Source organism: Streptomyces sp. NPDC058637 (assembly GCF_042717325.1).
In the GTDB taxonomy this organism is placed as follows: domain Bacteria; phylum Actinomycetota; class Actinomycetes; order Streptomycetales; family Streptomycetaceae; genus Streptomyces.
In genome coordinates, this window is record NZ_JBHXRD010000033.1 from 1 (window position 1) to 91,615 (window position 91,615).

Annotated in this window: 89 protein-coding genes, 5 tRNA genes and 4 pseudogenes; 36 read left to right on the plus strand and 62 right to left on the minus strand. The window is 72.0% G+C overall.

Annotated features, from left to right (window positions below; translation table 11 throughout):
- Positions 1-451 precede the first annotated feature (451 nt).
- Positions 452-1,012, plus strand: a complete 561-nt coding sequence (locus ACFWVP_RS27575; RefSeq protein WP_384500642.1) for a CGNR zinc finger domain-containing protein — start codon at positions 452-454, stop codon at positions 1,010-1,012.
- A gap of 90 nt (positions 1,013-1,102) precedes the next feature.
- On the opposite strand, the gene ACFWVP_RS27580 is transcribed toward ACFWVP_RS27575, so the two are convergent.
- The 3 genes from ACFWVP_RS27580 to ACFWVP_RS27590 all read right to left on the minus strand — a co-directional run bounded on the left by ACFWVP_RS27580 (position 1,103) and on the right by ACFWVP_RS27590 (position 3,361).
- Entirely contained in the window at positions 1,103-1,258 is a 156-nt protein-coding gene (locus ACFWVP_RS27580) for a hypothetical protein (protein WP_384500643.1), read from the minus strand.
- Positions 1,259-1,412: 154 nt separating this feature from the next.
- The gene (locus ACFWVP_RS27585; protein WP_384500645.1) at positions 1,413-2,432 is read right to left on the minus strand and encodes a LacI family DNA-binding transcriptional regulator; all 1,020 of its coding nucleotides are present in this window, start codon (positions 2,430-2,432) and stop codon (positions 1,413-1,415) included.
- Between the two features lie 470 nt (positions 2,433-2,902).
- Positions 2,903-3,361 carry a hypothetical protein gene (locus tag ACFWVP_RS27590; protein ID WP_384500647.1) on the minus strand — a complete coding sequence of 153 codons (459 nt, stop codon included), beginning with the start codon at positions 3,359-3,361 and terminating at the stop codon, positions 2,903-2,905.
- Between the two features lie 154 nt (positions 3,362-3,515).
- On the opposite strand from ACFWVP_RS27590, the gene ACFWVP_RS27595 reads away from it, so the two are divergent.
- On the plus strand, positions 3,516-4,031 hold the full coding sequence (locus ACFWVP_RS27595) for a DsbA family protein (RefSeq protein WP_384500648.1): 516 nt from the start codon (positions 3,516-3,518) through the stop codon (positions 4,029-4,031).
- 57 nt (positions 4,032-4,088) lie between these two features.
- Here the strand turns inward: ACFWVP_RS27595 and ACFWVP_RS27600 are convergent, their stop codons facing one another.
- From ACFWVP_RS27600 to ACFWVP_RS27610, 3 genes are all read right to left on the minus strand, one after another.
- Complete coding sequence (locus ACFWVP_RS27600) at positions 4,089-4,925, minus strand: GNAT family N-acetyltransferase (protein WP_384500650.1); 837 nt, start codon at positions 4,923-4,925, stop codon at positions 4,089-4,091.
- A 99-nt stretch (positions 4,926-5,024) separates the two neighbouring features.
- Positions 5,025-5,846, minus strand: a complete 822-nt coding sequence (locus ACFWVP_RS27605; protein ID WP_384500652.1) for an aminotransferase class IV — start codon at positions 5,844-5,846, stop codon at positions 5,025-5,027.
- The gene (locus ACFWVP_RS27610) at positions 5,843-6,889 is read right to left on the minus strand and encodes a chorismate-binding protein (protein ID WP_384500745.1); all 1,047 of its coding nucleotides are present in this window, start codon (positions 6,887-6,889) and stop codon (positions 5,843-5,845) included. Before ACFWVP_RS27610 ends, ACFWVP_RS27605 begins: the two co-directional genes overlap by 4 nt.
- A gap of 163 nt (positions 6,890-7,052) precedes the next feature.
- Here ACFWVP_RS27610 and ACFWVP_RS27615 point away from each other — a divergent pair.
- The 5 genes from ACFWVP_RS27615 (at position 7,053) to ACFWVP_RS27635 (ending at position 7,498) form a co-directional block, all read left to right on the plus strand.
- A tRNA-Gly gene (locus ACFWVP_RS27615) sits at positions 7,053-7,125 on the plus strand.
- 37 nt (positions 7,126-7,162) lie between these two features.
- Positions 7,163-7,236 (plus strand) — tRNA-Cys (locus tag ACFWVP_RS27620).
- Position 7,237: 1 nt separating this feature from the next.
- Positions 7,238-7,309: transfer RNA gene (locus ACFWVP_RS27625), tRNA-Val, on the plus strand.
- Between the two features lie 19 nt (positions 7,310-7,328).
- Positions 7,329-7,400: transfer RNA gene (locus ACFWVP_RS27630), tRNA-Val, on the plus strand.
- A gap of 23 nt (positions 7,401-7,423) precedes the next feature.
- Positions 7,424-7,498 (plus strand) — tRNA-Val (locus ACFWVP_RS27635).
- A gap of 341 nt (positions 7,499-7,839) precedes the next feature.
- On the opposite strand, the gene ACFWVP_RS27640 is transcribed toward ACFWVP_RS27635, so the two are convergent.
- From ACFWVP_RS27640 to ACFWVP_RS27655, 4 genes are all read right to left on the minus strand, one after another.
- Positions 7,840-8,175: a zf-TFIIB domain-containing protein gene (locus ACFWVP_RS27640; protein WP_384500654.1), complete on the minus strand. Its 336-nt coding sequence runs from the start codon at positions 8,173-8,175 to the stop codon at positions 7,840-7,842.
- A gap of 64 nt (positions 8,176-8,239) precedes the next feature.
- Positions 8,240-9,298: a phosphotransferase enzyme family protein gene (locus ACFWVP_RS27645; protein WP_384500656.1), complete on the minus strand. Its 1,059-nt coding sequence runs from the start codon at positions 9,296-9,298 to the stop codon at positions 8,240-8,242.
- A gap of 552 nt (positions 9,299-9,850) precedes the next feature.
- Positions 9,851-10,054 (minus strand): hypothetical protein, encoded by a 204-nt coding sequence (locus ACFWVP_RS27650; protein ID WP_384500658.1) that lies wholly within the window; start codon positions 10,052-10,054, stop codon positions 9,851-9,853.
- 391 nt (positions 10,055-10,445) lie between these two features.
- Positions 10,446-10,703, minus strand: a complete 258-nt coding sequence (locus ACFWVP_RS27655; RefSeq protein ID WP_384500660.1) for a hypothetical protein — start codon at positions 10,701-10,703, stop codon at positions 10,446-10,448.
- Positions 10,704-10,909: 206 nt separating this feature from the next.
- Here ACFWVP_RS27655 and ACFWVP_RS27660 point away from each other — a divergent pair, with 206 nt between their 5' ends.
- Positions 10,910-12,223 (plus strand): serine/threonine-protein kinase, encoded by a 1,314-nt coding sequence (locus ACFWVP_RS27660; RefSeq protein ID WP_384500661.1) that lies wholly within the window; start codon positions 10,910-10,912, stop codon positions 12,221-12,223.
- A gap of 3 nt (positions 12,224-12,226) precedes the next feature.
- On the opposite strand, the gene ACFWVP_RS27665 is transcribed toward ACFWVP_RS27660, so the two are convergent.
- The 8 genes from ACFWVP_RS27665 to ACFWVP_RS27700 form a co-directional block, all read right to left on the minus strand.
- Complete coding sequence (locus ACFWVP_RS27665; protein ID WP_384500663.1) at positions 12,227-13,051, minus strand: TrmH family RNA methyltransferase; 825 nt, start codon at positions 13,049-13,051, stop codon at positions 12,227-12,229.
- A 128-nt stretch (positions 13,052-13,179) separates the two neighbouring features.
- Entirely contained in the window at positions 13,180-14,433 is a 1,254-nt protein-coding gene (gene cobA / locus ACFWVP_RS27670; protein WP_384500665.1) for a uroporphyrinogen-III C-methyltransferase, read from the minus strand.
- Between the two features lie 228 nt (positions 14,434-14,661).
- Complete coding sequence (gene cobT, locus ACFWVP_RS27675) at positions 14,662-18,036, minus strand: nicotinate-nucleotide--dimethylbenzimidazole phosphoribosyltransferase (protein ID WP_384500667.1); 3,375 nt, start codon at positions 18,034-18,036, stop codon at positions 14,662-14,664.
- 334 nt (positions 18,037-18,370) lie between these two features.
- Positions 18,371-19,597 carry a precorrin-6y C5,15-methyltransferase (decarboxylating) subunit CbiE gene (cbiE, locus tag ACFWVP_RS27680; protein WP_384500668.1) on the minus strand — a complete coding sequence of 409 codons (1,227 nt, stop codon included), beginning with the start codon at positions 19,595-19,597 and terminating at the stop codon, positions 18,371-18,373.
- Between the two features lie 132 nt (positions 19,598-19,729).
- Positions 19,730-20,416, minus strand: a complete 687-nt coding sequence (locus ACFWVP_RS27685; RefSeq protein ID WP_384500669.1) for a GNAT family N-acetyltransferase — start codon at positions 20,414-20,416, stop codon at positions 19,730-19,732.
- Between the two features lie 103 nt (positions 20,417-20,519).
- Positions 20,520-21,386 carry a MetQ/NlpA family ABC transporter substrate-binding protein gene (locus ACFWVP_RS27690; RefSeq protein ID WP_384500671.1) on the minus strand — a complete coding sequence of 289 codons (867 nt, stop codon included), beginning with the start codon at positions 21,384-21,386 and terminating at the stop codon, positions 20,520-20,522.
- Between the two features lie 73 nt (positions 21,387-21,459).
- Positions 21,460-22,131: a methionine ABC transporter permease gene (locus ACFWVP_RS27695; protein WP_384500673.1), complete on the minus strand. Its 672-nt coding sequence runs from the start codon at positions 22,129-22,131 to the stop codon at positions 21,460-21,462.
- On the minus strand, positions 22,128-23,201 hold the full coding sequence (locus ACFWVP_RS27700) for a methionine ABC transporter ATP-binding protein (protein ID WP_384500674.1): 1,074 nt from the start codon (positions 23,199-23,201) through the stop codon (positions 22,128-22,130). The genes ACFWVP_RS27695 and ACFWVP_RS27700 overlap by 4 nt, the downstream gene beginning before the upstream one ends.
- Positions 23,202-23,830: 629 nt before the next feature.
- On the opposite strand from ACFWVP_RS27700, the gene ACFWVP_RS27705 reads away from it, so the two are divergent.
- Positions 23,831-24,190: a hypothetical protein gene (locus ACFWVP_RS27705; protein WP_384500675.1), complete on the plus strand. Its 360-nt coding sequence runs from the start codon at positions 23,831-23,833 to the stop codon at positions 24,188-24,190.
- Positions 24,191-24,192: 2 nt separating this feature from the next.
- Complete coding sequence (locus ACFWVP_RS27710) at positions 24,193-24,630, plus strand: hypothetical protein (RefSeq protein ID WP_384500676.1); 438 nt, start codon at positions 24,193-24,195, stop codon at positions 24,628-24,630.
- Between the two features lie 15 nt (positions 24,631-24,645).
- On the opposite strand, the gene ACFWVP_RS27715 is transcribed toward ACFWVP_RS27710, so the two are convergent.
- The 3 genes from ACFWVP_RS27715 to ACFWVP_RS27725 form a co-directional block, all read right to left on the minus strand.
- Complete coding sequence (locus tag ACFWVP_RS27715; protein ID WP_384500678.1) at positions 24,646-25,149, minus strand: GNAT family N-acetyltransferase; 504 nt, start codon at positions 25,147-25,149, stop codon at positions 24,646-24,648.
- A gap of 37 nt (positions 25,150-25,186) precedes the next feature.
- Positions 25,187-25,744, minus strand: coding sequence for a sigma-70 family RNA polymerase sigma factor (locus tag ACFWVP_RS27720; RefSeq protein ID WP_384500680.1), 558 nt, complete (start codon positions 25,742-25,744; stop codon positions 25,187-25,189).
- Positions 25,745-25,837: 93 nt separating this feature from the next.
- The gene (locus ACFWVP_RS27725; RefSeq protein WP_384500682.1) at positions 25,838-26,992 is read right to left on the minus strand and encodes a glycerophosphodiester phosphodiesterase; all 1,155 of its coding nucleotides are present in this window, start codon (positions 26,990-26,992) and stop codon (positions 25,838-25,840) included.
- Positions 26,993-27,363: 371 nt separating this feature from the next.
- On the opposite strand from ACFWVP_RS27725, the gene ACFWVP_RS27730 reads away from it, so the two are divergent.
- Positions 27,364-28,035: a lysophospholipid acyltransferase family protein gene (locus ACFWVP_RS27730; RefSeq protein ID WP_384500684.1), complete on the plus strand. Its 672-nt coding sequence runs from the start codon at positions 27,364-27,366 to the stop codon at positions 28,033-28,035.
- A gap of 187 nt (positions 28,036-28,222) precedes the next feature.
- Here ACFWVP_RS27730 and ACFWVP_RS27735 read toward each other — a convergent pair whose 3' ends face one another.
- Together ACFWVP_RS27735 and ACFWVP_RS27740 are read right to left on the minus strand one after the other, a co-directional pair.
- The gene (locus tag ACFWVP_RS27735; protein WP_384500686.1) at positions 28,223-29,764 is read right to left on the minus strand and encodes an MFS transporter; all 1,542 of its coding nucleotides are present in this window, start codon (positions 29,762-29,764) and stop codon (positions 28,223-28,225) included.
- Entirely contained in the window at positions 29,761-30,312 is a 552-nt protein-coding gene (locus ACFWVP_RS27740) for a TetR/AcrR family transcriptional regulator (protein WP_384500688.1), read from the minus strand. The genes ACFWVP_RS27735 and ACFWVP_RS27740 overlap by 4 nt, the downstream gene beginning before the upstream one ends.
- A gap of 98 nt (positions 30,313-30,410) precedes the next feature.
- Here ACFWVP_RS27740 and ACFWVP_RS27745 point away from each other — a divergent pair, with 98 nt between their 5' ends.
- Entirely contained in the window at positions 30,411-30,911 is a 501-nt protein-coding gene (locus ACFWVP_RS27745) for a hypothetical protein (protein ID WP_384500690.1), read from the plus strand.
- Positions 30,912-30,917: 6 nt separating this feature from the next.
- On the opposite strand, the gene ACFWVP_RS27750 is transcribed toward ACFWVP_RS27745, so the two are convergent.
- Positions 30,918-31,889, minus strand: a complete 972-nt coding sequence (locus ACFWVP_RS27750) for an aldo/keto reductase (RefSeq protein ID WP_384500692.1) — start codon at positions 31,887-31,889, stop codon at positions 30,918-30,920.
- Positions 31,890-31,952: 63 nt separating this feature from the next.
- Positions 31,953-33,386, minus strand: a complete 1,434-nt coding sequence (gene argH / locus ACFWVP_RS27755; RefSeq protein WP_384500694.1) for an argininosuccinate lyase — start codon at positions 33,384-33,386, stop codon at positions 31,953-31,955.
- 198 nt (positions 33,387-33,584) lie between these two features.
- On the opposite strand from argH, the gene ACFWVP_RS27760 reads away from it, so the two are divergent.
- The 3 genes from ACFWVP_RS27760 (at position 33,585) to ACFWVP_RS27770 (ending at position 36,447) form a co-directional block, all read left to right on the plus strand.
- Entirely contained in the window at positions 33,585-34,991 is a 1,407-nt protein-coding gene (locus tag ACFWVP_RS27760; RefSeq protein WP_384500696.1) for a HEAT repeat domain-containing protein, read from the plus strand.
- 64 nt (positions 34,992-35,055) lie between these two features.
- Entirely contained in the window at positions 35,056-35,658 is a 603-nt protein-coding gene (locus ACFWVP_RS27765; RefSeq protein WP_384500698.1) for a pyridoxamine 5'-phosphate oxidase family protein, read from the plus strand.
- Positions 35,659-35,748: 90 nt separating this feature from the next.
- Positions 35,749-36,447, plus strand: a complete 699-nt coding sequence (locus ACFWVP_RS27770; protein WP_384500700.1) for a L,D-transpeptidase — start codon at positions 35,749-35,751, stop codon at positions 36,445-36,447.
- 11 nt (positions 36,448-36,458) lie between these two features.
- Here ACFWVP_RS27770 and ACFWVP_RS27775 read toward each other — a convergent pair whose 3' ends face one another.
- The 6 genes from ACFWVP_RS27775 to ACFWVP_RS27800 form a co-directional block, all read right to left on the minus strand.
- Positions 36,459-36,995 (minus strand): arginine repressor, encoded by a 537-nt coding sequence (locus ACFWVP_RS27775; RefSeq protein ID WP_056786755.1) that lies wholly within the window; start codon positions 36,993-36,995, stop codon positions 36,459-36,461.
- Between the two features lie 25 nt (positions 36,996-37,020).
- Positions 37,021-38,217 (minus strand): acetylornithine transaminase, encoded by a 1,197-nt coding sequence (locus ACFWVP_RS27780; protein WP_384500701.1) that lies wholly within the window; start codon positions 38,215-38,217, stop codon positions 37,021-37,023.
- Positions 38,214-39,125 carry an acetylglutamate kinase gene (gene argB, locus ACFWVP_RS27785; protein WP_384500702.1) on the minus strand — a complete coding sequence of 304 codons (912 nt, stop codon included), beginning with the start codon at positions 39,123-39,125 and terminating at the stop codon, positions 38,214-38,216. Before argB ends, ACFWVP_RS27780 begins: the two co-directional genes overlap by 4 nt.
- Positions 39,122-40,276, minus strand: a complete 1,155-nt coding sequence (argJ, locus tag ACFWVP_RS27790) for a bifunctional glutamate N-acetyltransferase/amino-acid acetyltransferase ArgJ (RefSeq protein WP_384500703.1) — start codon at positions 40,274-40,276, stop codon at positions 39,122-39,124. The genes argB and argJ overlap by 4 nt, the downstream gene beginning before the upstream one ends.
- 88 nt (positions 40,277-40,364) lie before the next feature.
- A complete protein-coding gene (gene argC / locus ACFWVP_RS27795) occupies positions 40,365-41,393 on the minus strand; it encodes an N-acetyl-gamma-glutamyl-phosphate reductase (protein ID WP_384500704.1) in 1,029 nt (342 codons plus the stop codon).
- A gap of 179 nt (positions 41,394-41,572) precedes the next feature.
- A complete protein-coding gene (locus ACFWVP_RS27800; protein WP_384500705.1) occupies positions 41,573-43,045 on the minus strand; it encodes an aldehyde dehydrogenase family protein in 1,473 nt (490 codons plus the stop codon).
- A 227-nt stretch (positions 43,046-43,272) separates the two neighbouring features.
- On the opposite strand from ACFWVP_RS27800, the gene ACFWVP_RS27805 reads away from it, so the two are divergent.
- Both ACFWVP_RS27805 and ACFWVP_RS27810 read left to right on the plus strand, forming a co-directional pair.
- Positions 43,273-43,605 (plus strand): helix-turn-helix domain-containing protein, encoded by a 333-nt coding sequence (locus ACFWVP_RS27805; RefSeq protein WP_384500746.1) that lies wholly within the window; start codon positions 43,273-43,275, stop codon positions 43,603-43,605.
- A gap of 138 nt (positions 43,606-43,743) precedes the next feature.
- Positions 43,744-44,076, plus strand: coding sequence for an IclR family transcriptional regulator C-terminal domain-containing protein (locus ACFWVP_RS27810; RefSeq protein WP_384500747.1), 333 nt, complete (start codon positions 43,744-43,746; stop codon positions 44,074-44,076).
- A 151-nt stretch (positions 44,077-44,227) separates the two neighbouring features.
- On the opposite strand, the gene ACFWVP_RS27815 is transcribed toward ACFWVP_RS27810, so the two are convergent.
- Positions 44,228-44,632 (minus strand): DUF5997 family protein, encoded by a 405-nt coding sequence (locus ACFWVP_RS27815; protein WP_384500706.1) that lies wholly within the window; start codon positions 44,630-44,632, stop codon positions 44,228-44,230.
- A gap of 58 nt (positions 44,633-44,690) precedes the next feature.
- On the opposite strand from ACFWVP_RS27815, the gene ACFWVP_RS27820 reads away from it, so the two are divergent.
- The 5 genes from ACFWVP_RS27820 (at position 44,691) to ACFWVP_RS27840 (ending at position 49,686) form a co-directional block, all read left to right on the plus strand.
- Positions 44,691-45,467, plus strand: coding sequence for a LysR family transcriptional regulator substrate-binding protein (locus ACFWVP_RS27820; RefSeq protein ID WP_384500707.1), 777 nt, complete (start codon positions 44,691-44,693; stop codon positions 45,465-45,467).
- A 147-nt stretch (positions 45,468-45,614) separates the two neighbouring features.
- On the plus strand, positions 45,615-46,571 hold the full coding sequence (locus tag ACFWVP_RS27825; RefSeq protein WP_384500708.1) for an alpha/beta hydrolase: 957 nt from the start codon (positions 45,615-45,617) through the stop codon (positions 46,569-46,571).
- A complete protein-coding gene (locus tag ACFWVP_RS27830; protein ID WP_384500709.1) occupies positions 46,564-47,724 on the plus strand; it encodes an acyltransferase in 1,161 nt (386 codons plus the stop codon). The genes ACFWVP_RS27825 and ACFWVP_RS27830 overlap by 8 nt, the downstream gene beginning before the upstream one ends.
- Positions 47,717-49,021, plus strand: a complete 1,305-nt coding sequence (locus ACFWVP_RS27835) for a sensor histidine kinase (RefSeq protein ID WP_384500710.1) — start codon at positions 47,717-47,719, stop codon at positions 49,019-49,021. Before ACFWVP_RS27830 ends, ACFWVP_RS27835 begins: the two co-directional genes overlap by 8 nt.
- Positions 49,018-49,686: a response regulator gene (locus ACFWVP_RS27840; RefSeq protein ID WP_384500711.1), complete on the plus strand. Its 669-nt coding sequence runs from the start codon at positions 49,018-49,020 to the stop codon at positions 49,684-49,686. The genes ACFWVP_RS27835 and ACFWVP_RS27840 overlap by 4 nt, the downstream gene beginning before the upstream one ends.
- On the opposite strand, the gene ACFWVP_RS27845 is transcribed toward ACFWVP_RS27840, so the two are convergent.
- The 4 genes from ACFWVP_RS27845 to ACFWVP_RS27860 all read right to left on the minus strand — a co-directional run bounded on the left by ACFWVP_RS27845 (position 49,680) and on the right by ACFWVP_RS27860 (position 53,515).
- The gene (locus tag ACFWVP_RS27845) at positions 49,680-50,840 is read right to left on the minus strand and encodes a serine hydrolase domain-containing protein (protein WP_384500712.1); all 1,161 of its coding nucleotides are present in this window, start codon (positions 50,838-50,840) and stop codon (positions 49,680-49,682) included. The genes ACFWVP_RS27840 and ACFWVP_RS27845 overlap by 7 nt on opposite strands.
- A gap of 121 nt (positions 50,841-50,961) precedes the next feature.
- Positions 50,962-51,537 carry a histidine phosphatase family protein gene (locus tag ACFWVP_RS27850; RefSeq protein WP_384500713.1) on the minus strand — a complete coding sequence of 192 codons (576 nt, stop codon included), beginning with the start codon at positions 51,535-51,537 and terminating at the stop codon, positions 50,962-50,964.
- 74 nt (positions 51,538-51,611) lie between these two features.
- Complete coding sequence (locus tag ACFWVP_RS27855; protein ID WP_384500714.1) at positions 51,612-52,049, minus strand: GNAT family N-acetyltransferase; 438 nt, start codon at positions 52,047-52,049, stop codon at positions 51,612-51,614.
- Positions 52,046-53,515 carry a PLP-dependent aminotransferase family protein gene (locus ACFWVP_RS27860; protein WP_384500715.1) on the minus strand — a complete coding sequence of 490 codons (1,470 nt, stop codon included), beginning with the start codon at positions 53,513-53,515 and terminating at the stop codon, positions 52,046-52,048. The genes ACFWVP_RS27855 and ACFWVP_RS27860 overlap by 4 nt, the downstream gene beginning before the upstream one ends.
- On the opposite strand from ACFWVP_RS27860, the gene ACFWVP_RS27865 reads away from it, so the two are divergent.
- The gene (locus ACFWVP_RS27865; RefSeq protein WP_384500716.1) at positions 53,514-54,488 is read left to right on the plus strand and encodes a DMT family transporter; all 975 of its coding nucleotides are present in this window, start codon (positions 53,514-53,516) and stop codon (positions 54,486-54,488) included. The genes ACFWVP_RS27860 and ACFWVP_RS27865 overlap by 2 nt on opposite strands.
- A 42-nt stretch (positions 54,489-54,530) precedes the next feature.
- The gene (locus ACFWVP_RS27870) at positions 54,531-54,734 is read left to right on the plus strand and encodes a DUF1918 domain-containing protein (RefSeq protein ID WP_384500717.1); all 204 of its coding nucleotides are present in this window, start codon (positions 54,531-54,533) and stop codon (positions 54,732-54,734) included.
- Between the two features lie 49 nt (positions 54,735-54,783).
- Here ACFWVP_RS27870 and ACFWVP_RS27875 read toward each other — a convergent pair whose 3' ends face one another.
- Positions 54,784-56,037, minus strand: a complete 1,254-nt coding sequence (locus ACFWVP_RS27875; RefSeq protein WP_384500718.1) for a glycoside hydrolase family 10 protein — start codon at positions 56,035-56,037, stop codon at positions 54,784-54,786.
- Between the two features lie 201 nt (positions 56,038-56,238).
- Between ACFWVP_RS27875 and ACFWVP_RS27880 the strand changes: the two genes are divergently transcribed.
- The gene (locus tag ACFWVP_RS27880; protein ID WP_384500719.1) at positions 56,239-57,099 is read left to right on the plus strand and encodes a 3-hydroxybutyryl-CoA dehydrogenase; all 861 of its coding nucleotides are present in this window, start codon (positions 56,239-56,241) and stop codon (positions 57,097-57,099) included.
- A 500-nt stretch (positions 57,100-57,599) separates the two neighbouring features.
- Here ACFWVP_RS27880 and ACFWVP_RS27885 read toward each other — a convergent pair whose 3' ends face one another.
- Positions 57,600-57,938 carry a winged helix-turn-helix domain-containing protein gene (locus ACFWVP_RS27885; protein ID WP_384500720.1) on the minus strand — a complete coding sequence of 113 codons (339 nt, stop codon included), beginning with the start codon at positions 57,936-57,938 and terminating at the stop codon, positions 57,600-57,602.
- A 793-nt stretch (positions 57,939-58,731) separates the two neighbouring features.
- Between ACFWVP_RS27885 and ACFWVP_RS27890 the strand changes: the two genes are divergently transcribed.
- The 4 genes from ACFWVP_RS27890 (at position 58,732) to ACFWVP_RS27905 (ending at position 61,751) form a co-directional block, all read left to right on the plus strand.
- Positions 58,732-59,781 carry a hypothetical protein gene (locus tag ACFWVP_RS27890; protein ID WP_384500721.1) on the plus strand — a complete coding sequence of 350 codons (1,050 nt, stop codon included), beginning with the start codon at positions 58,732-58,734 and terminating at the stop codon, positions 59,779-59,781.
- A 432-nt stretch (positions 59,782-60,213) separates the two neighbouring features.
- On the plus strand, positions 60,214-60,702 hold the full coding sequence (locus ACFWVP_RS27895; RefSeq protein ID WP_384500722.1) for a hypothetical protein: 489 nt from the start codon (positions 60,214-60,216) through the stop codon (positions 60,700-60,702).
- A gap of 294 nt (positions 60,703-60,996) precedes the next feature.
- On the plus strand, positions 60,997-61,476 hold the full coding sequence (locus ACFWVP_RS27900; protein WP_384500723.1) for a hypothetical protein: 480 nt from the start codon (positions 60,997-60,999) through the stop codon (positions 61,474-61,476).
- 77 nt (positions 61,477-61,553) lie between these two features.
- Positions 61,554-61,751: a 3-hydroxyacyl-CoA dehydrogenase family protein gene (locus ACFWVP_RS27905; RefSeq protein WP_384500748.1), complete on the plus strand. Its 198-nt coding sequence runs from the start codon at positions 61,554-61,556 to the stop codon at positions 61,749-61,751.
- 426 nt (positions 61,752-62,177) lie between these two features.
- Here the strand turns inward: ACFWVP_RS27905 and ACFWVP_RS27910 are convergent, their stop codons facing one another.
- Positions 62,178-62,528: a PRC-barrel domain containing protein gene (locus tag ACFWVP_RS27910; protein WP_384500749.1), complete on the minus strand. Its 351-nt coding sequence runs from the start codon at positions 62,526-62,528 to the stop codon at positions 62,178-62,180.
- 630 nt (positions 62,529-63,158) lie between these two features.
- On the opposite strand from ACFWVP_RS27910, the gene ACFWVP_RS27915 reads away from it, so the two are divergent.
- Positions 63,159-63,518 (plus strand): hypothetical protein, encoded by a 360-nt coding sequence (locus tag ACFWVP_RS27915; RefSeq protein ID WP_366262382.1) that lies wholly within the window; start codon positions 63,159-63,161, stop codon positions 63,516-63,518.
- Between the two features lie 104 nt (positions 63,519-63,622).
- On the opposite strand, the gene ACFWVP_RS27920 is transcribed toward ACFWVP_RS27915, so the two are convergent.
- From ACFWVP_RS27920 to infC, 14 genes and pseudogenes are all read right to left on the minus strand, one after another.
- On the minus strand, positions 63,623-63,934 hold the full coding sequence (locus tag ACFWVP_RS27920; RefSeq protein ID WP_384500724.1) for an SCO5918 family protein: 312 nt from the start codon (positions 63,932-63,934) through the stop codon (positions 63,623-63,625).
- A 56-nt stretch (positions 63,935-63,990) separates the two neighbouring features.
- Positions 63,991-64,395: a CBS domain-containing protein gene (locus tag ACFWVP_RS27925; RefSeq protein ID WP_384500725.1), complete on the minus strand. Its 405-nt coding sequence runs from the start codon at positions 64,393-64,395 to the stop codon at positions 63,991-63,993.
- Between the two features lie 46 nt (positions 64,396-64,441).
- Positions 64,442-65,953: a DEAD/DEAH box helicase gene (locus ACFWVP_RS27930; RefSeq protein WP_384500726.1), complete on the minus strand. Its 1,512-nt coding sequence runs from the start codon at positions 65,951-65,953 to the stop codon at positions 64,442-64,444.
- A gap of 320 nt (positions 65,954-66,273) precedes the next feature.
- Positions 66,274-66,477, minus strand: a complete 204-nt coding sequence (locus ACFWVP_RS27935) for a cold-shock protein (RefSeq protein ID WP_384500727.1) — start codon at positions 66,475-66,477, stop codon at positions 66,274-66,276.
- Between the two features lie 695 nt (positions 66,478-67,172).
- Complete coding sequence (locus tag ACFWVP_RS27940) at positions 67,173-67,511, minus strand: MerR family transcriptional regulator (protein ID WP_384500728.1); 339 nt, start codon at positions 67,509-67,511, stop codon at positions 67,173-67,175.
- Positions 67,512-68,422: 911 nt separating this feature from the next.
- A complete protein-coding gene (locus ACFWVP_RS27945; protein ID WP_384500729.1) occupies positions 68,423-69,676 on the minus strand; it encodes a hypothetical protein in 1,254 nt (417 codons plus the stop codon).
- Positions 69,677-69,872: 196 nt separating this feature from the next.
- A pseudogene (locus ACFWVP_RS27950) lies at positions 69,873-70,069 on the minus strand (NUDIX hydrolase); the annotation flags it as partial.
- Positions 70,070-70,250: 181 nt separating this feature from the next.
- Positions 70,251-72,803, minus strand: coding sequence for a phenylalanine--tRNA ligase subunit beta (pheT, locus tag ACFWVP_RS27955; RefSeq protein WP_384500730.1), 2,553 nt, complete (start codon positions 72,801-72,803; stop codon positions 70,251-70,253).
- Entirely contained in the window at positions 72,803-73,942 is a 1,140-nt protein-coding gene (gene pheS / locus ACFWVP_RS27960) for a phenylalanine--tRNA ligase subunit alpha (RefSeq protein ID WP_384500731.1), read from the minus strand. The genes pheT and pheS overlap by 1 nt, the downstream gene beginning before the upstream one ends.
- Before the next feature lie 113 nt (positions 73,943-74,055).
- Positions 74,056-75,213, minus strand: coding sequence for an ATP-binding protein (locus ACFWVP_RS27965; protein WP_384500732.1), 1,158 nt, complete (start codon positions 75,211-75,213; stop codon positions 74,056-74,058).
- 144 nt (positions 75,214-75,357) lie between these two features.
- The gene (locus tag ACFWVP_RS27970; RefSeq protein ID WP_384500733.1) at positions 75,358-76,197 is read right to left on the minus strand and encodes a TrmH family RNA methyltransferase; all 840 of its coding nucleotides are present in this window, start codon (positions 76,195-76,197) and stop codon (positions 75,358-75,360) included.
- A 155-nt stretch (positions 76,198-76,352) separates the two neighbouring features.
- Positions 76,353-76,736: a 50S ribosomal protein L20 gene (gene rplT / locus ACFWVP_RS27975; RefSeq protein WP_007457565.1), complete on the minus strand. Its 384-nt coding sequence runs from the start codon at positions 76,734-76,736 to the stop codon at positions 76,353-76,355.
- Between the two features lie 113 nt (positions 76,737-76,849).
- A complete protein-coding gene (gene rpmI / locus ACFWVP_RS27980; RefSeq protein WP_031097481.1) occupies positions 76,850-77,044 on the minus strand; it encodes a 50S ribosomal protein L35 in 195 nt (64 codons plus the stop codon).
- 120 nt (positions 77,045-77,164) lie between these two features.
- Complete coding sequence (gene infC, locus ACFWVP_RS27985; protein WP_384500734.1) at positions 77,165-77,896, minus strand: translation initiation factor IF-3; 732 nt, start codon at positions 77,894-77,896, stop codon at positions 77,165-77,167.
- Between the two features lie 353 nt (positions 77,897-78,249).
- Here infC and ACFWVP_RS27990 point away from each other — a divergent pair, with 353 nt between their 5' ends.
- Positions 78,250-78,615 carry a DUF1844 domain-containing protein gene (locus tag ACFWVP_RS27990; protein ID WP_384500735.1) on the plus strand — a complete coding sequence of 122 codons (366 nt, stop codon included), beginning with the start codon at positions 78,250-78,252 and terminating at the stop codon, positions 78,613-78,615.
- A 70-nt stretch (positions 78,616-78,685) separates the two neighbouring features.
- Here the strand turns inward: ACFWVP_RS27990 and ACFWVP_RS27995 are convergent, their stop codons facing one another.
- Complete coding sequence (locus ACFWVP_RS27995) at positions 78,686-79,414, minus strand: SseB family protein (RefSeq protein ID WP_384500736.1); 729 nt, start codon at positions 79,412-79,414, stop codon at positions 78,686-78,688.
- Positions 79,415-79,500: 86 nt separating this feature from the next.
- On the opposite strand from ACFWVP_RS27995, the gene ACFWVP_RS28000 reads away from it, so the two are divergent.
- A complete protein-coding gene (locus ACFWVP_RS28000; protein ID WP_384500737.1) occupies positions 79,501-80,406 on the plus strand; it encodes a serine hydrolase in 906 nt (301 codons plus the stop codon).
- Positions 80,407-80,459: 53 nt separating this feature from the next.
- Here ACFWVP_RS28000 and mycP read toward each other — a convergent pair whose 3' ends face one another.
- Positions 80,460-81,635 (minus strand): type VII secretion-associated serine protease mycosin, encoded by a 1,176-nt coding sequence (gene mycP / locus ACFWVP_RS28005; RefSeq protein ID WP_384500738.1) that lies wholly within the window; start codon positions 81,633-81,635, stop codon positions 80,460-80,462.
- On the minus strand, positions 81,632-82,573 hold the full coding sequence (locus ACFWVP_RS28010; protein ID WP_384500750.1) for a hypothetical protein: 942 nt from the start codon (positions 82,571-82,573) through the stop codon (positions 81,632-81,634). Before ACFWVP_RS28010 ends, mycP begins: the two co-directional genes overlap by 4 nt.
- 380 nt (positions 82,574-82,953) lie before the next feature.
- Between ACFWVP_RS28010 and ACFWVP_RS28015 the strand changes: the two genes are divergently transcribed.
- On the plus strand, positions 82,954-84,156 hold the full coding sequence (locus ACFWVP_RS28015) for an amino acid deaminase/aldolase (protein WP_384500739.1): 1,203 nt from the start codon (positions 82,954-82,956) through the stop codon (positions 84,154-84,156).
- A gap of 69 nt (positions 84,157-84,225) precedes the next feature.
- Here the strand turns inward: ACFWVP_RS28015 and ACFWVP_RS28020 are convergent.
- Both ACFWVP_RS28020 and ACFWVP_RS28025 read right to left on the minus strand, forming a co-directional pair.
- Positions 84,226-84,533: pseudogene (locus tag ACFWVP_RS28020) on the minus strand (NAD(P)H-dependent oxidoreductase); the annotation flags it as partial.
- Positions 84,528-84,667: pseudogene (locus ACFWVP_RS28025) on the minus strand (alpha/beta hydrolase); the annotation flags it as partial. The pseudogenes ACFWVP_RS28025 and ACFWVP_RS28020, both read right to left, overlap by 6 nt.
- Before the next feature lie 84 nt (positions 84,668-84,751).
- Between ACFWVP_RS28025 and ACFWVP_RS28030 the strand changes: the two are divergent.
- Positions 84,752-85,256 (plus strand): annotated as a pseudogene (locus tag ACFWVP_RS28030) (cupin).
- A gap of 2 nt (positions 85,257-85,258) precedes the next feature.
- Here the strand turns inward: ACFWVP_RS28030 and ACFWVP_RS28035 are convergent.
- The 4 genes from ACFWVP_RS28035 to ACFWVP_RS28050 all read right to left on the minus strand — a co-directional run bounded on the left by ACFWVP_RS28035 (position 85,259) and on the right by ACFWVP_RS28050 (position 89,828).
- Complete coding sequence (locus ACFWVP_RS28035; protein ID WP_384500740.1) at positions 85,259-86,185, minus strand: DUF2510 domain-containing protein; 927 nt, start codon at positions 86,183-86,185, stop codon at positions 85,259-85,261.
- A gap of 23 nt (positions 86,186-86,208) precedes the next feature.
- Entirely contained in the window at positions 86,209-86,997 is a 789-nt protein-coding gene (locus ACFWVP_RS28040; protein ID WP_384500741.1) for a 3-oxoacyl-ACP reductase, read from the minus strand.
- 6 nt (positions 86,998-87,003) lie between these two features.
- Entirely contained in the window at positions 87,004-88,368 is a 1,365-nt protein-coding gene (locus tag ACFWVP_RS28045; protein ID WP_384500751.1) for an aldehyde dehydrogenase family protein, read from the minus strand.
- A 98-nt stretch (positions 88,369-88,466) separates the two neighbouring features.
- The gene (locus ACFWVP_RS28050; RefSeq protein WP_384500742.1) at positions 88,467-89,828 is read right to left on the minus strand and encodes a glutamine synthetase family protein; all 1,362 of its coding nucleotides are present in this window, start codon (positions 89,826-89,828) and stop codon (positions 88,467-88,469) included.
- Positions 89,829-89,880: 52 nt separating this feature from the next.
- Here ACFWVP_RS28050 and ACFWVP_RS28055 point away from each other — a divergent pair, with 52 nt between their 5' ends.
- Both ACFWVP_RS28055 and ACFWVP_RS28060 read left to right on the plus strand, forming a co-directional pair.
- Entirely contained in the window at positions 89,881-90,654 is a 774-nt protein-coding gene (locus ACFWVP_RS28055; protein WP_384500743.1) for a FadR/GntR family transcriptional regulator, read from the plus strand.
- A gap of 112 nt (positions 90,655-90,766) precedes the next feature.
- Positions 90,767-91,495 carry a gamma-glutamyl-gamma-aminobutyrate hydrolase family protein gene (locus ACFWVP_RS28060; protein ID WP_384500744.1) on the plus strand — a complete coding sequence of 243 codons (729 nt, stop codon included), beginning with the start codon at positions 90,767-90,769 and terminating at the stop codon, positions 91,493-91,495.
- Positions 91,496-91,615 lie beyond the last annotated feature (120 nt).

A 91,615-nucleotide genomic window follows, 5' to 3' on the forward strand; every position in this document is an offset into this window, starting at 1 on the left:
CCGCGGAACCCACCGCGGCGACGGCGTCGGCGCGCCCGGGGGTGCGGGCCGGCACGGCGATGCGGGCGGGCGGGCGGCGACGGAGGGCGGCTCGACCCCCAGCCGGGGCCCGGTGCGGCCTCCCGGGTCGGACCCTGTGCGGCCCGGCGCTCGTACCCCTACGGGTCGGGCGCCATGAGGCCCCCCTCTGCCCAGCGCCCCACCGGCCGTCGAGGCGGCACTGCACCTGCCGTCACGCAGGCCTCATTCACACCACCGACACCAGGGCGTGACCCCCAGGACAGTCGTCGGAGCTGCCAGGTGGCCGCCTCGGGCTCCAGCGATGCGCTCGGCCGACAAAGTGCCGCCCACCTTCCCATGAGCCCGCTCCGGGCCGTGAGTGCCTTCGCCGAAGCAGTAGAGTCAGCCGGCATCGGCGTGCGCCCGCCCGCCGTAGGCCAGGGAGCGAAACGTGCTGATCCCACACGACACCCGGATCGCCCTCGACACGGTGGTCGATCTGGTGAACACCGCACCGGAGAGCGAGCCGGGCGACGGGCTCGCCGACACCGGCGCGCTCTACGCCTTCGCGGAAGCCCATCTCATCAGCGGCGTCGGCGTGCTCGGCGAGAAGGACCTGCGCGCCGTGCAGGACGTACGCGGCCGGTTCGCGGACATATTCGCGGCGCCCGACGCCCGTACCGCCGCCGACCTCGTCAACGGGCTGGTGGCCGCGGCGGGCACCACGCCGCAGCTGACCGACCACGACGGTTACGACTGGCACGTCCACTACTTCGCGCCGGACGCCTCGATCGCGGACCACCTCGCCGCCGACTGCGGCATGGCCCTCGCCTTCATCGTCGTCGCGGGTGAGCAGGAACGGCTGCGGCGGTGCGAGGCGCCGGACTGCCGGCGCGCCTTCGTCGACCTGTCCCGGAACCGCTCCCGCCGCTACTGCTCCAGCCGCACCTGCGGGAACCGGCTGCACGTCGCCGCGTACCGGGCCAGACGCAAGGAGGCGGCGGCCGACTGACGGCCCCCGTACACGGTGACGCGGGAGGCGGCGGACCGGCCATGGACCCGTGCGGGACGCGCGCCGCGATCCACCGGGACCGGCGTCCGCTCACAGCAGGAACAGGTCGTGCAGCGCGGCCATCAGCAGCAGACCGCCGATCACCGTAAGGAAGATCATCAGGGGTGGCTGGGACAGCGCGAAGAGGCAGCCACGCGGCTCTTCGGCAGGGGATACGGGGGCTTCGCCCCGGGATACGTCCACCATCTCGTAGTGATCATGACGCAGAGGGACCCCCGTTGGCGATCAACACTCCTTTTCACGCGGTGAGTTCACCCCCTACGGGCTGCGCGGATTCGCTCCGGCGTCCGGCTTTCCCCCACACATTCGCCTCGGTCGACCCATGGCCCGGCTCCGCGGGTCAGCGCGGGGCGGCGCTGGACGCGCGCACGACGAGCTCGGGCTGGAGCACCACGCTGCGGTGCCGGTGGCTTCCGTCCTCATCCTCCGCCTCCTCCAGGAGGAGCTCCGCGGCCATCCTGCCCATCACCACGGCGGGCTGCCGCACGGAGGTGAGCGGCACGGCCGCCGCGGCGGCGAACTCGATGTCGTCGTAACCGACGATCGCGACGTCCTGCGGCACGCGCACCCCCGCGGCGTACAGCGACTGCAGCACGCCCAGCGCCAGCAGGTCGTTGGCGCAGAAGACGGCGGTCGGCCGTGGCACGAGGCCGAGCAGACGGGCGCCGGCGTCCCTGCCCGCCGCCACGTCCAGGCGGTCCGAGGGGATCTCGACGAGGGCCTCGGGGCCGAGTCCCGCCTCGGCGAGCGCGGCGAGAGCCCCCTGTCGGCGGTCCCTGATCTGGTGCAGGTCCCCCGGGCCGCTCACGTAGGCGACCGTGCGGTGGCCCGCCGACACGAGGTGCCCGACCGCCAGCATCCCGCCGCGCACGTCGTCCACGGAGACGGCGCAGTTCTCGGAGCCCGACGCGACCCGGTCCACCAGCACGTAGGGGATGCGGTGGCGGGCGAAGGCTTCGAGGTTGCCCCCGGTGGCGTCGGCGGGGGTGACCAGCACGCCGCAGACCCGCTGTTCGGCGAAGAGCCCGAGGTATTCGGCCTCCTCCTCCTGGCTCTGGCCGCTGTTGCAGACCATGACGCCGAGGCCGGCCTCCCGGGCCGCGCGCTCGGCGCCCCGGGCGACGTCGACGAAGAAGGGGTTGCCCATGTCGAGGACGAGGAGGGCCATGATGCGGCTGCGGCCGGCCCGGAGCTGCCGGGCTGACTCGCTGCGTACGTAGCCGAGTTCCTCGATCGCCGCCAGCACCCGGGCGCGGGTGTCAGGCAGCACCGCCTCGGGGCGGTTGATCACGTTGGAGACCGTGCCCACCGAGACTCCGGCCTGCCGGGCCACGTCCTTGATCCCTGCCACACGCGCCACTTGCCCCTGCCCCACTGATGCACTCGGTCGCCACGCGTCGGCGCGGCGTGTCCCTAAGTCGTACGGACGGAGTCGTGCGGGCGGAGTCGTACGGACGTCCGGCGAGGTCCGTCACGCGCCGCCGTCCAGGCTCCACGCCTCGATTGAAATGTTTCAATCCGTCCGGGACGCTAACCCCATCCCCGGGATACCGTCAAGATCGAGGGGACGCGACTCGAATATACCGACGCGCGCGCCCCGGCCCCCGGGCCCCGGCGCGCCGGGGGGGGGCGGGATGGACCTGTAAGGATTAACGTACGGAGGGGAAACCCCCCCCCCCGGCTACTCTTAATTTTGGGGGGCACCCCTACACTATATCCCCGCCCGGGGCCCCGGGCCCGGGGCGCGGGGCCCCCCGGGGCGAGGCCGGAATCGACATGAATCGATTCACGTCCGGAGCGTCACCGCGCCACCGGGTGCGGGGGGTGGCGTCAGATGCCGTGCTTCTTCAGGATGGCCTCGATGTCGCTGAAGTCCTCACCGGGCGGAGCCTGCTGCTTCTTCGCGGGCCTGCTCTGCGCCTGAGAGGCGGGTGCGGCGGCACCGGATGTCAGTGGGGGCGCCGATGCGGCGGGGGCGACGGCGGCACGCCGCGACGCGGCCCGCGCGGCCCGCCGTTCCCTGCGGGTGCCACCACCGCGTCGCTCCACCGCGCGTGTGGTCATGAAGAGCAGCCAGGCCACCCCCAGCAGGCCGAACCCGATCCAGACGCTCGGCTTGAAGGCGATGTCGGACACCCACTCGACGACTCCGGTCATCACGAGTCCGACCGGCACGAGCGAATACGCGGCGATCCTGGTCGCCGCGAGGAAACGCTTGCGGTACGCGGTGATCACGGCAATGCCCAGGCCGGCGGCCGACACCGCGGCACAGATGGTCTCGGCAAGCATCGGGGCCTCCTGCAGTCGGGACGTGTCCCTTCCATCCTGCACCGGCCGCCGCCGCGGGAGCCACGGTCCGGGGCCGCATCAGGGACATTTCAGGGCCGCGATCCTCCCCAGGTGCCGATTGGGACGCGCAGGTCCGGCCTGAAAGACTGATTCCATGAGCGATTCCACCTCCGCAGCGCCGGTCGTCCTCGACATCTGGTGCGAGCTCGAATGCCCCGACTGCCATCAGGCCCTCTCCGACGTCCACGCCCTGCGCGCCCGCTACGGCGACCGGCTGGAGGTCCGGCTGCGCCACTTCCCGCTGGACAGGCACAAGCACGCGTACGCCGCGGCGCAGGCCGCCGAGGAGGCCGTCGACCAGGGCGAGGGATGGCCGTACATCGAGGCCGTGCTGGCCCGTACCACCGACCTCGCCCGCACCGGTGAGCCGCTCCTGATCGACGTCGCACGCGAACTGGGGCTGGATGCCGAGGAGTTCGACACGGCTCTGATCGACGGCCGGCACATGCTGATCGTCGACGCGGACCAGGCCGAGGGCAAGGCGATCGGCGTCACCGGTACCCCGACGTATGTGATCGGCGACGAGCGGCTGGACGGCGGGAAGAGCCAGGAAGGGCTCCGCGAGCGGATCGAGGAGATCGTCGACCGGCTGCTCGCCGGCCGGGACTGATCCTCCGGGGCCTCCGGGGCCTCACCTTCGCGGCCTCCTGCGCGGCGGCGGAGGTCCCTAGAGGGCCTTCGCCAGGTTGTACCGGGTCGTCCCGTAGCCCAGCGACTCGTACAGCCGGAGCGCGGGTGCGTTGGACGCGAAGACGTGCAGTCCGAGCAGGCCGAGGCCCGCGTCGAGCGTGGTGCCCTCCGCGTGGTGCATCAGCGCGCGGCCGTAACCGCGCCCCCGGTGCTCCTCGCGCACCTCCACGTCGAAGACGTAACCGATCGGCTCGCCCGCGGGGGTCTCGTGCCGGGCCACCCAGACATGGCCGACCGCGTCGCCGCCATGGACCAGGACGTGGAAACTCATCCCCGCGGTGGCCAGGCCGTCCGGCAGGTTCGTGGCGTGGTCCGTCTCGGACTTGCGCCGGGCCTGTTCCTCCGGGACGCCCCGCTCCATCCAGTTCCGCGCGTACGTCTCGACGCTGGTGGCCGCCCACGCGGTGAACTCCCGTTCGGTCATCGGGCGTCCGGTGACCCCGTCGGGCAGCGTGGGCGCGGGCCGACGGAGGGTCTTGAGCATGTTCCGGCTGCGCTCGGTGTAGCCGAGCACGCCCGCGAGGGCCCGGGCGGCCTCGTTGTCCGCGGGCACCACCAGGCGCACCTGCGTGCAGCCCCAGCCCCGCAGCACCTCTTCCGCGGCGAGGGCGGCGATGGTGCCGCGGCCCCGCCTGCGGTCCGCTTCCTCGATCCGCAGCGAGTGGAGGATGCCCGCCGTCGGGCCGAACACCGGGTCGGTGTCGATGCCGACGGCGCCGACGGGACGCCCGTTGTCGCACACGTCGTAGGTGCGTGCCCGCGCGCCGTCGGCGCCTTGCTGGATCGGCCCGGTCGGCCGGAGGGTCGTGGTCATCACGGGTGTTCTATCCGCTGCACGGCGGTCCGTCACCCGCTTTTGCGGATCGGGTTCCCGGATCGGGGGTTCACGGTCCGGCGTTCGCGGTTCGACGGCTCACGGATCGAGGTCGTCACCGGCGCGCTCGTCGAAGATCCGCATGGACTTCGCCGTCACAGGACCGGGGGCGCCCGGCAGTTCCCGTCCGTCGACCCGGTGCACGGCCTGGATGTCGCGGAGCGTTGAGGTCAGGAAGATCTCCTCGGCCCGGTCCAGGACGTCCAGCGGGAGATCGGTCTCCTGCGCCCCGGTCCACTCCACGGCCAGGGCGCGGGTGATCCCGGCGAGGCAGCCGGAGGTGACGGGCGGGGTGTGGATCCGGCCGTCCAGCACGACGAAGACGTTGGACCCGGTGCCCTCGCAGAGCTGCCCGACCGTGTTCGCGAAGAGGGCCTCGGACGCGCCGTGCTCGTGGGCGCGCGCGAGGGCGACGACGTTCTCGGCGTACGAGGTGGTCTTCAGCCCGGCCAGTGCGCTGCGTTCGTTACGCGTCCAGGGGACGGTGATCACCGCGGTGCTGTCCGGGCGGCGGACGGCCTCGCCCAGCGCGACGACGAGGCTGGGGCCGGCGTCGCCGCGGTCGGAGCCGAGCGGGGAGAGTCCGCCGGTGTACGTGATCCGCAGTCTGCCGAAAGCCATGGGGTTGGCCTCGATGACGGCGGCCGATGCGCGGCGGACCTCGTCGAGGTCGGGGTCGGGCAGTCCCAGGCCGCGGGCCGAGCGGGTAAGCCGGTCGAGATGCCGGGTGAGTGCGAAGGGGCGGCCGTCGGACACCCTGATCGTCTCGAAGATGCCGTCGCCCACGGTCAGTCCGTGGTCGAGCACGGACACCCGCGCGTCATCGGCGCCCCGCAGCTCGCCGTTGACCCAAATCATCATGCCTCGGTCCTTCCTGTCACCCCGTAGGTGTCCTCGTAGGCGCCCGACGCTACCGCGAGCAGCCGGGACGCCTTGAGCTCGGTCTCCGCCCACTCGCGCTCGGGGTCGGATCCCCAGGTGATCCCGGCTCCGGTGCCGAAGCGCAGCAGGGGCGCGGGGCCGGTGCGGTCGATCCAGAACGTCCTTATGCCGACGGCCAGTCGGGCGGTGGCCCGGTCCGCGTCGACCCAGCCGATTCCTCCGCAGTAGGGCCCGCGGTCGGACGTCTCCAGGGCTTCGATGATCCGCAGCGCGCTGGACTTGGGGGCACCGGTGACGGATCCGGGCGGGAACGCGGCGCCGAGCAGTTCCGGCCATCCGGCACCGTCGGCGAGCCGGCCGCGCACGGTGGAGACGAGGTGAACCAGCCCGGGGTGCTTCTCCACGACGCAGAGGTCCGGGACGCTCACGCTGCCGGTCGCGCAGACGCGGCCCAGGTCGTTGCGGACCAGGTCCACGATCATCACGTTCTCCGCGTGGTCCTTCTCCAGCAGGTCCGCCTCGGTGCGTCCGGTGCCCTTGATCGGCCCGGACGTGACGGTCCGGCCTTCGCGCTCCAGGAAGAGCTCGGGGGACGCGGTCGCGATCTCCACCCCGTGCGAGGGCAGCCGGATCGTCCCGGCGTACGGGGCGGGGTTGCCGCGGGCGAGCAGGGCGGTGAGGGCGTCCACGTCGGCGGCGGGGTCGGGCAGCGGCGCGGACAGCACCCGGCAGAGGTTGGCCTGATAGACCTCGCCCGCCGCGATGTGTTCACGGATCCGTCGTACTCCGGCCATGTAGGCGGCCTCGTCGAGGGAGGACGTCCAGTTGCCCGTGCCCGGCCCCCGCCATGCGCCGCGCACAGGAAAGGGCACCTGCTCACTCCGCACGGTGGCGAAGCGGGCACAGACGAGGCGACCTTCGAAGTCGGCCGATACCGCCCAGAAACCGGATGATTCGAGCGCCGCAGGATCGCTGGTCACATCCTGCAGACCGGAGGCGACGAGGCCGCCGAAGCGGGCCATGGGAGCGAGGTCGTGCACGCTGACGAGTCTAGGACGGCGCACGGTGACCTGCGGCGGGGCGGGGGGAGCGCAGCACGCTGCGCAAACGCGTTTTTGTACTGGCCCGGGAATCCGCTAGAGTTCAACACGTCGCCGGGACGCGCAAGCGAACCGGGAATGACAAGCGGACGTAGCTCAGTTGGTAGAGCGCAACCTTGCCAAGGTTGAGGTCGCCAGTTCGAACCTGGTCGTCCGCTCGCAGAAGATGGGGGATCTTCCCGAACCCCCATCCCTGGTGGAGTGGCCGAGAGGCGAGGCAACGGCCTGCAAAGCCGTCTACACGGGTTCAAATCCCGTCTCCACCTCCAAGGACGATTAGCTCAGCGGGAGAGCACTTCCCTGACACGGAAGGGGTCACTGGTTCAATCCCAGTATCGTCCACAGGTCCGCAAGGATCCCCGCGCGATTAGCTCAGCGGGAGAGCACTTCCCTGACACGGAAGGGGTCACTGGTTCAATCCCAGTATCGCGCACGTAGTACACGCAGGGTCACCCTGCGCGATTAGCTCAGCGGGAGAGCGCTTCCCTGACACGGAAGAGGTCACTGGTTCAATCCCAGTATCGCGCACCAGCCGAAACCCCCGGTCGTCTCGACGACCGGGGGTTTCGTCGTGAGTGGCGTGAGGTACGGGCCGCGGTTCGGCCGACCCGGGCTTCAGCCCGTGAAGAGCCGTAGCCGAGGGGCGTGGCGACCCGGAGCCAGACGAAAACCATGAGCGGCCTACGACTCCTGGTGGACACGGGGGCTCCCGTCCGGTGCCTCGTGGAAGCGTGCGTGGACGGGGCGGATGCACTCGTTGGCGAGCCATGTCCATGACTAGATCATGGACGTGATTCCGTGGGCCGTACCTATCGCGGGCCGCCGTATGCGCTGCGGCCGCCCCCACGACAGTGGGGGCGGCCATGCCCGGCTCAGGAGGAGAAGAGCATCCGGCCGAAGCTCTTCTGGCGGTGGTGGCCGCCGTGGTGCCCGCCCTGGTGCTGCGGAGCGCCCCAGGCCGGGGCCTGGGCTGCGGGGTAGGCCTGCGGGGCCTGGCCCGGGTAGGCCTGCGGGGCCTGGCCCGGGTAGGCCTGCGAGGCGGGCGGCGCGGGCGGGGCCTGCTGCGACCACTGCGACTCCAGGCGGGTCAGCGACTCCAGCTCGCCGTAGTCGAGGAATATCCCCCGGCAGCCACTGCACTGCTCGATCTGGACGCCGTTGCGGTTGTACGTGTTCATCTGGGCGTGGCACTTGGGACACTGGATCATCGGGTCGGCTCCTCACCGTCGTTGCGCGTCGCCGGAATGCATGCCCGGCGGCCGTCGGTTCACCCTACGACGCGCGTTCGGACGTCAACTCGGGCGGGAGGGACGCAATTCGGACAGAGGCGTCGATCATCAACCGTTCCACCTCATCCGGACTGCGGCCCTCCGCCGCGGACTTGGCGAGAGCCAGCGCGGCGGTCTGCACCGTGAGGGTGCGCGCCGGGACGTCCAGGTCGGGCCAGGGATCGCCCGTGGCGGGCACGGCGGGCCCGCCGGCTCGCCGGTAGGCGTCCAGGAAGCGCTGCCAGACCTGGGGGTCCAGGAGTCCGGCGGCGTACCAGGCGGCGGGCCGTGCGAGGTCCCAGGCGGGGTCGCCGAGGCCCGCGTCGTCGATGTCGATCAGCGCCCAGGGGCCGCGCGGGGCCGGGTACCGGACGAGCTGGCCGAGGTGCAGGTCGCCGTGGCAGAGGAAGCCGGCCCGGTGCGGGGGTGCTCCGGTGCCGCCGCGCGCCCAGGCGGGCAGGCCGCGCCAGGCGGCGAGCACGCCGGCGGTGTCCGGGTCAGCCGGTCGCGCCTCGCACATCCGCGCGACGGCGCGGGCCGCCTTGGCCGGCCCACGCATCGGCGGGAGCGGATGGGGCGGCGGGGTGCGGTGCAGCCGGGCCAGGAGGGCGGCGGCCTCTTCCCAGGGGGCGGCATCAGGATCCGAGGGGTCGACGGGTTCGCCGTACGGCCAGAGGCTCACGACGCGGCCGTCGGCGGTGGGGGTGCGCTCCCCCGGGGCCGCCATGCCGGCGGGCCGTTCGTCGCTGGCGGCCGGGTGCTCCACGGTGCCGGTCAGGCCGGTGGGCCCTTCCTGGCGGCCCGGCGGGGCGGTGCCGAGCGGGGCGAGCAGGATGCCCGCGAGCGCGGGTGCGGCGGCCAGGGCCCGGCGGGCCGCCAGGGCCGGGACGTCGGTGTCCGGGGCGTGGGCCTTGGCCACCACCGGGCCGCTGCGGACCACCGTGCCGTCGGGGCGGTCGGCGAGGACCAGGGGCGGGGCGCAGACGCAAGGGGTCGTACGGGCGTGGGCGCTGTCGTGTGCGAGCTCGCCCAGCACGCGTACGACAGGGGTGGTGGTCGTCAACTCTGCTCCCCCGGCGGTGTCCGGCCGACTCCCCGGTCGGCCCCGGCGACGAGCGTACGCGGCACCGCGGCAGGAGCCCCGGCCGGCGGTACGGTCGACCGGACCACCCCACGGGGGCGTCGACCGACGCGCGGATGCGCGCGGCGCGGCGACCACGGGTCACGCACGGACAGGTACGGCACGGCAGCCACCCCGACCGCACGGGCACGTACGGCACGGCGGCCACGCCCGGCACAGGGGCGGCATGGTCGTGGTCCACGTGCGCGCGAGGCGTCCACGTGACGGCTCTGCCCGGCACACCGATGCGTCCTGGCGCGAAGGACGCCCCGGCGTACAGGTGCGCGGGTACGCGGGTACGACGGCCAGAGTGGCCGGCTTACGCGGGTCCCCGGCAGGGCGAGGCCACCCGCCGGGAACGGCCCCGGACAGCGCGATGTCCGGCCAGCTCCCCAGCTGGCCGGACAAACGCTGCCGTCCGCCGCACCCCCGTCCCCACGGGGCTGTTGGCCGGATGTCCCGGTCCGGACCGCTCTTCCGGACCCGGGGCGCCGCTCAGCGCCCCAGCATCACGCCCACGGACGACGCCTGTGTGACCACTGCGTCCCAGCCGCCGAAGACGACTACGAGCAGGGCCGCCAGAGGAAGGACCATGGCCGTCGCCACCAGCGGGTGGCGACGCGACGGGCGGGTGCCGAACGACGCGTACGCGCTGCGCCCCCGCGTACGGATCATGGTCCGCATAGCCGTGTCCGCCATGGTTCCTCTCCTGACCTGTTCCGGAGCGGCGGGCGTCTGACCTCGGGGGACGAGTTCCGCGCCCGCCGCTTGACTTCAACATTAGGGAGATGGGAGGCGTCCGGCGTCATGCCCGCGTACCGAATGCCGGGCCTCCCGGAGGATGAGCCGACCGCCTCCGGCGTACTCCCCTGGGTGGAGACGTCGTACGGGGAGCACGCCGAACGCGTCGGTCCGGTCGGGGTGCGTCGCCCCGTGCACGCGGCCGTGGGGCGTGGTGCCGGCCCCGTGACGGGTGTGCCCGGCCGGTGCGGCAGGGCCGCGGAGGGCGGGTCTGCCCTGCTCAGGCGGGGATCGGCGCCCCGGGGCGCGCCGGGCCGCGCGAGCCCGGCACGATCCGGACGAGAGGCCCCTAGGCCCCGGCGGCGTCCCGTAGGGGGCGCTCGGAGGCGTCCTCCCGGGGGACCGGCTGTTCGACCAGGGCGAGCACCCTGGTCGCCATGAAGCGGGCGGTGCGGACAACTGATCCACTTCGGGTGACTTCACTCACTTCCACCACCCCCCGGCGGACTGCGGTCTCCACCCGGCGGCCTGCCCTGGAGGCCACCACCTCGTACGTCCGCGTCGTGTCTCCCGCGTCCACCACTATTTCCACGCGATCGCCCTTCACTGATCCAATCCCCCTTCTGCGACGGTCCTTTGAGATCTCGCACGGGCCACAGGGCCTGGATCCCCGGCTCCCTGACCACTCCTCGATTCTCCCACCGGGCACTGACAATCGATGGGCCGGCGAGGGCGCGGCCTGAGAGCGCGCCGCGCCACGGGTACGTAAGCTGTGCCTCGTCAGGCGGACCAGGCAGCGGGGATGGGCAGACGATGGCGATGATGCGGCTCCGGCGCGAGGACCCGCGTGTCGTCGGCTCGTTCCGGCTGCACCGCCGGCTCGGCGCGGGCGGCATGGGTGTCGTCTATCTGGGCTCCGACCGCCGGGGCCAGCGGGTCGCGCTCAAGGTGATCCGGCCGGACCTGGCGGAGGATCAGGAGTTCCGTTCGCGTTTCGCGCGCGAGGTGTCCGCGGCCCGGCGCATCCGTGGCGGCTGCACGGCCCGGCTGGTGGCCGCCGATCTGGAGGCGGACCGCCCGTGGTTCGCGACGCAGTACGTGCCAGGTCCGTCGCTGCACGACAAGGTCGTCGAGGAGGGCCCGCTGTCGGCGGCCGAGGTGGCCTCGATCGGTGCGGCGCTGTCCGAGGGGCTGGTGGCCGTGCACGAGGCCGGTGTCGTCCACCGTGATCTGAAGCCGTCGAACATCCTCCTGTCGCCCAAGGGCCCCCGGATCATCGACTTCGGGATCGCCTGGGCGACCGGGGCCAGCACGCTCACCCATGTCGGTACGGCGGTGGGGTCACCCGGTTTCCTGGCGCCGGAGCAGGTGCGGGGCGCGGCCGTGACCCCGGCCACCGACGTGTTCTCGCTGGGCGCGACCCTGGCGTACGCGGCGATGGCCGATTCGCCCTTCGGGCACGGCAGTTCCGAGGTGATGCTCTACCGCGTGGTGCACGAGGAGCCGCATCTGTTCGATGTGCACGACGCGCTCGCCCCCCTGGTCCGGGCCTGCCTGGCGAAGGACCCCGAGGACCGGCCGAGCACCCTGCAGCTGTCCATGCGGCTCAAGGAGATCGCGGCGCGCGAGGCGCAGGGGCTGCAGGAGCGCCGGCCTCCCGCGCAGCGGAGCGAGCAGGAGCTGGACCGGCCGACGGGGCGGCTGGAAGGCCCGTCGTACACGGAGCAGCACACCCGGCGGGCCGGCGGCGGTCCGACCCCGGCGCCGCGTCCCGCTGCGCGGCGTCCCGCGCCGTCGCGCTCGGCCGCGCCCCGCACCGGTGGTTCGCGCCCCCAGGCCGCCCGGCCCGGGAAGCGCCCGCACGGGACGAACGGCGCGAACAGGACGAACGGCCGGCCGGGGACCCGTCCCGGGGTACGGACGACGTCGGCGGGCAAGGGCGGGAAACGCCGGCCGGCGAATCCGCGGCTGCTGCGTCAGCGGCTCGTGGTCTTCGTCGTGGTGACGCTGCTGGTGGCACTGGGGATCGCGGCGGCGCAAGGTTGCCAGGGGCCGGCGCAGGGGCTGCGCGACAACCCGTCGACGTACGACGGGGCGGCGCACCACCCGTACGGGCAGGGGCTGTAGGCGTCAGCCGGTCGTGACGCGCGTCGCGTAGAAGGCGACGGCGGAGGCGGCGGCGACGTTGAGCGAGTCGACGCCTGCGTCCATCGGGATGCGGACGTGCTCGTCGGCCGCGGCGAGTACCTCGGGAGTGAGTCCGTCGCCCTCCGTACCGAAGACGAGCGCCAGCTTCTCGTGGCGGCGCGCGACGAGTTCGTCCAGGGTGATCGACCGGTCGCCGAGGCACAGTGCCGCGGTGGTGAAGCCTTCCTCGCGGAGCAGCCCGAGGTCCGCGGGCCAGGTGTCGAACCGGGTCCACGGGACGTGGAAGACGGAACCCATCGAGACCTTCACCGCCCGCCGGTACAGCGGGTCGGCGCAGCGCGGGGTGAGCAGGACGGCGTCGACGCCGAGCGCCGCCGCGTTACGGAAGGCGGCGCCGAGGTTGGCGTGGTCGACGATGTCCTCGAACACGGCGACCCTGCGGACGGTCCCGGACTCCGGGGTCAGCAGCGCGCGGACGTCCGGCAGCGGCCTGCGCTGCATGGAGGCGAGGGCTCCGCGGTGCACGTGGTAGCCGGTGACGCGCTCGGCGACCTCCGGTGCGACCAGGTACACCGGGGCCGTGGCCTCGTCGATCACGTCGCGCATCACCTCGGTCCACTTCGCGGAGAGCAGCATGGAGCGCATCGCGTAGCCGGCGTTCGCCGCGCGACGGATCACCTTCTCGCCCTCGGCGATGAAGAGGCCCTCGGCGGGTTCGCGCCTGCGCCGGAGCGCGACGTCGGTCAGGCCGGTGTAGTCGCCCAGACGCGGGTCGTCGGGGTCGTCGACGGTGATGGGTTCAGCCACGGGGATACTGCCTCGTCCGGTGTGCGGATTGCCGGGGTGGGGGTGCCGGTGTGCGGATTGCCGGGGTGGGGGTGCCGGTGTGCGGGGGTCGGGGTGCCGGTGTGCGGGGGGTGCGGCCGTCGGTCCGGCTACTCGGCGGTGAGTTCGGAGGGCTTCGTGCCGACGGCGACGACCTCTCCGATGACGATCACGGCAGGTGGGCGTACGTCCTCGGCCACGGCGCGTTCCCCGACGGTCGCGAGGGTCGCGTCGACCCGGCGCTGGGCGGCCGTGGTGCCCTCCTGGACCAGGGCCACGGGGGTGTCCGGGGACTTGCCGTGCTCGATGAGGGCACGGGCGATGGAACCGATCTTGTCGACGGCCATCAGGAGGACCAGGGTGCCGCGCAGCTGTGCGAGGGCCGCCCAGTCGACCAGGGAGCGCGGGTCGTCGGGGGCGACATGGCCGCTGACGACGGTGAACTCGTGGGCGACACCCCGATGGGTGACGGGGATTCCGGCCGCTCCCGGCACGGAGATCGAACTGGAGATCCCGGGGACGACGGTGCAGGCGATGCCCTCGGCGGCCAGCGCCTGGGCCTCCTCCATGCCGCGCCCGAAGACGAACGGGTCGCCGCCCTTGAGCCGGACGACGGCCTTGCCCGCCTTGGCGTGGTCGATCAGCGCCTGGTTGATCGCCTCCTGCGCCATGTACCGCCCGTACGGGATCTTCGCGGCGTCGATCACCTCGACGTGCGGGGGGAGCTCGTCGAGCAGGTCCCGGGGGCCGAGCCGGTCCGCGATGACCACGTCGGCCTCCGCGAGGAGGCGGCGGCCCCGGACCGTGATCAGGTCGGGGTCGCCGGGGCCGCCGCCCACCAGGGCGACGCCGGGGGCACGGGTGCGGTGGTGCGGGGCGGCGAGGGTTCCGTCGCGCAGGCCCTCCACGATGGCGTCGCGGACGGCGGCGGAGTGGCGGGGGTCGCGGCCCTGCGAGGTGGTGGTGAGGACGGCGACGGTGATGCCCTCGCTGCGGCCGGTGGCCGGCGTCCAGGCGGTCGCCGCCTCCGCGTCGTCGCTGCGGACGCACCAGGTGCGGGTGCGCTCCGCCTCGGCCGAGGCGGCGTCGTTGGCCTCGGCGTCGGAGGACGCGACGAGGGCGTACCAGGTGTCGGTGAGGTCGCCGTCCTGGTACCTGCGGCGCTCCCAGCGGATCTCGCCGGTGTCGGCCATCGCCTCGACGGAGGCGGTCGCGGACGGGGAGACCAGGGTGATGTCGGCACCGGCCGCTATGAGCGCGGGCAGCCGGCGCTGTGCGACCTGGCCGCCGCCGACGACGACGACGCGGCGCCCGTTCAGGCGCAGTCCGACGGGGTAGGCAGGGTGATCGTCGTGCTCGGCCATGGTCGTGCGGGCTCCTCGTGCAGGGTGCGGTGCGCTGCGGGCCGCTGCGGCGGTGGAGCGGCTGTGACGTGCGGCTGTGCCAGGTGTGGGACCACGATAAGGGGTGAGGGGGCGGGGGCGGGCGGCGGCGTCTGCCTGATCCCCGGCCCGCGCCCCTCCCCCGACCGGGCCCGCCCCCGGGGACGGGCCCGGTCTCGTACCCCCGCGCCCGTCCCCGGCCGGGTGCCGCTACTTCTCCGTGACTCCCGCCGAGTCGAAGGTCGCCACGTCGTGCATCGCGCGGGCCGCGCTCTGCACGATGGGGAGCGCGAGCAGGGCGCCGGTGCCCTCGCCGAGCCTGAGGTCCAGGTCGACCAGGGGGCGCAGGCCCAGCTTGTTGAGGGCGGCGACGTGGCCGGGTTCCGCACTGCGGTGTCCGGCGATGCAGGCGGCGAGGGCCTCGGGGGCGATCGCCCGGGCGACGAGGGCCGCGGCGCCCGCGCTCACCCCGTCCAGGATCACGGGGGTGCGGAGTGAGGCACCGCCCAGCAGGAAGCCCGCCATCGCGGCGTGCTCCAGTCCGCCGACCGCCGCCAGGACCCCGATCGGGTCCGCGGGGTCGGGACGGTGGAGGTCCAGGCCACGGCGGACCACGTCGACCTTGCGGGCGTGCATCTCGTCGTTGATCCCGGTGCCGCGCCCGGTCACCTCGGCCGGGTCCATGCCCGTGTACACGCAGATCAGCGCGGCCGAGGCCGTGGTGTTGGCGATGCCCATCTCGCCGGTCAGCAGCCCCTTGTTGCCGGCTGCGACGAGGTCGCGGGCGGTATCGATGCCGACCTCGATCGCCGCGAGCACCTCCTCGCGGGTGAGGGCGGGGCCGGTGGTGAAGTCGGCCGTTCCGGCACGGACCTTCCGGGGAAGGAGTCCGGGCGTCGCGGGCAGCTCGGACGCGACTCCGACGTCGACGACGCAGACCTCGGCGCCGACCTGGGCGGCGAAGGCGTTGCAGACGGCTCCGCCGCCGAGGAAGTTGGCGACCATCTGGCCGGTGACCTCCTGCGGCCACGCGGTCACACCCTGGGCGTGCACCCCGTGGTCACCGGCGAACACCGCGACGGCCGCGGGCTCCGGGATCGGCGGCGGGCACATCCGGGAGAGGCCGGACAGCTGGGCGGAGATGATCTCCAGCATGCCGAGCGCGCCGGCGGGCTTCGTCATCCGCTTCTGGCGCTCCCAGGCCTCGCCGAGCGCCTTGGCGTCCAGCGGCCGGATGTTGGAGATGGTCTCCTGGAGCAGGTCGTGCGGCGCCTCGCCGGGCAGGGCGCGGCGGCCGTACGTCTCCTCGTGGACGACCCAGGACAGCGGGCGCCGCTTGGACCAGCCGGCCTGCACCAGCTCGGGCTCGTCGGGGAACTCGTCGACGTAGCCGACGCAGAGGTACGCGACGACCTCCAGGTGTTCGGGCAGCCCCAGCGCCCGGACCATCTCGCGCTCGTCGAAGAAGCTGACCCAGCCGACGCCGAGGCCCTCGGCCCGGGCGGCGAGCCACAGGTTCTCGACGGCGAGCGCCGAGGAGTACGGGGCCATCTGCGGCTGGGTGTGCCGGCCCAGGGTGTGGCGGCCGCCACGGGTGGGGTCTGCGGTGACGACGATGTTCACCGGTGTGTCGAGGATGGCCTCGATCTTCAGTTCCTTGAACTGCTTGGCCCGGGCCTTGGGGAGCGACTTGGCGTACGCCTCGCGCTGGCGCTGTGCCAGCTCGTGCATGGAACGGCGGGTCTCCGCGGAGCGGATGACGACGAAGTCCCAGGGCTGCGAGTGGCCGACGCTCGGCGCGGTGTGCGCGGCTTCGAGGACCCTCAGGAGGATCTCGTGCGGGATGGGGTCGCTGCGGAAGCCGTTGCGGATGTCGCGCCGCTCCCGCATGACCCTGAGGACCGCTTCCCGCTCGACGTCGTCGTAGCCGGGGGCGGCCGCGGAGGCGGGCGCCTCGCCGGAGGACGGGACCGGGATCTCGGCCTCCGGTGCGTCTGCCTGCGGGGTCTCGATGATCTCGGGGCCGGTGCCGGGCTCGGGCTCGGGCTCGGCGGGGGCCTCGGCCCGGGGTACGTCGACGGGCTCGGGCGCCGGGGTCTCGGCCGGGGCCGCCGCGGGAGCGGGGGCCTCCCGGGCCTCGGGTGCCTCAGAAACCTCGGCCGCCACCGGCTCCGGCTCGGTCGGAACCGCCTCGGGCTCGACGACGACCGGCGCGGCCGGGGTCAGCACGGACGGCTCGGGCTGCGCCGCCTCGGCCACCTCCTGCTGGGCGAACTCGACGGGAGCCGCCGACGCCTCGGGCTCGGGGGCCAGGTGCGGAGCGGTCGGTACGGTGGCCTCGACGGGCGCGGACGCCTCGACGGGCACGGACGCTTCCACGGGGGCGGCGGGAGCGGCCGTGCGGGCCGCCCCGTCCGGGTCCAGGGGCGTCTCGGCGACGGGCGGCGCGAAGGGCTGCTCGACCACGGTCTCGGCGGGAGCGTCCGCGGGGATCTCCTGAGCGACCGGTGTCTCGACCGCGGCCTCGACGACCACGGCCTGCGTGGCCGCGGCCTCCGCGAACGGCTCCGTCACGGGCTCCACCGGTGCCGCAGGCGCCACCGCCGGCTCGGCGGGCTCCTCCGGTGCCACCGCCGCGACCGGCTCCGGGACGACCGTTTCTGCTTCCGCGAGGACCACCGGCTCGGGCGCGGGTCCGGGGGCCTGGACGTCCGGCACCGGGGCGGCCACGGGCTCGGCCTGGTCCACCGTTTCGGGCAGGGCCACGGGCTCCGCCCGGACGACGGCCTCGGGCACGACGAACGGCTCGGGCACGACGAACGGCTCAGGCGCGACGAACGGCTCAGGCTGAACAGCCGGCTCGACCTGGACCACGGGCTCCGCCTGGGTCACCGGCTCCACCTGAACGACGGCCTCGGGCTGAACCTCCGGCTCCACCTCGGCCGCCGGCTCCACCTGAGCAACTGCCTCCGCCGGGGCGACGGGCTCCGCCTGGGCCCCCGGCTCGGGTGCCGGAGCACCCCACGGGGTCGCGCCCTGCGGCGGGATCTCCCCCAGCTGCGGGCCGGGCAGCCGGGCCGCGTCCTCCGCCGGGACGTCGGAGCACTCGGGCCCGATGGTCGGCGGCCCCGCGTGCCGCACGGGCGCCGGGCTGTGCGGTGCGCCGGCCGGACCCCGGTCCGCGAGCGAACGGACCACACCGCCACTCGGCGTCCCCCCGTAGGAGGGAGCCTCGGGGGACGCGGGACCGCGGTGCAGCGGGCGACGTGCCGGGGCGGCCTGGGCGGCCACCGGGACCTGGACGGGGGCCGGAGCCGGAATCCGGACGCCGCCGAGGTCGACGGACCCGGACTCGTACGTCGTGGCCGGGCCCTGCGCGGAGGGCTGCGGTTGCTGCTCGGGGGCCGACGGCGCGTCGCTCCAGGCGCCCTGGGGTGCGGGCATCAGCAGGAGGTCGTCGTCCTCGGGGGTCTGCTCGGAGGGTTCGAGGAAGGTGTAGGCGTCCGGGGCGGGGATGCCCGGCTGCTCCACCATGCCTGCGTTCTCCGGCAGTCCCTCGCCCGGGATCTGGCCGGTGTCAGTCATGCGTACCCCTCGCCCATCGTCAGTGCTCCTTCGGCCCTTCGCCCGGGACGCCCGAACCACGGCACGCCGGTGCTCGTCAACAAGAACGAGCGGGCTCGCCGCGCGGCACGAAACGCGCGCGGAGCTATACATTCTCGCGGTCGTTCGCCGCCGCGACAGACAGTTCTGCCACGGCTCGCTGTGGACTGCGCCACGTTGCGCGTCCCCCGGTTGCGGCTGTACCACATCGCGGACCAAAACGGTCCACTTTTCAGGACATTGACGAACGAACCGTCGAACGGCCAGGTGCGGTACAACAATCGGTCAGCCTACCTCGCGCTCGGCCGCGAAGGGCTCAGGGGGCGAGGTCGGAACGTACCCCGGAGAGCAGGAACACCACGGAGCGTTCGCGCTCCGTCCAGGCGGAGGTGTCCAGTTCGACCGACTGGAGCAGGGCGCACTCGACGGTGTAACCGTTCTCCGCGAGCGCCGCGCCCAGGGCCTCGGCCTCGTCCCGGTTCGAGGCGTGGGTGACGATGCGTTCCGGCCGCCGGTCGGCGACCGCCGTCACGACGCGGACGCCTCCGCCGCCGATCCGTACGACATCGGGTTCGGGCAGGCGCTCCAGTACGTGCGGCGCCGTGCCCCGGACCACCTGGACCGCCACCTGGAAGGTGCGGGCGGCGGCCGTCGTACGCGCGCAGGCGTCCGGATCGCTGTCCACGGCCAGCACGGCCGCGCCGAAGCGGGCCGCCTCCACCGCGAAGGCGCCGCTGCCGGGGCCGATGTCCCACACCAGGTCGCCGGTGCGCGGTCCGAGGCGGGCCAGTTGGGCGGCGCGCAGGCCGGGCGCCTCGCCCTCGCCGCCCTCCGCCCGGTCCGCCCCGTACGCCGCTGTGGGCAGGGCCCAGCCCCGTACGCCCCCGGGGAAGGCCGGGGTGCGGCCGGCGATCCAGGCGCCGGTGGCGGTGGTCTCGGGTCCGCCGCCGATGACGATGACGACGTTCGGGTCGCGCCAGGTGTGGTCGGCCGTCTTGTCGGAGGTGAGGACCGTGACCCGCTCGCGCGTGGTGCCCAGCTCCTCGCAGATCACGAAGGTGCGGTGGACTCCGTCGAGGAGCAGGGCCAGTTCGGCCGGGCCCGCGCCAGGGGAGGTGAGGACGGCGACCTTGTGGTGGGCGCGGCAGACGTTGACGGCGCGGCGCAGGGTACGCGGGTGGGCGACGACGACCTGGGCGTCGTCCCAGGGCATCCCGGCGCGGGCGAAGGCGGCGGCCACCGAGGAGACGGCGGGGACGACCTCCACCTCCAGGCCGTGCTCGGGTGCGCGCAGGGCGCGTACGACGCCGAAGAAGCCGGGGTCGCCGTCGGCGAGGACCACGGGGCTGCCGCGGTGGCCGGCGATCCTGCGGGCGGCCAGGTCGACACTGCCGAGGCGGATGCGTTCGGCGCTCCCCGGGATCTCGGGCAGCGCGAGGTGGTGGGCGGCACCGGCGACGAGCGTGGCGGCCGAGAGCGCGGCCGTGGCCGCTCTGGTCAGTGGCGAGCCGTCCCAGCCGATCACCGTGACCCGGTCGGCCATCGTCGTCAGTCTCCTGGGGGTCTCGCAGGCGGGGGCGCTCCGCGGGATGGCGGGGCGGGGGCGGAGCAGGGTGAGCGTATCCGGTCCGTCCGGCGGCCCGGCCGGGGGCTTCCCGAAGTAGGGGGGAGGGTGTCAGCTCCAGTCGTTGTAGGTGCCGTAGCCGCCCGCGTCGGCCAGCTGTTCCGCGACGCCTTCCAGGTCCTCGGGGAGGAGTCCCCAGACGATGAGGTCGGTCCTGATGTCGGTCCAGCCGCCGTCCGTGCCGTTGTCGGTCCGGGTCCGGGCTATCCGGGCGTTGCGCAGGACGCCTTCGCTGATGCAGCCCACTTTCTGGGCGACCTGCTGGGAGGAGGTGTTGTCCGCGGGGGTACGCAGCTCGATGCGCTCGAACTTCTGGTCGCGGAAGAGCCATTCGGCGACGGCGAGCACGGACTCGGTGGCGTAACCCTCGCCGCGCGCCCAGGGTGCGGTGATGTAGCCGACCTCGGTGGACAGGGTGCGCCAGTCGGTGTTGAGGAGCCGGACGGAGCCGACGAGGCGCTGGGTGAGGAATTCGGTGACGGCGAAGACGATGCCGTGGCCCGTGGTGCGTTCGGCGGGTGCGATCCTGCGGACCCACCGTTCGGCGTCGACCTGGGTGTAGGGGTGCGGTCCGTCGACCCAGGCGGTGACGAGCTCGTCGTTCATCATCTCGATGTGCGCCGGGACGTCCGCCATGTCGAAGGGGCGCAGCACCAACCTGTCCGTGCTGATGGAGATGGACGGGAAGGTGTGAGTCATGCGCAGCTCCATGCCGAAGACCGTGTAAGCACACAGCATGCAGCATGGGGCCGGGGTTGCGCATGGCCGGGTCCGGCACGGCGGAGCCCCGCACACCGCGCTGCGGGTGTACGGGGCTCGTCCGGCAAGTGCCGTGCGGGGGTCAGGACTTGGCGGGCTCGCCGAAGGCGGGGATGATCGAGCCCTGATAGGTGTCCTCGATGTACTTCTTGACCTCGTCGGAGTTGAGGAGCTTCACGAGCTTCCGGACGCGGGCGTCCTTCTCGTTGCCTTCCTTGACGGCGAGGAAGTTGGCGTACGGGTTGTCGTCGGCGCTCTCCAGGACCAGGGAGTCCTTGCCCGGCTTCAGGTCGGCCTCGATGGCGTAGTTGCCGTTGATGACCGCGGCGTCGACGTCGTCCAGGGCGCGGGGCACGGTCGCGGCCTCCAGCTCCTTGAACTCCAGACCCTTCTTGTCCGTGATGTCGCTGAGCTTGGCGCTGGTGCCGACGCCGTCCTTGAGGGTGATCAGCCCGTTCTCGGCGAGGAGCTGGAGCGCGCGGCCCTCGTTGGTGGTGTCGTTGGGCACCGCGACGGTCTGGCCGGCCTTGATGTCCTTGAGGTCCTTGACCGTCTTGGAGTAGAGGCCGAGGGGCTCCAGGTGCACGTTGACGACCGGGACGATGTGGGTGTTGTTCTTCTTGTTGAAGTCGTCCAGATAGGGCTTGTGCTGGAAGAAGTTGGCGTCGACCTGACCGCTCTCGGTGGCGGTGTTCGGCAGGACGTAGTCCGTGAACTCCTTGACCTCCAGCTTGAGGCCCGCCTTGTCCGCCAGGTTCTTCTTCACGTAGTTCAGGATGTCGGCGTGCGGTGTCGGGGACGCGGCGACGACGAGGGCCTTGGAGGTGTCGGCACCGGCGCCGGTCCCGCTCTTGGCGGCCGGGTCGGAGTCCGTGCCGCAGGCGGTGAGGCCGAAGGCGAGGGCGGCGGTGGCGGCTGCGGCAGTGGTGATCTTGATGTTCTTGCGCACGAAGAGTGCCTCTTTCCGATGGTGATGGTGGTGCGCCCGGACAAGGAGTTCGGGCTCGTTGGGGAGAGTGGTCTCAGGTGGTGGTGCGGCCCCGGCGGGCCAGCAGGCGTACGGCTCCGTCGCCGATCAGCTGGATCACGGTCACGATGACGATCAGCAGCACGACCGTGATGAGCATGAACTGGTTGTCGAAGCGCTGGAATCCGTAGGTGACGGCCTTGGAGCCCAGTCCTTCGCCGCCGACCGCGCCGGCCATCGCGGAGTAGCCGATGAGCACGATGACGGTCGTGGTGACGCCGGAGACGATCGAGGGCAGCGCCTGCGGCAGCAGGACCTTGCGGACGATCGTGGGGATGGATCCGCCCATCGACTGGACGGCCTCGACGAGTCCGTGGTCGACCTCGCGGACGGCCGTCTCGACGAGCCGGGCGAAGAACGGGATGGCGCCGACGGCCAGCGGGACGATCATCGCGGACGGGCCGATGAAAGTGCCCACGACCCAGGTGGTGAAGGGGATCAGGGCGATCAGCAGGATGATGAACGGCAGGGAGCGGCCGATGTTCACGATCGCGCCGATGACCTTGTTCACCAGGACGTTCTGGAGCAGTCCGCCCTTGTCGGTGAGGACCAGCAGGATGCCGAGGGGCAGTCCGCCCGCGACGGTGACGACGGCGGACCAGAGCACCATGTACAGGGTGTCGATGGTTCCCTGGGTGAGCAGTGGCTGCATTTCGGACCAGGTCACTTCGCCACCTCCTTGCTGAGCGGGGCGGGAGACTGGGCGGGGATGCCGGTGGTGGTGGTGGCGGGTTCGCCGTCCACGACCTCGGCCTGCAGGCCCTGCTCGCGCAGGAAGCCGATCGGTACGACGTTCTCCTCGAAACGGCCGGGCAGCTCGATGCGCATCCGGCCGATCTGGTTGCCGCCGACGGTGTCCATCGCGGCGCCCAGGATCGAGATGTCGATGTTGTACGTGCGGGAGAGCTGTGAGATCACCGGGCGGGCGGCGGCCTCGCCGTGGAAGGTGACGTCGACGACCGTACGGTCGGGTCCGGAGGCCGTGCCGCCGACGGGGAACAGCTCGTGGGCCAGTTCGGAACCGGGGGTGGCCAGCAGGGTGCCGACCGTGCCGGACTCGACGACGCGGCCCTTCCTCATCAGCGCGGCCGAGTCGCAGATCGTCTTGACGACGTCCATCTCGTGCGTGATGAGCAGGACGGTGAGGCCGAGCTCCTGGTTGAGGTCGCGCAGCAGCTGGAGGATGGAGCGGGTGGTCTCGGGGTCGAGTGCGGAGGTCGCCTCGTCGGAGAGCAGCACCTTCGGGTCGCCGGCCAGGGCGCGGGCGATGCCGACGCGCTGCTTCTGGCCGCCGGAGAGCTGTCCGGGGTAGGCCTTGGCCTTGTCGGCGAGGCCGACCAGGTCGAGGAGTTCGAGTGCCTTGCGGGTGCGGGCCTGCCCGGAGACGCCGAGGATCTCCAGGGGCAGTTCGACGTTTCCCTGGACGGTGCGCGAGGCCAGCAGGTTGAAGTGCTGGAAGACCATGCCGATGCGGCTGCGCGCCTCGCGGAGTTCCCTGCCGGCGCGCCTGCCCCGGCCCGCGAGGGCGGTGAGGTCCTGGCCGGCGACGGTCACGGTGCCCGCGGTGGGGCGTTCGAGCAGGTTGACGCAGCGGATGAGGGAGGACTTGCCGGCACCGCTCTGTCCGATGACGCCGTAGACCTCGCCCTCACGGACGTGCAGGTCGACGCCGTCCAGGGCGGTGACCTCACGGCCGCGTGACTGGTAGACCTTCGTGAGGCCCGAAGTGGTGATCACAGGGGGTTTCCGTCACTGTCGAGTGCGCGGGGCGGTGTCCGCCGGGCACGGGGCATTCGTCTGAAGTGGCTGGTTCTCAGCTGTATCAGCGGGTTCAGTGGTCTCGGTGGCCGACGGGTGTGGAGTCATGGCACGGTCGGCACAGGGATCGGCACATGCCCGGGCAGGCTCGATCCGCTGGGTGCGGACGGCGCGGGCTCGGTCTCGCTTCGGGGCGCGAGGCTCGGGCGGGGACCCTCAGAAGGCGCGCATTCGACACATACAACGAGCACCGGGCGTGGTGATCGCCTCGGTCGCAGGGCTGCGGTAGCTCGTCGTGGTCATGGGCCCAAGTAAAACAGACGTAACGTTCCTGCGATCCGGACTGTCCGTATAGCGGACAGTCGTGGATGAGGGTGCCGCGCGCCTCACCAGCCTGCGGAAAAACCCTTCCACACCGCTGTGACCTGCGACGACATGAGCGTGATCGCCTCACCGGCCAGGCGGGCGGCAGGCCATCGCTGTGCGGTCGCTGTGGCCAAGGCCACGATTACCGCACAGCCCCCGCACCTGCCCCGGCGCCCGTCGCCGCAGGCGTCCCCGCCGGGCCCGCACGCGGCGCGTCCCCGGGTCCGTAATACCCTCACTGCATGCTTGACGCCCTGACGGTCGCGGTCGCCGTGACCGCGCTCGCCCTCGCCGCCTGGTGCGGACTCGCCGCCTACCGGGACCAGCCCACCAAGGACTGGCACTTCATCGGCATGGCGGTCGTCTCCGTCCTGGCGCTGGCCCAGCTGGTGGTGGGGATCGTGCAGCTGGCCCGGGGCGAGCGGCCGGAACAGGGCATGACGGTCTTCATCGCCTATCTGGTCGGAGCCTTCACGGCCGTACCGGCGGCGGGGTTCCTGTCGCTGTCGGAGCGGACCCGCTGGGGTTCGGTGACGGTGGCGGCGGGCGCGGTCGTGCTGGCCGTGCTCGAAGTGCGGCTCTACGACATCTGGGGAAGCTGACCGTGACCGACACCGACCGCACCGGGGCGCCCGCCGCTCGGCACAAGCAGCAGTTCGAGCTGGGCTCCGGGCCCGGACGGGTGCTGGTCTGGTTCTACGGGGTGTTCACCGTGGCCGCCGCCTCCCGCTCGATCGTCGAGATGATCATGGACTTCGGGAAGGCGCCGCTGGCGTACGTGCTCTCCGCCGCCGCCGCCCTCGTATACGGCTTCATCACGTACTCGCTGGTGCGGGGCGGGGAGAGGGCGCGCAGGGCGGCACTGGTGTGCTGTGCCGCCGAGCTCGCGGGCGTACTGGTCGTCGGGGCCTGGACGATGGCGGAGCCGTCCGCCTTCCCCGATGCCACGGTGTGGTCGGACTTCGGCATGGGTTACCTGTTCATCCCGGTGATCCTGCCGGTCACCGGGATGATCTGGCTGCGCCGCGCGCGGAGCGTGTGACCCTACGGGCGTCCGTCAGGCACTGGTGACGTAGGCCGGTGCCTCGGCGTCCTTCTCCAGCAGGATCAGACGGACGCCGTCCTCGCCGGTGGCGTCGCCGACCCGGGCGTAGCCCGCCTTCCGGTAGAGGCGCAGATTGCCCTCGCTGCGCTCCCCGGTGTGCAGCCGGAAGCGGGTGGCCGAACGCCCGTCCGTCAGACCCGATTCGGCGGCGCGCAGGAGACGGGTGCCGAGGCCGTGCCCGCGGAGGCGGGGATGGACGCAGAGCTTGCCGATCCGGCCGGTGCCGTCCGTGTCGGTGAAGCCGCGCACCGAGCCGACGACTTCCTCTCCGAGCCGCGCCACGAACACCAGGTCCATGGCGACTTCACCGCGAACCGATTCGAGGGTCTGGATCAGTGGGTCGATCCGGTAGTTGCCGTACAGCTCCGCCTCGCTCTGGAAACAGAGGTACTGGAGCCTGAAGATCTGCTCGACGTCCTGTGCCGTCGCCGCAGATATGGTCACACTCGTGCCCATGTGCGCACGCCTCCCGCTCACCTGGTCCACCGGTTGTCTACCGCTCCTTTCCCCGCGGTTCAGGAGCTACAACCTCCGCCGCGAGCATTCTGCGCAGACATCCAAGGCATCGGGAACGCATCGGTCCCAAACTGCCCTGTGACATACCCAACTCCCCTGCGATTTCCCGGTACGTCGGATCATGGGGAGCCAGCATCGCCGCCAGCAGCCGGGGACATCTCCCGGGCAGCCGGCCCACCGCGGCGCGCAGCGCCCGGCGTTCGTCGGCGCCCACGGCGATCCGCTCGGGGCAGCCGGTGACGTCGTCCACGGGTCCGTCGGCGGCGTACGCGTACTCGCGCCGGGCCCTGCGGCGGGCGTGGCGGGCCTCGGCCCGGACGGCGGTGCGGACCCAGCGGGCGGGGTCCGCGGGTGGCCCCTGGCCGGCCGGGCGCTCCAGCAGCCGCAGCCACACGCCCTGTTCCAGGTCGGCGGCGTCGATCCCGGCCGCGGGGGCCTCGGCCGTCGCCTCCGCGCGTACCAGCGGGCCCAGGGCGCGGACGGTGGCTCGCCGGGCGGCGTCCGAGGCACGGCGAGCGGGATCGGGAAGCGTCATGCCCCGTCAACGTCCCCCGCTCCCGGCCGGTTGCCCCGCGCGGGGAGCTCCACCCGACCGGGGCATCCCGGCCGGGTGGCTGACGACGGTGGGTCAGTCCTTCGCGAAGTCCGCCGCCGCGAGCAGGGCGGTGTCCGGGTTGTCGGAGAAGATCCCGTCGATGCCCGCGTCGAAGTACGCGCGCAGGGCGCCGAACACGTCGCCGTAGGCGTTCGGGTCGGTGCCGCGCCGGAAGTCGGCGGGCAGGAAGGTGTTCTCGTTGCGCATCGTGTAGGGGTGCACGACGAGGCCCCGCGCGTGCGCGTCCGCGACCAGGGTGGTGGGCGTCGTCAGCCGGCCCGCGCCGTCCTTGGGAATGACCAGGTCGAGGGTGGGGCCGAGGCCCTGCGCGAAGGAGGCCATCCACTTCAGCCCGGCGGGCTTGACCAGGTCGGCGACGGTGCGCGGGTCGCCGGACTCCACGAAGTCCCACGGCCGGGACGCGGGCCCGGACAGCAGGACGACCCGCGGGGTGGCGACGAGCTTCGACAGCCGCAGCACGGAGCCCGGCTCGAAGGACTGCAGGATCAGCGGGGAGTTCGCGCGGTGGCGGTTGTGGCGGCGCAGCAGCCGGGCGAGCGGCTCCTCCAGGCCGAGGCCCAGGCCCCGGAAGTAGGTGGGGTGCTTGGTCTCGACGTAGAGCCAGACGGGCCTGCCGCGCCGGCGGCCCTCCTGGTCGGCCCAGCGCAGGACCTCCTCGAAGGTGGGGATCTCCCAGCGGCCGTCGTAGAGGGTGTTCTCCTGGCGGTTGCCCGGGATGCGCTCCTTCGCGCGGAGCGTCTTCAGCTCGGCGAGGGTGAAGTCCTCGGTGAACCAGCCGGTGAGGGAGACGCCGTCGACCTTCTTGGTGGTCCTGCGGCCCGCGAACTCGGGGTGCTCGGCGACGTCCGTGGTGCCGGTGATGTCGTTCTCGTGGCGGCAGACCAGATGTCCGTCCTTGGTCGGCACCAGGTCCTGTTCGACGATGTGCGCGCCCATGTCCAGGGCCAGCTGGTAGGCGCCGAGGGTGTGCTCGGGCCGGTAGCCGCTGGCGCCGCGGTGGCCGATGACGGTCGGCACGGGCAGGTCCCGGTAGGAGCCGTGGCCGCTGCCGCCGCGGTTCCGCTCGGCCGCGTTCGCCGTCCCGGTCAGTCCGAGGGCCGCCGTGCCGAGCACGGCCGCGCCCAGGAGGGTCCGGCGGCCGGGGCTCGTCTGCGCACGCTCTGTCATGAATGCTCCTCGCATGTGATGTCTGGCACGTGTCGAGCTGTGGTCTTCCGTCCGGACCGGGCAGGATCGGGGAGCGGTCCGGTGTCGTGGACCGCCGAACGGTGCGGCTCGGCGGAGCCGTGCCGGCCGGCGGCGGCACGGCGGGGTGTGGCAACAGGCCCGGTGGGAGGCCCCGGGGCGTGATCGTAGGCAGCTACGCCATCGGAGGGGCGGCTCGTGGACGAACATGGCGGAAACACACGTCAACACTGCGTATCCGCTTGGTGAACCCGATGTGCGATCGGGCCGGACCCGCGAGTATCGTCCTCACCTGCACAGACCCTTACCGAGAACCCGACCCGGCCGGCCCGGCCACTACACCGGAGGATGCGTTGTCCCGACTCACCGTCATCAAGGCAGTGCTCGGACCGATCCTGCGCCTGTTGTTCCGCCCCCAGGTGGAAGGCGCCAAGAACATCCCGGGAACCGGGCCGGTGATTCTCGCGGGCAACCACCTGACCTTCATCGACTCGATGATCATGCCGATCTGCTGCGACCGGCCGGTGTTCTACATCGGCAAGGACGAGTACGTGACCGGCAAGGGCCTCAAGGGCCGGCTGATGGCCTGGTTCTTCACGGGCTGCGGGATGATCCCGGTGGACCGGGACGGGGGCCGTGGCGGCGTCGCGGCGCTCATGACGGGCCGTCGGGTGCTGGAGGGGGGCAACGCCTTCGCCATCTACCCCGAGGGCACCCGCTCCCCCGACGGCCGCCTCTACCGGGGCCGTACGGGCATCGCGCGGCTGACGCTGATGACGGGTGCGCCGGTGGTGCCGTTCGCGATGATCGGCACGGACAAGCTGCAGCCGGGCGGCGCCGGTCTGCCCCGTCCGGGCAAGGTCACGGTCCGCTTCGGTGAGCCGATGGAGTTCTCCCGCTACGAGGGCATGGACCGCGACCGCTACGTCCTGCGGGCGGTGACGGACTCGGTGATGGCCGAGGTGATGCGGCTGTCCGGCCAGGAGTACGTGGACATGTACGCGACGAAGGCCAAGGCCGCCTGATCATCGGGCCGAACCCGGCGTGAAAGGGCCCGTACCCCCGGATGGCGGGGGTACGGGCCCTTTCGTCCGCCCGCCGTACGGGTGGACCGTGCGCCCTGTCCGGACGGACGGGACGCGGGTGGACCGTGCGTCCCCGTCCGTCCGGATGGGGAGCGGGTGGACCACGCTCCCCATCCGGACGGAGGGGCTAGTGCTTCACGCCGTCCTCCAGCTTCTGGCCGCGCAGCAGGAACCACGCGGCGACGGCGGTCGCGAGCAGCACCGCGGCGCCGATGCCCGCGGCGACCCTCAGTCCGTTGACGAACGCCTCCTGCGCCGCCCAGACCAGTGCGTCCGCCTGCTGGGCCGGGAGCCCCTCGGCCACTTCGACGGCGCCGCCGAGTGATTCGTGGGCCGCGGCGGCGGTGGCCGGCGGTACGCCGTCCGGGGTGGCGAAGCCCTGGTAGACGCCGGTGACGATGGAGCCGAGCAGCGCGATGCCGAGGGCCGCGCCGAGCTCGTACGCCGTCTCGGAGACCGCGGACGCGGAGCCCGCGTGCTGCTTGGGGACGCTGGAGAGGATCACGTCGGCGGTGACGGTGAAGGAGAAGCCCGCGCCGACGCCCACGACCAGGAGCAGGGCGCCGATCAGCGGGTAGCCGGTCTCCTTGTGGATGACCGTGACCGTGGCCAGCGCCAGGCCGATCGCCCCGAGCCCGCCGGTCACCACGGAGCGTACGGAGAAGCGGCGGGCGGCGACGCCCGCCATCAGGCCGGCGGTCACCGCTCCGATCGCCGCGGGCAGCTCGGCGAGCCCGGCCTCCAGCGGTCCCCGCCCCTGGACCAGCTGCAGGAACTGGGACAGGAAGAAGACCAGGCCGGACAGGCCGAGGATGGTCAGCAGATCGGCGAGCACCGCTCCCGAGAAGCCCCGGTGGTGGAAGAGCCGCATGTCCAGCAGAGGTGCGGGGAGCCGGAACTGCCGCCGTACGAACCAGACGAGCGCGAGGACGCCGCCGACGGCCGAGAGGGCGACGGGCCAGCTGGCCCCGTGCGCGGCCAGGTCCTTGATGGCGTACACGACGCCGATCATGCCGATGAGGGAGAGACCCACGCTGGGCAGGTCCCAGGGGCCGGGGGCGGGGTCCTTGGACTCGGGGATCATCTTGATGCCGACGACCACGAGCACCGCCATGACGGGCAGGTTGATCAGGAAGACGGAGCCCCACCAGAAGTGCTCCAGGAGGACTCCGCCGACGACGGGACCGACCGCGGCACCGGCGGAGGCCATGGCGCCCCAGATGCCGATGGCGAGGCTGCGCTCGCGCGGGTCGTGGAAGAGGTTGCGGATCAGCGCGAGCGTGGACGGCATGAGGGTGGCGCCCGCGACACCCAGCAGGGCCCGGGCCACGATCATCATCTCGGGCGTGGTCGCGTAGGCGTTGAGGACCGAGACGCCACCGAACGCGGCGGCGCCGCAGAGCAGCAGCTTCTTACGGCCGATGCGGTCCCCGAGGCTGCCCATGGAGACCAGGAGCCCGGCGATGACGAAGGAGTAGACGTCACCGATCCAGAGCAGCTGGGTGCCGGTCGGTTCGAGGTCCTCGCTGAGGAAGGGGGTCGCCAGGCCGAGGACGGTGGCGTCGACGGCCACCAGCAGCACGGCCAGGACGAGGACGGCGAGAGCGATCCACCGGCCCGGGTGGTACAGGTCGTCGGAGGTATCGGCCTGCTCGTAGGTACTGCTCATTTCTCCACGCTCCGGCGTGCTCCGCCGAGCAGCAACTCGACGATCATGTACTGGAAGTCCTGTCCGGCGACCCGCCCGACCTGCACGGCCCACGCCCCGGTGCCGATCAGCCCGTACAGGGCCTCGGTCAGCCAGGCCGGGGTGAGGTCGATCCGGAACTCGCCGCGTTCCTGTCCGCGCCGGAAGAAGGCGGAGACCCGCGCGTCGAGCCGGTTCCAGCCGTCGTTCACCTGGTCGCCCTCGAAGAGCTGGTTCTCGGTGACGAGGAAGGACAGCAGCCCGGCACCCGGTTCGACGGCGGCGACCAGCCGCCGCAGGCCTTCCTCGGCGGTTCCCTCGTCGAGTACGGCGGCGTCCAGCGCGGCCTCGAATTCGCGGATGCCGAGGTCCTCCAGCGCCCTGACCAGGGCGTCGCGCCCGGCGAAGTGGCGGTGCAGGGTGGCGCGGCCGATGCCCGCCGCCTTGGCGACCTCGTCCATGGTCGCCGTGGATCTGTGGGTCAGCAGGGCCGCGGCGCTGCGCAGCACCTGCTCACGGTCGAGAGTCATGAGACGACAATATCCCATGTGAGACACAAGTGTCTCACTGACCTCTTTCCTCTCACCAGAGGCGCCCCGAGCGGGGGCGGGGCGGGCACCATGAGGCGATGAAGCCGCTGCTGCTGATCGACATCGACGGTCCGCTGAACCCGTACCAGGCGCTCTCCCGCCGCGAGCCGCCGCAGGGCTACCGGCGGCACCGCATGCGGCCGACGGGGTGGACGGCGGGCCCCGCCCTCCCGGTCCTGCTCGACCCGGGGCACGGCGAGGAGCTGCTGGCCCTCGCCGGCCGGTACGAACTCGTCTGGGCGACCACCTGGAAGGACGAGGCCAACGAGTGGATCGGCCCGCGTCTGGGGCTGCCGCCCCTGCCTTACATCGACTGGCCGGCGATGCACGCCGTCACCGGGGACGGGACGTACTGGAAGACGCGGTACGTCGTCGAGTACGCGGCCGGGCGGCCGTTCGCCTGGGTCGACGACGAGATCACGGACCTCGACACGGGCTGGGTGGCGGGGCACCACCCGGGGCGGGCGCTGCTGCGTCCGGTCGACCCCCGGGTGGGCCTGGCGCGGGCCGACTTCGACGCGCTCGCCGCCTGGGCGTGACCCGGCTCAGCTCCAGGGCAGTGCCGAGCGGTGCCGCCAGTACGCCTCCGGCTCCTCCACCAGGGCGTCCAGCCGGTCGAGGCGGTCGCTGTCCAGGTCGAGGAGCGGGGCGTGCAGGTTGCCGGCGAGCTGGGTGACGGTGGCCGCCCCGGACAGGACGACGCCGGCCCACGGCCGGTGGAGCGCGAAGGCCAGGGCGACGGCGTCCGCGCCCAGTTCCGCCTCGGCGGCGATCTCCCGCACGACGGCGGGGGCTTCGGACCCGGCCAGCCTGCCGTTGGCCATGGCTTCCTTGACGATGACGGTGAGCCCGGCCTCGTGCGCCTCGGCCAGTGCCGGGCCCGCGGAGGTCTCCAGGGCGTTGTAGGTGGCCTGGACCGTGCGGAAGAGGGGTTCGCCGTCCACCGTCACGGCCAGGGCCGCCAGGATGGCCTCGGCCTGCGCGGGACCGCTGGTGGAGATCCCGACGGTGGTGCCCTCGGCGGCCAGGGCGGCCAGGCGGGCGTGCAGGTCCTTGTCGCTCAGCGCCGGGCTGTCGGCGGTCACCGAGTGGATCTGGTAGAGGTCGAGCCGGTCGCCGAGCAGTCCGGCGCTCTCGCCGCGCTGCCGTTCGAACGCGGCGAGGCCGTGGTCCTTCACCTCGTGCGCCTCGGCCTCCACCCGCCAGTCGGCGGTGTAGGTGTAGCCCCACTTGCTGCCGACGACCACGTCCGTCGCGTCGGGTCGGGCGGTCAGCCAGTCGGCGAGGAACTCCTCGGAACGGCCGTAGGAGCGGGCCGCGTCGAAGTAGCGGACGCCCTGCGCGTAGGCCGCGTCCAGGAGTTCATGGGTGCGGGTGCGCAGGGCGTCCACGCTGCGGTCCGCCGGGAGGTCCCGGTCGCGGTGCAGGTTGATGTAGCCGGGCCTGCCTACGGCGGCCAGGCCCAGCCCGATGTGCGCGGTCGGGGTGGTCGCTCGGTTCAGGCGGGCGAAGGGCATCGCGGGCTCCTCTGGGTCGGTTCCGAACGCCTTCCCGTCAACGTAGCCCGCGATGCCTGGGAATCAGCGGCGCGCGGTCGCCCAGGCGTGCTGCGTCACCAGGTCGGCCTTCACCTCGGCGAGCTGCACGGCGACGGCCGACGGGGCCGTGCCGCCGCGGCCGTCCCGGGAGGCCAGGGCGCCGGGCACGTTCAGCACCGTGCGCACCTCGGGGGTGAGGTGCTCGGAGATCTTGGCGAACTGCTCGTCCGTCAGTTCGTCGAGCTCGATGCCCTGCTGCTCGCAGACCTTGACGCACTCGCCCGCGACCTCGTGCGCGACCCGGAACGGGACGCCCTGCTTGACCAGCCACTCGGCGATGTCCGTGGCGAGCGAGAAGCCGGCCGGCGCCAGTTCCTCCATGCGCTCCCGGTGGACGGTGAGCGTGGCCATCATGCCGGTGAAGGCGGGGAGCAGGACCTCCAGCTGGTCGCAGGAGTCGAAGACGGGCTCCTTGTCCTCCTGCAGGTCGCGGTTGTACGCGAGCGGGAGGGCCTTGAGCGTCGCCATCAGGCCGGTGAGGTTGCCGATGAGGCGGCCCGACTTGCCGCGGGCCAGCTCGGCGATGTCCGGGTTCTTCTTCTGCGGCATGATCGACGACCCGGTGGAGAAGGCGTCGTGCAGGGTGACGAAGGAGAACTCCTTCGTGTTCCAGATGATGACCTCCTCCGCGATCCGGGAGAGGTTGATGCCGATCATCGCGGTGATGAACGCGAACTCGGCGACGAAGTCCCGGGACGCGGTGCCGTCGATGGAGTTGGCGACGGAGCCGTGCTCGAAGCCGAGGTCGGCCGCGACGGCCTCCGGGTCGAGCCCGAGGGACGACCCGGCCAGCGCACCGGAGCCGTACGGGGACACGGCGGTCCGCTCGTCCCACTGGCGCAGCCGCTCGGCGTCCCGGATCAGGGGCTGCACGTGGGCCAGGATGTGGTGGGCGAACAGGACGGGCTGGGCGTGCTGGAGGTGTGTGCGGCCCGGCATGGCCACGTCCGGGTGCGCCTCGGCGAGCCCGACGAGAGCGTCCTGGAGCTCGGCGATCAGCCCGCCGATGATCCGGGCGCGGTCGCGCAGGTACATCCGGAAGAGCGTGGCGACCTGGTCGTTGCGGGACCGGCCGGCCCGCAGCTTGCCGCCGAGGTCCGGGCCGAGGCGCTCCAGGAGACCGCGCTCCAGCGCGGTGTGGACGTCCTCGTCCGCGATGGTCCCGGTGAACGAACCGTCGGCGACGGCCGCTTCGAGCGCGTCGAGTCCGGCGATCATGCGGGTCAGCTCGTCCTCGGTGAGCAGGCCCGCCTTGTGGAGGACACGCGCGTGGGCGCGGGAGCCGGCGATGTCGTACGGGGCGAGCCGCCAGTCGAAGTGGACGGAGGCGGACAGCCTGGCCAGCGCCTCGGCGGGGCCGTCGGCGAAACGGCCGCCCCAGAGGCGTACGTCGCTGTTGCCGGTGCCGTTGCTCACTGCGTGCTCCTCGGGAGTGCAAGGGTGGGTGTGCGACCGCCTCCCCGCGCGCACGGAGGGGGAGGCGGCGGTGACGCCGTGGATCGGGCGAGGCCGTGCCGGGCCGCGATCCTCGAGGACGAGGTATAACTATGCGGCCCTCTGTATGGTTTGTCAAAGGTGCTGGTGGGAGGGGTGCGGGATCCCTAGGCTGGACCCATGCGGAACCTCGTCCCCCTGTCCCCCACGCTGTACCTCCCGCCGCAGGACCGGCTCCTGCTCGGTAAACCCCTGGCCGCCGCCCTGGACACGGCCGACCCGGAGGCCTGGGTGGACCTCGACCGGCGGATACGTGCGGAGACCGCGCGGCGGAGCGGGGTCCGGCCGCTGGTGTCCCTGCTCCGGGAAGGTCATACGGGCGGACGCGGATCGGTCGACTGGTCGGCCGCGCCCCGCTGGGACGAGGAGGCGAAGGACGTCACCTGGTCACGGTTCCCGCCTGGCGAGGCGGAGACCGCGATCGCCCTCTGCCACGACCGCCGGCAGGTGCGCGAGGCCGCGCTGGCGTTCACCCCCGGACGGCCCGCCCTCCTGCCCCTGCTGCTGACACGCTGCGCCGACCGTGACGCACCCGTACGGGAGCGCGCCCGCCGGATGACGCGCGCGGCCCTGCGGGAGCCGGGGGCATCGCCCTCGGAACTGGTGCCCCTGGCCCTGCGCCTGTCCCTGTTCCCGCACGGCGGCTGGGCCCTGGACCGGATCCTGACCGCCGCGGGACCCCTGCCGGGGCTGCCCGGCCTGCTTCGCGCGGGCCATGCGCCGGAGGTCCGGATCTCCGGGGCGGGAATGGCCCTGGAACGGGAGCTGCTCACGCCCGCAGGATTGACGGAGCTCACGCTCACCGCCCCGGACCGGGCCGTCCGCCACCGGTGCACCGGTGAACTGCTGGCCAAGGTCACCGCGGGCGATCCCGAGCGGTTCCTGGACCCCCTGCTCGCCGCTTCCTCGGCTGTGACGCGGTCCTCAGCGGTGATGGCCCTGCACCGGGCGGGCCGCGGACCGGAGGCCGCGTCCCGCCTGACCGACCGGTCGGCCCGGGTGCGTTCCGCCGCCCGCCTGGTCCTGCGCCTGGAGGGCCGGGACTCGCGGGAGCTCTACCACCGGATGTGCTCGGACCCCGCCGCCCCCGGCCTGCCGCCAGGGGCCCTGTTCGGCCTGGCCGAGTCCGGAGCGCCCGACGCGGAGGCCCTGCTCCGGCCGTTGACGGCCCATCCGGAGGGCCGGGTACGGGCCGCGGCGCTCGCCGCCCTGCGCATGCTGGACGCGGTCTCCCCCGACGAGCTGATGGCCGCCATGGACGACCCGCATCCGCCGGTGGTCCGCACCGCCCGCAAGGCACTGGTCCCGTACGTCCTGCTCGTTCCGGAGGAGTGGCTGGCCGCTCTGGTGGCCCCGGACCGACCCCGGCACGTGCGGCGCTCCGCCCTCCGCCTGCTCTGCGCCCACAGTCTCGCCCTGCGCAAACGCGTACTGGCCCCGCTGGAGGACGACGAGGACCCCGAGGTCGCCCACGAGGCGCAGCGCGCCCGCTACGAGCCCCTGCCACCCGCCGGTCCCGGTGGATGAGACGCCGGTCCCGGTGGATGAAACCCGCTACCGGCGACGGCTTCCGTCGACGGAGACTTCGCCCATGGGAAAAACGCATGAGCGTATCGACGGACGGCTGCGCACCTTCATCGAGGAGCAGCACATCTTCTTCACCGCCACCTCGCCCCTGGACTCCGACGGCACGGTCAATCTCTCGCCCAAGGGCGTCAACGGTTCCTTCGCCGTCGTCGACGAACGGACGGTGGCCTACCTGGACTTCGCCGGGAGCAACGCGGAGACCATCGCCCATCTCCGTGAGAACGGCCGCATCACCCTGATGTGGTGCGCCTTCCAGGGACCGCCGAACATCGTGCGGGTGCACGGCCGCGGTGAGCCGGTCTTCCGCGACGACCCCCGGTTCCCCGGTCTCCTCGGCCACTTCCCCACGGTCGACCCGACCGCGCACGGGCTGCGCGCCATCATCGTGGTGAGCGCGGAACTGATCCGGGACACCTGCGGATACGGGGTGCCCTTCATGGCGTACGACGAGGACCGGACCCTGCACGCCGACCGTTTCCGGCGTGAGGACGACGCGAGCCTGAGCGCGTACTTCGGGAAGAAGGACTACATCGCCACCAGCATCGACGGGCTGCCGGGTCTCCCCCTGCCGCTGCCCGGCCTGCCCGCGCCCGCGTCCGCGGGCTAGGCGCCGTGCCGTACGGCCCGGCGTGCGGCGCTGGGCCGTACGGAGCAGGTGCGGTGGGGCGGGCGCGGCAAGGGCAGTACGGTCCGGAGCATGCGTGGATCTTCGCCGGCCCTGTCGGTTCTGCTCGTTCTGGTGTCGCTCGGGGCGCGCCCCGCGGAGCCGCCGCCCCTTCCGGAACGGCTGGCCGACACGGGCGGCGGCAGCCAGCTGATCACCGCCGAGGCCCCGGCCGCGGACTCCACCACGGGCACGGTCACCTGGTGGGACCGGCGGCGGGGCGGGTGGGTGGCGGCGGGTTCGGCGCCGGCCCGCTTCGGCGCGAACGGCCTGGCCGAGGGCGCCACCCGTACCCAGGGCACGAACACCACGCCCACCGGCCTCTACGACCTGCCGTACGCCTTCGGCACCAAGGCTGCCCCGGCCGGGACCCGCTATCCGTACCGGCGGGTCAACGACCGCTCGTGGTGGTGCCAGGACAACGCGTCCCGTGCGTACAACCGCTGGGTGGAGCCGCTGCCGGCCCACTGCCGGGCGGGCGAGGCAGAGCACCTGGTCGCCTACCGCACGCAGTACGCCCGCGCGCTCGTGATCGGCTTCAACTACGACCGGCCGGTGCGGGGCCGGGGCGCCGGGATCTTCCTGCACGTCGACGGCGAGGGGGCGACTTCGGGCTGCGTCTCCGTGCCGGCGGCCGTCATGGACCGGATCCTGGCCTGGGCGGACCCGGCCCGGCGGCCGCACATCGCGGTCGGGACCGGGTCCGGCCCGACCGCGATCACGCGTTACTGACGGACGGCCCGTCAGCGGTCGTTCTGGGCGAGCCGCAGCAGGTGGTCGGCGAGCGCCTGGCCGCCGTTGGGGTCCCGGCTGATCAGCATCAGCGTGTCGTCCCCCGCGATCGTGCCCAGGATCGCCCGGAGTTCGGCCTGGTCGATGGCCGAGGCGAGGAACTGCGCGGCGCCCGGCGGCGTACGCAGCACCACCAGGTTCGCCGAGGCCTCCGCGGAGATGAGGAGCTCGGCGGAGAGCCTGCGCATCCGCTCCTCCTTCGCGGACCCGCCGAGCGGCGCCTGCGGGGTGCGGAAGCCGCCCTCGCTGGGCACCGCGTAGATCAGTTCGCCGCCGGTGTTGCGGATCTTCACCGCGCCGAGCTCGTCCAGGTCGCGGGAGAGCGTCGCCTGGGTGACGCTCAGCCCGTCGTCGGCGAGGAGCTTGGCCAACTGGCTCTGTGAGCGCACCGGCTGACGGTTCAGGATGTCCACGATCCTGCGGTGGCGTGCCGTGCGGGTCTGTGGCACCGACGGCCCGCCGTGCTCGGATTCCTGCGCCTCGGTCATCGTCGTCGCCTCAATCTCCGGATCGTCACTCTGCGGATCGTCCGTCCCCGTGGGCCGCGTCGAGAGCTCCCGGCAGGATCCGCAGGAACGCGTCGACCTCGGCGTCGCCGATGATCAACGGCGGCATGAGCCGTACGACATCGGGGGCGGGCGCGTTCACCAGGAGTCCGGCTTCCTGCGCCGCCTGCTGCACCTTCGCCGCGTGGGGCCCGGTGAGCACGATACCCAGCAGCAGGCCGGAGCCGCGGACGTGGGAGACCAGCGGGTGCCCCAGGCCCTCGACGCCGCCCCTGATCTTCTCCCCGAGCCGCTTCACCTCGTCCAGGGCGCCGTCGGCGGCGAGGGTGTCCAGGACGGCGAGGCCGGCGGCGCAGGCGACGGGGTTGCCGCCGAACGTCGTGCCGTGCTGACCGGGCTTCAGCAGGTCGGCCGCCGCGCCGAACGCCACGGTGGCGCCGATCGGCAGTCCGCCGCCGAGGCCCTTGGCAAGTGTGACGAGGTCGGGCTCGATGCCTTGGTGGGCCTGGTGCTCGAACCAGTGGCCGCAGCGGCCGATCCCGGTCTGCACCTCGTCCAGGACCAGCAGGGTGCCGGTGGCCCGGGTGATCTCCCGGGCGGCCTCCAGATAGCCCTTGGGCGGGACGACGACACCGCTCTCGCCCTGTACGGGCTCGATGATCAGCAGTGCGGTGTCGGTGGTCACCGCGGCCCGGAGCGCCTCGACGTCTCCGTACGGCACGTGGGTGACGTCACCGGGCAGCGGGAGGAAGCCCTCGCGCTTCTTCGGCTGGCCGGTGAGGGCGAGGGCGCCCATGGTCCGGCCGTGGAAGCCCCCGTCGGTGGCGACCATGTGGCCGCGGCCGGTGAGCCGGCCGATCTTGAAGGCTGCCTCGTTGGCCTCGGCACCGGAGTTGGAGAAGTAGACGCGGCCCGTGCGGCCGAATAGCTGGAGCAGCCGCTCGGCGAGCTCGACGGGCGGTTCGGCGACGAAGAGGTTGGAGACGTGGCCGAGCGAGCCGATCTGGCGGGAGACGGCCTCGACGACGGCCGGGTGGGCGTGACCGAGGGCGTTGACCGCGATCCCGCCGACGAAGTCGAGGTATTCGATGCCGTCGGCGTCCCACACCCGCGCTCCGGCACCGCGCACCAGGGGCAGCTGCGGCGTGCCGTAGTTGTCCATGAGTGCGCCCCGCCAGCGCTGTGTGAACTCCTGGTTGCTCATGACTCCCCTTGTGCGGTCCGTGCGTCGGGCACGACCATCGTGCCGATTCCCTCGTCGGTGAAGATCTCCAGCAGGATCGAGTGCTGGACCCGGCCGTCGATGACGCGGGCCGTCTCGACCCCGTTGCGCACGGCGTGCAGACAGCCCTGCATCTTGGGGACCATGCCGCTGGACAGGTCGGGCAGCAGCTTCTCCAGCTCGGTGGCGGTGAGGCGGCTGATCACGTCGTCGCTGTTCGGCCAGTCCTCGTACAGGCCCTCGACGTCGGTGAGGACCATCAGCGTCTCGGCGCCCAGCGCCGCGGCGAGTGCGGCGGCGGCGGTGTCGGCGTTGACGTTGTAGGCGTGGTTGTCCTCGGCCGACCGGGCGATGGAGGAGATGACCGGGATCCGGCCGTCGTCCAGCAGTGCCTGGATGGCCCCGGTGTCGATGGCGGTGATCTCGCCGACCCGGCCGATGTCGACGGCCTCGCCGTCGATCACCGGGCGGTGCTGGGTGGCAGTGATCGTGTGGGCGTCCTCGCCCGTCATGCCGACGGCCAGCGGCCCGTGCTGGTTGAGCAGGCCGACGAGCTCCCGCTGGACCTGTCCGGCGAGCACCATGCGGACGACGTCCATCGCCTCGGGCGTGGTGACGCGGAGACCGGCCTTGAACTCACTGACCAGGCCCTGTTTGTCGAGCTGTGCGCTGATCTGCGGGCCGCCGCCGTGCACGACGACGGGCTTGAGACCGGCCTGCCGCAGGAAGACGACGTCCTGGGCGAAGGCGGCCTTCAGTTCCTCGTCGATCATGGCGTTGCCGCCGAACTTGATGACGACGGTCTTGCCGTTGTGACGGGTCAGCCAGGGCAGCGCCTCGATGAGGATCTGCGCCTTGGGCAGCGCGGTGTGCTTCCTCGCGGCATTCATGAGCTGTACGCGCTGTTCTCGTGGACGTACTCGGCGGTGAGGTCGTTGGCCCAGATGACGGCCGTTTCGTCGCCCTCGGCGAGGTCCGCGGTGATCCGGACCTCGCGGTAGCGCATGTCGACGAGCTCGCGGTCCTCGCCGACGCTGCCGTTCCTGCACACCCAGACGTCGTTGATGGCGACGTTGAGCCGGTCCGGGTCGAAGGCGGCCTTGGTGGTGCCGATCGCGGAGAGGACCCGGCCCCAGTTGGGGTCCTCGCCGTGGATGGCGCACTTGAGGAGGTTGTTGCGGGCGATGCTGCGGCCCACCTCGACGGCGTCGTCCTCGGTGGCCGCGCCCACGACCTCGATGCGGATGTCCTTGGATGAGCCCTCGGCGTCACCGATCAGCTGCCGGGCGAGGTCCGCGCAGACGGTCCGTACGGCTTCGGCGAACTCCTCCTGCGGCGGGGTGATCCCGGCGGCACCCGAGGCGAGCAGCAGCACGGTGTCGTTGGTCGACATGCAGCCGTCGGAGTCGACCCGGTCGAAGGTGGTGCGGGTGGCGTCGCGCAGCGCGCTGTCGAGCGCGGGGGCGTCGACGTCGGCGTCGGTGGTGAGGACGACCAGCATGGTGGCGAGGCCGGGGGCGAGCATGCCCGCGCCCTTGGCCATGCCGCCGACGGTCCATCCCTCGCCGCCCCCGACGGCCGTCTTGTGCACGGTGTCGGTGGTCTTGATGGCGATGGCCGCGCGCTCGCCGCCGTGCTCGCTGAGTGCGGCGGCGGCCTTCTCGATGCCGGGCAGCAGCTTGTCCATGGGGAGGGGCAGGCCGATGAGTCCGGTCGACGCGACCGCGATCTCGCCCGCGCTGTGGCCGGTGAGGACCTCGGCGGCCTTCTCGGCGGTGGCGTGGGTGTCCTGGAAGCCCTGGGGGCCGGTACAGGCGTTGGCGCCACCGGAGTTGAGGACGACGGCGGTCACCTCACCGCCCTTGAGGACCTGTTCCGACCACAGGACGGGTGCGGCCCTGACGCGGTTGGAGGTGAAGACGCCCGCGGCGGCGCGGCGGGGCCCGTTGTTGACCACGAGGGCCAGGTCCGGTCCGCCGCTCTCCTTGATCCCGGCGGCGATACCCGCCGCCGTGAATCCCTTGGCTGCCGTGACGCTCACTGCATCTCCTCGTTGGTCTCTCCGCCCGCCCGGCACGGCGGCGCGGTGTTCTTCGTCCCCTGCGGCCCGGCGGCCGCGTGGGTGTCCCTCACGGTGCGGTCCCGATGGTGGAGAGGCCCGTGTCCTCGGGGAGCCCGAGGGCGATGTTCATGCTCTGCAGGGCGCCGGAGGCGGTGCCCTTGGCGAGGTTGTCGATGGCGCTGATCACGATGATCCGGCCGGCCGCCGTGTCGTGGGCGACCTGGATCTGGACGGCGTTGGATCCGTACACGGCCGCCGTCGCGGGCCACTGGCCCTCGGGCAGCAGGTCGACGAACGGCTCGTCGGCGAAGGCCTTCTCGTAGACGGCGCGGAGCGACTCGGCGTCCACGCCCGGTTTCGCCTTCGCGCTGCACGTGGCGAGGATGCCGCGGGGCATGGGCGCGAGGGTCGGTGTGAAGGACACGGTGACGGGTTCACCGGCGACGGCGCCGAGGTTCTGGATCATCTCGGGCGTGTGCCGGTGGCCACCGCCGACGCCGTACGGGGTCATGTTGCCCATGACCTCGGAGCCGAGCAGGTGCGGCTTGACCGCCTTGCCCGCGCCGGAGGTGCCGGACGCGGCGACGACGACGGCCTCGGGCTCGGCGAGCCCTGCCTCGTAGGCCGGGAAGAGCGCGAGGGAGACGGCCGTCGGGTAGCAGCCGGGGACGGCGATGCGCTTGGTGCCCGCCAGTGCGGCGCGGGCCCCGGGCAGCTCCGGAAGGCCGTAGGGCCAGGTGCCGGCGTGCGGCGATCCGTAGAACTTCTCCCAGTCGGCGGCGTCCTTCAGGCGGAAGTCGGCGCCCATGTCGACGACGAGCACGTCGTCGCCGAGCTGCTCCGCGACGGCGGCGGACTGGCCGTGGGGCAGGGCCAGGAAGACGACGTCGTGCCCGGCGAGGGCGTCCGCCGTGGTCGGCAGGAGCACCCGGTCCGCGAGCGGCCTCAGGTGCGGTTGGAGCGCGCCGAGCTTCTGCCCCGCGTTGGAGTGGCCGGTGAGGGCACCGATCTCGACCCCGGGGTGGGTGAGGAGCAGGCGGAGCAGTTCCCCGCCGGCATACCCGCTCGCCCCTGCCACTGCCGCACGTACCACCATCGATATCCTCCTAGTCGATGGCATGACTATACGCAGCGGTGCAGTTTTATGCAAAGATTTTCGCTGTACGGGCAATGGGCCCGCCCCGTGATCCTGGCACAGGGCGGGCCGGGCGCCGGCACGGCCCGGCGTGCACTGTGCCGCCGCAGCGGGCGGGACCGGATGCGGCCCACGGTGCGTCAGAAGGGGTAGTGGGCGTGGCCGTGGGCCTGGACGGCGATCCAGCGGGTGTCCGTGAAGGCGTCCATGCCCGCCTGGCCGCCGAAGCGGCCGTATCCGGAGTCCTTGACCCCGCCGAAGGGTGCCTGCGGCTCGTCCGCGACGGTCTGGTCGTTGACGCGGACGATGCCGGTACGCAGGCGGCGGGCCACCGCGATACCGGCGGCGACGTCTTCGGTGATCACACCGGCGGTCAGACCGTAGGGGGTGTCGTTGGCCAGGGCCACGGCCTCGTCCGCGCCGTCGACGACATGGACGACGGTGGCGGGGCCGAAGATCTCCCCGTGGTGGATGTCCATGTCCTCGGTGACGCCGGCGAGGACGACCGGCGCCAGCAGCGCCCCGGCCTCCCCCTCGACCCGGCCGGTGCCGGCGAGGAGCCGGGCGCCCTTGGCGGTGGCGTCCTGGATCAGGGTGGCGACGCGCCGGGCGGCGTGGGCACTGATGACCGGGCCGACGGCGTTCGCAGGGTCGGACGGATCGCCGTACGGGAGGGCGTCGATCTTCTGGGCGAACTTGCCGTGGAACTCCTCGGCGATGTCCCGGTGGACGATGACACGGTCGGCCGACATGCAGATCTGGCCCGAGTTCATGAAGGAGCCGAAGGCCGCGGCGTTCACCGCGTAGTCCACGTCGGCATCCGCGAGCACCAACAGTGCGTTCTTGCCGCCGAGTTCGAGTACGGCGGGCTTGAGGTTCTCGGCGGCCAGGACGCCGATGCGGCGGCCGACCGCGGTGGAGCCGGTGAAGTTGACCATCCGGACGCGGGGGTCGCCGATGAGCGTGGCGACGATGTCGGGGGCGTCGGCGGGGTCGTTGGTGACGACATCGAGCACACCGTCCGGCAGGCCCGCCTCGTGCAGGATGTCGGCGAGGAAGAGTCCGCAGGCCACCGGGGCGTCCTCGCTGGGCTTGAGGACGACGGCGTTGCCCATCGCCAGCGGCATGGCCACGGCGCGGATGCCGAGAATCAGCGGGGCGTTCCAGGGCGCGATCGCGGCGACGACGCCGACCGGGACCCGGACCTGCATCGAGTACGCGCCGGGGGTGTCGGTCGCGAGGATCTGCCCGGTGGGCTGGGTGACCGCCGCGGCGGCGTCGCGCAGGATCCCGGCGGCGAGCGCGGCGTTGAACCCCGCCCAGGGGGCCGCCCCGCCGACCTCGCCGGCCATCAGGGTCACGGCCTCGGCCGTACGGGATTCGAGCAGGTCGGCGGCGCGCAGGAAGATCGCGCGGCGCCGGGTGGGGGCCAGCGCCGCCCAGTCGGCGAAGGCCGCCTCGGAGGCGTCGACCGCGCGGGTGACGTCCTGCGGGGTGCCGGCGGCGACGTACGCGTACGGGGTTCCGGTCCAGGGGTCGGTGTCGGGGGTGGTGCGGCCGGAGGAGGCCGGGACCTCCTGGCCGTTGATGATCAGTCCACGGGTGAGAGTCATGGGGGAACTCCTGACGGGGATGTCTGAAATGTTACGCGGAGACCGGTTCGGTACGCCTGCCGGGCATGCTCCGCCATTTCCGCGCCGCCTCACCCGGGCGTGCCCTGCCCCGGCTCCGGGCGGTGTCCGGGCGATGAAGGCCTTTCGCCGGGAGACCCGGCGGGGGCCCGGCGTGCCGTTCCCGCCGCCCATGACCTGAGCGTGTCCAAGGACGAGTCGGGCGGGGAATTCCCTGCGGCCACCGGCGCACGGGCCGCCGGTGCCGACCGCCTTCCGCCTTCCGTACGCCTCGCGGCGGGCTGACGACCAGCGGCGCCGCCACGGCGACCGGGCTGTCCCGGGCCACGGCTCGGCGTTCCCTTCTGTCGCTCCACCAGCTCGGGTACGCGGACTCGGCGGGAAGCACGTACAACCCGCTGCCCCCGGGTCATGGACCTCGGCTACGCGCGGCTGTCGTCGCTCACCCTCACCGACATCGCCCGTCCGCACCTCACCGGACCGGTCATCCGGCTGTGCGAGTCGGCCTCGGTGGCCGTCCTCGACGGCGACGGGATCCATGACGTTGCCCGGGCCGCCGCCTCCCGCATCACACGGATCGGCCTCTCGGCCGGCACCCCGGCCGCCCACCCACCCGGCTTCCACGGGACGGTGCTGCCGGCCGGACTCCCCCGACCGAACGGGCCGCCCGCATCGCCCGGATCACCTCACGGCCGCTCGCCCACGACGGATCTCGCCGCCACTCCGTCGGCACCGCGGTCCGGGACGGTTACGCCCTCGTCGGCCAGGGGCTGGAGGAGGGGCTGCGCTCCGTCGCCCTGTCCCTGCGGGACCGGGCGGGGCGCGTGGTGGCCACCCTCGACATCGCGCCGCACTCGGGGCGCTGGACGCCGCAGGAGATCCGCGACCGGGTCCTGCGTACGCTGCGCGACACCGCCGCCCGCATCGAGGTGGACCTCGCGGTGGCCTCCGGACGGGCGCCGCTCACCGTGCGGCGGGCAGGCGGCGGCGCGGATCCGAGCCCGGTGCCATGAGCTCCTCGACGCCGCGTACGCCGTACGCGGGCGAAGGCCGGGGGGGAGCACCGGGGCACCGTCCTCGCACAGGATGGCCGGACCGGTGTCGCGTTCCGGCGCGTCCCCCGCCCGTGCGGCCGGGACGAGGAGTCCGTCGGCCTGGAGCGGGTCAGGAACGGGCGTCGTCGGACTGCTCGGCGCGGGCGGCGTTCTTCTCCTTGAGGCGCACCGTCTCCTTGCGGACCTCGGCCTGGGTGGCGCGCTCCTTCTGCAGCCACTCGGGGCTGTCCTTCTTGAGCTCGTCGATCTGCGCGGTGGTCAGGGGCTCGGTGACTCCGCCGCGGGCGAGGCCTGCGATGGAGATGCCCAGCTTGGCCGCGACGACCGGCCGGGGGTGCGGGCCGTTGCTCCGCAGCTCCTGCAGCCACGCGGGCGGGTCGGCCTGCAGCGCGTTCAGCTCGCCGCGCGAGACGACGCCCTCCTGGAACTCGGCGGGGGTGGCTTCGAGGTACACACCCAGTTTCTTCGCCGCGGTGGCGGGCTTCATGGTCTGGGTGGTCTGGTGCGACGTCATGGTGTCAAGGGTAACGAGCATGTGCGCCCCCTACGACCACGCCCGGTAACCTGGCGGGGTGACAGGCTCGGAAACACCCTCTTCGTTCCGGCTCGCCTACGTCCCGGGCGTGACCCCGACCAAGTGGGTGCGGATCTGGAACGAACGGCTGCCCGGAATCCCGCTGACCCTCGTGGGCGTGCCCGCCGCCGGGGCGGCCGCCCTGCTGCGCGGCGGCGACGCCGACGCGGGCTTCGTACGCCTCCCGGTCGACCGTACGGATCTCAGCGCCATCCCCCTCTACACCGAGACGACGGTCGTCGTGGTCCCCAAGGACCACCTCGTGGCGGCCGTCGACGAGGTGACGGCCGCGGATCTCGCCGACGAGATCGTGCTGCACCCCCTCGACGACACCCTGGAGTGGGAGCGCCCGCCGGGCCTGCCCGCACTGGAGCGCCCCGCGACGACGGAGGACGCCGTGGAGCTGGTGGCGGCGGGCGTGGGGCTCCTCGTCGTCCCCCAGTCGCTGGCCCGGCTTTACCACCGCAAGGACCTCACCTACCGGCCGCTCGCGGACGTCCCCGAGTCGCGCATCGCGCTGGCGTGGCCGCAGGAGAGGACCACCGAACTGGTGGAGGAGTTCATCGGGATCGTGCGCGGGCGGACCGTCAACAGCACCCGCGGGCGGCCCCCGACACCCCCGCAGCCGAAGGCCGAACGCTCGGCCCGTAAGGGGGGCGGCGCACCACGCAAGCCCGCGGGCGGCAAGACGGTCGGCGGCAAGGCGGTCGGCGGCAAGAACCCGCGCGGCGCGACCGGCGGCGGCAAGCGCGGCAAGCCCCGCCGCCGCCCGTAGCGGGAGCGCCGGGCGGCACACCCCCTACGCGTAGTACTCCAGAGCTACGTGACAGGTGCACTCCACAGCGGGACGCCGACCACCCGGGGCGCTCCATAACTTCGGTACCGGATTCACCAGGAACACCCGGTACGGAAGGACCTCCTCATGGCGTCCCGCCCACGCGGCAACCGCTTGCGTCGCGCCCTGCTCACCGCGCTCGTCACCGCGTCCGTGGCCCTGCCGGTGTCGGGGGCGGCCCGCCCCGCCGCCGTTCCGGCTCCCGCCCCGGCCGTCCTCGGCCCGCTGGGAGCCGCGACCCCCGCGGCGCTCCGGGAGCGGTACACGGCGGGCCGCGACGGCATCCGGGCGGCCGAGCGCATGGCACTGCGGCACGGCGACCGGCAGCGCGCCGCCTCGCTGCGGGCCATGGCCGCGCCCGGGCGGCACTTCCTCGCCTTCGACGGGCGTGACGGGGGCCGTACCGCCGAGGTCTTCGGGGATCTGTCCCGGGCCCGCCGGATAGCGGTACTGGTGCCGGGCGCGGGCGTGGACCTCGACCACTACGGGCGCCTGCGGCGCGGTGCCGAGGCGCTCCTCGGGGAGCTGGGCGGCGGGTCGGCGGTCGTCGCCTGGCTCGGCTACCGGACACCGGCCACGGTGAGCCCGGCGGCGCTGACTGCGGGGCGGGCCGACGAGGCGGCGCCGCGACTGACCTTCTTCGTAAGGGAGTTGGGGGCGTCGCGGCCCGCCGCGAGGGTCTCCGTCCTCTGCCACTCCTACGGTTCCGTCGTCTGCGCCGAGGCCGCGTCCGGGCTCGACGTCGCGGAGCTCGTGCTGTACGGCAGCCCCGGCACCGGGGCCGACAGTGCCGCGGCCCTCCGCACCGGGGCCACCGTCCGGGCCGGCCGGGGCGCCGAAGACTGGATCGCCGGCGTCCCGCATCTGGAGCTGGAACTGCCCTTCGCCACCGTCGGGTTCGGGACCGATCCGGTCGCGCCGGAGTTCGGCGCCGAGGTCTTCGACGCGGGAGACGGCGGGCACAGCGACTACCTGGAGCCGGGCTCCGTCCCGCTGCGCAGCATCGCGGCGATCGTGGCGGGAGAGGCGGGGCGTCATGCGTGACCTCGTGCGCCGTATCGAGTCCGCGACTCCCCCGGACCGCGATCGCGCGGTCGACGCCCTGCGTGCCCTGGCCATCCTGGGGGTGGTGTTCGGCCACTGGCTGGTGACCGCGCTGGTCGCCGACAGCGGCACGGTGCACGGGGCGAGTCCGCTCGGGCACATGCCGGAGTTCACCCCGGTGTCCTGGGTGTTCCAGACGCTCGCGGTCTTCTTCCTGGTGGGCGGGCAGGTGGGCGCGAGGGGTTACGCCGCCGCCCGTGCGAGGGGCGAGTCGTACGGCCGGTGGCTGCGGGCCCGGATGGTGCGGCTGTTCCGGCCGGTCGCCGTGGTCCTGGCCGTGTGGGCCGCGGCGGCGGGCGTGATGCTGCTCTCCGGGGTGGACCCGGGGACGGTGCGCGCGCTGGGCAAGCTGGTGTGGTCGCCGATGTGGTTCCTGCTGGTCTTCGCGGCGCTGACGGCGGCGACGCCGCTGGTGGCCCGGCTGCATCCGCTGTGGCCGCTCGCGGTGGTCCTGCACGTGGACCTGTTACGGCTGGGGCTGGACGGCCCGGCCTCACTCGGCCGGATCAACGTGGTGGCGGGCTGGCTGGTGCCGTACTGCCTGGGGGCCGGCTGGGCGCGGGGCAGGCTGAGCAGCCGCCGGACCGGCTGGGTGTTGCTGCTCGGGGGCGCGGGCGCGGCCGTGGGGCTCGTGCTGTTCGCCGGCTATCCCGCCTCCATGGTCGGGGTGCCGGGCGGTGAGCTCTCCAACCTCGACCCGCCGACGCTCGCCGCCGTCGCCTTCGGGCTCGCCCAGTGCGGCGGTGCCCTGCTGCTGTCGGGTCCGCTGCGCCGGGTGCTGGCGCGGCCCGGGGTGTGGGCGGTGACGGCGCTGGTGAATCTGTCGGCGATGACGATATTCCTGTGGCACCAGACGGCGATGATCGTGGTCACCTCGACCGCGCTCTTCCTGACGGGCCCGCTCCCCGGGCTGCACGACGTGCCCGACGGTCCGGGCTGGGTCCTCGCCCGGCTGGCCTGGTTGCCGGTGTTCGCCCTGGTCCTGCTGGTGTGCCGGGCCGCGTTCGGTGCGTACGAGACGCGGGGCGGCGGCCGTTCGACGGTCGTGCGGAAGGTCTCCCCCGCCCCGGTCCCGGAGTCGCGTCATGCATAGGCTGAGGAGCGTGACAGGGGCGGTGGTGGCCGGGCGACGGCTGGTGGAGTGGCTGCGCGGGCTGCCGCGCGGACTCCACGACGACCTGTGGGCGCTGCCCGTCGACCCGCTGCCGGCCGTGGGCCGGCCAGGAGCACCGGTCTGGCGGCCGGTGTTCGGGATGCTGCTGGCCCTCGGTGCGGGGGCCGTCGCCCTGTTCCACGTCTACGACCTGATACCGCACGGCGTGGGCATCCCCGCCCACGCCGTGCTGCTCGCCGTGGCCCAGTCCGCGGCGCTGATCGCCGGGATGTCCCGGCCGTTGTACGCCTGGTGGGTGTCGCTGGCCCTCATGCTCGTCAGCGTGCGGCTCGCGGAACCGGCACTGGCTCCCTACGAGATGTTCCCGACCGTGCCCGAGATCGCCCTGCAGGCGGGGGCGTTGTTCCTGCTGGCGCTCCGGGTCCGTCCGCGCCGGGCGGTCACCGCGCTCGTGGTCAGCCTTCTCGCGGTGGCGTTCTCCGTCTCGTTCACGACCCGGGCCCACGACCACGCCCTGGACCGCGCCGCCCTCGCCGCCGTCACCGCCGTGGTCATCGGCGCTGCGCTGCGGGCGCTGCGGGTCGCCCGCACGGAGCTGGTCGAGCAGTCGGAGCTCACGGCGGAGGAACGGGCCCGGCGCACCCTCCTGGAGGAACGCAACCGGATCGCCCGCGAGCTGCACGACGTGGTCGCCCACCACATGTCGGTGATCTCCATCCAGGCGCAGGTCGCCCCGCATCTGGTCGAGAATCCGTCGGACGAGCTCAGGGAGAATCTGGCGGGCATCCGGGAGAACGCCGTGGAGGCGCTCGCCGAGCTGCGCCGGGTCCTCGGTGTGCTGCGCTCCGAGGACGCCGTCGCGGACGGGGTGCGGCACGCCCCGCAGCCGACCCTCGACCGGCTGGACGAGCTGGCCGGCAAGGTCCGGGGCGCCGGGGTGGCCGTGACCACGAAGACGACGGGCACCCGGCGGCCGTTGCCGCCGGGGGTCGAGCTGTCGGCGTTCCGCATCGTGCAGGAGGCGCTCAGCAATGTGATGCGGCACGCTCCCGGGGCCCGTGCGCGGGTCGAGATCGGCTACCACTCGGCCGGCGTCACCGTCCGGGTCACCAACACCGCCCCGGACGACCCGCCCGCACGGTCCGCCGGTGTGGGGCACGGGCTGCTCGGGATGCGCGAGCGGACCGCCATGCTGGGCGGTGATCTCGTGCACGGACCGACGCCCGGCGGGGGCTACGAGGTCATGGCGACACTTCCCCTGGAGGGATCCGTATGACCATCCGTGTGCTGATCGCCGACGACCAGATGATGGTCCGCCAGGGCTTCACGGTGCTGCTGGACGCGGAGCCGGACATCGAGGTCGTCGGCCAGGCCGTCGACGGCGTGGACGCGGTGGAGAAGGTCGCCGAACTGGCCCCGGACGTCGTCCTGATGGACATCCGGATGCCCCGGCTGGGCGGGATCGACGCGACCCGCAGCATCACCGGGGCGCCCGGTTCCACCGTACGGGTCCTCGTCCTGACGACGTTCGATCTCGACGAGTACGTGTACGAGGCGCTGCGCGCGGGTGCCTCCGGATTCCTGCTGAAGGACGCCTCGGCCGCCGAACTCGCCCGGGCGGTACGGGTGGTGGCGGCGGGTGACGCGCTGCTGGCCCCGAACATCACCAAGCGGCTGATCGCCGAGTTCTCCCGGGTGAGCACCGCCCCGCGCGCCCCGAGCAGGGACCGGGTCGGCGCTCTCACGGAACGCGAGACGGAGGTGCTGTCCCTCATCGCGCAGGGGCTGTCCAACGCGGAGATCGCGGGGCGGCTGGTCGTGGCGGAGCAGACCGTGAAGACGCATGTGAGCCGGATCCTCGTCAAGCTGGGCCTGCGCGACCGGACCCAGGCCGCCGTGTTCGCGTACGAGTCGGGGCTGGTGCGCCCGGCCGGTTACTGAACGGGGAGGGCTCCGTACAAGGCGTCGACCAGTGCCATCTTGCGCGGGTCGTCGGCGATGTTCGGGCCCATGCGGTTCATGACGTAGCCGAGCGACACCCCGGCCTCGGGGTCGGCCAGGCCGCAGGAGCCGCCCGCCCCGTCGTGGCCCACCGCGCGCGGGTTGGGGCCGTACGAGCCGTTCGGGCCGCTCAGCCAGAGGCCGAGGCCCAGCTCGGTGTCGTGGGTGAAGCCGGCGCCGAGCACCAGGTCCCGGCAGCTGCCCTGCCCTTCGCGGATCCGTTCGGCGGCCTCCTCGGACAGGACGCGGTGGCCGTTCAGGCTGCCTCGTCCGGCGACGATGCCGTAGAGCGCGGCGACGGCGCGGGCGGTGCCGTGGCCGTTGGCCGCGGGGATCTCCGCGGCCCGCCACTCGGGGGTGTTGGCGGCGGCCGTGCCCGTGACGGGGTTGAGGATGGAGGCGATGGCCACCGGTTCCATCCGTGCGAAGAGGGCGGCCTGTTCGCGGGCGTCGGTCCTGGGCTGGACGAGCTCGGCGACCCGGCCGGCGTCCTTCTCCGGGAGGCCGACGGTGAAGTCGATGTCCAGGGGCCCGGTGATCTCCTGGCGCAGGAACTCCCCGGGCAGCAGGCCGGTGATGCGGCGGACGACCTCGCCGACGAGGAAGCCGTACGTGATCGCGTGGTATCCGGAGCGGGTGCCCGGCTCCCACCACGGCTCGGTCGTGGCGAGCCGTGCGGTGGTCAGCTCCCAGTCGTACAGCTCGGCCAGCGTGTGCGGATCGCGCAGACCGGCGAGGCCCGAACGGTGCGACAGCAGGTGGCGTACGCGTACGGACCCCTTGCCCGCGGCGGCGAACTCGGGCCAGTACAGGGCGACGGGAGCGTCCAGGTCGAGGAGGCCGCGGTCGGCGAGGAGGTGGGCGCAGAGCGCGGTCGGGCCCTTGGTCGTGGACCAGACGTTGACCACGGTGTCCCGCTCCCACGGGCGGGTCCGGTCCTTGTCGGCCCAGCCGCCCCAGAGGTCCACCACGGGGGAACCGTCGAGGAGGACGGTGACGGCCGCGCCCAGTTCGTCACGCTCCGCGAAATTCGCGGCGAACGCGTCGCGCACCGCCGCGAACCGGTCGTCGCAGCGGCCATGGATGTGCGGCACGGTTCTCGCTCCTCGTCTCGGGAGTACGCACCGTACCGACTGGTCGGACCGGCGGGAAGGTGCCGTACACGTGGTTCCTTCGACCCGGGCGCCGCGCGGTTCCCTCGATCACGCTCACCGGTCAGCGGAAAAGCGCTTCGAGGTTCAGGCTCCAGCGGCCCCGCAGGCCGGTGAGCGTGATGGTGGACAGCGGGTGGACGTCCACGTTCCAGTACGCCGACGGCGGGGCCTTCAGGGCGTAGACGAGGGCGGCGCGGACCACGGCGGGTTCGGCGACGGCGACGATGAAGCCGTCGCAGACGGGGCGGGTGTCGAGCCAGCCGCCTATCCGCGTGATGAAGGCGAGCAGCGGTTCGCCGCCGTGCGGGGCGGCGCGTGGGTCGGCGAGCCAGGTGTCGACGGAGGCCGGTTCGCGGGCGGCGACGTCGGCCAATGTCAGGCCGCGCCAGCGGCCCATGTCGCAGTCGCGCAGGGCGGGCTGCGCCATGGGTGCGAAGCCGAGGGCGTCAGCGGTGGCGCGGCTGCGGGGCGTGGGCGAGCAGTAGCGCAGTTCGGCCGCGGCGAGCGGCACCAGGGCGCGCGCGGCGAGCTGCACCTCGTGCCAACCCGTGTGGTCGAGCGGCCGGTCGTCGTCGAAGCGCTCGGCGAGCAGGGCGGAGCTGCGTGCTGCGGCGACCAGTGAGACGCGAACACTCATGGGCGCGATCGTGGAGCCGAACCGCCGCACCGGTCAAGGGGGCGGGCGGCGGTTCGGCTGCAAGCGCTTCCGGGTCAGCCGGTCTGGAGGATCATCCACTTCTCGGGGGTTCCGAGCGGCTCGAAGCCCACCTTCGCGTACACCCCGTGGGCGTCGTCCGTGGCCAGCAGGAACCTGCGCACGCCCGCCGGGGCGAGCAGGTCGCGGATCGTGGTGACGAGCCGGGTGCCGAGGCCGAGGCCACGGGCCGACCGGTCGACGTACACGTCGCAGAGCCAGGCGAAGGAGGCGTGGTCGGTCACCACCCGGGCGTAGGCGAGCTGTTCACCGGTCGCGCGGTCGTAGGCGCCGAAGTTGAGAGAGCCGGATATCGCCCGGTCCTGGTGCTCGCGGGTGCGGCCGAGGGCCCAGTAGGCGTCCGTGGAGAGCCAGTGGTGGATGCGGGCGTGATCCAGCCGGGACGGGTCGTCGGAGATCTCGTAACGCTGCTCGGAGGCGTCGGTATCGGTCATGGGCGCAGGTTATCGGCCCTGGTCGGCCGGCCGGAGTGCTCGTCGCAGGCGGCGCGCAGCCGGTGGACGCCCTCGGCGATCTCGGCGGGTCCTGCGACCGCGGCGAAGCTCAGCCGGAGGTGACCGGCGGGGGGTTCGGCACAGTGGTACGGGCGGCCGGGGGCGACGGCGACGCCTGCCCGCAGGGCGGCGGAGACCAGGGCGGGCTCGTCGGCTCCGGGTCCGGGGAGCCGGAGCCAGAGGCTGCCGCCGCCCGACGGCACGTGGGGCAGGGCGAGTTCGGGCAGCCGGCTGCGGACGGCGGCGGTGATCGTGGTGCGGCGGCTGCCGAGCTCGGCGGCCACGGCGCGCAGATGGCGCCCCCAGGCGGGCGAGCCGACGAGTTCGAGCGCGGCCTCCTGGAGCGGGCGCGGCACGAAGAAGCTGTCGACGACCTGGATGGCGCGCAGGCGTTCCAGGACGGGGCCGCGGGCGGCCAGCGCGCCGACCCGGAGGCTCGGCGAGGTGACCTTGGTGAGGGAGCAGACGTGGACGACGACGCCGTCCGGGTCGTGCGCCACCAGGGGCGCGGGCAGCGGTCCGGCGTCCGCGTGGGCGAGGCGGCGGGCGAAGTCGTCCTCGACGACGAAGGCGCCCGCCTCCCGGGCCGTCCGGACGACCTGCGCGCGCCGGTCCGGTGCGAGGACCGCGCCGGTCGGGTTCTGGAAGAGCGGCTGGCAGACGAACACCCGCGCCCCGGTGGTCCGGAAGGCGGCCGCGAGCAGGTCGGGGCGTACACCCTCGGTGTCCACCGGCACGGGGACCGGGCGCAGTCCGGTGGCGCGGGCCGCGGCGAGCATGCCCGGGTAGGTGGGGGATTCGACGAGTACGGGGGCGCCGGGCGGGGCGAGTGCCCGCAGCGCTGTGGCCAGGGCGCTCTGGCCGCCCGCGGTGATCAGGACGTCGTCGCCGGTGACCGTGCCGCCGATCTCGCGGGCGAACCAGTCGCGGAGTTCGCCCAGCCCGTCGGTGGGTGGCCTTCCCCACGCTCCGGGACGGCGGCCGGCCCGGGCCAGTGCGGCGGCCATGGCCCGCTCGGGCTGGAGCGAGGGATGGAGGTAGCCGCCGTTGAACTCGACGACTCCCGGCGGCGGTGCGGCGAGCGTGACCAGGACGCCGGAGGCGTCGACGGTGCGCGGCACGACCTCGGGCCCGCTGCCGCCGCTGAGGGAGACCTCCTGCCAGGACGTGTCGCCGGGTACCGGTACTCCCGTGCGGGGCTCGGCCCGGAAGGCTCCGGCGCCCGGCCGGGTGACGACCAGTCCTTCGGCGGCGAGCTGCGCGATGGCCCGGGAGACGGTCACGGGGCTCGCCCGGAAGCGTTCGACGAGGGCGCGACTGGACGGCAGCTTTCCACCTGGAGAGTAGCGGTTCAGCTCACCTCGAAGGGAACTGGCCAGCTCCGCGACACTGCTACGCTCATGCATGACAGCACAGGATAGCGCTATTCCTCCCGGATCGATAGCAGTCGACGGGCGTTCCGACCGTGGTGGCGTCCTGCTCGCCGGGCTCGGCGTCGTCGCCTTCTCACTGACCTTCCCGTCCACCGTCTGGGGACTGGAGAGCTTCGGCCCGTGGTCCCTGGTGGCGCTGCGCAGCCTGCTCGCCGCGCTGCTGGCGGGCTGTTTCCTCCTCGCGGGCCGGGTCCCGGTGCCGGACCGCCGCCACTGGGGCCCTCTCGCGGTCGTCGCGGGCGGGGTCGTGATCGGGTTCCCGCTGCTGACGACGCTCGCCCTGCGGACGTCCACGAGCTCGCACGCGGCCGTGGTGGTGGGGCTGCTGCCGCTGACGACGGCGCTCTTCGCGGCACTGCGTACCGGTTCCCGCCCGCCGCGCGCCTTCTGGGCCGCGGCACTGGCCGGGGCCGCGGTGGTGATCCTCTTCACGGTGCTGCAGAGCGGCGGCGCCCTGTCCGGCGGGGATCTGTATCTGTTCGGCGCGCTGCTGGTCTGCGCGGCTGGGTACACCGAGGGCGGCAGGCTGGCCTCGGTGATGCCGGGCTGGCAGGTGATCGGCTGGGCCCTGGTCCTCTGCCTGCCCCTCGCCGTGGCGGGTACGGCCCTGGCGCTGGCCTTCGAGCCGGTGCACCTCACCGCGCACGGGATCGTGGGACTGGTCTGGGTCGCGGCGGGGTCGACCTTCCTCGGCCTGTACGTCTGGTACCGCGGCATGGCGGAGATCGGGGTCGCGCGGGCCAGTCAGCTCCAGCTGGCACAGCCGCTGCTCACCCTGGTCTGGTCGTTCCTGGCGCTGGGCGAGCAGGTGTCCGCGGCCGCTCCGGCGGCGGCGGTGGCCGTGCTGGTGTGTATCGCCGTCACACAGCGCGCGGGCCGGGCGAAGCGGGCCGGCGGGAGCCGTGCGACAGGCCGCACAGGAGGCGGAATGGGCATCGAGTCATAGACTTGTCGACATGGACCGCCACCCGTGAGGAGGTCACTCCCGATGGAGGCACACGCGGGCGACCAGCTGCTGACACACGGCAGGACCGTGGGTCAGCACGACCGCGTCGCAGAGATCGTCGAAGTGCTCGGCGAGGGGGGCAACCCCCCGTACCGTCTGCGCTTCGAGGACGGGCACGAATCGATCATGGCCCCCGGCCCCGACAGCGTCGTCCGGCACACCGCCCCCGAGGACCGGAACCGGTAGCGCGCGCACCCGCGCCGGAGACCCGTGGGTCTCCGGCGCGGACGTGCGGTCAGCGCGGGGTACGGGCCCGCACCTGGTAGTGGTCGGCCACCACGCGGGCCATGGCCCCGATCCGGTCGGCCTTCACGTGCTTCGCGGAGAAGAAGACGTGACCGCCCACCTCCGGGTGACCGGCCGCGAGGCCGAGGTGGCGGGAGAGTTCGGCCGGGTCCTGCCAGGCGGCGGGCTGGGCCGGGTCGCCGGCCTTGTAGAGCGCCTCCCCGAGGTACAGGCCGACGCCCGTACCGCGGACGGTCTCGGCCCACCAGGGGACCAGCTTCGCGTAGTCGGCGGCGGCGAGGCCGATGTTCCAGTAGAGCTGTGGGCAGATGTAGTCGATCCAGCCCTCCTTCACCCACTTCCGGGTGTCGGCGTACAGGTCGTCGTACGTCTGCACACCGGCCCGGGTGTCCGAGCCGAGCGGATCGGTCGCGGCGTTGCGCCACACCCCGAAGGGGCTGATCCCGAACCGGACCCCCGGCTTGATCTCCTTGATCCGTTCGGCCGTCTCCCGCACCAGCCGGTCGGTGTTGTCGCGGCGCCAGGCGGCCCGGTCCGGGAAGTCGGCGCCGTACCGCGCGTACGCGTCGTCGTCGGCGAAGACCTGGCCGGCCACCGGGTAGGGGTAGAAGTAGTCGTCCCAGTGGACCGCGTCGATGTCGTAGCGGGTGACCGCGTCGAGCATCGCGTCCTGGACGAATTCCCTGACCTCCGGCAGCCCCGGGTTGTAGTAGAGCTTCCCGCCGTACGGCAGTACCCATTCCGGGTGGATTCTGGCCGGGTGGGTGGCGACGAGCCGCGAGGGGTCGGTGTGGTTCGCCACCCGGTACGGGTTGAACCAGGCGTGCAGCTCCAGACCGCGTGCGTGCGCCTCGCGCACCGCCGTCCCCAGCGGGTCCCAGCCGGGGTCCTTGCCCTGTACGCCGGTGAGGTACTGCGCCCAGGGCTCGTACGGGGAGGGCCACAGGGCGTCCGCGGTCGGCCGGACCTGGAGGATCACGGCGTTCAGCCGGAGTTCGACGGCCCGGTCCAGATGGTCCAGCAGCTCCGCCTGCTGGGCGGCCGCGGTCAGACCCGGCGCCGAGGGCCAGTCCACATTGGCGACCGTGGAGATCCAGACACCGCGCAGCTCGCCCTCCCCTGCCCTGCGGCGCCGCCCCGGGGCGTGTCGCCGGGGTGCCGCGACGGCATCGCCCGCCGTCATCAGGGCGGCCACCGTGGCGGCTGCGCTCAGCACGAACGACCTTCGACCGAATTGCCGCATTTCCTCAGACCTTTCGACTCTCTGCCCTTGTGTGCCACTCCGGCTGTGGTGCGTGACACGGATCATGCCCACCCCGGGACCGCACGACCCGCAGGTCACCGGGGCCGGATCGCGGAGTAACGTCGTGGGGTCGAGGCGGGCACCGGAATCAAACGGGACTGCCGCACGGAGATCAGCGAAAGGCACGAGGTGACGGACTCTATGGCCGACATTGCACGCGTCGGAGTGGTGGGCTGTGGCCAAATGGGCGCAGGCATCGCGGAGGTGTGCGCCCGCAGCGGCCTCGAGGTCAAGGTGGCCGAGACCACCGGCGAGGCGCTGGAGATAGGGCGCACCCGGCTCCACAACTCCCTCTCGAAGGCCGCCGAACGCGGCAAGATCACCGAGGAGGAGCGCGACGAGACACTCGGCCGCCTCAGCTTCACCACCGACCTCGGTGAGTTCGCCGACCGCGATCTCGTCATCGAGGCCGTCGTGGAGAACGAGCAGGTCAAGACCGAGATCTTCCAGGTGCTCGATCAGGTGGTGACCCGGCCGGACGCGATCCTCGCCTCGAACACCTCCTCCATCCCGCTGGTGAAGCTGGCCGTGGCGACCTCCCGGCCGGACCAGGTCATCGGCATCCACTTCTTCAACCCGGCCCCGGTACAGAAGCTCGTCGAGCTGATCCCCGCGCTGACGACGTCCGACGAGACGATAAAGCGTGCCGAGGCAGTGGTGCAGGACGTGCTCGGCAAGCATCCGATCCGCGCCCAGGACCGGTCCGGGTTCGTGGTCAACGCCCTCCTGATCCCGTACCTGCTGTCGGCGATCCGGATGTTCGAGTCGGGCATCGCGAGCCGCGAGGACATCGACAACGGCATGGAGATGGGCTGCGCCCACCCGATGGGCCCACTGAAGCTCGCCGACCTGATCGGCCTGGACACCGTGGCCTCGGTCGCCGACTCCATGTACGCGGAGTACAAGGAGCCCCTGTACGCCGCTCCCCCGCTGCTCCAGCGGATGGTCGACGCGGGCCGGCTCGGGCGGAAGACTGGGTCGGGCTTCTACCCGTACGGCTGACCGCCCGCCCGCGGGCCCGGCGCTCACGCCGCCGGGCCCGCCGGGGCACGTCACCCCTGGTCAGGACCGTGTGCGGCCCGAGGGGCCTCGTCTCCTACCGCGGACCCGACGCCACGCCGGAGCGCTACGGAGCGACGGCACGGATGAGCGGGCCCGAAGCCCCGAGCCTTTCGGCGCTGTCGCAGCCTTCCGTGCATGTACTGCGAAAACTCCCTCGGATGTCCCTCCGACAGAGCCGAGAGTCCCTGAAAAGTTTCTGGCGACTCGGACCCGGGACCTACGCATTCGTGTTGTCCGATCACGGTCCCGAAGCGTCCGTGAGCGTTCGCGGTCAGACCTCCCTGCCTGCTCAGCGCGCGTCCCAGACCCCGCTGACGAGCGGCCACCGCACCTCGTCGCCCTCGTCCGGGTCTGCGCCCGCTTCGAGAACGTCCTCCTCGTCGAACGAGACGAGAGCCGCGCAGCATGATCTACCTCAACTGAGCTACAGATCCTGACGGTTACTCTCTTCCTCGGATATCGGCACAAGCCGTCGCCACCGAATATGAGAGAGCCGTTTCACGGCACAAACCCCTGCGACTCGGGCAGATCCACAGGCATCCGTCGGGTGACCCGACTTCCTCGACGGCCCGGCCGAGTTCCTCGATCCGCGCGGTCAGCTGCGTGATCCACACCTCCGTCTTCCACAGCTCAACGGCTTCGTCGTCACGTTCGATCGCCCGCCGGGCCGGCTGCTGCCAAGACCAGCCATGACGCTTCAGCAGCCACCATGTCCCCTCCACCGTGTAGCTGACGTGGAACACCGCCCGATCAGCGTCTTCACCCGGGCCAGCGTCCACCGCTGGTCAGCCCGGCCATGGGCGAGGGGACCGCGCTCCAATTCTCGCTCCAGTTCGTGATGTGGTCTGCCGAAAGCCGCAGGCGCCCTGGCGATCCCTTCGACCGGTCACCATCGACTGGAGCGGACGGCGATGGTCGGCTGCCCCGCCTGTGCTCACACCTCTGCCCAAGGCCCAAGGGCTCGCCGTTCTCACAGGCAGCCGCACCGCTGCCTTCGATCGGTGCCTGGACGAGCTCCCACAGGATGGTCTCGTCGAGCTGTACCGCACATCAGTGGAACGGCCTCCTCGCGACATCCCCCTCCCCGACTCGCTCGTCGTCCGATTTCGCGAGGAGGGCGAACTCGCCGAGCTGGCAGCAGATCTGGGTGCCGTCCTCACTCCGCGCTTCGCCCACCAGGGCGCATCCCTGCTTCCAGGAATACCAGCAACACTCCGGGCCCGTGGAACTCGGCGCAGCCGAGCGTCACGCGACGGCCCACCCCGAACGACCCGGGACATCAAGGGCAAACCGTCGACCCCATCAACGCCCAACCACCGCTGACAAATCGAGCTCAACTGGCCGTAGACGTACCAGTCCCTTGAAGATCAGTACGGTCCGCACCGTTGTCACGCCTCAACAGGAGAGCAGAGAATCGTTCAGTCGACAATTTCACCCTTGATGCTTAAATCATTGAGGGAGCCATGGTCTTTTTGAGATGCACCTGGTCTGCAACGCGCCTAGCATGAGAGTTGTCGAGCGCGGCGCAGAATAAGGCACACTGATAACGCGAGGAACCTCGGAGGTGTCGTCATGTCTTCCACCAAGAACGCGAGTTTGGACGTGGATGAAGATGTGGCTGGATACGCCAGATCCTCCTGGTGGCAGCGTACCGTTGTCCGAATAGCGGAACTCCAGTGTCAACTCAACCGCATCAGGTCACTGGAGTCGGGGCTTGCGCCGGATGAAGAACAAATCGCGACCAAGGTTGAAACGCATCTCAATGCGGCGCGACAGGCGGCGAATCGAAAAAAGAACCCGTGGTCCACCATTTCCGGAGCGGATATCGACCGAGCATTCGCCAATATACACAGAGCGGAAGCGCATATCGTTCGCCTTACCCCTAAGGAAGAGCTAGCCGAGTTGGGGCCACTCGTGCTGGCAATTGCCAGACAGCACCTGGGTGACGACGATCCCCGTCGTGCCAAGCTGGAGGCGCGGCTCCGGGGTAACGATCATAGTCTCACCGAAGAAATGCGTGAGCTCGCTGTGACGACGCTGCTAGCCGCCCAGATGGCAGAAGAAAAGGAGCGGGCGAGGGCCAGGAGTTTCCGAAACATACTGCTGGCGTCCGTTGTGGCAACTGCGGTCATTGCTGGAGTTTTTATTCTTTGGGGCTTTTTGTCTCCATCCTCGATCGTGTCGAACATCTGCTTTACCCCAGATCCAGATACAAACGAAAAGGTTTGCCCAATTGGAGACTCTGAGACAGGCCAAGACATGTTGATCGTCATGGCCTTTGGTTCTGCTGCGGCGGCCTTCGCGGCGGCAGTGTCCCTAAAAAAGATTCAGGGGACGTCTACCCCGTATGCGGTTCCCTTGATGCTCGTGCTCCTCCGGATACCAGTGGGGGCCTTGGCTGCCCTAATGGGTCTCGCTCTGATCCATGGTGGATTCATTCCTGGTCTTTCGAATCTTGATAGCGGTCCGCAGATTATTGCTTGGGCGATCCTGTTTGGCATACTGCAAGAAAGCGTCACACGCCTCGTCGATCGCCAGGGTAAGGACGTCCTGGATAATGTGCGCGGAGCCGAACGCGGATTCAGGAAGAGCTCAAGCAGAAAATCTGAGCGCGAGATATGAGCCTAGAGGACATGGCCTGCAGCGCGCCACGGACGGCGTCGAACTCCGAGGCTGCCGGGCACAGGACTACCGAGGCGTACAGCAGATGATGGGGTCGGATTGGGGAAACCCGCTGGTGGTTCGACACCGGATGAGGCGCGCCAGATGAGACCTGGCTGTCGGCAGTTGGACTGGACACATTCTCCTTCAATTGGTCGCGCCTGGACAGGTCGAACTCAACGAGATAATAGCTCCGAGAATCGGCAGGCTGAAGGACCATCGCGCGAGCTGGAGGAGCAGCCCATTCGCACTCGTGGAATTTGATCTCCAGAAGGCGGGCGCATGGCCGCACAAGTACACCACGACGCTGATGTTCGTGGAAGAGGATAATTCAAGTCTCGCGGAATCGTTCGATGACATCTATAAGGATACGGCGAGGCGGCCTAAGAAGCAGTGACGGATGCTGCCGCAGCTGGCGGAGCGACGCTGGGTGCGCTAGCAGGTCCGGTGGGGGCTGCTGGTTTGGCCCTCCTCGCCGGTGCCGCCTTTGATGCATTCATCGAGGAAGTCAGCGAAGGGCTGAGGAACGGCGTCTCCAAGCCCATCCCGGTGGAGTTGGAAATTGCCAATCCGACACTTGCCGCGCTGCAGCCAGGTATCGGAACAGAACAGGCACTTCCCGTCAAACAGAAAGGAGCCGACTACACCCTCTTCTGCGATTGGCATCTAATCCCGGCTGATGGGGCCACGCCCCCTCCGGTGGTACCGCCCGTCACCTCTGATGTGATTCAGGCGCTGAGCAGAATGGGCGTGGACTTCAGTGCCCCTGAGGCCACTCTGCGTGACTGGCTTGCCAATCCTGCCTTCACGCCTTATCCGGCAATTTCTCAGGTGCTTCTTTTTTTGGGGCGGCAGCTCAAATCTCCAGTTTTCTCGACGTAATCGTGTGGAACTGCGAGCACACGCCCGACGTAGCGTCTCCGCGTAACGTTGAGGATGTGAAAATTGACATCCTCAAGGAGGCCATCATCGAGAGCTCAAGCGTGCGCCACGGAACGCCGGTGAGCAATTTTGAGCAATTGCTGAAGCCGTGAATCACCAGGCTGGAACGAGAGCTTTCACAGGCCTCGGATAAGACCTTCGGAGTTCGGGCGCCTTACGGGGGGCAGGTGCCGGTCCAGCCCTTCAGCAGGTCTTGGAGGGAGTCCAGGACCTGGTGGAGGGTCAGGCCGGTGTATGGACTTTTGGGTCGAGGTTCTTCACACAACTGAGGGGCCAACGATCGACGGCGCCTTGCAAACCTTCCGCGCCACCAACTTCTGGCCCACCCTCACAATCGATCCGAATACGCTCCGCGTGGTCCAGCACCACTCTCTGAACACCGGCGCTCGGGCATTGTCGGACGCGGCGACCCCTGCGAACGCAGCGCGGTGTGTGCAGATCGAGATCGTGGGTTTCGCCGCACAGACCCCGACCTGGGCTCCGGAAAAGCTGGCATTCACCCGGGAGGTCATTCGCGACATCGAGTCGCTCGTTCCGATTCCGCGGACATCGGGCCGGACGTTCCTGGACGAGGCCGGGGTAAGTTCACGCCCCGGCAACCGCATGTCGGTAGCGGACTGGAAGCGGTTCTCGGGGTGGTGCGGGCACCAGCACGTCCCGGGTGAGAGTCACTGGGACCCCGGATCCATCGATATCGACACCGTGCTTGGCTGAGCCGCTACCACCCTTGATGCAGAAGGCCGGGCCGGGAGAAGCGGTTACAGGGCCGGCTCGAAGCATTGCCAATCAGTTTGGACCCTCAAAGAGCCTTTTGTCCTGGCGAGGGTGTTGGATGGCGGTCTGGGTGGCAAGCCTGTCTACGCAGCGCCGATGGTTTGTACGCGGAGTACAAGGAGCCCCTGTACGCCGCTCCCCCGCTGCTCCAGCGCATGGTGGACGCGGGCCGCCTCGGCCGGAAGACGGGCTCGGGCTTCTACCCGTACGGCTGACCGCCCGTCCGCGGGCCCGGCGCTCACGCCGCCGGGCCCGCCGGGTTGCCCAGGCCTTCACCGGCCGCCTCGTCCCGACGCCCTGTCCGGAAGTGCGGACACCCTCGTCCTGGTGGTCTCCGGGCTCGTCGCCAACGCCCCGCGCCACGGCGAGGGCACCTTCACGCCCCGTCTGAACCCTCACCCCGACGCCATCGAGGTCGCTGTCGACGACACCACCCCGCGATGGCCGCGCACGCGGACACCCGGCTTGACCGGTTCCGGCGGCGGCTTCGGCCGGCCCATGGTCAACCGCCTCGCCCGCACCGCCGCGGTCACGCGCCGGGCAGCCGGACCGAAGCTGCGAAGGCAGCCGTGCCAGGGCCGATGGACGTCGCCGTGGGGTACCGGTTCTCCCGGGCAGGTGGGCCTCGTCGGGTGCGCCGTTCAGCGAAGGGGCGCGGAGTGGAGAGAGAGGTAGTAGTCGCCGACCGCGGACAGGTATTCGGTATCACCTGTCTCGCTGTCGGTGGTGAATCGGGGAGCGGCTTTGATTTCCTCCCGGGACGGTGCGACCTTCACCGTCTGCGTCCTGAGGTCGATGGCGATGACGGCACCGGCAGGGACGAGCACGCTTCTGCCGAACTTCCACACACCGGTGTCCACGACGAGGTGCTGCATGCCGGGCTGATCCTGTTGACGGTCCACGTGGCCGATGGCCCCGTCCGCGGCCTCGACAGCGAAGCCCACCAGCGACAGGCCGTGCGTGTGACCGCTGTCCTGCGTGTACATCCACATAGTGCTCACAGACCCAGCCCTTCATCCCGGCCGACCGCGGACGGTGGCCTGGTCTCCTACGACGATCTCTTCCTTCCCTGCCACGTGCCGCGCAATCAGGCATCCAGGGCGACGGTCGGCGCGCGGGCAGGCCAAGTCGGCTGCCGGCGAAGCGGGCTGGGTGCCGGCCTCCACGATCGTCAAGGCCGTCGGCGGAGGCAGCCGTTGCGCGAGAGGCGGGCCGGCGGCGGCAGGAGGGAGTACGGAAGCTGCATCCGGAGAGGGGGTGAAGGATTCGTTCCGGCACGTGTGGCGAATGATCGCGGGGCCGAATCGAACCGCAGCGCGCCGGCCGGGCAGTGGGAGGCGCAGAGCCGGCCCTCGTCTTCCGGACCGAGCGCGCGGCAGACATTCCTGCAGCCCGGCTCGCGCCCGAGGGCAGGCCCCCGACGAGGCGATGAACGGGAGTACGTCCCGTAAGCCGACTCGTCTCCCTTCTGACCAGGCGGCCACAGGGGGGGTGGAGATATCTTGGCTGCCGTGCCACTCACAGGGCGGTTCCGCGCCTTCGACGACAGCGCCTCAGCGCCGTCCTGCCCGGAACGGCACCGCGGGAACGCGGGCCGATGGCCGGCGAATATAATCGGCCTCATGTCGAAGCATGACGCGCTGCTTGTTGACGTTGCCGCCCTGGTGGAATCCGGGCGCAGCAATCAGATGCCTCTGACCGTGGTCGCCGGTGGTGCTGTCATCACCGGTCGGCTGGCTCCCGAAGCCGTCTGGAGGCAACGGGTGTCGGAGGTCCTAGCGGACTCGGCCCACCTGGGCGACTTCTCCGCCATGTTCACCACCGCCGCACCCGAGGAAGGGCCGCCCACGCATCTGCACTTCCACGTGGCTCGGATTCTGCAGGGCACGGTGGGGATCCCGGAGACAGGTGGGATGTACCGGGTCGCGATCGAGGACGTCAGCGCCTGGACGATGGGCGACTTCAGCTACTCCGACCACTGACCCCTTGCCGCGCCGGGACACCTCGATACGCGGTGAGGGTCCGGCCGGAGTGCGCCGGCCGGACCCTCACCACTGTTTACCGGCGACTCGCGCCTGCCCGTCGGTCAGGCAGCCACAGGGGCGCCGAGCATCGCGGAAGCCTGCTGCAACGGGTTGGGAACCCGAGTGGGCGCGGGAGCCGGTGCCAGGTCGCGACAGGTGAAGCCGAGCTGGGTCATGGCCCGCAGGACTTCTCCTGCGCTGAAGTCCCGGCGGTCCTGGCGTGTGACGACCTGCCCGACCTGTTTGACGGGGTAGGTGCGTCGGCCGATGATCACGGACTCGCCGGATGCCTGCTCGGGCTTGATGCCCTTCATCGATTCCAGGACGCCACTCCTGGTGAGGTCGAACGGGAAGCGGGCGATGACACAGCGCATGATGCCTCACAGGAAGAGGAAAGAAGAGGGAATGGTTCTGCCGCGGCCGGGACGGCTCAGCAGGCGCGGGCGAGGACGCCCAGGGCACTGCCGTGTTCGTCGACCACAGGCAGGGCGTCGACGTCGCCGTAACGCATCATGTGCCCGGCTTCGGCCATGGTGGTCACCGGTGAGGTGAACGGCCCTCGGTCGCCGAGGATGTCCCGTAGCTGAACCCTGTCCGAGTACGCGGAGCCGTCACGAACTGCCGCGAGCTGAGCCCGGGTGACCAGGCCGGTACACAGACCGTTGTCGTCACAGACGGGCAGATACCCGGTGCGGGCACTGGCCATGACTGCCAGGGCCACCTCGACGGTCATGTCGCCACAGACCTGCGGCCCGGCGGCGTCCATGGCGTCGGCCACCGTCCTGCCGGCGGGCGTGGCGTCCGTCGAGCCCGGTTGCATCTGAACCAGCGTCAAAAGGTGCCTCCTGCAGAGGTGGGTGAGTTTCCGGATCACGAAGTTCTCAGGCAGCGGCATCGAAGGAGGACTGGTGCGCGCTCACGCGCCGGGCCGCGGAGGCGGGGCTGCGCCGGCCGCGAGAGGATGCGCCACGGCTGCGCTCACGCCGAGCGGCCACCGGCGCGGTGATCGTCACGGCAATGCCGGAGGGGGTCCGGGCGCCTGTGATGCGGCCGAGTGCCTCTTCGCCGGAGCGGACCTGGGTGGTCTGGGGCACGATGCCGGCGGCGGTCATGAGGCGGGTCATGTCGCGGCGCTGGTTGGGGGTGACGAGGGTGACGACGCTGCCGGACTCCCCCGCGCGTGCGGTTCGGCCGCCGCGGTGGAGGTAGTCCTTGTGGTCGGTCGGCGGGTCGACGTTGACGACGAGGTCGAGGTTGTCGACGTGGATGCCGCGGGCGGCGACGTTCGTGGCCACGAGCACGGTGACGTGCCCGGTCTTGAACTGGGTCAGGGTCCGGGTGCGCTGCGACTGAGCCTTCCCGCCGTGCAGGGCGGCGGCCCTCACACCGCTGGCCAGCAGGTGATCGGTGAGCTTGTCCACGGCCCGCTTGGTGTCCAGGAACATGATCACCCGGCCGTCGCGGGCTGCGATCTCGGTGGTCGTACGGTTCTTGTCCGCGCCGTGCACGTGGAGCACGTGGTGCTCCATCGTGGTGACCGCACCGGCGGAGGGGTCGACGGAGTGGACGACCGGGTCGGTGAGGTAGCGGCGGACCAGGCGGTCGACGTTACGGTCCAGGGTGGCGGAGAACAGCATCCGCTGGCCCTCGGGGCGGACCTGGTCCAGAAGTGCGGTGACCTGGGGCATGAAGCCCATGTCAGCCATCTGATCGGCCTCGTCCAGCACGGTGATCGCGACTTGGTCGAGTTGGCAGTCACCGCGATCGATGAGGTCCTTGAGCCGGCCCGGCGTCGCCACGACGACCTCGGCGCCGGCACGCAGCGCGTTGGCCTGCCGGCCGATCGACATGCCGCCGACGACGGTGGCCATGCGCAGCCTCACCGAGCGGGCGTACGGGGCCAGGGCCTCGGTCACCTGCTGGGCCAGCTCACGCGTCGGCACGAGGACCAGGGCCAGCGGCTGTCGGGGCTCGGCACGCTGACCGGCGGTACGGGCCAGCAGGGCCAGGCCGAAGGCGAGGGTCTTGCCGGAGCCGGTGCGCCCACGTCCCAGGGCGTCGCGGCCCGCGAGGGTGTTGGGCAGGGTCGCCCCCTGAATCGGGAAAGGAACGCTCACCCCCTGGGCGGTCAGCGCCGCCAGCAGCTGCCCCGGCATGTCGAGGTCGGCGAACGCCTCGACGGCGGGCAGCGCGGGAGTGACCGTGACCGGCAGGGCGAACTCGCCCTGAACCGCGGCGGGCCGCCGCCCATTGCCGGCCGAGCGGCCCGAACCGCCGGAACGGGCCGGGGCAGCGGAACGGGTCGAGGCGGTCGAGTTGAAGCGGCTACCGCCCCGGCCGGAGTCGGCGGCGCGGCTGCGGGAAGAGCGACTGTTCGTACGTGTGGGGTTCATTCAGAACCTTCCTTGATACGGCACGTATCAAGGAATTCTCGCAGCGGAAGAACAGCGCGGGGAATCACAAGAACGGGCCGAGCGGAATGCGAAATTAAAAAGACCTGCGAATGCTCCCGGAGCGGGATGCAGACCATGGAATGAGTGACGCCCATATGGGCGAGGAATCCAGTTCCACCGATGGGTGGACCCGGAAGGGGTGGGCAGCAAGGTTCTGCGGGCGGAGATTCCACCGCAGGTGGCACCACTCCCGGAGAATGCCCGGAGCTGGGGCCCGCACCCGAAGGATGCGGGCCCCAGCTACGAAGTGCGCGGCAGCGTCAGGCGGGAACGATGTTCTCGGCCGTCGGGCCCTTCTGGCTCGGTGCGATGTCGAAGGTGACTTTCTGGCCTTCGAGCAGCTCGCGGAAACCCTGGGCGGCGATGTTCGAGAAGTGGGCGAACACGTCAGCGCCGCCACCGTCCTGCTCGATGAAGCCGAAACCCTTGGCCGCGTTGAACCACTTCACAGTGCCTGACGACATGTCATGTCTCCTTCGGGGGCAGGTACGTCGGGATCCGTCATATACGGACGCCGCGTCGCCGCGATGATGCCCCGCCCGGAGAAAAACCGGAAATACAATGAAGCTTCCACGGATCGAAAATACCCACGCAGAAGCTTGAAGTTTTGGGAACCACAACTGCAACTGAGATCGACAGTAGCATGTCGTAATGGTCCGCGTACGGTGAACAATTCCGCTCTCTTCGCCGCGGTAAAAACACTCCCGGCGCGGCGCATCGAACCCTCACGCCGTGGCCGTAGATATCGGCCTGCCCCGAGCGCAGCGTTGCAGGACACCCGCTGCCCAGCAGCACGGAAGCGCGGCCGATGTTCGTGGGCTGGGACTGTCCAACCCGGGATATCGTCACACATCACGGCCTGACCAGTCAGGAGCTCACGGTAGCCCGAAGGCACGGTCACGAACTGGGCGGTACCCGTCCGGGGAGCTTCCCTGGCTCTGCGGCCGAAACCCTCACCGTGTTGAAGCCGCCCCACGGACGCCGCCCCGGCCAGCCGATGGACATCTTGCGCGAGGCGGCAGCGACACGACAGAGCATCCTCGCCGAAGACGAGAGCATCCTTTCGAGCATGACAACCGCAGGAGGGAACGGACCTTGAGCGGGCTTCCGGCAGGCGGGGCGGACACCTGCCGGTTTCCCACCGGACGCGCGCAGGGCTTCAGACCGAGGTCGGCGTGCTGGGCGGCTTGCTGTCTCGGTGGTGTTCGGCGTTGATGCGCTGGGCTTCCTCGAGTTGGTCCTCGAGGATGACGATGCGGCAGGCGGCCTCGATCGGGGTGCCGCCGTCGACGAGTTCGCGGGCGCGGGCGGCGATGCGGAGCTGGTAGCGGGAGTAGCGGCGATGCCCGCCCGCAGAGCGCAGGGGGGTGATGAGGCGGGCTTCGCCGATGGCACGGAGGAACCCTTGTGTGGTGTTGAGCATCTCGGCTGCCCGGCCCATGGTGTAGGCGGGGTAGTCGTCGTCGTCGAGTCGGCCGAACGAGTCGTCTGCTGTCATCTGTACCTTCCTGTGGAACACGCGTCGGAGGGGCCCTGGTGCCATTGGCACCAGGGCCCCGAAGGAACTGCTACACCATCAGCCGGCCTTGATCGGCTACGCCGGCTCTGTGTTTCCGCATACCTGCCGGGAAGAGGTCCGGTGGTAGCGGGGATCGCGGTTGCTTGACCGGAGACCACCTCACTCACGATGTCCTGCGGTACCCGGGCCCAATACGTCCGCCCGGGCGATCCTGATGGCGCTCAACTCCTCCGTTCTTTCCCTCTGGACAAACTACTTCCGTACTCCTGGTGGCCTCTCACAGCGCCACTTCGCCAGCCAGCCCCGTCGCCCGTCCTGCATCTGCTCCGGCTTGGAACCCCACTGACGAACTTCCCGGTACGCGCGCCGCAGCCTGACGCCATTTACCGAGGGACCGCTGGTACTGCGGACTGCACTCATGTCCTGCGGTTCTGCTACGGCGGCCCCTGAAAACTGCGGGCCACCCGGTCCGGTCGCCAGCCCCGTCGCCATCCTGCAAAACCCCGGCTTCGGAACTCCACCACCGCACCGACCTGCACACTGCGACTGCTGACTGCTGCTGCCCGGCAGTTCATCTCTGCCAGGCCCCGCTGTCCTTCTTGGGTACGAGAGAAACCATAACCACCCTGCACTTCAATGTCTACCTCAGCCAGCACAGATTTTCAGACGCTAGCCAGGAAGACTGTCTGCCTGGGCCATGGGCGGGGCGCCGCCGGGGGCATCCCGGCCAGGGCCCTTGCACCCGACCAGGGCCGCAACCCGCGACCACCATCGCCGGCTGCGCCTACCAGGGTGAGCTGATGGACACGATGAGCCCCGACGTCTCACCTGCCCCTCCAAGGAACCGTCGCCGGCGCTCGGGAGACCGCGCGGAACCTCCTTCCCCGGGGTCAGCCGCCGGACAGGACCGCCTCGTCCCTCGCCTCGCGCACGTCGGTTCCGAGGAAGGAAGCGTCCCGGAAGGCCCGGAGTCCCTTCGCCCTGGTGACCCCGAGCTTCGCCAGGACCTCGTCCTTCGCGAGGCCTGCGCCGCGGAGTTCGGTGCAGTGCCGTGCCAGTGCCAGCCGCTCCGGATGGTCTTCGGGTGCGTCGTAGAAGACCGCGTCCTGCAGAAGGTCCTTCACCGAATCGACCGATCGGCCCATGGCGTGCGCGATCTGCGCCCTCGTCATGCCGGATTTCCTGTGCCGCAGGGCATCCGCCGCCGCACGATGTCGCTCGGCCCGCAGGTCCTCGTTGTGCCGGAGCGTGATCCCCTCCGCCTTCCGGGCACGGCGGAGAAGGTTCTCGACCTGCTTGGGGGTCAGGGCCAGCTCCTCGGCGATCTCCCGGTTCCGCCGGCCCTCGCCCTGCAGTCGGAGCGCCTGCTCCTCCTGTGCTCGGCGCCGCAGACGCTCCTGCTCGCGTTCCCGTTCCTTCCGCCGGCCGATCTCGTCCCTGAACCCGCGCGTCAGGGCGGACTTCACAGATCTTGCGCAGCGGAGTAGTTCCTCCTCCTCACGCATCTGCTCGCGGACGAAGTATCCGTACCAGAACGGCATCCGCTCGCTCAGATCGCCGTCGCGCGTCCCGCCCCACGCGAACATGGGGTACTGCTCGCGCTTCCTGCGCAGAGCCCTCAGGGAGGGCTCGCCCGGGGTGTAGCCGCCGTCCTCCCTCATGCGGAGGCGCTGCTCCTGGGGCAGTCCCTCCACGGCGGCTTCCGAGGCCGCTCTCAGGCCCGCCGCCTCGGCCATGGCCAGGAGGTTCTGCCAGCCCCACTTGGGTACGGTGAGACCGAACCGGGCCTCGCCGTCGCCCTCCCAGCTGTTCACCTTCGCCGCGACGTACACCGCGAAGCCGGCGGCGTTCCATCCGCGCACGACGTCGTGCCACATCTTCGCGGCGGTGGTGGGCAGGTAGGCGACCCTGTGCCCGTCCACGTCATAGGCGACCGCCCGCGCGTCCCACGGATTGGACGGCTCGGGCACGAGCTCGGCCTCGACCTTTTGGCCGGCCCGGAATCTGCTCAGCGAATCCTGGTGGTGGTACGTCCCGGGGGCGTAGTACTCCCCCTCCGTACGACCGTAGTCGTCGAGCAGAATGCGGCCGGCGGGCCTGACGTACTCCCCGGCCCGACGTAGGTGGATTCCCACCGCGCCCACCCCCCTCACCTCTGTCACACACGGCTGTCCAGCCAGGTCGGCCGGATGGCACCGAACCACCTCCGACCTGCAATTATCGACCGATTGTAAGCCTCGAATCGGCGCTGCCGGAGGCCTGGTCCGACGGCACCCGCCGCGCCGCACCGCCGTACGCGGAGGGCCGGCTGGGGGCATCCCGGCCGTCCTCCATATGCGGTCAGCCCAACAGCATATGACGTAGCGTCAGCAGTCCTGCCGCCATGTTGGCCGCCGGGATCTCGCCGCGCGCGATCATGTCGGGCACGAGCTTGAGCGATTCCACTCGCGGCGCGAGGACTCGAAGCCGTCCTCCGGTGGCCCGGTGTACGTCGCCTCCCGCGCCCGGAAGAGATGGTGCCGGGCACCTCGTTGGCCTCGTTGACGACCGTCGCCGCGGCGTCGGGGCAGGGATGACGAAGTGGTCGAGGTGCCGTCCGGCGGGACAGGAGGAAGGGGCGTGTCCGGTGGCCGGACACGCCCCCTCTCGGTGTGCGTGGTACTGCTGCCCCTCGGTGTGCCGGGGGGGGGGACTGCTGCCCCTCGGTGTGCGCGGGTGTTACGCGCCGCGCAGCACCGCGCCGGTGCGCTCGGTGGCCAGGGCGACCGCGGTGTCGCGGGCGGCCGAGGCCTCCTCGACGGTCAGCGTCCGGTCCGCGGCGCGGAACCGCAGGGCGTACGCCAGGGACTTCTTGCCCTCGCCGATCTGGTCGCCGGTGAAGACGTCGAACAGCCGTAGCGATTCGAGGAGTTCTCCGGCGCCGTCACGCAGGGCGTTCTCCACCGTGTCGGCGGGAACGTCCGCGGCGACGACGAGCGCGACGTCCTGGGTCGCCACCGGGAAGGTGGAGATCCGGGGCGCCTGGAGCGCGCCGTCGGCAGCCTGCTCCAGGACGTCGAGCTCGACCTCCATGGCGCAGCTCCGCTCGGGCAGGTGGAGGTCCTTGACGACGCGGGGGTGCAACTCGCCCGCGTGTCCGAAGAGGGTCTCCTCGCCGTTGACCGTGACGTACAGCGCGGCGCAGCGGCCCGGGTGCCACGGGGCGCGCTGATCGCCGCGGACGGTCAGCTCGACGCCCGCCTCACGGGCGATCGTGCGGGCCGCCTCGACGGAGTCCGCCCAGTCGGCGGGACGGCCCCTGCCCCACCAGCCGGCCTGCTCGCGGGCGCCCGCGAGGACGACGGCGGCGCGGCGCGGCTGGCGCGGGAGTGCCGCGTCCAGCCCGGCGATCTCCTCGTCGGTGGGACGGCGGTCGACGGGCAGCCGTACGGCCTTCGTCTCCTCGCCGGTCCGCGGGGTCTCCCCTGCTCGAGCGATGCCGAGAGCCTGGGGAATGAAGACCAGGCCCGTCTCGAAGAGCGCGAGGTCGTGGCTGCCGCGGCCGTCGTTGCGCCGCAGTGCGCCGAGCAGGCCCGGGAGCAGCGTGGTGCGCAGCGCGGGCTCCTCGTCGGAGAGCGGGTTGACGAGCTTGACCGTACGGCGGCGGGCGTCGTCCTCGTCCAGGCCGAGCTGGTCCAGGACGGCGTCGCCGATGAACGGGTAGCTGGGCGCCTCGACGTATCCGGCACCGGCGAGCGCCCGGCCTACGCGGCGGTGCAGCCGCTGACGGTCGGTGAGCCCGCGGCCGGACGGCGGGGTCGGCAGGGTGGAGGGGAGGTTCTCGTACCCCTCCAGCCGGATGACCTCTTCGGCCAGGTCGTTCGGCGCGGCGAGGTCGGGGCGCCAGGACGGCGCGGTGACGATCAGCTCGTCCTGCCCGTAGACGTCGCAGCCGACCTGCTGGAGGCGGCGTACGACGGTCTCGCGGCCGTAGGGGACACCGGCCACCCTGTCCGGGTGGTCGGCGGGCATCGCGATGGTGCGGGGCGCGGACGGGGCGCTGAACTCGGTGACACCCGCCTCCGCCGTGCCACCCGCGAGGAGGACCAGCAGGTCGACGGCGCGCTGCGCGGCAGCGGCGGCGGCCTTCGGGTCGACGCCGCGCTCGAAGCGCTTGGACGCCTCGGAGGACAGCTTGTGGCGGCGTGCCGTGCGGGCGATCGAGATCGAGTCGAAGTGCGCGGCCTCGATGACGACCTCGGTGGTGCCGGACTCCTCGGCGCGCACGTCGGCGATCTCCGTGTGGGCGCCGCCCATGACGCCCGCGAGGCCGATCGGCCCGCGGTTGTCGGTGATGACCAGGTCCTCGGCGTCCAGGACGCGCGCGGTGCCGTCGAGCGTGGTGAGCTTCTCGCCCTGCTCGGCGCGGCGCACCCCGATGGGCCCGTCGACCCGGGTGCGGTCGTAGGCGTGCAGCGGCTGGCCGAGCTCCAGCATCACGTAGTTGGTGATGTCGACGGCGAGCGAGATCGGGCGCATCCCGGCCTTCTGCAGCCTGCGCCGCATCCAGATCGGGGAGCGGGCCTCGGGCCGCAGGCCGGTGACCGTACGGGCGGTGAAGTTGCCGCAGCCGATCGGGTCGGACACCTCGACCGGGTAGCCGTACGCGTTCGGCGCGGGCACGTCCAGGAGCGCGGGGTCGCGCAGCGGCAGCCCGTACGCGACGGCGGTCTCGCGGGCGACACCGCGCATCGACAGGCAGTAGCCCCGGTCCGGGGTGACGGCGATGTCCAGGACCTCGTCGACGAGCTCCAGGAGCTCGATCGCGTCGGTGCCGGGCTCGTACTCGGGCGGCAGCACGATGATGCCGTGCGTGCCGTCGTCGCCCATGCCGAGCTCGTCGGTGGAGCAGATCATGCCGTGCGACGTCCTGCCGTACGTCTTGCGCGCGGCGATCGCGAAGTCACCGGGCAGGACGGCGCCAGGGAGGACGACGACGACCTTGTCGCCGACGGAGAAGTTACGGGCGCCGCAGACGATCTCCTGCGGTTCGCCGGTGCCGTTGGCGGAGCCGACGTCGACGGTGCAGAAGCGGATGGGCTTCTTGAAGCCCTCCAGCTCCTCGATCGTCAGGACCTGTCCGACGACCAGGGGGCCCTTGAGGCCCGCGCCGATCTGCTCGACGGTCTCGACCTCGAGGCCCACGGCGACGAGCTCGGCCTGCACGTCGCGGCCGGTCTCGGTCGCCGGCAGGTCGACGTATTCCCGCAGCCAGGAAAGCGGGACGCGCATCAGATCTCCATCCCGAACGGCCGGGTGAACCGGACGTCACCCTCGACCATGTCTCGCATGTCTTCGACGTTGTGGCGGAACATCAGCATCCGCTCGATGCCGAACCCGAAGGCGAATCCGCTGTACTTCTCGGGGTCGACACCGCAGGCGACGAGCACCTTGGGGTTGACCATGCCGCAGCCGCCGAGCTCGATCCAGCCCTCGCTGCCGCAGGTGCGGCAGGGGCGGTCGGGGTTGCCGACGGACTCGCCGCGGCAGACGTAGCAGACCATGTCCATCTCGGCGGACGGCTCGGTGAACGGGAAGAAGTTCGGCCGCAGCCGGGTCTTCATGTCCGGACCGAAGAGGGCCTGGACCATGTGGTCGAGGGTGCCCTTGAGGTCGGCCATGGTAAGGCCCTCGTCGACGGCGAGCAGCTCGATCTGGTGGAAGACCGGGGTGTGCGTGGCGTCGAGCTCGTCGGTGCGGTAGACCCTGCCGGGGCAGACCACGTAGACGGGGGGCTTGCGGCTGAGCAGGGAACGGGCCTGGACCGGCGAGGTGTGCGTACGCAGCACGATGCCGGACTCGTCGCCCGTGGTGGGCTTCCCGTCGGGCGTGGTGCCCTGGACGAAGAAGGTGTCCTGCATCTGCCGGGCCGGGTGGTCGGGCACGAAGTTCAGGGCGTCGAAGTTGAACCACTCCGCCTCGGCCTCGGGGCCCTCGGCGATCTCGTAGCCCATGGCCACGAAGACGTCGGCGACGCGCTCCATGATGGTCGTCAGGGGGTGGCGGGCGCCTGCCGGGACACGGTCGTAGGGCAGTGTGACGTCCACCGCCTCCTCGACCAGCACGCGGGCGTCACGCTCGGCCTCCAGCTCCGCCTGCCGGGCGGCGAGTGCCTTGGAGACGGCGCCGCGGGCCTGGCCCACGCGCTTTCCCGCCTCGGCCTTGGCCTGCGGCGGCAGGGCGCCGATCTCGCGGTTGGCGAGCGACAGGGGTGAGGTACCACCGGTGTGCGCGGTCTTCGCCTGGGCGAGCGCGTCGAGGTCGCCGGCGGCGGCGAAGGCGGCGAACGCCTCGTCCCGCATGCGCTCGATCTCTTCCGGTTTCAGTGCCTCGACCTCGACTGGGTCGTACGACTTGTTCGGTGCCGACATCTCTTCCCGTGCTTCCGATTGGCTGGTGGCGACCTGGCTCGACGACTGAGGACGCAAAGGTGCCAAAAGTCGAGTCTACGGGCCGCCGGGAGGCGAAGAAGCCCGTGGGCGGCTCAGACCAGGTAGGCCGGGGCGCTCACGGGCAGGATAAATCGGAACTCGGCGCCGCCGCCGGGTCCTCGGTCCACCGTGATCGTCCCGCCGTGTGCCTCGACGATTCCCTTGACGATGTAGAGGCCCAGGCCGGTCCCGCCGCGCTTGCTCCCCCGCCAGAAGCGGGTGAAGACGCGGCCCATCGACTCCTCGGGGATGCCGGGACCTTCGTCGCTCACGGTGACTGCCGTTCCGATCTCGTCGCTCTTGCCCGGCGCGGGCGCGGGGGCGACCTCAATGGTGACGGTTCCCTCGCCGTGGCGCACCGCGTTTTCCAGGAGGTTGCCGAGGACCTGGTCGACCTTGTCCGGGTCGGCCCAGAGGTCGGGCAGCGGCTGCCGGGTGCGTACGAGGAAGCGGTCGGGCGGCTGGCCGTTCGCGGTGAGTGCCTGGACGTGGCGTTCGACGGCGGCCGAGACGTCCACGGGCTGGCGGCGCAGCTCCAGCCGGCCGGAGTCGATGCGGGAGATGTCGAGCAGCTCGGCGATGAGCCGGTTGACGCGGTTGGCGTCGGCGTCGACGGTCTCCAGCATGAGCCGCTTCTGGTCGTCCGTGAACCGTTCCCACTTGGCCAGCAGCGTCGCGGTGAACCCCTTGACGGAGGTCAGCGGGGAGCGCAGCTCGTGGGCGACGATGGCGATCACCTCGGCGTGGCTGCGCTCGGTGCGGCGGCGGGCCTCGGTGCCGCGCAGCGAGACGACGAGCCGGCGGACCGGGCCGGTCGGGGTGTCGCGTACGTAGCGTGCGGAGACGAGGACCTCGCGGCCGCCGGGGAGCAGCAGATTCCGCTCGGGCTGGCCGACGCGGGTGGCGAGCCCGCCGTACGGGTCGGTCAGGTCCCACCAGCGCCGGCCCTTGAGGTCTTCGAGCGGCAGGGCGTGTTCCAGGGGGCGGCCGAGTGCGGCGGCCCGGGGGGTGGCGGTGATCCTGGCCGCGGCCCTGTTGAAGCAGATGACGTGGCCGGTCTCGTCGGCGACGACGAGTCCGTCGGGCAGCTCGTCCGGGTCGAGGCCGGTGGCCGGGTCCGTGGCGATGACCGGGCTCGCGGAGGCCGTCCCGTCGATGGCGCGCAGAGCGGCCGTGTGTGTCCTGCTGGGCCTGCTCATGCCGACAACCATATTCCCGTACCCCACCTCTCGAACCGGTGCAGTGGGCCCCCGAGTTCGTCACCCTACTAGGCGTCGGACGGCGAGCGACACCCTGCGGGAGCGCACCGGCCCGTGTGGCCGGTATCGATCGGCGGGTGGCCCCGGAGGACTGCCTCAGCCGGTGCGCCGCGGGCGCTGGGCCCGTGCGGAGGCGTAGAGGCAGACGGCGGCCGCGGTTGCGAGATTGAGGCTCTCCGCCTTGCCGTGGATCGGGACCCGGACGACGGCGTCGGCCAGTGCCCGCGTCTCCTCCGGCAGACCCCACGCCTCGTTGCCGAACACCCAGGCGGTGGGTCCGCCCATGGTGCCCGCGTCGAGCTCGTCGTCGAGGTCGTCGGTGCCCGCGCCGTCCGCCGCGAGGATGCGCACACCGGCGTCCCGCAGCCCTCGCACGGCCTGCTCGACGGGTACGCCGACGGCCACCGGCAGGTGGAACAGTGAACCGACGGAGGCACGGACCGACTTGGGGTTGTAGAGGTCCACGGACGCGTCGGTGAGCACGACCGCGTCGGCGCCGGCGGCGTCGGCGCAGCGCAGCACCGTACCGGCGTTCCCCGGGTCGCGTACGTGGGCGAGCACGGCGACCAGCTTGGGCTTCGCCGCGAGGATCTCCTCGAACGGCGCGTCCAGGAAGCGGCAGACGCCGATCAGGCCCTGCGGGGTGACGGTCTGCGAGACGTCGGCCAGCACGTCGCCGTCCGCGAGGTGCACCCGGGCGCCCGCGGCCTGGGCGGCTTCGACGATGTCGGCGTACCGGTCGGCGGCCTCGGCGGTGGCGAACAGCTCGATCAGCGTGGGTTCGCCGTCACTCCCCCGGTGTCCCGCGGCCTCCCGCACGGCCTGCGGCCCCTCGGCGAGAAACCTGCGCTCCTTGCCGCGGAAGTTGCGCCTGGCCAGCCGTCGTGCGGCGGCGACGCGCGGTGAGCGCGCGGAGATCACTTCGGGGGTGGCCATGGTCGGCGGCGAGCCTCTCTGCGTAACTCTGCTTCTCTGCGTACGTTTCTCCGCGTACGGATGTCCACGTACGCGAAGCGTCCTTCAACGCACCGGACCCGCAGACAACCTGCGCCTGCGGGTCCGGCCGACCACCTCTGGAAGAGCTGCCTGGATCAGGCGGCCTTCGGGGCGTTGACGTCGCTCGGGAGGGCCTTCTGAGCGACCTCGACGAGAGCGGCGAACGCGTTGGCGTCGTTGACCGCGAGCTCGGCCAGGATCTTGCGGTCCACCTCGATGTTGGCGGCCTTCAGACCCTGGATGAGGCGGTTGTACGTCATGCCGTTCTGGCGGGCAGCCGCGTTGATGCGCTGGATCCAGAGCTGACGGAAGTCGCCCTTGCGCTTCTTGCGGTCGTTGTAGTTGTAGACCAGGGAGTGGGTGACCTGCTCCTTGGCCTTGCGGTACAGGCGCGAACGCTGACCGCGGTAGCCCTTGGCGGCCTCGAGGATCGCCCGGCGCTTCTTGTGGGCGTTTACCGCCCGCTTGACGCGTGCCACTTTTGACTCCTTGCAGCGGGGACGGGTGGTCGCAGTGGAACTCACCCGGCCCGGAAACGAATTGGTCCCGGTCGGATCGAGGGCGTGCCTCCGGATTCACCGGAGGCCGCGACTCACTTGCCGAGAAGCTTCTTGACCTTCTTGACGTCGGCCGGAGCCACGACGACCGTGCCGGTCAGCGAGCGGGTCTTCTTGGACGACTTGTGCTCGAGCAGGTGGCGCTTGCCGGCCTTCTCACGGAGCACCTTGCCGGAGCCGGTGATCTTGAAGCGCTTGCTGGCACCGCTGTGCGTCTTGTTCTTCGGCATGGCGCCGTTCTCTCCTCGTCAGTGGCGCCCCTCTCGGTGCGGGCACCGGACTGCGGGGGCGTCAGATCTTTGGGTGGTTCCCGAGGGACCCGGGGGCGCCTGGATGGCGGCCCCCGGAGGTCACGCCTCGGAAGGTGTCTCGGCCGGAGCGTCGGCAGCCTCGGCCGGGGCCTCGGCGGTCTCACCCTCGGACTCGGCGTCCGGGGTGTACCCCTGACGCTCCGCCTTGCGGGCGGCCTGGGCCTCGCGGGCTTCGGCCATGGCTTCGGTCTTCTTCTTGTGCGGGCCCAGAACCATGATCATGTTCCGGCCGTCCTGCTTCGGGTTCGACTCGATGAAGCCGAGATCCTCGACGTCCGATGCGAGACGCTGCAGCAGACGGAAGCCCAGCTCGGGGCGGGACTGCTCACGACCACGGAACATGATCGTGATCTTGACCTTGTCCCCCTGCTTGAGGAACCGGACGACGTGACCCTTTTTGGTGTCGTAGTCGTGCGGGTCGATCTTCGGCCGGAGTTTCATCTCCTTGATGACCGTGTGCGCCTGGTTCTTGCGCGCCTCACGGGCCTTCATGGCCGACTCGTACTTGAACTTCCCGTAGTCCATGAGCTTGCACACGGGGGGACGGGCTGTCGCCGCCACCTCGACCAGGTCGAGGTCGTACTCCTGTGCGAGCTCCAGGGCCTTGGCAAGCGGAACAATTCCGACCTGCTCGCCGCTGGGACCGACAAGTCGCACCTCGGGAACGCGAATCCGGTCGTTGATGCGGGGCTCGGCGCTGATGGATCCTCCTCGGTAGCACCACGCGGCTGCCTGGGGAGAAGCCGCGTAACGTCTGTTTCGTGAGACCAACCGAGCCGGGAACGGAAAAATGCCCCGGACGGGACACAGGCGGGGCTCCTGGAAATACCGGAACACCGCCGCGGTCAACCGCGGGGCGCATCGAGCAACTCCATCGTCCGTACGGAACGATGGTCGCCGCCTGACCGGTGACCCGCCGTCCGTGAGGACAGTCGGGTGGGAGATCGGAGCCTCCACTTGTGGGCCGAGCACATAGGTGTCCGGCCGGTCGTTACACGAGGTTAGCAGCTCCGGGGACCGGCGGCGAACGCGCTGTTCCGTCGCGCTTCCCGCCCGTGCCCGCCGCCGGTCGCTACCCGCTCCCCCAGACGGAGGCGTCCCGACGTGGCCTTATCGTGTGGGGCATGAGTGACGCGACCACCCCCAGCACCGAGACCCCCGGCTTCGACGACATGGCCCGCGACATCGCGGAGGTCCCCGCGGTCGAGGTGATCGTGACCGTCGCCGTCAATCTGATGAGCGCCGCCGCCGTGAAGCTCGGCCTGACCGAGGAGGGCGAGCAGCACAAGGACCTGGACGAGGCCCGCAAGCTGGTCCAGGCCCTGGCCGGCCTGCTCGACGCGAGCACCACCGAGATCAGCACCTTCCACGCCTCGCCGCTGCGCGACGGCCTGAAGTCGCTCCAGCTGGCCTTCCGCGAGGCGTCCCTCGTGCCGGACGAGCCCGGCCAGGGCCCCGGCGAGAAGTACACGGGCCCCGTCTACGGCTAGTCCGCCCCAGGCCCCGAGCCTTCCGAGCCCGCTGCCCGTGACCGTGACGGGCGGCGGGCTCTCGCGTGTGTCAGCGGGTGAAGAGGGGCTCGCCGGGGGCTTCGGCGTCGGCGGGCAGGAGCGCCAGGTCGATGCCGTGGACCAGCCGGGCGCGGAGCACCTCACTGGCCGACAGCGCGTCGGCCACCCGGCGGGCGGCCTCGGCCACCACGGCGTCCGGGGTGAGGACCAGCGCGAGGGTGCCGTCGGCCCGGCCGGGGCCGAGGTGGGCGCGGAGGACCGCTGGTTCCGCGGCGACGGCGTCCCGGACGGCGGCGACGACGGCCGGATCGTCGAGCGGGTCGGCACTGGTGCGGTTCTCGGCCAGGGCCAGCAGCGCCGGACCGGTGAGCTCGAAGGCCACCGGTCCGGCGAGGTCGAGCACCACGGTGTCGGCCTTCTCGTGCGCGGCGGCCCGCAGGGCCTGATGCAGGGGTACGGCGACGGGGCGGGCCCGCGGGTCCCACCGGGCCAGCGTGGCGGTGGAGGTGAAGGCGGGCAGCGCCCGCCGGTCCCCGGCCTGCAGGGTCGGCACGGCCATGTCACTGGTCTTCTCGCGGCGCAGCCCGTTCTCGTCCTCCTCGACCTCGCCGAGGACGGCGACGACCGGCACGAGGAGCCTGGCGCCGCGGAGCGCCGCCAGGACCGGGCCGACGGCCGTGCGGTCCTCCGCCCACGCGGCGAGCGCCGCGGTCAGTTCGGGGGCGGCCGTGCCGTCGTCGTCGGAGAAACCGGGGTCCGGAATGTTCTTGAGCGCCACACCAGGAGCGTAGTGGACCGGTTCTCCCACCCGGGCGACAGGTCGGACACAGGCTGCTGCCAGCTGCGGTTCCCAGCCTCCGGACCATGCCCCGACACAGAACGCGCAGGTCCGCGCTGCCCGCCTGCGTGACGGCCTTCGTCCTGCCGGCGCTCTGCGCAGCGGGCGCCGCCTGTCTGGTGGGTCGCTCGCCGGATCCCGCGCCGGGCGCCGTGGCATCCGTATCCTCCGCATCGGGCCCGTCGGCCCCGGCGGACACGAGCGAGGAGCCCGAGGTGGATCTGGACGCGGAGCTGGCCGAGGCGCTGGCGCCCCTGGCCGCCGACGCCGACGCGTCGGTGGACGTGTCGGTGGCGGTGCTGGACACGGAGAGCGGGCAGAGCGCGGCGTACGGGGACGGGGCGTACGACACCGCCAGCATCGTCAAGGTCGACATCCTGGCGGCGCTGCTGCTCCTGGCACAGGACGAGGGGCGGGAGCTGAGCGGCGCCGAGCTCGCCCGGGCGGACGCCATGATCCGGCGCAGCGACAACACCTCGGCCACCGAGCTGCTGAAGGTGGTCGGCGGCGAGGCGGGGCTGGACGCGGCGAACGTACGGCTGGGGCTGACCGCGACGACGGCCGCGCACGCGTGGGGGCTGACGCAGACCACGGCCGCGGACCAGGTGCGTCTGCTGGAGGCGGTGTTCGGCACGGATTCGGAGCTGTCCGAGGCCTCCCGCGCGTATCTGACGGACCTGATGGGCGAGGTGGAGGCGGACCAGCGGTGGGGGGTGTCCGCGGCGGGCACCGGCTGGGCGTTGAAGAACGGCTGGATGCCCCGGACGACGACCGGGCTGTGGGACATCAACAGCATCGGCCGGGTGGAGAGCGGCGGACACACCTACCTGCTGGCGGTACTGTCCCGCGGCCACGCGACGAAGGAATCAGGCGTAGCCCTGGTCGAGTCCATGGCAGAAGCGGCACTGGCCGCCCTCCGCCCAGGTCGGTGACAGCGGGGGACACGGCCGACGGCGTACCGGCGCCTGTGGCGGTCCCTGGGCTCTCAGCGACGTCCGGTGCCGCGCCAGAGGACCACGGCCAGGGCCAGCAGGACCGCGCCGAGTCCGCCGGCGGCGGGGGCCAGCCAGCCGGCCGGGTCCTCCTGCCGCGGCTTCGGTGCGGGGCCGGGTCCGAAGTACTGCTCGCGGTAGCCGGCCGGCGCGGACTTGGCGCCCAGGCCTTCGGGGGTCGGCTTCGCCCCGGCCTCGATCGCGGCGGCGGGGTCGGCCAGGCCGTAGCCCCGGGCGTCGTCCCGGCCGTTCTCGGGGGGGTTTCGCGCGGTGTCCGCGAGCAGGGTCCTGACCTGCGCGGGCGACAGGTCCGGGTGGGCGGCGCGGATGAGGGCGACGGCTCCGGAGACGAACGCCGAGGCGGCGGAGGTGCCCCACTCGATGTAGTAGTGCCGGTCGGGGTTGGCGACGACGATGTCGACGCCGGGCGCGCTGACCGTGGCGTACCAGCGGCGGGTGGAGAACGCGGCGTGTGTGCCGTACTTGTCGACGGCGGCGACGGCGATCACACCGGGGTAGGCGGCGGGGTACGAGACGCGGTCGCCCTTCTCCCCGCTGTTGCCCGCCGAGGCGACGACGGACACGCCCTTGCCCAGGGCGTACTGGACGGCGGCGTCCTCGCTCGGCTCGGGGTGGGCGGACTTGCTGTCGTCGCCGAGGGAGAGGTTGATGACGTCGGCGCCCTGGTCGGTGGCCCAGCGGATGCCCTCGGCGAGTGCGGTGCCGCGTGACTGGCGGGCCTTGGTGCGGGACGGGTCGTTGGACTCGAGGATCACCCGGCCGGGCAGGATCTTCGCCTCCGGTGCCACACCGAGCACGCCCTCGCCCCGTCCGGGGCCGCTGCCGTGGCCCGCGATGATGCCGGCCATCGCGGTGCCGTGCAGGGCCCAGGACCTGTCGCCGCGTTCGGCTCCGAAGCCGATGAGGTCCTTGCCGGGCAGCACCTGGCCTTCGAGGTCGGGGTGGCTTCCGTCGACTCCGGTGTCCAGGACGGCGACGGTGATGCCCTCGCCCTTCGTGGTCTGCCAGGCCCGGTCGGTGTGGAGGGCCTCCAGGCCCCACTGCTGGTCGCGGATGGCGTCCGCGTGGGCGGGTACGGCGGGCAGCAGGGTGAACGCGGCGGCCGTGGCCACCGCGACGACGGCGCGGTACCGGTGGGGGCGGGTCATTCCGGCTTCTCCGTGAGGTCGGTGACCGTCTTTCGCAGGGTGCGCTCCACCCGGTCGGCGATCCCCTCGGCCTCGTGGCCGAGTCCGGCCTGGGCCGGGGTCGTCGTGGCGCCCGACGCCATGGCCGCGGCGGCGGGCTGCGGCTCGGCGACACCGCGTCCGTCGGCGAAGCCGGAGACGGCGAACACGACGACGGGCACCTCGGTCAGTACGTGGACCGTCCAGCTGGCGCGCTGCCCGTCACCGAAGCCTTCGGCGACGGTGCCTTCGGCCGGGTAGGTACGGGGCATGAGGTCGGCCCGCGCGCCGAGGCGCTGGTCGGTGAACCGGGTGCTCAGCGCGCTCATCTTCGCGGCGTCCCCCTCGGTGAAGACCATGCCGACGGTGGTGACGCTGCTGTGTGTGGCGTCGGTGTAGGTGGCCCGCACCATGCGTGCGCAGCCGACGGGCCGGAGCGCCTTGAGCAGCAGCGGGTCCAGGCCGGCCGCGCAGCCGCTGTCGGAGGCGACGGCGACCCGGGTCCAGGCCCGGTCGGTGGCTCCGGGTCCCGCTCCCTCGCCCTTGAGGGTGCGCGGGAAGAGGGTGTCGACCGGCACGCTGTGCCAGGCGGACCGGCCCACGGTGTACGCGTCGTCGGCGCCGGGCTCGGCGGCGGAGTTCCCGGTGAGCCAGCTGCCGGTGACGGCGCCGCCGATCAGTCCGAGGCCGAGCACGACGCAGGCCGCGGCGGCAGCGGTCCTGGCCGGGTGCCGGGTCTTCACGGGGCGCAGGCGGGTGGTGGTCTCGACGGGCGTCTCGGCGGGCGCCTGTGTGTACCCGTAGTACGCGCCCGGCGGGGCGGGGGCGGTACCCGGGCGCGGGGTGAGGTCGACCGCACCGACGGGCCTGCGCCGGGTGGCGGGCGGCGACGAGGGCGGAGGCGAGGGCGGCGGGGGCACGGCCGGGCGGGCGGGCGGGACGGCGCGCAGCCGGGCGGTCGTCTCCACGGACGGGGGGTCTGCCGGGGACTGTGGCGCGGGCCGGCCGTCCGGCGGCGGGGTGGTCCGGTCGCTGTGCGACGGAGGCCCGGTGGGTACGGGGGGCGGGGTGTCCGGGCGGGGCGGCACAGGAGCGCGTCGCGCTTCGGTACTCATCCGGCCCCCTGGTCCACGTCCCCGTACCGCCTGCGGATCACCGTCCCGGACAAGGCCGACGGTCATCCGCGTGACGGTCACTCTACGGGGTGGCGGGCGCCCGGTGGGAACGGGACGGAGGGCACGGGGGATCTGCGCCGAACGTCCCCCTACCCAGCGGTACGGCCGTCTGGCAAGCTGCGGCCATGACTGCCCGCGCCGCTGACCGGACCCGGTACGACCGGGCCACCGCCCATCTCGACGCCCCCGTGGCCGTGGTCGATCTGGAGGCCTTCGACGCCAATGCCGACGACCTCGTGCGCAGGGCGGGCGGGAAGCCGGTCCGGGTGGCGAGCAAGTCGGTGCGCTGCCGTGCCCTGCTGGAGCGGGTCCTGGCACGCCCCGGGTTCGCCGGGATCATGTCGTTCACCCTGGCGGAGTCGCTGTGGCTGGCCCGGGCCGGTTTCGACGACGTCCTGCTGGCCTACCCGTCGGCCGACCGGGCCGCGTACGCCGAGCTGGCGGCCGATCCGAAGCTGGCGGCGTCCGTGACCGTGATGGTCGACGACCACGCGCAGCTGGAGCTGATCGACGCGGCGCGGTCCGGCGGGACGGAGGAGGTCCGGGTCTGTCTGGAGCTGGACACCTCACTGCGGATGCTCGGCGGCCGGGTCCGGATCGGCGCGCTGCGCTCCCCGCTGCGCTCCCCCGCCCAACTGGCCGATCTGGCCCGCTCGGTGGCCCGCAGGCCGGGCTTCCGGCTGGTGGGGCTGATGGCGTACGAGGGCCATGTCGCCGGCGTCGGCGACTCGGTGGCCGGCCGGCCGCTGAGGTCGCGGGCGGTCCGGCTGATGCAGGCGACGGCCCGCAGGGAACTGGTGGTCCGGCGGGCGGAGGTCGTGCGGGCGGTCCGGGCCGTGACGCCGGACCTGGAGTTCGTGAACGGGGGCGGCACCGGCAGCGTGCAGCACACGGCGGCGGAGGCCGCGGTGACCGAGATCGCGGCCGGGTCGGGGCTGTACGTCCCGCGGCTGTTCGACAACTACACCTCGTTCACCGGCCGTCCGGCCGCCCTGTTCGCGCAGCCGGTGGTCCGGCGGCCGGGCGTGGGTGTGGTGACGGTGCTGGGCGGTGGCTATCCGGCGTCCGGGGCGGCGGGTCCCGACCGGCTGCCGGTCCCGTACCTGCCCGAGGGGCTGCGCTACGACCCGCAGGAGGGCCCGGGAGAGGTGCAGACGCCACTGCTCGGCCCGCCCGCGGACGATCTGCTGATCGGCGACAAGGTGTGGTTCCGGCACGCCAAGGCGGGTGAGCTGTGTGAGCGCTTCGACGAGCTGCGGCTGATCGAGGGCGACCGGATCACGGCGACCGTACCGACGTACCGCGGCGAGGGCCGTACGTTCCTCTAGGCCTCGTGCCGGCCGGGCGGGGTCGACACCGCCCGTCCGGCCCGTCCGCCCGTTCGCCCTTCGTCGTTCCGCGGCGGCCGCCACCGCCGCCCGGTCGCCCAGCTGGGCGGAGAACCGGTCCGTCACCTGGTCCAGGGCCTTGGCGGAGCCCGGCGCGACGGTCAGCGTGCCGTCGGCGCCGACGGTGATGTCCCTGTCGAGCGTGAACCAGCGCTGGGTGATGTGGGCGGCACCCAGCGAGCTGAGGACTGGCGGCAGCGCGTAGTCGACGGCCAGGACGTGGGCGGTGCTGCCCCCGGTGGCCAGCGGCAGCACACGGTCTTGCCGGTCAGGGCGTACCGCGGGGGCGGATCGAGGAGCGACTTCAGCGGACCGGAGGGGTCCGGGGCGTCGACGACGCGGACCCGGTGGGCGTCGGCGGCGAGCCGCCTGCCCAGCCGGGTGTAGGTGGCCGGGTCTCCCCCCGGCCGGGCACCACGACGATCGTGGCGCGGGTGCGGAGGCCCTCGGGGCGTGGTGGTCGGCGACGTTGCCGCAGGTGAAGGGGAAAGGACACCTCTTGACACCCTTTCAGCGGTTCTGGCGCGTCCCTGCCATGAGCGAGCCGCTGACGACCCCCGGTGAAGGGTTCCACCCTCATCTCCATGACGCCCCGGGCCGCACCGCGGCACACCGCACACCCGTCTGCGCCACATGCGCGCCGGCTCCCTGGACGGGGACACCGCGCGGACCGGCGGCACGCGCAGGTCCGCCGCCTCAGCGGGAAGACCGTCGGTTCCGGGAAGCCGTGGATGGGCCGGACGCATGTGGCCCCCTCGACCTCTTCCTCCGACGACCGTGACGGCGAGTCCGAGACCGCCATCCATGTGATCAGCGGGCACCCCGAGTTCGTCTTCCTGGACGACTCCGGCGAGGAGCCGGAGGAGGTCCGGCTGCGCACCTCTCCCGGTGACTACATCTTCGTACCGCCGTCCGCGCCGCGCCGGGAGGAGAATCCCGACCCCGCCGAGGAGGCCGTGGTCGTCGTCGCCCGCAGCACACAGGAGGCGATCGTGGTCAGCCTCCCCCGCCCGTACGCCCTTCCGCCCGAGGGCGCCTGACGTCAGCCGGGACCCACGGTGCTGCCGACGCCGCCGCCCGTGGCGCTGTCACCGAGCGGGCGGATCCCCTCGGTGATCGTGTCCATGAGGGAGAGCGGCAGTTCGTCCCTCCCCGCGTCGAAGGCGAGGCGCACGACGACCGGCGTCTCGCTGCCCACCGCCGAGGGGAAGACCAGTGACTGCACGTAGCCGCCGGGGCCCTTGCCCGTGGTGACCCGCCACCGCACCAGATGGCCGGTGCGCCCGGCCACGCTCACGGACTCGGAAGCCAGCACGTCGTGGGACCTGATCCCGCCGTGGACCGGGGCGCCGACGGCGTTCTCCTCGTAGGCCGCGTCGGCGGCCCTGTGGATGTCCTCGTCGGCCAGCGCCTCCATGGACGTGCGGCCGCCGCTCGCCGTGCGTACGGTGACCGTGCCGTGGTAGCAGTTGCTCCCCGAGTCGCCGGGGCAGGTGTAGGAGCCGGCCGTACGCATCGTGGAGGCGTCGTCCAGGGTGCTCTCCGGCTTCTCCCAGCCTCCGGGCACCCGCAGGGTGACGCCGTTGAGCTGGTCCACGAGCACTCGCGGGTCGTCGTCGGGGGACGCGGCGGCTGAGCTCCCGGTCTCCGTGGGGGCGGGCCGCGGTGCGGTGGCGCCGGGCCCGGGCCTCTGCCCCGTGGCACCGTCACCGCCGTCCGTGCCCAGCACCACGAAAACGGTGACGGCCGCGGCGACGACCGCCAGGGCCGCCACGGCGACCGCGACCGTCCCGGTGGTGCGCCCGCCCCCGGGGGCGGGCACCCGGGACGCGGCCGGCGCCGGGAGCGCCATGGGGTGCGTGACGGCGGCCGACCGGGTGTGTCCGGTCCATGCCGTGCCGTCCCACCAGCGCTCGGTGCCGGGTGTGTTCGCGTCCGGGTACCAGCCGGGCGGTGTCGCGTCGCTCATGCCCTCCACTGTAGGGAGAGGTCCTACAGCGGGGTCACGTAAGCCCCCGAGATCCCGCCGTCGACGAGGAAGTCCGTGGCGTTGACGAACGAGGAGTCGTCGCTCGCGAGGAACGCGACGGCGGCGGCGATCTCGGTCGCGTCGGCGAACCGGCCGACGGGGATGTGCACGAGCCGGCGGGCGGCGCGCTCCGGGTCCTTGGCGAAGAGTTCCCGCAGCAGCGGGGTGTCGACCGGCCCCGGGCACAGGGCGTTGACCCGGATGCCCTCACGGGCGAACTGCACCCCGAGCTCACGGGACATGGCGAGCACCCCGCCCTTGGACGCGGTGTACGAGATCTGGGACGTCGCCGCCCCCATCCGGGCCACGAAGGAGGCGGTGTTGATGATGGACCCGCGTCGCTGGCGCCGCATGTAGGGCAGGGCGGCCTTGCAGCAGAGGTAGACGGAGGTGAGGTTGACGACCTGGACGCGCTTCCACGCCTCCAGCCCGGTGGTGAGGATGGAGTCGTCGTCGGGCGGCGAGATCCCGGCGTTGTTGAACGCGACGTCGACCGAGCCGTAGGTGTCGTACGCGGCCCTGAACAGCGCTTCCACCTGTTCGGGCTCGGTCACGTCGACGCGTACGAAGGTGCCGCCCACCTCCTCCGCGGCCGCCCGGCCCGCGGTCTCGTCGATGTCGCCGCAGACGACGTGGGCGCCTTCGGACGCCAGCCTGCGCGCGGTGGCGAGGCCGATGCCGCTGCCCGCTCCGGTGATGACGGCGGTGCGGCCGGTCAGGCGGCGGCAGATGTTCCCGGGGTCGGTGGTCATGCGTGTTCAGGCCTCCGTGCCGATGAAGACGTTCTTGGTTTCGGTGAAAGCCGCGAGGGCGTCGGGCCCCAGTTCACGGCCGAGTCCGGACTGCTTGACGCCGCCGAAGGGGGTCCAGTAGCGCACGGCGGAGTGGGAGTTGACGGACAGGTTGCCCGCCCGGACCGCTCGGGAGACCCGCAGGGCGCGGCCCACGTCGCGGGTCCAGACGGAGCCGGCCAGGCCGTACTCGGTGGCGTTGGCCAGCCGGACCGCGTCCTCCTCGTCGTCGAAGGGCAGCACCACCGCGACGGGCCCGAAGACCTCCTCGGTGGCGACGGGCGCGTCCGGACGTACGTCGGTGAGGACGGTGGGCGGGAACCAGAAGCCCGGGCCGTCCGGGGCGGTACCCCGGATGCCGGCCGCGGCGTCGGGGACGTACGCGCGGACCCGGTCGAGCTGCGCCCGGGAGATCAGCGGGCCCATCTGCGTCTGCTCGTCGCCGGGGTCGCCCACGACGACCGAGGCGACGGCGGGGGCGAGGAGGCCGAGGAAGCGGTCGTACACGGACCGCTGGACGAGGACGCGGGTCCGGGCGCAGCAGTCCTGGCCCGCGTTGTCGAGGAAGGACATGGGCGCGGCCGCGGCGGCGGCCTCGATGTCGGCGTCGGCGAAGACGAGCGTGGGGCTCTTGCCGCCGAGTTCGAGGGTGAGGCGCTTCACGCGGTCGGCGCACCTGGCCATGATCCGCTTGCCGACCCGGGTGGACCCGGTGAAGACGATCTTGGCGACCCCGGGATGTTCGACGAGCGCGTTGCCGGTCACCTCGCCCGCGCCGGGCAGCACCTGGAAGAGGTGCTCGGGCAGCCCGGCGTCCAGGGCGAGCCGGGCCAGGTGCAGGGCGGTGAGCGGGGTGGTCTCGGCGGGTTTGAGGAGTACGGCGTTCCCGGCGGCGAGGGCGGGCGCGGTGCCCCAGGCGGCGACGGGCATGGGGAAGTTCCAGGGGGCGATCACCGCGACGACACCGAGGGGTTCGAGGAAGGTGACGTCGATCCCGCCGGGTACGGGGATCTGGCGGCCGGTGAGCCGCTCCACTCCCCCGGCGGCGTAGTCGAGCAGGTCGCGGACGTTGCCGGCCTCCCAGCGCGCGTTGCCCAGGGTGTGGCCCGCCTCCGTGACCTCCAGCCGGGCCAGCCGCTCGGCGTGTTCGTCGACGAGGACGGCGAAGCGGCGCAGCAGCCTTGCGCGGTCGGCGGGGGCGAGGGCGGCCCAGGTGCGCTGGGCCGCCGCGGCCCGGGTGACGGCCGCGTGGACCTCGGCGACGGTGGTGGCGGGGACGGTCGCGACGAGCTCCTCGGTCGCGGGGTTCAGCACGCGGTGCTCGGTGGGCAGGGGGGCCGGGGTCCCGGGGCCGGGCGTCACGGGTTCGAGGGTCGCCGGGCCGGGGGGCACGGCGTCGGGGGTCACGGGCTCGCTGGTCACGGGGTTCCTCACAGGCGTTCGAAGGAGCGGCGGAGCTCCCAGTCGGTCACCGCGGCGTCGAAGGCCTCCAGCTCGACGCGGGCCATGTTGCGGTAGTGCGCGACGACGTCGTCGCCGAAGGCCTCCCGGGCCACGTCGCTGTCCTCCCAGAGGTCGGCGGCGTCACGGAGGGAGGTGGGGACCTGTTCGTATCCGGCGGTGTAGGCGTTGCCCTCGCACGCCTCGGGGAGTTCCAGCCCGTGCTCGATGCCGTGGAGTCCGGCGGCGACGAGTCCGGCGACGGCGAGGTAGGGGTTGACGTCCCCGCCGGGCAGCCGGTTCTCGAAGCGCATCGAGCGGCCGTGGCCGACGACCCGCAGGGCGCACGTGCGGTTGTCGTGGCCCCAGGCGACGGCGGTCGGGGCGAAGGACCCGGGCTGGAAGCGCTTGTAGGAGTTGATGTTCGGCGCGTAGAGCAGGGAGAAGTCGCGCAGCGCGGCGAGCTGCCCGGCGAGGAACTGCCGCATCACGGGCGACATGGTGCCGTCCGCGCCGGCCATGACGCTCCGTCCGCCGGTGTCCTGGAGCGAGAGGTGGATGTGGCAGGAGTTGCCCTCGCGCTCGTTGAACTTGGCCATGAAGGTGAGCGCGACGCCCTCCTGGGCGGCGATCTCCTTGGAGCCGGTCTTGTAGACGGCGTGCTGGTCGCAGGTGACGAGGGCCTCGTCGTAGCGGAAGACGATCTCGTGCTGGCCGGGGTTGCACTCACCCTTGGCGGACTCGACGGCCAGGCCCGCGCCCGCCATCTCGTTGCGGATGCGGCGCAGCAGGGGCTCGATGCGGCCGGTGCCCAGGACGGAGTAGTCGATGTTGTACTGGTTGACCGGGGTCAGGTCGCGGTAGTTGCGGTCCCAGGCCTGCTCGTAGGTGTCCTTGAAGACGATGAACTCGAGCTCGGTCCCCACATGGGCGGTGAGCCCGTGCCCGGCGAGCCGCTCCAGCTGCCGCCGGAGGATCTGACGGGGCGCGGCGGCGACGGGCGAGCCGTCCTCCCAGGCGAGATCGGCCAGGACCATGGCGGTGCCCTCGTGCCACGGGATCCGGCGCAGGGTGGCGAGGTCCGGGCGCATGGCGAAGTCGCCGTAGCCGTTGGACCAGGAGGACATCGCGAAGCCGTCGACGGTGTTCATGTCCGTGTCGACGGCGAGCAGGTAGTTGCAGCCCTCCGTGCCGTGCTCCAGGACCTCGTCGAGGAAGAAGGACGCCGCGAAGCGCTTCCCCTGCAGCCGGCCCTGCATGTCGGGGAAGGCGAGGACCACGGTGTCGATCTCGCCGCTCGCGACGAGCACGCGCAGCTCATCGGTCCCGAGCGGGGGTGTGCGGTCTGCCACGGGGATGCTCCTCGCTCGGCCGGCGGGAAGGCACGGCCGGTCGGTCTAAGGTATGGGAGAAAACCATTGGGGGGAAGGGAATCGGGACGTGGCGGAAGAGACCGAGGACTCCGGAGCCTTCGACCGGCTGCTGCCCGTGCTGCGGCCGGTCCGTGCGGGCAACGGATTCGAGGAGGCCCTGGAGCAGATACTCCAGGTGGTCCGGCTCGGCCTGGTGCCGGCGGGCGGCCGGCTGCCGGCCGAGCGCGACCTGGCCGAGCTCCTCGGCATCAGCCGCGTCACCCTGCGGGAGGTGCTCAGGGTGCTTCAGGACCAGGGCCTGGCCGAGGCCAGACGCGGCCGGTACGGCGGTACGTTCGTGCTCCCCCGTACCGGTTCGGGTGACGGCGACGAGCTGCGCCGCCGGGTGGCGGCGGTCGACATCGAGGACGTCCTGCGCTTCCGCGAGGTGCTGGAGGCGGGCGCGGCGGGACTGTGCGCGGCGCACGGCCTCGACGAGGAGGGCGCGGAGAGGCTGCGTACGGCTCTGACGGCGACACACGAGGCACCTCTGCCCGACTACCGCAGGCTCGACACCCTGTTTCACCTGACACTGGCCGAGCTGTCCGGTTCCCCCTCGCTCACCGCGCAGTACGCCGCGGTCCGGGCGACCGTGAACGACCTGCTGGACTGCATACCCCTGCTCGTGCGGAACCTGGAGCACTCGCAGCACCAGCACACCGCGCTCGTCGACGCGGTGCTCGACGGCGACGAGGAGGGGGCACGCGCGGTGATGCGGGAGCACTGCGCCGGGACGGCGGCGCTCCTGAGGGGATTCCTGGCTTGATCCAGCCCTTCCGGATCATCTCTCTTGCGCGGCGGCCCGGTACGAACAAAGGTATGACGCAACACCATTGCACTGGGCCGGTCCGCAGACCGCCCGCCGGAAGGACCGCACCATGCACGAACCGCTCATCGGCGTCACCACCTATCTGGAGCCGGCGGCTCGCTGGGGTGTCTGGGAGCTCCCCGCGGCAGTGCTCCCCTCGGCGTATCCGCGGCTGGTACAGCGGTCCGGCGGCCTCGCGGCCCTCCTGCCCCCGGACGCGCCCGCGCGGGCCGCGGCCGTGGTGGCCCGGCTGGACGGCCTCGTGATCGCGGGCGGCGCCGATGTCGATCCCGGGCTGTACGGCGCGGAGCGCGACTTCAGGACCGGGCCGCCGGCGCACGAGCGCGACGCCTGGGAGCTGGCGCTGCTCGCCGCGGCGATGGAGGCGGGCACCCCGGTGCTCGGCATCTGCCGTGGCATGCAGCTGCTCAACGTGGCGCTGGGCGGCACCCTGACCCAGCACCTGGACGGCCACACCGGCCCGTTCGGCAAGGCGGGCGTCCTCGGCGAGCATCCGGTGGCCCCGGTGCCCGGGACGCTGTACGCCTCACTCGTGCCCGGGGTGGCGTCCGTACCCACGTACCACCACCAGGCCGTGGAGCGGCTCGCGCCCGGTCTCGTGGTGTCCGCGCACGCGGCGGACGGCACGGTGGAGGCGGTCGAGCTGCCGGGGGCGCGGTGGGTGCTGGGCGTCCAGTGGCATCCGGAGATGGGCGACGACCTCTGCGTCATGCGGGCGCTGGTGGAGGCGGCACGGACCGGGGCGGAAACGGCGCGTCCGGCCGCGCACCGGGTCTGACGGCCGCCTCCGGACGCACGACACGACCCGGCCCCCCGCGCCCCGGGGTGGCGGGGGGGGGGGGCGGGGGGGCCAAACCGGGGGGTAAGGCCGGGGGGGTAAGGCCGGGGGGGTAGGGAC

What these genes read in the sequence shown, in the direction of transcription:
- ACFWVP_RS27650 (WP_384500658.1), bottom strand. Translation starts at nt 10,054, where the DNA reads ATGGCGGACACGGCTATGCGGACCATGATCCGTACGCGGGGGCGCAGC.
- ACFWVP_RS27640 (WP_384500654.1), bottom strand. Translation starts at nt 8,175, where the DNA reads ATGATCCAGTGTCCCAAGTGCCACGCCCAGATGAACACGTACAACCGC.
- ACFWVP_RS27875 (WP_384500718.1), bottom strand. Translation starts at nt 56,037, where the DNA reads ATGCGGCAATTCGGTCGAAGGTCGTTCGTGCTGAGCGCAGCCGCCACG.
- ACFWVP_RS27830 (WP_384500709.1), top strand. Translation starts at nt 46,564, where the DNA reads ATGCGTGACCTCGTGCGCCGTATCGAGTCCGCGACTCCCCCGGACCGC.
- ACFWVP_RS27970 (WP_384500733.1), bottom strand. Translation starts at nt 76,197, where the DNA reads ATGGCCACCCCCGAAGTGATCTCCGCGCGCTCACCGCGCGTCGCCGCC.
- ACFWVP_RS27815 (WP_384500706.1), bottom strand. Translation starts at nt 44,632, where the DNA reads ATGACGTCGCACCAGACCACCCAGACCATGAAGCCCGCCACCGCGGCG.
- ACFWVP_RS27800 (WP_384500705.1), bottom strand. Translation starts at nt 43,045, where the DNA reads ATGACTCTCACCCGTGGACTGATCATCAACGGCCAGGAGGTCCCGGCC.
- ACFWVP_RS27600 (WP_384500650.1), bottom strand. Translation starts at nt 4,925, where the DNA reads ATGACCACGACCCTCCGGCCGACCGGGCCGATCCAGCAAGGCGCCGAC.
- ACFWVP_RS27990 (WP_384500735.1), top strand. Translation starts at nt 78,250, where the DNA reads ATGAGTGACGCGACCACCCCCAGCACCGAGACCCCCGGCTTCGACGAC.
- ACFWVP_RS27935 (WP_384500727.1), bottom strand. Translation starts at nt 66,477, where the DNA reads ATGTCGTCAGGCACTGTGAAGTGGTTCAACGCGGCCAAGGGTTTCGGC.
- argB (WP_384500702.1), bottom strand. Translation starts at nt 39,125, where the DNA reads ATGAATGCCGCGAGGAAGCACACCGCGCTGCCCAAGGCGCAGATCCTC.
- ACFWVP_RS28060 (WP_384500744.1), top strand. Translation starts at nt 90,767, where the DNA reads ATGCACGAACCGCTCATCGGCGTCACCACCTATCTGGAGCCGGCGGCT.
- ACFWVP_RS28035 (WP_384500740.1), bottom strand. Translation starts at nt 86,185, where the DNA reads ATGAGCGACGCGACACCGCCCGGCTGGTACCCGGACGCGAACACACCC.
- ACFWVP_RS28055 (WP_384500743.1), top strand. Translation starts at nt 89,881, where the DNA reads ATGGGAGAAAACCATTGGGGGGAAGGGAATCGGGACGTGGCGGAAGAG.
- cobT (WP_384500667.1), bottom strand. Translation starts at nt 18,036, where the DNA reads ATGACTGACACCGGCCAGATCCCGGGCGAGGGACTGCCGGAGAACGCA.
- ACFWVP_RS27860 (WP_384500715.1), bottom strand. Translation starts at nt 53,515, where the DNA reads ATGCATGAGCGTAGCAGTGTCGCGGAGCTGGCCAGTTCCCTTCGAGGT.
- ACFWVP_RS27580 (WP_384500643.1), bottom strand. Translation starts at nt 1,258, where the DNA reads ATGGTGGACGTATCCCGGGGCGAAGCCCCCGTATCCCCTGCCGAAGAG.
- ACFWVP_RS28040 (WP_384500741.1), bottom strand. Translation starts at nt 86,997, where the DNA reads ATGACCACCGACCCCGGGAACATCTGCCGCCGCCTGACCGGCCGCACC.
- ACFWVP_RS27715 (WP_384500678.1), bottom strand. Translation starts at nt 25,149, where the DNA reads ATGGGCACGAGTGTGACCATATCTGCGGCGACGGCACAGGACGTCGAG.
- ACFWVP_RS27870 (WP_384500717.1), top strand. Translation starts at nt 54,531, where the DNA reads ATGGAGGCACACGCGGGCGACCAGCTGCTGACACACGGCAGGACCGTG.
- cobA (WP_384500665.1), bottom strand. Translation starts at nt 14,433, where the DNA reads ATGGCCGAGCACGACGATCACCCTGCCTACCCCGTCGGACTGCGCCTG.
- ACFWVP_RS27825 (WP_384500708.1), top strand. Translation starts at nt 45,615, where the DNA reads ATGGCGTCCCGCCCACGCGGCAACCGCTTGCGTCGCGCCCTGCTCACC.
- ACFWVP_RS27685 (WP_384500669.1), bottom strand. Translation starts at nt 20,416, where the DNA reads ATGCTGTGTGCTTACACGGTCTTCGGCATGGAGCTGCGCATGACTCAC.
- ACFWVP_RS27780 (WP_384500701.1), bottom strand. Translation starts at nt 38,217, where the DNA reads ATGAGCAACCAGGAGTTCACACAGCGCTGGCGGGGCGCACTCATGGAC.
- pheT (WP_384500730.1), bottom strand. Translation starts at nt 72,803, where the DNA reads ATGCGCGTCCCGCTTTCCTGGCTGCGGGAATACGTCGACCTGCCGGCG.
- ACFWVP_RS27775 (WP_056786755.1), bottom strand. Translation starts at nt 36,995, where the DNA reads ATGACCGAGGCGCAGGAATCCGAGCACGGCGGGCCGTCGGTGCCACAG.
- ACFWVP_RS27705 (WP_384500675.1), top strand. Translation starts at nt 23,831, where the DNA reads ATGCTTGACGCCCTGACGGTCGCGGTCGCCGTGACCGCGCTCGCCCTC.
- ACFWVP_RS28015 (WP_384500739.1), top strand. Translation starts at nt 82,954, where the DNA reads ATGACTGCCCGCGCCGCTGACCGGACCCGGTACGACCGGGCCACCGCC.
- ACFWVP_RS27900 (WP_384500723.1), top strand. Translation starts at nt 60,997, where the DNA reads ATGGACTTTTGGGTCGAGGTTCTTCACACAACTGAGGGGCCAACGATC.
- ACFWVP_RS27765 (WP_384500698.1), top strand. Translation starts at nt 35,056, where the DNA reads ATGGGAAAAACGCATGAGCGTATCGACGGACGGCTGCGCACCTTCATC.
- ACFWVP_RS27930 (WP_384500726.1), bottom strand. Translation starts at nt 65,953, where the DNA reads ATGAACCCCACACGTACGAACAGTCGCTCTTCCCGCAGCCGCGCCGCC.
- ACFWVP_RS27890 (WP_384500721.1), top strand. Translation starts at nt 58,732, where the DNA reads ATGTCTTCCACCAAGAACGCGAGTTTGGACGTGGATGAAGATGTGGCT.
- ACFWVP_RS27735 (WP_384500686.1), bottom strand. Translation starts at nt 29,764, where the DNA reads ATGAGCAGTACCTACGAGCAGGCCGATACCTCCGACGACCTGTACCAC.
- ACFWVP_RS28000 (WP_384500737.1), top strand. Translation starts at nt 79,501, where the DNA reads ATGCCCCGACACAGAACGCGCAGGTCCGCGCTGCCCGCCTGCGTGACG.
- ACFWVP_RS27850 (WP_384500713.1), bottom strand. Translation starts at nt 51,537, where the DNA reads ATGAGTGTTCGCGTCTCACTGGTCGCCGCAGCACGCAGCTCCGCCCTG.
- ACFWVP_RS27920 (WP_384500724.1), bottom strand. Translation starts at nt 63,934, where the DNA reads ATGCGCTGTGTCATCGCCCGCTTCCCGTTCGACCTCACCAGGAGTGGC.
- ACFWVP_RS27605 (WP_384500652.1), bottom strand. Translation starts at nt 5,846, where the DNA reads ATGATGATTTGGGTCAACGGCGAGCTGCGGGGCGCCGATGACGCGCGG.
- ACFWVP_RS27965 (WP_384500732.1), bottom strand. Translation starts at nt 75,213, where the DNA reads ATGGTTGTCGGCATGAGCAGGCCCAGCAGGACACACACGGCCGCTCTG.
- mycP (WP_384500738.1), bottom strand. Translation starts at nt 81,635, where the DNA reads ATGACCCGCCCCCACCGGTACCGCGCCGTCGTCGCGGTGGCCACGGCC.
- ACFWVP_RS27770 (WP_384500700.1), top strand. Translation starts at nt 35,749, where the DNA reads ATGCGTGGATCTTCGCCGGCCCTGTCGGTTCTGCTCGTTCTGGTGTCG.
- ACFWVP_RS27840 (WP_384500711.1), top strand. Translation starts at nt 49,018, where the DNA reads ATGACCATCCGTGTGCTGATCGCCGACGACCAGATGATGGTCCGCCAG.
- ACFWVP_RS27855 (WP_384500714.1), bottom strand. Translation starts at nt 52,049, where the DNA reads ATGACCGATACCGACGCCTCCGAGCAGCGTTACGAGATCTCCGACGAC.
- ACFWVP_RS27595 (WP_384500648.1), top strand. Translation starts at nt 3,516, where the DNA reads ATGAGCGATTCCACCTCCGCAGCGCCGGTCGTCCTCGACATCTGGTGC.
- ACFWVP_RS27760 (WP_384500696.1), top strand. Translation starts at nt 33,585, where the DNA reads ATGCGGAACCTCGTCCCCCTGTCCCCCACGCTGTACCTCCCGCCGCAG.
- ACFWVP_RS27590 (WP_384500647.1), bottom strand. Translation starts at nt 3,361, where the DNA reads ATGCTTGCCGAGACCATCTGTGCCGCGGTGTCGGCCGCCGGCCTGGGC.
- ACFWVP_RS27940 (WP_384500728.1), bottom strand. Translation starts at nt 67,511, where the DNA reads ATGACAGCAGACGACTCGTTCGGCCGACTCGACGACGACGACTACCCC.
- ACFWVP_RS27725 (WP_384500682.1), bottom strand. Translation starts at nt 26,992, where the DNA reads ATGACAGAGCGTGCGCAGACGAGCCCCGGCCGCCGGACCCTCCTGGGC.
- ACFWVP_RS27750 (WP_384500692.1), bottom strand. Translation starts at nt 31,889, where the DNA reads ATGCCCTTCGCCCGCCTGAACCGAGCGACCACCCCGACCGCGCACATC.
- rpmI (WP_031097481.1), bottom strand. Translation starts at nt 77,044, where the DNA reads ATGCCGAAGAACAAGACGCACAGCGGTGCCAGCAAGCGCTTCAAGATC.
- ACFWVP_RS27740 (WP_384500688.1), bottom strand. Translation starts at nt 30,312, where the DNA reads ATGACTCTCGACCGTGAGCAGGTGCTGCGCAGCGCCGCGGCCCTGCTG.
- pheS (WP_384500731.1), bottom strand. Translation starts at nt 73,942, where the DNA reads ATGTCGGCACCGAACAAGTCGTACGACCCAGTCGAGGTCGAGGCACTG.
- ACFWVP_RS27610 (WP_384500745.1), bottom strand. Translation starts at nt 6,889, where the DNA reads ATGGCCCGCTTCGGCGGCCTCGTCGCCTCCGGTCTGCAGGATGTGACC.
- ACFWVP_RS27910 (WP_384500749.1), bottom strand. Translation starts at nt 62,528, where the DNA reads ATGTGGATGTACACGCAGGACAGCGGTCACACGCACGGCCTGTCGCTG.
- ACFWVP_RS27835 (WP_384500710.1), top strand. Translation starts at nt 47,717, where the DNA reads ATGCATAGGCTGAGGAGCGTGACAGGGGCGGTGGTGGCCGGGCGACGG.
- argC (WP_384500704.1), bottom strand. Translation starts at nt 41,393, where the DNA reads ATGGTGGTACGTGCGGCAGTGGCAGGGGCGAGCGGGTATGCCGGCGGG.
- ACFWVP_RS27720 (WP_384500680.1), bottom strand. Translation starts at nt 25,744, where the DNA reads ATGACGCTTCCCGATCCCGCTCGCCGTGCCTCGGACGCCGCCCGGCGA.
- ACFWVP_RS27915 (WP_366262382.1), top strand. Translation starts at nt 63,159, where the DNA reads ATGTCGAAGCATGACGCGCTGCTTGTTGACGTTGCCGCCCTGGTGGAA.
- ACFWVP_RS27660 (WP_384500661.1), top strand. Translation starts at nt 10,910, where the DNA reads ATGGCGATGATGCGGCTCCGGCGCGAGGACCCGCGTGTCGTCGGCTCG.
- ACFWVP_RS27880 (WP_384500719.1), top strand. Translation starts at nt 56,239, where the DNA reads ATGGCCGACATTGCACGCGTCGGAGTGGTGGGCTGTGGCCAAATGGGC.
- ACFWVP_RS27745 (WP_384500690.1), top strand. Translation starts at nt 30,411, where the DNA reads ATGAAGCCGCTGCTGCTGATCGACATCGACGGTCCGCTGAACCCGTAC.
- ACFWVP_RS27865 (WP_384500716.1), top strand. Translation starts at nt 53,514, where the DNA reads ATGACAGCACAGGATAGCGCTATTCCTCCCGGATCGATAGCAGTCGAC.
- cbiE (WP_384500668.1), bottom strand. Translation starts at nt 19,597, where the DNA reads ATGGCCGACCGGGTCACGGTGATCGGCTGGGACGGCTCGCCACTGACC.